This window comes from Amycolatopsis nalaikhensis, assembly GCF_030264295.1.
GTDB lineage: Bacteria > Actinomycetota > Actinomycetes > Mycobacteriales > Pseudonocardiaceae > Amycolatopsis > Amycolatopsis nalaikhensis.
This window is the reverse complement of the sequence record NZ_CP127173.1, coordinates 6,760,296-6,869,832: the sequence shown is the minus strand read 5'-3', so window position 1 is coordinate 6,869,832 and position 109,537 is coordinate 6,760,296. Positions and strand designations below refer to the sequence as shown.

Annotated in this window: 119 protein-coding genes and 2 pseudogenes (2 of these 121 only partly in view); 58 read left to right on the top strand and 63 right to left on the bottom strand. The window is 71.8% G+C overall.

Annotation, left to right across the window (positions count from 1 at the left end; all coding sequences use genetic code 11):
* Positions 1-784 carry the 5' portion of an alpha/beta fold hydrolase gene (locus QP939_RS33640; protein WP_285450286.1) on the bottom strand. 5 nt of this gene lie to the left of the window's left edge, so only the first 784 of its 789 coding nucleotides appear in the window; it begins with the start codon at positions 782-784; the stop codon falls past the left edge of the window.
* Positions 781-1,785 carry an amidohydrolase family protein gene (locus QP939_RS33635; protein ID WP_285450285.1) on the bottom strand — a complete coding sequence of 335 codons (1,005 nt, stop codon included), beginning with the start codon at positions 1,783-1,785 and terminating at the stop codon, positions 781-783. Before QP939_RS33635 ends, QP939_RS33640 begins: the two co-directional genes overlap by 4 nt.
* A 159-nt stretch (positions 1,786-1,944) precedes the next feature.
* On the opposite strand from QP939_RS33635, the gene QP939_RS33630 reads away from it, so the two are divergent.
* Genes QP939_RS33630 through QP939_RS33620 form a run of 3 tightly spaced genes read left to right on the top strand, consistent with a single transcriptional unit; the run spans position 1,945 to position 4,170 of the window.
* Positions 1,945-2,556 (top strand): UbiX family flavin prenyltransferase, encoded by a 612-nt coding sequence (locus QP939_RS33630; protein WP_285450284.1) that lies wholly within the window; start codon positions 1,945-1,947, stop codon positions 2,554-2,556.
* A gap of 10 nt (positions 2,557-2,566) precedes the next feature.
* Positions 2,567-3,481 carry a LysR family transcriptional regulator gene (locus QP939_RS33625; RefSeq protein ID WP_285450283.1) on the top strand — a complete coding sequence of 305 codons (915 nt, stop codon included), beginning with the start codon at positions 2,567-2,569 and terminating at the stop codon, positions 3,479-3,481.
* Positions 3,478-4,170: a GntR family transcriptional regulator gene (locus QP939_RS33620; protein ID WP_285450282.1), complete on the top strand. Its 693-nt coding sequence runs from the start codon at positions 3,478-3,480 to the stop codon at positions 4,168-4,170. The genes QP939_RS33625 and QP939_RS33620 overlap by 4 nt, the downstream gene beginning before the upstream one ends.
* Before the next feature lies 1 nt (position 4,171).
* Here the strand turns inward: QP939_RS33620 and QP939_RS33615 are convergent, their stop codons facing one another.
* From QP939_RS33615 to QP939_RS33580, 8 genes are all read right to left on the bottom strand, one after another.
* Entirely contained in the window at positions 4,172-4,885 is a 714-nt protein-coding gene (locus QP939_RS33615; protein WP_285450281.1) for a GntR family transcriptional regulator, read from the bottom strand.
* Positions 4,885-6,309 carry a UbiD family decarboxylase gene (locus tag QP939_RS33610; protein ID WP_285450280.1) on the bottom strand — a complete coding sequence of 475 codons (1,425 nt, stop codon included), beginning with the start codon at positions 6,307-6,309 and terminating at the stop codon, positions 4,885-4,887. The genes QP939_RS33615 and QP939_RS33610 overlap by 1 nt, the downstream gene beginning before the upstream one ends.
* On the bottom strand, positions 6,306-7,016 hold the full coding sequence (locus tag QP939_RS33605; RefSeq protein WP_285450279.1) for a cysteine hydrolase family protein: 711 nt from the start codon (positions 7,014-7,016) through the stop codon (positions 6,306-6,308). The genes QP939_RS33610 and QP939_RS33605 overlap by 4 nt, the downstream gene beginning before the upstream one ends.
* Entirely contained in the window at positions 7,013-7,981 is a 969-nt protein-coding gene (locus QP939_RS33600; protein WP_285450278.1) for an ABC transporter substrate-binding protein, read from the bottom strand. The genes QP939_RS33605 and QP939_RS33600 overlap by 4 nt, the downstream gene beginning before the upstream one ends.
* Positions 7,978-8,697, bottom strand: a complete 720-nt coding sequence (locus QP939_RS33595; RefSeq protein WP_285450277.1) for an ABC transporter permease — start codon at positions 8,695-8,697, stop codon at positions 7,978-7,980. Before QP939_RS33595 ends, QP939_RS33600 begins: the two co-directional genes overlap by 4 nt.
* A gap of 22 nt (positions 8,698-8,719) precedes the next feature.
* Positions 8,720-9,613 carry an ABC transporter ATP-binding protein gene (locus tag QP939_RS33590; RefSeq protein ID WP_285450276.1) on the bottom strand — a complete coding sequence of 298 codons (894 nt, stop codon included), beginning with the start codon at positions 9,611-9,613 and terminating at the stop codon, positions 8,720-8,722.
* A 179-nt stretch (positions 9,614-9,792) separates the two neighbouring features.
* Complete coding sequence (locus tag QP939_RS33585; RefSeq protein WP_285450274.1) at positions 9,793-10,986, bottom strand: MFS transporter; 1,194 nt, start codon at positions 10,984-10,986, stop codon at positions 9,793-9,795.
* A complete protein-coding gene (locus tag QP939_RS33580; protein ID WP_285450273.1) occupies positions 10,983-11,756 on the bottom strand; it encodes a DeoR/GlpR family DNA-binding transcription regulator in 774 nt (257 codons plus the stop codon). The genes QP939_RS33585 and QP939_RS33580 overlap by 4 nt, the downstream gene beginning before the upstream one ends.
* Before the next feature lie 123 nt (positions 11,757-11,879).
* Between QP939_RS33580 and QP939_RS33575 the strand changes: the two genes are divergently transcribed.
* Positions 11,880-12,467, top strand: coding sequence for a TetR/AcrR family transcriptional regulator (locus tag QP939_RS33575; protein ID WP_285450272.1), 588 nt, complete (start codon positions 11,880-11,882; stop codon positions 12,465-12,467).
* Here the strand turns inward: QP939_RS33575 and QP939_RS33570 are convergent.
* Complete coding sequence (locus QP939_RS33570; protein ID WP_285450271.1) at positions 12,464-13,564, bottom strand: Gfo/Idh/MocA family protein; 1,101 nt, start codon at positions 13,562-13,564, stop codon at positions 12,464-12,466. The two genes, QP939_RS33575 and QP939_RS33570, sit on opposite strands and share 4 nt — an antisense overlap.
* Positions 13,561-14,295, bottom strand: coding sequence for a sugar phosphate isomerase/epimerase family protein (locus QP939_RS33565; protein WP_285450270.1), 735 nt, complete (start codon positions 14,293-14,295; stop codon positions 13,561-13,563). The genes QP939_RS33570 and QP939_RS33565 overlap by 4 nt, the downstream gene beginning before the upstream one ends.
* 200 nt (positions 14,296-14,495) lie before the next feature.
* Here QP939_RS33565 and QP939_RS33560 point away from each other — a divergent pair, with 200 nt between their 5' ends.
* A complete protein-coding gene (locus QP939_RS33560) occupies positions 14,496-14,678 on the top strand; it encodes a hypothetical protein (RefSeq protein ID WP_285450269.1) in 183 nt (60 codons plus the stop codon).
* 77 nt (positions 14,679-14,755) lie between these two features.
* Positions 14,756-15,610: an SAM-dependent methyltransferase gene (locus QP939_RS33555; RefSeq protein ID WP_285450268.1), complete on the top strand. Its 855-nt coding sequence runs from the start codon at positions 14,756-14,758 to the stop codon at positions 15,608-15,610.
* A 16-nt stretch (positions 15,611-15,626) separates the two neighbouring features.
* Here QP939_RS33555 and QP939_RS33550 read toward each other — a convergent pair whose 3' ends face one another.
* Genes QP939_RS33550 through QP939_RS33540 form a run of 3 tightly spaced genes read right to left on the bottom strand, consistent with a single transcriptional unit; the run spans position 15,627 to position 17,891 of the window.
* Positions 15,627-16,601 (bottom strand): ABC transporter permease, encoded by a 975-nt coding sequence (locus QP939_RS33550; protein ID WP_285450267.1) that lies wholly within the window; start codon positions 16,599-16,601, stop codon positions 15,627-15,629.
* Positions 16,598-17,482, bottom strand: coding sequence for an ABC transporter ATP-binding protein (locus tag QP939_RS33545; protein ID WP_285450265.1), 885 nt, complete (start codon positions 17,480-17,482; stop codon positions 16,598-16,600). Before QP939_RS33545 ends, QP939_RS33550 begins: the two co-directional genes overlap by 4 nt.
* 13 nt (positions 17,483-17,495) lie before the next feature.
* Positions 17,496-17,891: a GntR family transcriptional regulator gene (locus QP939_RS33540; protein WP_285450264.1), complete on the bottom strand. Its 396-nt coding sequence runs from the start codon at positions 17,889-17,891 to the stop codon at positions 17,496-17,498.
* A gap of 122 nt (positions 17,892-18,013) precedes the next feature.
* Here QP939_RS33540 and QP939_RS33535 point away from each other — a divergent pair, with 122 nt between their 5' ends.
* Positions 18,014-18,787 (top strand): cyclase family protein, encoded by a 774-nt coding sequence (locus tag QP939_RS33535; RefSeq protein ID WP_285450263.1) that lies wholly within the window; start codon positions 18,014-18,016, stop codon positions 18,785-18,787.
* The gene (locus QP939_RS33530) at positions 18,784-20,406 is read left to right on the top strand and encodes a thiamine pyrophosphate-binding protein (protein WP_285450261.1); all 1,623 of its coding nucleotides are present in this window, start codon (positions 18,784-18,786) and stop codon (positions 20,404-20,406) included. Before QP939_RS33535 ends, QP939_RS33530 begins: the two co-directional genes overlap by 4 nt.
* A 592-nt stretch (positions 20,407-20,998) precedes the next feature.
* Here the strand turns inward: QP939_RS33530 and QP939_RS33525 are convergent.
* Together QP939_RS33525 and QP939_RS33520 are read right to left on the bottom strand one after the other, a co-directional pair.
* Positions 20,999-22,228 carry an HNH endonuclease signature motif containing protein gene (locus QP939_RS33525; protein ID WP_285450259.1) on the bottom strand — a complete coding sequence of 410 codons (1,230 nt, stop codon included), beginning with the start codon at positions 22,226-22,228 and terminating at the stop codon, positions 20,999-21,001.
* Between the two features lie 37 nt (positions 22,229-22,265).
* Positions 22,266-22,547: a hypothetical protein gene (locus QP939_RS33520; RefSeq protein WP_285450258.1), complete on the bottom strand. Its 282-nt coding sequence runs from the start codon at positions 22,545-22,547 to the stop codon at positions 22,266-22,268.
* Between the two features lie 222 nt (positions 22,548-22,769).
* Between QP939_RS33520 and QP939_RS33515 the strand changes: the two genes are divergently transcribed.
* A protein-coding gene (locus QP939_RS33515; RefSeq protein ID WP_434219586.1) for an IS3 family transposase occupies positions 22,770-23,929 on the top strand; the annotation gives its coding sequence in 2 pieces (ribosomal slippage) (positions 22,770-23,048 and positions 23,051-23,929; 1,158 coding nt in all).
* Between the two features lie 345 nt (positions 23,930-24,274).
* Here the strand turns inward: QP939_RS33515 and QP939_RS33510 are convergent.
* A complete protein-coding gene (locus QP939_RS33510) occupies positions 24,275-24,721 on the bottom strand; it encodes an Lrp/AsnC family transcriptional regulator (protein ID WP_285450257.1) in 447 nt (148 codons plus the stop codon).
* Positions 24,722-24,878: 157 nt separating this feature from the next.
* On the opposite strand from QP939_RS33510, the gene QP939_RS33505 reads away from it, so the two are divergent.
* Positions 24,879-28,271, top strand: a complete 3,393-nt coding sequence (locus QP939_RS33505) for an indolepyruvate ferredoxin oxidoreductase family protein (protein WP_285450255.1) — start codon at positions 24,879-24,881, stop codon at positions 28,269-28,271.
* Here QP939_RS33505 and QP939_RS33500 read toward each other — a convergent pair.
* The 3 genes from QP939_RS33500 to QP939_RS33490 form a co-directional block, all read right to left on the bottom strand.
* Positions 28,252-28,878, bottom strand: coding sequence for a response regulator (locus QP939_RS33500; protein ID WP_285450253.1), 627 nt, complete (start codon positions 28,876-28,878; stop codon positions 28,252-28,254). The two genes, QP939_RS33505 and QP939_RS33500, sit on opposite strands and share 20 nt — an antisense overlap.
* 65 nt (positions 28,879-28,943) lie before the next feature.
* Positions 28,944-29,909: a GlxA family transcriptional regulator gene (locus QP939_RS33495; protein WP_285450251.1), complete on the bottom strand. Its 966-nt coding sequence runs from the start codon at positions 29,907-29,909 to the stop codon at positions 28,944-28,946.
* 1 nt (position 29,910) lies between these two features.
* Positions 29,911-30,417, bottom strand: a complete 507-nt coding sequence (locus tag QP939_RS33490) for an ATP-binding protein (RefSeq protein ID WP_285450250.1) — start codon at positions 30,415-30,417, stop codon at positions 29,911-29,913.
* Between the two features lie 106 nt (positions 30,418-30,523).
* Here QP939_RS33490 and QP939_RS33485 point away from each other — a divergent pair, with 106 nt between their 5' ends.
* Complete coding sequence (locus QP939_RS33485; RefSeq protein WP_285450248.1) at positions 30,524-31,243, top strand: M24 family metallopeptidase; 720 nt, start codon at positions 30,524-30,526, stop codon at positions 31,241-31,243.
* Between the two features lie 130 nt (positions 31,244-31,373).
* Here the strand turns inward: QP939_RS33485 and QP939_RS33480 are convergent, their stop codons facing one another.
* Positions 31,374-32,015: an FMN-dependent NADH-azoreductase gene (locus QP939_RS33480; protein ID WP_285450247.1), complete on the bottom strand. Its 642-nt coding sequence runs from the start codon at positions 32,013-32,015 to the stop codon at positions 31,374-31,376.
* An 82-nt stretch (positions 32,016-32,097) separates the two neighbouring features.
* Between QP939_RS33480 and QP939_RS33475 the strand changes: the two genes are divergently transcribed.
* Entirely contained in the window at positions 32,098-32,571 is a 474-nt protein-coding gene (locus tag QP939_RS33475; RefSeq protein ID WP_285450246.1) for a MarR family winged helix-turn-helix transcriptional regulator, read from the top strand.
* Between the two features lie 3 nt (positions 32,572-32,574).
* Here the strand turns inward: QP939_RS33475 and QP939_RS33470 are convergent, their stop codons facing one another.
* Together QP939_RS33470 and QP939_RS33465 are read right to left on the bottom strand one after the other, a co-directional pair.
* On the bottom strand, positions 32,575-33,186 hold the full coding sequence (locus QP939_RS33470; RefSeq protein WP_285450244.1) for a SecDF P1 head subdomain-containing protein: 612 nt from the start codon (positions 33,184-33,186) through the stop codon (positions 32,575-32,577).
* A 14-nt stretch (positions 33,187-33,200) separates the two neighbouring features.
* Positions 33,201-34,979, bottom strand: a complete 1,779-nt coding sequence (locus tag QP939_RS33465) for a glycoside hydrolase family 76 protein (RefSeq protein ID WP_285450243.1) — start codon at positions 34,977-34,979, stop codon at positions 33,201-33,203.
* Between the two features lie 131 nt (positions 34,980-35,110).
* On the opposite strand from QP939_RS33465, the gene QP939_RS33460 reads away from it, so the two are divergent.
* Positions 35,111-36,076 (top strand): SDR family NAD(P)-dependent oxidoreductase, encoded by a 966-nt coding sequence (locus tag QP939_RS33460; protein WP_285450242.1) that lies wholly within the window; start codon positions 35,111-35,113, stop codon positions 36,074-36,076.
* Here QP939_RS33460 and QP939_RS33455 read toward each other — a convergent pair.
* The 3 genes from QP939_RS33455 to QP939_RS33445 are packed head-to-tail and all read right to left on the bottom strand — an operon-like array spanning position 36,073 to position 38,472.
* Entirely contained in the window at positions 36,073-36,651 is a 579-nt protein-coding gene (locus QP939_RS33455; RefSeq protein ID WP_285450241.1) for a CPBP family intramembrane glutamic endopeptidase, read from the bottom strand. The two genes, QP939_RS33460 and QP939_RS33455, sit on opposite strands and share 4 nt — an antisense overlap.
* Positions 36,648-37,541 (bottom strand): NAD(P)H-binding protein, encoded by an 894-nt coding sequence (locus QP939_RS33450; protein ID WP_285450240.1) that lies wholly within the window; start codon positions 37,539-37,541, stop codon positions 36,648-36,650. Before QP939_RS33450 ends, QP939_RS33455 begins: the two co-directional genes overlap by 4 nt.
* 10 nt (positions 37,542-37,551) lie before the next feature.
* Positions 37,552-38,472 (bottom strand): DMT family transporter, encoded by a 921-nt coding sequence (locus QP939_RS33445; RefSeq protein WP_285450239.1) that lies wholly within the window; start codon positions 38,470-38,472, stop codon positions 37,552-37,554.
* Positions 38,473-38,546: 74 nt separating this feature from the next.
* Here QP939_RS33445 and QP939_RS33440 point away from each other — a divergent pair, with 74 nt between their 5' ends.
* Positions 38,547-39,470 carry a LysR family transcriptional regulator gene (locus tag QP939_RS33440; protein ID WP_285450238.1) on the top strand — a complete coding sequence of 308 codons (924 nt, stop codon included), beginning with the start codon at positions 38,547-38,549 and terminating at the stop codon, positions 39,468-39,470.
* A gap of 47 nt (positions 39,471-39,517) precedes the next feature.
* On the opposite strand, the gene QP939_RS33435 is transcribed toward QP939_RS33440, so the two are convergent.
* On the bottom strand, positions 39,518-40,426 hold the full coding sequence (locus QP939_RS33435; protein ID WP_285450237.1) for a LysR family transcriptional regulator: 909 nt from the start codon (positions 40,424-40,426) through the stop codon (positions 39,518-39,520).
* Between the two features lie 83 nt (positions 40,427-40,509).
* Here QP939_RS33435 and QP939_RS33430 point away from each other — a divergent pair, with 83 nt between their 5' ends.
* Positions 40,510-41,457 (top strand): threonine/serine dehydratase, encoded by a 948-nt coding sequence (locus QP939_RS33430; protein WP_285450235.1) that lies wholly within the window; start codon positions 40,510-40,512, stop codon positions 41,455-41,457.
* Here QP939_RS33430 and QP939_RS33425 read toward each other — a convergent pair.
* Together QP939_RS33425 and QP939_RS33420 are read right to left on the bottom strand one after the other, a co-directional pair.
* Positions 41,411-42,229, bottom strand: a complete 819-nt coding sequence (locus tag QP939_RS33425) for an LLM class flavin-dependent oxidoreductase (RefSeq protein WP_285450234.1) — start codon at positions 42,227-42,229, stop codon at positions 41,411-41,413. The genes QP939_RS33430 and QP939_RS33425 overlap by 47 nt on opposite strands.
* A gap of 81 nt (positions 42,230-42,310) precedes the next feature.
* Positions 42,311-43,141, bottom strand: a complete 831-nt coding sequence (locus QP939_RS33420; protein WP_285450233.1) for a peptidoglycan-binding domain-containing protein — start codon at positions 43,139-43,141, stop codon at positions 42,311-42,313.
* A gap of 430 nt (positions 43,142-43,571) precedes the next feature.
* Here QP939_RS33420 and QP939_RS33415 point away from each other — a divergent pair, with 430 nt between their 5' ends.
* The 5 genes from QP939_RS33415 to QP939_RS33395 all read left to right on the top strand — a co-directional run bounded on the left by QP939_RS33415 (position 43,572) and on the right by QP939_RS33395 (position 46,078).
* Positions 43,572-44,624 carry a C40 family peptidase gene (locus tag QP939_RS33415; protein ID WP_285450232.1) on the top strand — a complete coding sequence of 351 codons (1,053 nt, stop codon included), beginning with the start codon at positions 43,572-43,574 and terminating at the stop codon, positions 44,622-44,624.
* A 54-nt stretch (positions 44,625-44,678) separates the two neighbouring features.
* Positions 44,679-45,101 (top strand): hypothetical protein, encoded by a 423-nt coding sequence (locus QP939_RS33410; protein ID WP_285450231.1) that lies wholly within the window; start codon positions 44,679-44,681, stop codon positions 45,099-45,101.
* 66 nt (positions 45,102-45,167) lie between these two features.
* Entirely contained in the window at positions 45,168-45,368 is a 201-nt protein-coding gene (locus QP939_RS33405; protein WP_285450229.1) for a DUF3072 domain-containing protein, read from the top strand.
* Positions 45,369-45,582: 214 nt separating this feature from the next.
* Positions 45,583-45,861, top strand: a complete 279-nt coding sequence (locus tag QP939_RS33400) for a hypothetical protein (RefSeq protein ID WP_285450228.1) — start codon at positions 45,583-45,585, stop codon at positions 45,859-45,861.
* Positions 45,862-45,901: 40 nt separating this feature from the next.
* The gene (locus QP939_RS33395) at positions 45,902-46,078 is read left to right on the top strand and encodes a hypothetical protein (RefSeq protein WP_285450227.1); all 177 of its coding nucleotides are present in this window, start codon (positions 45,902-45,904) and stop codon (positions 46,076-46,078) included.
* 4 nt (positions 46,079-46,082) lie between these two features.
* On the opposite strand, the gene rho is transcribed toward QP939_RS33395, so the two are convergent.
* Both rho and QP939_RS52260 read right to left on the bottom strand, forming a co-directional pair.
* Positions 46,083-46,934, bottom strand: coding sequence for a transcription termination factor Rho (rho, locus tag QP939_RS33390; protein WP_434219590.1), 852 nt, complete (start codon positions 46,932-46,934; stop codon positions 46,083-46,085).
* 128 nt (positions 46,935-47,062) lie between these two features.
* Positions 47,063-47,149: pseudogene (locus QP939_RS52260) on the bottom strand (hypothetical protein); the annotation flags it as partial.
* Positions 47,150-47,396: 247 nt separating this feature from the next.
* Between QP939_RS52260 and QP939_RS33385 the strand changes: the two are divergent.
* Entirely contained in the window at positions 47,397-47,918 is a 522-nt protein-coding gene (locus QP939_RS33385) for an ATP-binding protein (RefSeq protein ID WP_285450226.1), read from the top strand.
* 229 nt (positions 47,919-48,147) lie between these two features.
* On the opposite strand, the gene QP939_RS33380 is transcribed toward QP939_RS33385, so the two are convergent.
* On the bottom strand, positions 48,148-48,360 hold the full coding sequence (locus tag QP939_RS33380) for a hypothetical protein (RefSeq protein WP_093953761.1): 213 nt from the start codon (positions 48,358-48,360) through the stop codon (positions 48,148-48,150).
* Positions 48,361-48,402: 42 nt separating this feature from the next.
* Positions 48,403-49,569, bottom strand: coding sequence for a glycoside hydrolase family 64 protein (locus tag QP939_RS33375; RefSeq protein WP_285450225.1), 1,167 nt, complete (start codon positions 49,567-49,569; stop codon positions 48,403-48,405).
* A 332-nt stretch (positions 49,570-49,901) separates the two neighbouring features.
* On the opposite strand from QP939_RS33375, the gene QP939_RS33370 reads away from it, so the two are divergent.
* The gene (locus QP939_RS33370; RefSeq protein WP_285450224.1) at positions 49,902-50,798 is read left to right on the top strand and encodes a glycoside hydrolase family 16 protein; all 897 of its coding nucleotides are present in this window, start codon (positions 49,902-49,904) and stop codon (positions 50,796-50,798) included.
* A 16-nt stretch (positions 50,799-50,814) separates the two neighbouring features.
* Positions 50,815-51,309 carry a methylated-DNA--[protein]-cysteine S-methyltransferase gene (locus tag QP939_RS33365; RefSeq protein ID WP_285450223.1) on the top strand — a complete coding sequence of 165 codons (495 nt, stop codon included), beginning with the start codon at positions 50,815-50,817 and terminating at the stop codon, positions 51,307-51,309.
* On the opposite strand, the gene QP939_RS33360 is transcribed toward QP939_RS33365, so the two are convergent.
* Positions 51,306-53,543 (bottom strand): extracellular catalytic domain type 1 short-chain-length polyhydroxyalkanoate depolymerase, encoded by a 2,238-nt coding sequence (locus QP939_RS33360; RefSeq protein WP_285450222.1) that lies wholly within the window; start codon positions 53,541-53,543, stop codon positions 51,306-51,308. The genes QP939_RS33365 and QP939_RS33360 overlap by 4 nt on opposite strands.
* 164 nt (positions 53,544-53,707) lie before the next feature.
* Between QP939_RS33360 and QP939_RS33355 the strand changes: the two genes are divergently transcribed.
* From QP939_RS33355 to QP939_RS33345, 3 genes are read left to right on the top strand one after another with little or no spacing between them, the layout of a single operon-like run.
* Positions 53,708-54,532, top strand: a complete 825-nt coding sequence (locus tag QP939_RS33355; RefSeq protein WP_285450221.1) for a helix-turn-helix transcriptional regulator — start codon at positions 53,708-53,710, stop codon at positions 54,530-54,532.
* 39 nt (positions 54,533-54,571) lie between these two features.
* Positions 54,572-55,423, top strand: coding sequence for an oxidoreductase (locus QP939_RS33350; RefSeq protein ID WP_285450219.1), 852 nt, complete (start codon positions 54,572-54,574; stop codon positions 55,421-55,423).
* Positions 55,420-56,139, top strand: coding sequence for an SDR family oxidoreductase (locus tag QP939_RS33345; RefSeq protein ID WP_285450217.1), 720 nt, complete (start codon positions 55,420-55,422; stop codon positions 56,137-56,139). The genes QP939_RS33350 and QP939_RS33345 overlap by 4 nt, the downstream gene beginning before the upstream one ends.
* Before the next feature lie 4 nt (positions 56,140-56,143).
* Here QP939_RS33345 and QP939_RS33340 read toward each other — a convergent pair whose 3' ends face one another.
* A complete protein-coding gene (locus QP939_RS33340; RefSeq protein ID WP_285450216.1) occupies positions 56,144-56,986 on the bottom strand; it encodes an NAD(P)H-hydrate dehydratase in 843 nt (280 codons plus the stop codon).
* Positions 56,987-56,990: 4 nt separating this feature from the next.
* The gene (locus tag QP939_RS33335; protein WP_285450214.1) at positions 56,991-57,710 is read right to left on the bottom strand and encodes a histidine phosphatase family protein; all 720 of its coding nucleotides are present in this window, start codon (positions 57,708-57,710) and stop codon (positions 56,991-56,993) included.
* An 81-nt stretch (positions 57,711-57,791) separates the two neighbouring features.
* On the opposite strand from QP939_RS33335, the gene QP939_RS33330 reads away from it, so the two are divergent.
* On the top strand, positions 57,792-59,015 hold the full coding sequence (locus QP939_RS33330) for a PP2C family protein-serine/threonine phosphatase (protein WP_285450213.1): 1,224 nt from the start codon (positions 57,792-57,794) through the stop codon (positions 59,013-59,015).
* Between the two features lie 16 nt (positions 59,016-59,031).
* Here QP939_RS33330 and QP939_RS33325 read toward each other — a convergent pair whose 3' ends face one another.
* Positions 59,032-59,415: an STAS domain-containing protein gene (locus QP939_RS33325; RefSeq protein WP_285450212.1), complete on the bottom strand. Its 384-nt coding sequence runs from the start codon at positions 59,413-59,415 to the stop codon at positions 59,032-59,034.
* Positions 59,416-59,583: 168 nt separating this feature from the next.
* Between QP939_RS33325 and QP939_RS33320 the strand changes: the two genes are divergently transcribed.
* A complete protein-coding gene (locus tag QP939_RS33320) occupies positions 59,584-59,982 on the top strand; it encodes an ATP-binding protein (RefSeq protein ID WP_285450211.1) in 399 nt (132 codons plus the stop codon).
* Between the two features lie 250 nt (positions 59,983-60,232).
* Positions 60,233-60,967, top strand: a complete 735-nt coding sequence (locus QP939_RS33315) for a GAF and ANTAR domain-containing protein (protein WP_285450210.1) — start codon at positions 60,233-60,235, stop codon at positions 60,965-60,967.
* Between the two features lie 3 nt (positions 60,968-60,970).
* On the opposite strand, the gene QP939_RS33310 is transcribed toward QP939_RS33315, so the two are convergent.
* Positions 60,971-61,381, bottom strand: coding sequence for an ATP-binding protein (locus tag QP939_RS33310; protein WP_285450208.1), 411 nt, complete (start codon positions 61,379-61,381; stop codon positions 60,971-60,973).
* Positions 61,382-61,492: 111 nt separating this feature from the next.
* Here QP939_RS33310 and QP939_RS33305 point away from each other — a divergent pair, with 111 nt between their 5' ends.
* Both QP939_RS33305 and QP939_RS33300 read left to right on the top strand, forming a co-directional pair.
* A complete protein-coding gene (locus QP939_RS33305) occupies positions 61,493-64,759 on the top strand; it encodes a glucodextranase DOMON-like domain-containing protein (RefSeq protein ID WP_285450207.1) in 3,267 nt (1,088 codons plus the stop codon).
* Positions 64,760-64,902: 143 nt separating this feature from the next.
* Complete coding sequence (locus QP939_RS33300; protein WP_285450206.1) at positions 64,903-65,448, top strand: DUF4232 domain-containing protein; 546 nt, start codon at positions 64,903-64,905, stop codon at positions 65,446-65,448.
* A 124-nt stretch (positions 65,449-65,572) separates the two neighbouring features.
* Here QP939_RS33300 and QP939_RS33295 read toward each other — a convergent pair whose 3' ends face one another.
* Positions 65,573-66,589, bottom strand: a complete 1,017-nt coding sequence (locus QP939_RS33295; RefSeq protein ID WP_285450205.1) for an aldo/keto reductase — start codon at positions 66,587-66,589, stop codon at positions 65,573-65,575.
* A 179-nt stretch (positions 66,590-66,768) separates the two neighbouring features.
* Here QP939_RS33295 and QP939_RS33290 point away from each other — a divergent pair, with 179 nt between their 5' ends.
* Genes QP939_RS33290 through QP939_RS33280 form a run of 3 tightly spaced genes read left to right on the top strand, consistent with a single transcriptional unit; the run spans position 66,769 to position 69,535 of the window.
* Positions 66,769-67,296, top strand: coding sequence for a YbaB/EbfC family nucleoid-associated protein (locus QP939_RS33290; RefSeq protein WP_285450204.1), 528 nt, complete (start codon positions 66,769-66,771; stop codon positions 67,294-67,296).
* Positions 67,293-67,607, top strand: a complete 315-nt coding sequence (locus tag QP939_RS33285) for a hypothetical protein (protein ID WP_285450203.1) — start codon at positions 67,293-67,295, stop codon at positions 67,605-67,607. Before QP939_RS33290 ends, QP939_RS33285 begins: the two co-directional genes overlap by 4 nt.
* Complete coding sequence (locus QP939_RS33280) at positions 67,607-69,535, top strand: hypothetical protein (RefSeq protein WP_285450202.1); 1,929 nt, start codon at positions 67,607-67,609, stop codon at positions 69,533-69,535. The genes QP939_RS33285 and QP939_RS33280 overlap by 1 nt, the downstream gene beginning before the upstream one ends.
* Here the strand turns inward: QP939_RS33280 and QP939_RS33275 are convergent, their stop codons facing one another.
* From QP939_RS33275 to QP939_RS33230, 10 genes and pseudogenes are all read right to left on the bottom strand, one after another.
* The gene (locus QP939_RS33275; protein WP_285450201.1) at positions 69,536-71,017 is read right to left on the bottom strand and encodes a helix-turn-helix domain-containing protein; all 1,482 of its coding nucleotides are present in this window, start codon (positions 71,015-71,017) and stop codon (positions 69,536-69,538) included. It lies immediately after the preceding gene.
* 121 nt (positions 71,018-71,138) lie between these two features.
* Entirely contained in the window at positions 71,139-72,209 is a 1,071-nt protein-coding gene (locus tag QP939_RS33270) for an S-methyl thiohydantoin desulfurase family protein (RefSeq protein WP_285450200.1), read from the bottom strand.
* Positions 72,210-72,230: 21 nt separating this feature from the next.
* Positions 72,231-72,944: an SDR family oxidoreductase gene (locus QP939_RS33265; protein ID WP_285450199.1), complete on the bottom strand. Its 714-nt coding sequence runs from the start codon at positions 72,942-72,944 to the stop codon at positions 72,231-72,233.
* Positions 72,941-74,035 carry an S-methyl thiohydantoin desulfurase family protein gene (locus QP939_RS33260; RefSeq protein ID WP_285450198.1) on the bottom strand — a complete coding sequence of 365 codons (1,095 nt, stop codon included), beginning with the start codon at positions 74,033-74,035 and terminating at the stop codon, positions 72,941-72,943. The genes QP939_RS33265 and QP939_RS33260 overlap by 4 nt, the downstream gene beginning before the upstream one ends.
* Complete coding sequence (locus QP939_RS33255) at positions 74,032-75,102, bottom strand: S-methyl thiohydantoin desulfurase family protein (protein ID WP_285450197.1); 1,071 nt, start codon at positions 75,100-75,102, stop codon at positions 74,032-74,034. The genes QP939_RS33260 and QP939_RS33255 overlap by 4 nt, the downstream gene beginning before the upstream one ends.
* Positions 75,102-76,652 carry a hydantoinase/oxoprolinase N-terminal domain-containing protein gene (locus QP939_RS33250; RefSeq protein WP_285450196.1) on the bottom strand — a complete coding sequence of 517 codons (1,551 nt, stop codon included), beginning with the start codon at positions 76,650-76,652 and terminating at the stop codon, positions 75,102-75,104. The genes QP939_RS33255 and QP939_RS33250 overlap by 1 nt, the downstream gene beginning before the upstream one ends.
* A 20-nt stretch (positions 76,653-76,672) precedes the next feature.
* Positions 76,673-77,998 (bottom strand): purine-cytosine permease family protein, encoded by a 1,326-nt coding sequence (locus QP939_RS33245; protein WP_285450195.1) that lies wholly within the window; start codon positions 77,996-77,998, stop codon positions 76,673-76,675.
* 106 nt (positions 77,999-78,104) lie between these two features.
* Positions 78,105-78,963 (bottom strand): annotated as a pseudogene (locus QP939_RS33240) (SDR family NAD(P)-dependent oxidoreductase).
* A 49-nt stretch (positions 78,964-79,012) separates the two neighbouring features.
* Positions 79,013-79,381 carry a DUF742 domain-containing protein gene (locus tag QP939_RS33235; protein ID WP_285450194.1) on the bottom strand — a complete coding sequence of 123 codons (369 nt, stop codon included), beginning with the start codon at positions 79,379-79,381 and terminating at the stop codon, positions 79,013-79,015.
* 210 nt (positions 79,382-79,591) lie between these two features.
* Positions 79,592-80,953 (bottom strand): NAD-dependent succinate-semialdehyde dehydrogenase, encoded by a 1,362-nt coding sequence (locus QP939_RS33230; RefSeq protein WP_285450192.1) that lies wholly within the window; start codon positions 80,951-80,953, stop codon positions 79,592-79,594.
* 112 nt (positions 80,954-81,065) lie between these two features.
* Between QP939_RS33230 and QP939_RS33225 the strand changes: the two genes are divergently transcribed.
* Positions 81,066-81,509, top strand: a complete 444-nt coding sequence (locus tag QP939_RS33225) for a hypothetical protein (protein ID WP_285450191.1) — start codon at positions 81,066-81,068, stop codon at positions 81,507-81,509.
* Positions 81,506-81,952, top strand: a complete 447-nt coding sequence (locus tag QP939_RS33220; protein WP_285450190.1) for a hypothetical protein — start codon at positions 81,506-81,508, stop codon at positions 81,950-81,952. The genes QP939_RS33225 and QP939_RS33220 overlap by 4 nt, the downstream gene beginning before the upstream one ends.
* Here the strand turns inward: QP939_RS33220 and QP939_RS33215 are convergent.
* Positions 81,907-82,344 carry a L,D-transpeptidase gene (locus QP939_RS33215; RefSeq protein ID WP_285450189.1) on the bottom strand — a complete coding sequence of 146 codons (438 nt, stop codon included), beginning with the start codon at positions 82,342-82,344 and terminating at the stop codon, positions 81,907-81,909. The two genes, QP939_RS33220 and QP939_RS33215, sit on opposite strands and share 46 nt — an antisense overlap.
* 69 nt (positions 82,345-82,413) lie before the next feature.
* Positions 82,414-83,328, bottom strand: a complete 915-nt coding sequence (locus tag QP939_RS33210) for a hypothetical protein (protein ID WP_285450188.1) — start codon at positions 83,326-83,328, stop codon at positions 82,414-82,416.
* A gap of 124 nt (positions 83,329-83,452) precedes the next feature.
* Between QP939_RS33210 and QP939_RS33205 the strand changes: the two genes are divergently transcribed.
* Entirely contained in the window at positions 83,453-83,686 is a 234-nt protein-coding gene (locus QP939_RS33205) for a hypothetical protein (protein ID WP_285450187.1), read from the top strand.
* A 4-nt stretch (positions 83,687-83,690) separates the two neighbouring features.
* On the opposite strand, the gene QP939_RS33200 is transcribed toward QP939_RS33205, so the two are convergent.
* Positions 83,691-84,137, bottom strand: coding sequence for a nuclear transport factor 2 family protein (locus QP939_RS33200; RefSeq protein ID WP_285450185.1), 447 nt, complete (start codon positions 84,135-84,137; stop codon positions 83,691-83,693).
* A gap of 85 nt (positions 84,138-84,222) precedes the next feature.
* Here QP939_RS33200 and QP939_RS33195 point away from each other — a divergent pair, with 85 nt between their 5' ends.
* Positions 84,223-85,089: a LysR family transcriptional regulator gene (locus tag QP939_RS33195; RefSeq protein ID WP_285450184.1), complete on the top strand. Its 867-nt coding sequence runs from the start codon at positions 84,223-84,225 to the stop codon at positions 85,087-85,089.
* 20 nt (positions 85,090-85,109) lie between these two features.
* On the opposite strand, the gene QP939_RS33190 is transcribed toward QP939_RS33195, so the two are convergent.
* Positions 85,110-85,493: an STAS domain-containing protein gene (locus QP939_RS33190; protein ID WP_285450183.1), complete on the bottom strand. Its 384-nt coding sequence runs from the start codon at positions 85,491-85,493 to the stop codon at positions 85,110-85,112.
* A gap of 130 nt (positions 85,494-85,623) precedes the next feature.
* Complete coding sequence (locus QP939_RS33185) at positions 85,624-86,310, bottom strand: TetR/AcrR family transcriptional regulator (protein WP_285450182.1); 687 nt, start codon at positions 86,308-86,310, stop codon at positions 85,624-85,626.
* Between the two features lie 152 nt (positions 86,311-86,462).
* On the opposite strand from QP939_RS33185, the gene msrA reads away from it, so the two are divergent.
* From msrA to QP939_RS33160, 5 genes are all read left to right on the top strand, one after another.
* Complete coding sequence (msrA, locus tag QP939_RS33180) at positions 86,463-86,978, top strand: peptide-methionine (S)-S-oxide reductase MsrA (RefSeq protein ID WP_285450181.1); 516 nt, start codon at positions 86,463-86,465, stop codon at positions 86,976-86,978.
* A gap of 307 nt (positions 86,979-87,285) precedes the next feature.
* Complete coding sequence (locus tag QP939_RS33175; protein WP_285450180.1) at positions 87,286-89,562, top strand: M4 family metallopeptidase; 2,277 nt, start codon at positions 87,286-87,288, stop codon at positions 89,560-89,562.
* 74 nt (positions 89,563-89,636) lie between these two features.
* Positions 89,637-90,146 carry an OsmC family protein gene (locus QP939_RS33170; protein WP_285450179.1) on the top strand — a complete coding sequence of 170 codons (510 nt, stop codon included), beginning with the start codon at positions 89,637-89,639 and terminating at the stop codon, positions 90,144-90,146.
* 79 nt (positions 90,147-90,225) lie between these two features.
* Complete coding sequence (locus QP939_RS33165; RefSeq protein WP_285450178.1) at positions 90,226-91,203, top strand: ATP-binding cassette domain-containing protein; 978 nt, start codon at positions 90,226-90,228, stop codon at positions 91,201-91,203.
* Positions 91,200-92,003 carry an ABC transporter permease gene (locus QP939_RS33160; RefSeq protein WP_285450177.1) on the top strand — a complete coding sequence of 268 codons (804 nt, stop codon included), beginning with the start codon at positions 91,200-91,202 and terminating at the stop codon, positions 92,001-92,003. Before QP939_RS33165 ends, QP939_RS33160 begins: the two co-directional genes overlap by 4 nt.
* A gap of 224 nt (positions 92,004-92,227) precedes the next feature.
* Here the strand turns inward: QP939_RS33160 and QP939_RS33155 are convergent, their stop codons facing one another.
* Complete coding sequence (locus QP939_RS33155; RefSeq protein WP_285450176.1) at positions 92,228-92,644, bottom strand: nitroreductase/quinone reductase family protein; 417 nt, start codon at positions 92,642-92,644, stop codon at positions 92,228-92,230.
* A gap of 2 nt (positions 92,645-92,646) precedes the next feature.
* Positions 92,647-93,189 (bottom strand): DUF6069 family protein, encoded by a 543-nt coding sequence (locus QP939_RS33150; RefSeq protein ID WP_285450175.1) that lies wholly within the window; start codon positions 93,187-93,189, stop codon positions 92,647-92,649.
* Between the two features lie 166 nt (positions 93,190-93,355).
* Here QP939_RS33150 and QP939_RS33145 point away from each other — a divergent pair, with 166 nt between their 5' ends.
* The 5 genes from QP939_RS33145 (at position 93,356) to QP939_RS33125 (ending at position 97,118) form a co-directional block, all read left to right on the top strand.
* Positions 93,356-94,714: a serine/threonine-protein kinase gene (locus QP939_RS33145; RefSeq protein ID WP_285450174.1), complete on the top strand. Its 1,359-nt coding sequence runs from the start codon at positions 93,356-93,358 to the stop codon at positions 94,712-94,714.
* Between the two features lie 174 nt (positions 94,715-94,888).
* Entirely contained in the window at positions 94,889-95,146 is a 258-nt protein-coding gene (locus QP939_RS33140; RefSeq protein WP_285450173.1) for a hypothetical protein, read from the top strand.
* Positions 95,147-95,271: 125 nt separating this feature from the next.
* Entirely contained in the window at positions 95,272-96,381 is a 1,110-nt protein-coding gene (locus QP939_RS33135) for a C1 family peptidase (protein WP_285450172.1), read from the top strand.
* A 10-nt stretch (positions 96,382-96,391) separates the two neighbouring features.
* Entirely contained in the window at positions 96,392-96,805 is a 414-nt protein-coding gene (locus QP939_RS33130) for a hypothetical protein (RefSeq protein WP_285450170.1), read from the top strand.
* A 4-nt stretch (positions 96,806-96,809) separates the two neighbouring features.
* Positions 96,810-97,118, top strand: a complete 309-nt coding sequence (locus QP939_RS33125; RefSeq protein WP_285450169.1) for a protease inhibitor I42 family protein — start codon at positions 96,810-96,812, stop codon at positions 97,116-97,118.
* Here the strand turns inward: QP939_RS33125 and QP939_RS33120 are convergent.
* Positions 97,115-97,438 (bottom strand): STAS domain-containing protein, encoded by a 324-nt coding sequence (locus tag QP939_RS33120; RefSeq protein ID WP_285450168.1) that lies wholly within the window; start codon positions 97,436-97,438, stop codon positions 97,115-97,117. The genes QP939_RS33125 and QP939_RS33120 overlap by 4 nt on opposite strands.
* Before the next feature lie 273 nt (positions 97,439-97,711).
* Between QP939_RS33120 and QP939_RS33115 the strand changes: the two genes are divergently transcribed.
* Both QP939_RS33115 and QP939_RS33110 read left to right on the top strand, forming a co-directional pair.
* Positions 97,712-98,941, top strand: coding sequence for a glycosyltransferase (locus QP939_RS33115; protein ID WP_285450167.1), 1,230 nt, complete (start codon positions 97,712-97,714; stop codon positions 98,939-98,941).
* A 27-nt stretch (positions 98,942-98,968) separates the two neighbouring features.
* On the top strand, positions 98,969-99,262 hold the full coding sequence (locus QP939_RS33110) for a putative quinol monooxygenase (RefSeq protein ID WP_285450166.1): 294 nt from the start codon (positions 98,969-98,971) through the stop codon (positions 99,260-99,262).
* Here the strand turns inward: QP939_RS33110 and QP939_RS33105 are convergent.
* Positions 99,259-99,585 carry a hypothetical protein gene (locus QP939_RS33105; protein ID WP_285450165.1) on the bottom strand — a complete coding sequence of 109 codons (327 nt, stop codon included), beginning with the start codon at positions 99,583-99,585 and terminating at the stop codon, positions 99,259-99,261. The genes QP939_RS33110 and QP939_RS33105 overlap by 4 nt on opposite strands.
* 67 nt (positions 99,586-99,652) lie before the next feature.
* On the opposite strand from QP939_RS33105, the gene QP939_RS33100 reads away from it, so the two are divergent.
* Positions 99,653-100,033, top strand: a complete 381-nt coding sequence (locus tag QP939_RS33100; protein WP_285450164.1) for a MerR family transcriptional regulator — start codon at positions 99,653-99,655, stop codon at positions 100,031-100,033.
* A 201-nt stretch (positions 100,034-100,234) separates the two neighbouring features.
* On the opposite strand, the gene QP939_RS33095 is transcribed toward QP939_RS33100, so the two are convergent.
* Complete coding sequence (locus QP939_RS33095) at positions 100,235-100,729, bottom strand: GNAT family N-acetyltransferase (protein WP_285450163.1); 495 nt, start codon at positions 100,727-100,729, stop codon at positions 100,235-100,237.
* 269 nt (positions 100,730-100,998) lie between these two features.
* On the opposite strand from QP939_RS33095, the gene QP939_RS33090 reads away from it, so the two are divergent.
* From QP939_RS33090 to QP939_RS33070, 5 genes are all read left to right on the top strand, one after another.
* Positions 100,999-101,871 carry an alkaline phosphatase family protein gene (locus QP939_RS33090; protein WP_285450161.1) on the top strand — a complete coding sequence of 291 codons (873 nt, stop codon included), beginning with the start codon at positions 100,999-101,001 and terminating at the stop codon, positions 101,869-101,871.
* Between the two features lie 4 nt (positions 101,872-101,875).
* Complete coding sequence (locus QP939_RS33085; protein ID WP_285450160.1) at positions 101,876-103,114, top strand: MFS transporter; 1,239 nt, start codon at positions 101,876-101,878, stop codon at positions 103,112-103,114.
* On the top strand, positions 103,111-104,088 hold the full coding sequence (locus QP939_RS33080) for a TolB-like translocation protein (protein ID WP_285450159.1): 978 nt from the start codon (positions 103,111-103,113) through the stop codon (positions 104,086-104,088). Before QP939_RS33085 ends, QP939_RS33080 begins: the two co-directional genes overlap by 4 nt.
* Before the next feature lie 105 nt (positions 104,089-104,193).
* Positions 104,194-104,502 (top strand): hypothetical protein, encoded by a 309-nt coding sequence (locus QP939_RS33075; RefSeq protein WP_285450158.1) that lies wholly within the window; start codon positions 104,194-104,196, stop codon positions 104,500-104,502.
* The gene (locus QP939_RS33070) at positions 104,499-105,818 is read left to right on the top strand and encodes a DUF4474 domain-containing protein (protein WP_285450157.1); all 1,320 of its coding nucleotides are present in this window, start codon (positions 104,499-104,501) and stop codon (positions 105,816-105,818) included. The genes QP939_RS33075 and QP939_RS33070 overlap by 4 nt, the downstream gene beginning before the upstream one ends.
* Positions 105,819-105,825: 7 nt before the next feature.
* Here QP939_RS33070 and QP939_RS33065 read toward each other — a convergent pair whose 3' ends face one another.
* Together QP939_RS33065 and QP939_RS33060 are read right to left on the bottom strand one after the other, a co-directional pair.
* Positions 105,826-106,101: a hypothetical protein gene (locus tag QP939_RS33065; protein WP_285450156.1), complete on the bottom strand. Its 276-nt coding sequence runs from the start codon at positions 106,099-106,101 to the stop codon at positions 105,826-105,828.
* Positions 106,102-106,137: 36 nt separating this feature from the next.
* Complete coding sequence (locus QP939_RS33060) at positions 106,138-106,530, bottom strand: hypothetical protein (RefSeq protein ID WP_285450155.1); 393 nt, start codon at positions 106,528-106,530, stop codon at positions 106,138-106,140.
* 310 nt (positions 106,531-106,840) lie between these two features.
* Between QP939_RS33060 and QP939_RS33055 the strand changes: the two genes are divergently transcribed.
* The gene (locus tag QP939_RS33055; protein WP_285450154.1) at positions 106,841-107,797 is read left to right on the top strand and encodes a glycoside hydrolase family 6 protein; all 957 of its coding nucleotides are present in this window, start codon (positions 106,841-106,843) and stop codon (positions 107,795-107,797) included.
* 97 nt (positions 107,798-107,894) lie between these two features.
* Here QP939_RS33055 and QP939_RS33050 read toward each other — a convergent pair whose 3' ends face one another.
* The gene (locus QP939_RS33050) at positions 107,895-109,241 is read right to left on the bottom strand and encodes a 3-hydroxybutyrate oligomer hydrolase family protein (RefSeq protein WP_285450153.1); all 1,347 of its coding nucleotides are present in this window, start codon (positions 109,239-109,241) and stop codon (positions 107,895-107,897) included.
* A 171-nt stretch (positions 109,242-109,412) separates the two neighbouring features.
* On the opposite strand from QP939_RS33050, the gene QP939_RS33045 reads away from it, so the two are divergent.
* Positions 109,413-109,537 carry the beginning of an extracellular catalytic domain type 1 short-chain-length polyhydroxyalkanoate depolymerase gene (locus tag QP939_RS33045; RefSeq protein WP_285450152.1) on the top strand. 1,075 nt of this gene lie beyond the right edge of the window, so 125 of the gene's 1,200 nt are visible here — the first part of the coding sequence; the start codon lies at positions 109,413-109,415; its stop codon lies beyond the right edge, outside the window.

The window sequence follows — 109,537 nt, the reverse complement described above, 5'->3', positions numbered from 1 at the left end:
GGGTCTCCGTGACGCGGCGCAGGTGCTGCCGGACGCGGCCGGCCAGCAGCGGGCTTTCGACGAGGGACAGGTGCCGCAGGTCGGGCAGGATCTCGAGCTCGGCGTCCGGGATGCCGTCGGCGAGGGTGCGCGCCATCGACGGCGGGGTCGCGTAGTCGTAGCGCCCGACCAGCACCAGCGTCGACGCGGTGACCGCGGGCAGCAGCGGCCGGGAGTCCATGGCGCCCATGGCGATCGACGCGGCGGCGTGGGCTTCGCTGTTGGTGCGCAGGAAGATCTTGACCACGCGGTCGGCCTCCTCCGGGTGCCGCTCCCGGAACTCCGGGGAGAACCAGCGGTCCAGCTGGAAGGGCACCTGCTTCGCCCGCGGCACCGTTACGGCCTTCTCCGCGCGCTCGGCCCAGGCGGCGACGGCGTCTTCGCCGTACCAGGCCGTCGTGTCGGCCAGCACGAGCGAGCGGACGCGCTCCGGGAACCGCCCGGCGAAGTTCACCGCGACGCTGCCGCCCATCGACAGGCCGAGCAGGCTCGCCGAGGGCAGGTCTAGCTCGTCGAGGGCCCGCGCGACGTCGTCGGCGAGGTCTTCGATGCGGAACGGCTTGCCGTCCCACGCGCTGTCGCCGTGGCCACGGAGGTCGAGGGCGAACACCTGGAACTCGTCCGACAGCGCCTCGGCGAGCGGGGTCCACAGCTCGCCGGACAACGCCAGCGGGTGCAGCAGCACCAAGGGGTCGCCCGCGCCGCGGCGGCGGACGGCCAGCGGCCCGGCGGTGGGGGTGCTCATGCGGGCCTCCGGAACAGCGTTTCGGCGTTGGTGTGCAGGATCGCTTCGACGTAGGCGTCGTCGAGGCCGCTTTCGCGGACGGTCCGGACCGGTTCGGGGTCGCCGAGCGCGAACGGGTAGTCGCTGCCGAGCAGCACCCGCCCGGGCCCGACGAGCCCGGCGAGGAACGCGATCGCCGGACCGGACAGGCCGACCGTGTCGTAGTGGAACTCGCCCAGGTAGGCCGACGGCTTGCCGCGCTCGAGCTCGCCCGCGAAGGCTTCCTTCGTGCGGTAGCCGCCGTCGAGGCGACCGGCCTGGTAGGGCAGGAAGCCGCCGCCGTGCACCAGGACCAGCCGCAGGGCGGGGTGCCGGTCGAGGACACCGGCGAGGATCAGCTTGGTGACCGCGACGGAGTTGTCGATCAGCCTGCCGTGGACGTTGCCCATCGTGCCGAGCGAGGTGAGGTCGCCGGACGGCCCGCACGTCGGCGGGTGCAGCACCACCGGGATGCCTTCGGCGGCCGCGACGGTCCACAGTGGATCGTACGTCGCCTCGTGCGGGGCCGGGCCCGCGGGCGGGTCCGTGTTGAGGATGAGCCCGGCGAACTCGATGCGCTTCCAGGCTTCGAGGACGTCGTCGGCCGCCCGGTCGCCGTCGTCGACGGCCACCGAGGCCAGCGCCACCGTGTTCGCGTCCGCGGCCGACTCGGCCATCGCGTCGTTGACCGTGCGCGCCCAGTCACGGGCGCGCGCCGGGTTGAGCGGCGCGGACTGGATGTCCAGCCACGGCGAAAGGACCTGCCGCGTGACGCCGGCCTGCCGCTGCCAGGCTTCGCGGGGCGCGGGCTCGATCATCCGCGCGCCGATCGGCCGGGTGTCGCCGGTGCCGGGCACCGCCACCACCCAGCCCTGGTCGGTGCGCCGCGCCGAAAACCCCGCGACGGGGGCGTCTTCCAGCGCGCTCAGCAGCGAGCGGGGCACGATGTGCGCGTGCGTGTCGAGGACTTCCGTCCGACTCACCTCCACCGGTCGGGTTGGTGCTCCGACGCTAAGTCGGCCCCCCGCCCGGGAACCAGCGCGCTTTCCTGGCAGGAGCCGTAAGCAGATCTGGCAGCGGAGGCCTCGCTTCTCACCGGCGTTCGTGTTGCGATGGGAGTCCTCAAGGGAAAGGCGGCGGTCGTGACGGAAACCCGGAACGTGGTCGTGGCGATCACCGGCGCCAGCGGAGCGTGCCTGGGCGTGCGCATCCTGCAACTCCTGCGCGAGCGGCCGGACATCCGGACGCACCTGGTGCTGTCCAAGGCCGGGATCCTCACCCTGCGCCACGAATGCGACCTCACGCTGGCCGACGTCCGCGCGCTCGCCGACGTCACCTACCGCCCGGGCGAGATCGGCGCGGCCATCGCGTCCGGCTCGTTCCCGGTCGCGGCCATGCTGGTCGCGCCCTGCTCGATCAAGACGCTCTCGGCGATCGCCACCGGCTACACCGACGAACTGGTCAGCCGCGCCGCCGACGTCTGCCTCAAGGAAGGCCGCCCGCTGCTGCTGATGGTCCGCGAGACGCCGTTGCACCTCGGGCACCTGCGGGCGATGGTCGCGGTGACCGAGGCGGGCGCGATCGTCGCGCCGCCGGTGCCCGCGTTCTACCCGCGGCCGCAGACGGTCGGGGACCTGGTGGACTACACCGCTCGCCGCGCGCTGGCCCGGGTGGGACTATGGGAGCTGGCGCCGGAACCGTGGGACGGCGAACTGACCAGGGCCGACCCGGCCGACCTGCTGCCCCGCGGCTGACGGAGGGCGAGTGCTCGAGGCGCGACGGCTGCAGATCTTCTCCGCGGTGGCCGAACACGGTTCGTTCACCGCGGCGGCCGAGGCCCTGTTCATGACGCATTCCGCCGTCTCGCAGCAGATGGCGCTGCTCGAGCGGCAGCTGGGCGTGCCGCTGATGCTGCGCGGTTCGCGCGGGATCGAGCTCACTGAGGCGGGCAGGCTGCTGGCCGAGCGCAGCACCGGGCTGCTCGGCACGATCGCCCACATCGAACAGGAGATGCTGGACCTGAAGGCGCGGCACTCGTCGGTGCGGCTCGGCGCGTTCCCGACGGCCGGGGCCGACCTCATCCCCCGCGTCGTGCGCGAGTACCAGCGCCGCTACCCGGAGACGAAGATCGTGCTGCGCTCGGCGCACGCGTCCGACATGACCGCGGCGTTGCGCGACGGCTCGATCCACCTCGGCCTGGTCTGGGACTACGACTTCGACCCGCGCTCGGTGCCCGCCGACGTCGAGTGGGTCCACCTGGCCGACGACCCGCTGTGCGTGCTGGTGCCGCTGGACCACCCGGTCGCCGGGGAGTCCGAAGTGGAGCTGCGGGAGCTGGCGGGCGAGACGTGGGTGGTGCGCAGCCACCGGCCGCCCTACGACGAGGCGTTCACGACGTTGTGCCGGCTGTCGGGGTTCGAGCCGCGGATCGGGTTCGCGACCGAGGACTACCTGTCGGTGCAGGGCCTGGTCGCGGCCGGCATCGGGATCGGGGCGGCCCCGCGGCTCGCGCTGGTGGCCCAGCGCCCCGACGTCGTCGCGGTGCCGATCGCGGGCGCGGCACCGAGGCGGCGGATCGCGGCCGTGCGGCTGCTGGAGGCGAGTCATCCCCCCGCGGCGGCACAGATGCTGGAAGTATTGCGGGTGGTAGCGACCACCGACCCGGAGGAACCCGCGTGACCGAACCGCCCGACGTCCTGCGCCGGATGCTGCTCGACGGGCGCACGGACGTCTCGCTGGTCGACCGGATCGTCGAGGACCTGGCCCGCCGGATCATCGACGGCTCACTGGCCCCGGGCGCGGACGTCAACTCCGTCGACCTGGCGCGCCGGTTCTCGACGTCGCGCACCCCGGTGCGGGAGGCGTTGCTGACGCTGCAACGCGAAGGGCTGGTGGACATCCCGGCCCGGAAGCGGCCGCGGGTCGCGCCGGTCACCCTGGCGCAGGCGCGGGAGCTGTACGAGATCCGGGCGAGCCTGCACGCGCTGGTGAGCGAGCTGATCGTGGCGCGGGGGCCCGATTTGTCCCGGCTGCGGGAGTGGCAGGCGCACCTGCGCGAGGACGCGGCCCGCGGCGACGTCGACGCGTACTTCTGGCACAACGTCTCCTTCCGCCAGGCCGAGGCGGAAGTGGCCGGCAACCGCCAGCTGACGCGGTTGCTGGGTTCGCTGGGGTTGCGGACGTTGCAGCTGCGGCACGTGAGCTTGTCGCTGCCGGGGCGGCTGGACCGTTCGGTGGCGGACCACGAGCGGCTGCTGGCGGCGTACGCGGACCGGGACGCGGATCTGGCGGTGGCGTTGACGCGGTCGATCATCATGACCGGGCTGCACTCCATCGAGGCCTCCGGCTGGTCGGGGCTCGCGGACTGAGTCAGACGCCGCCGGCGCGTTCGATCGCCCGGTAGCCGCGCATCACCAAGGACCGGCTCACCGCCGCCGCGAGGCCCGCGTCCCGGTCCGCGTACGCGTTCACCAACCTCTCGTGGTCCGCGACCGAATGCAGCAGCCGCCCCGGCAACGACAGGCTCAGGTGCCGGAAGCGGTGCATCTGCAGGCCCAGGGAACTCAGCCGCCGCTGGAGTTCGCCGTTCTTCGACAGGCCCACCTCCGCGTTGCGGAAGCCCACGTTGTGCCAGAAGTACGCGTCGACGTCGCCCGCCTTCGCGTCCGCCGCCAGCGAGGCCTGCCACCGGCGCAGGCCGTGGATCTCCTCGTCCGAGGCGCGCGCCACCACCAGTTCGCTGACCAGCGCGTACAGGCTCGACCGGATCTCGTAGATCTCCCGCACCTGCGTCATGTCCACCGGGGACACGTACGGGCGGCGGCGCGGCGGGATGATCACCAGCGACTCGCGCTCCAGCAGCAGCAACGCCTCCCGCACCGGGGTGCGCGAGGTGCAGAACCGGCGGGCCAGCTCGGCCGAGTTGACCTCGTGGCCCGGCGGCAGCCGCCCCTCGACGATGCCGACCGCGACCTCCTGGAAGATCGTGAACGCCAGCGAGGAGCCGCCCTCCACCCCGCGCAGCGCGGTGAAGAGCAGCTCCCGCCGCAGGTCCGGCAGATCCGGCGAGCCCACCGCGGTCACTAACCGAGCACTTCCGGCCAGCGCCTGCTCACCGACGCGACCAGGTCGGGGCTCGACTCGGCCACCGCCGGGAAGTCGCCGAGCCGCTCGAACGGGCGGCACGCGTCGATGACCGCGCGGCTGTTGAACGCCACCGCGCCGGGCAGCGTCAGCGGGTCGACGCGGCTGCCCCACGTCCGCTTCATGACCTCGATGTCGATCGACGGGTCGGTCCGCCCGCACATCGCCCAGACGACCTCGCCGAGGTCGCGCGGGTTGACGTCGTGGTCCACCACCACGGTGAACCGGTTCATGTACGCCGCGCTCGGCAGCTGCGACGTCAGGTACGCCGCTTGCCGCGCGTGTCCCGCGTACCGCTGCTCGATCGCCACGATCAGCAGCGACCGCCCGCCGCCCGCCTCGTGCGCCCACACCCCTCGCAGGCCCGGCAGCCCGGTCTTGCGCAGCGAGTCCGTGATGATCGCGGACTTCATCACCGTGCGCATGTACGAGTAGTCGTGCGGTGGCTTGCCCGGAGGCGCGCCGAGGAGGATCGGGTTGTCGCGGTAGTAGACCTTTTCGACGTCGATGGTGAGGATCGGGTCGCGGGAACCGGAGTAGTAGCCGGTCCACTCGCCGAACGGGCCTTCCGGGCGCTTGTGGTCCGGCCGCACCCAGCCTTCGACGGCGATCTCGGCGTCGTGCGGGAGCGGCAGCCCGGTCGCGAGCCCGGCCACCGTGCGCACCGGCGCGCCGGCCATCGCGCCGACGTAGTCGTACTCCGAGACGTCGCCGGGCACCTCGACCCCGGCCGCCACCAGGTAGGCGGGGTGGTGGCCGAGCGACGCGGCGATCGGCGCCCGGCCCTCGGCCTCGAACCACCGGCGCAGGTGCTGGGCGCCGTGCTTGCCCGCCTCGATGTTGACGCTCACCGAGCGGCCCTCGTCCTGCACCTGCATCCGGTAGGCGCCGAGGTTGATCCGGCCGGTGTCGTAGTCGCGGGTGACCACCGCGCAGCCGGTGCCGATGTAGCGGCCGCCGTCGCCCTCGTGCCAGCGCGGCACCGGGAACTTCAACAGGTCGATCTCGTCGTCCACATGGGACAGCAAGGGGCCGTCGGCCACGGTCACCGCGCGGAAGTCACCGGACCGCTCGATCCACTCCCCCGGCTTGACCGCCAGCTTTTCGACGAGGTCCTCGTCGGTGTTGTCCCAGCCGAGCCCGAGCACCGACCCGAGCAGCCGCGGGTTGCTGACCGAACCGGACAGCACCCGCATCCCGGGCGCGTAGTCCTTGATCGAGTCGAACACCAGCGCCTTCGGCGTGCCGCGCCGGTAGTTGACCTGGGACAGCGCGCCGATCTCGAGTTCCCAGTGGGCGCCCTCGACGGTCTGCGCCTCCCCCGCCGCTTCGGCTTCGGCGAGCCACTTCCGCAGGTCGGTCATGCCACGGTCCTCCGCGAGGTCTGGCGGAGGTGGCCGATCGCCGCTTCGGCGGTCAGCACGTCCGCGTACTTCTGGTCCAGGTCGAACAGGCTCAGCCAGTGCGAGGCCTCGAACCGGTCGAAACAGCAGTCACCGACGACGCCGACCCGGTAGCCGCGGGTGCAGGCGTCGACGACGGTCGAGCGCACGCACCCGCTGGTGGCCTCACCGGCCACCAGCAGCGTGTCGTGCCCGCCCGCTCGGAGGATGGTGTCGAGCGGGGTGCCGTGGAAGCAGCTGGGCCCGATCTTCTCCAGCACGATGTCGTCGGCCCACGGCTCCACTTCGGACACGATCGCGTTCGGGTCCACAGTGGACTTCGGCGCCAGCGCCGAGCCCGGCTTGCGGTTCCACCGGCCGTACCGCGCCGGCGTCGCGTGGAAGTAGATGACCGGCGCCCCGGCGTCCCGCGCCGCGCGCAGCAGCGGGACGGTCCGGTCGACGGCGGCCCAGCCGTCTTCCCCGCACGCGCTGGGCCAGTCGCCGACCGCGTCGAGGATGTCCTGCTGCGGCAGGCCCAGCGCCGCGTAGTACAGGTCGACGACCAGCACGGCCACGTTGTCCCCCAGACCGAACGGGCTCCGCTTCGCCCACGACGTCGCCGTGAGCAGCGCGCGGTCCCGTTCGGTCAGGTACTTCTCCCACTCCGCGGCGAACGGACCGGTCATGAGGTGGCGAGGCTGTTGTCGATGTACTTCGCGATGTCCGACGGCGGAGTCGTCTTCGCGTTCTCCGCGGCTTCGTCGAAGGCCTGCTTGATCACCTTCTCGTCCACCACCGGGGTCTTCGCCCAGACGTCGAGGAAGAAGTCGTAGGCGTAGGAAGCGAGTTCGGTGCTCTTCACGCCGCTGTACTTCTGGATGCTCTTCACCGTCTCGTCCTTGTGGCTCCGGATGTACTGCAGGGCCTCGGCTTCCGCGGCGACGAACCGCTTGACGACCTCGCGGTTGTTCTGCAGGTACTTCGACTGCACGGTGTAGGCGCCGAGCGGGAACGGCATGTTCGACAGCGCGGCGAGCCGGTGCGCGCCCTTCTCGCGGCTCTCGGTGCCGTTCGGCGGCTGGGTGAGGATCGCCGACACGGCGCCGCTGCCCAGCGCGGCCACCTCGGCCGGCACGCCCTTGACGAACACCGCCGTGACGTCTTCGCGCTTGAGGCCGTTCGCCTCCAGCAGGGCGGTCAGCCCGAAGTCGCTTTCCGAGCCGGGCGAGGTGATGGCGACCTTCTTGCCCTTGAGCTCGGCGACCGACTTGACGTCCGGGCTCGCCCACATCTCGAGGTTGTAGTGCGGCTCGGACATGGCGACGTACTTGAGGTCGGCGCCCTTCATGATCGCCGCCGCGGTGTCGGCCGCGACGCCGACGCCGATCTGGACGCTGTTGCTGGCCAGCCCGGCGACCAGCTGCGAGCTGTCGTTGAGCCGGTTGAGCTTCACGTTCAAGCCGTGCTTGGCGAAGATGCCGTAGTCCTGGGCGGTGTAGAGGTCGGAGTAGCCCGCGCCGAGCGCGGTGTAACCAATGGTGACCGGCAGCGCGCCGTTGCTGTCGGCGGTGACCGTGCCGCCCGCGCCCGCGGCGCCGGAGCACGCGGTGAGTCCGAGCACGAGGCTCGCCGCGGCGAGGAAGATCTTCATTGTGCACCTGCCCAGTGGGTGAATCGGCGTTCGACGAGCCGGACCGCCCAGTTCAGCAGCAGGGCGAGCACGGCGAGGAGGACGATCCCGGCCATCGCCGAGTCCATGTTGAAGTTGGAGGTCTGCGTCTGCACGAAGTAGCCGAGGCCCTGGCTGGCCAGGAACAGCTCGGCGACGATCGCGCCGACCAGCGCGCGGCCGACGGCCAGCCGCACGCCCGCGAGGATGTACGGCAGCGTCGCGGGCAACGCGATGGTATAGAAGAACTTCAGCCGCGGCGTGCAGAACACCGTCGCGACGCGGGTGTAGTCGCGGTCGAGGTTCCGGACCCCCGCGGTGATGTTGATGATCAGCGGCAGGATCGCCGCCCACACGATGACGATCACGCGCGAGGTGTTGTCGATGCCGAACCAGAAGATGATGATCGGCAGGAACATCACGTACGGCACCGAGTAGAGGATGTTGACCATCGGCTCGGTCATGTCGTGCAGGATCTTGCTGCGGCCCAGCACCAGCCCGACCGGGATGCCGAGGACGAACGTGATGCCCAGGCCCCACAGCAGTTCCAGGCCGGTCGCGCCGAGCGCCGGGTAGATCTCGCCGGAGCCGAACAGCTTCCCTTCGGCCGCGGCGATGCGCAGCGGGTTGCTGCTGAAGGAGACGTCGACGAGGCCGAGCGCGGTCGAAAGCTGCCACAGCACCAGGACGATCGCCATCCCGGCCGCGCCGAGCAGGCCGCTACGGTGTCGCCGCGCCCAGCCGGAGCTCGCCGACGCCTGCGGTGTCGGTGCTGTCGGTGCTGGTGTCGTGCGCGGGAGAGACGCTGTTGTCATGGTTCGGCTCCGAAGCTGCGGGTTCGTGGTGGAGGGCCGAGAGGATCTTGTCGCCGTAGGCCAGGAACTCGGCGCTGCGCCGCCAGGCGGCGTCACGCGGGCGGGGCACGTCGATGACCACTTCCAGGGCGACGTGCGCGGGCGACGGCGAGAACACGAGCACGCGGTCGGCGAGCAGCACCGCCTCGTTGACGTCGTGGGTCACGAACATCGCCGTCTTCTTGACGCTCTCCGCCTGCCAGATCCGCAGCAACTCGTCCTGCAGGTTCTCGCGGGTCTGGGCGTCCAGGGCACCGAACGGTTCGTCGAGCAGCAGGAGCGTCGGGTCCGTGGCCAGGGCCCGGGCCAGGTTGACGCGTTGGCGCATGCCGCCCGACAGCTCGTGCGGGTACTTCTTCGCCACCTTGGCCAGGCCGACGATCTCGAGCAGTTCTTCGGCTCGCTTGCGGGTCTGCGCGTTGAGCCTGCCCTGGACTTGGGGTCCGAAGAGGACGTTGTCGAGGACCGTGCGCCACGGGTAGAGCGAGGCGTGCTGGAAGACCAGGGACCGCTCCGGGCCGGGGCCCGTGATCGGACGGCCGGCCAGTTCCAGGGCACCTCCGGCGACTGGGACCAGTCCGGCTACGGCTTCGAGGAACGTCGTCTTGCCGCAGCCGCTCGGGCCGACGATGACCACGAACTCTTCGTCGCGGATCTGGAGGTTCAGGTCCTGGCACGCCGTCGAGAACCCGCTGCCGCGGCGGGCTTGGTGCCCGAGCAGCAGGTCCCGTGCGTCCAGGCAGATGTTCGGGACGGTCATCGGCTCGTCCCCGGGTTCGCTGGGTGGTTCACTTACCGCTCCTCCTTGCCGATGGCTGCACTGCGGATCGCAAGGTGTCGACACTTCGGGAGAGTCTGCGGTTGTGACGCGGCTAATGTCAAGGGTTCTTTGCGGCGGTGATCCTTAACTGTCGACACTCGGGAGGAGTGTGGGTGTGCTCAGGACACCGGTTGTTCCACCTTCTCCGGCTTGGGGCTCAGCACCCCCGCGAATACCGCCGCCAGGATGCAGAGGATGACCGGTACCGCGAACGTCACGTTCAACGGCATCCACCTTGTCAGGCCGCCGATGAGGGCTGGGCCCGCCAGCAATCCCACATAGCCGAGGCCGACCACCCTTGCCATCAGGGCGCCCGATGCTCGCGTGTCGAGGTTGCCTGCTGCCGTGAACAGTTGCGGTACCCCGCCCGACAGGCCCAAGCCGAACACTGCCCAGCCCACCAGCGACAGCGGTACCCATGGCGCCGCCGCCGCCGTGGTCAGGCCCACCGCTGCCAGCGTCGCTCCGTAGCGGACGATCGCCGCCGGGCCTGCCCAGGCCGCCACTCGGTCCGTCAGGAACCTGCCCGTTGTCATCGCCACCGCGAATGCCCCGTATGCCAGCGCTGCCGTTGATGCCGATGTGTTCAGCACCTTCTCCATGTGCAGTGCCGCCCAGTCGTTCGCCACGCCCTCCGACAGCATCAACGCCAGGGCCAGGAGGCCCAGCAACCACACGACGCGCGCCGGGGTGCGGCGGCGGACCGGGGTGGTCTCGGGGGTCTCCACTTCCGGCTCGGGCGCGTCGGATGGCTCCATCAGGAAGCGGGCCGATGCCACCGACAGCAGCACGCACAGCAACCCCGTGCCCGTCAGCGTGATGCCCGTCGGCACGTTCGCTCCCAGCGTTGCCGCGCCGATCACCGCCGCGAACGCTCCGCCGATCGACCACATCGCGTGGAACGCCGCCATGATCGGGCGGGGGTACGCCCGCTCCACCACCACCGCGTGGGCGTTCATGCCCACGTCGATCGCTCCGTTGCCGAAGCCGAACAAGATCAGGGACAACCCCAGTGTCCACCACGAGTTCGCGAATCCCGGGGCGCACAACGCCAAGCCGAGGAGGATGCCCGCCGCCGGGACCAGGCGGCGGTGGCCCCACCGGTCGACCAGCGGCCCGGAGATCTGCATGCCCGCGAAGGCCGCGCCGCCCAGCACCAGCAGCAGTGCGCCCAGCGTGCTGTGCGAGATGCCCGTCGCGCGCTCGACGTTCGGGATGTGCACCACCCACATGCCCATCGCGAAACCGTTGAGGCCGAAGAACATGAACGTCGCGAACCGGGCGGCGCGCGGGCGGGGCGGGGTCGTTGTCATCGGCTCTCCGTGGGGATGGCGACGTGCACGAGCACGCCGCGTTCGGCCAGCTCCGCACGCTGGTCTTCGGGGGCGCCCGGGTCCGTGATCACCACGTCCGCCCGGTCGGCTGGGCACACGTGGGCAAGCGCCGCGCGGCCCCACTTGGCGCTGTCCGCCAGGACCATCGTCCGGGCCGCGACCTCGAGGGCCTGCTGCTTGACCTCCGCGTCGCCCAGGTCGAACGCCGTGAGGCCCGAGTCGAGGCCGAACGCGCACGGGCTCAACACCGCGACGTCGAACCGCAGCGCCCGCAACGACGCGCACGTCAGCGGGCCGACCAGGGCCTGTTCTCCCGGACGTGGCTCGCCACCGGGCAGCAGGAGCCGGACGCACGGGTCGTCCGCCAGCTCGCGGGCCGCGTGCAGGGACAGCGGCATGACCGTGACCGCGCGTCCCCTGAGCAGGCGGGCCAGCTCGAGGGCCGTCGTGCCGCTGTCGAGGACGATCGTTTCGCCGTCGCGGATCAGCTCCGCCGCCGCGGCGGCGATCGCCCGCTTCGCCTCGGCCGAGGCCGTCGCCCGGGCCGCGAACGGAGGCTCGATGCCCGTCGACGCCGGGACCGCACCGCCGTGCACGCGCCGCAGCACTCCCCGCGTCGCCAGCAGGTCCAGGTCGCGGCGGACCGTCATCTCCGACGCGCCCGTGGCTTCGGCCAGCTCCGCGACGGCGACCTGGTCGGCGGCACGCAGCCGTTCCACGATGACTCGTTGCCGCTCCGCGCTCTTCACGCCGTGATGCTCGCAAGGCGCGGGCGTTCGCACAATCGATTTGTTCGTCCGCTCACGTCGGTTGTGCGAAATCCGGCTGGGGCATGATGGGGCCGTGCACGCCGCCGAGACCACCGCGACCCCGTGACCGGGGGCTACCTGAAGGGCCGGATCCGCCGCGAGGACATCATCACGGCGGCCGCCGCGGCCTACGGCGAGCTCGGCTACCACGGATCGTCGCTGCGGGAGATCGCCAAGCGCGTCGGCATCTCCCACGCCGGCCTCCTCTACTACTTCCCCACCAAGGAAGCCCTGCTCGCCGCCGTGCTCGAACGGCGCGACGCCGAGGACTCCGAGCGGGAACGGCTGACCGTCCCGCCCGGGCTCGACGTGCTGCGCCACTTCGTCGCGCTCGCCGAGCACAACGTCCGCCACCCCGGGATCGTCGACCTCTACTCCCGGCTCGCCGCCGAGGCGGTGGCCGCGGACCACCCGGCGCACGAGTACTTCGAGCGCCACTACCGGGCCGCCCGCGACGGCGTGCACGAGTCGTTCGAGGCCCTCGCGGCCCGCGGCGAACTGCGCGACGGCGTCGACCCCGGGATGGCGGCGCTGACGTTCATCGCGCTGATGGACGGCCTGCAGGTCCAGTGGCTGACCGTGCCCGGCGACGTCGACCTGGTCGGCTCGCTGCGCTTCTACCTGCAGAACCTGCTCACCGTCCCGCTCTAGAGGGTCTTCGCGTACGGGTCCCAGCCCGGCTGCAGCGGCGGCGGGACGTCGACGGTGCTCGCGACCTCGACGGTCTGCCCGCGGGTCAGGGATTCGCCGATGGCCAGCATCGCGTCCAGCACGTGGTAGGCCAGCTCGCCCGACGCGCGTTCCGGCACCCCGGCGCGGATCGCCCGCGCCAGTTCGAGCGTCCCGGTGCCGCGCGAGGCCGCGTGCCCGTCCGCCGCCAGCTCGTCCGGCTCGTCGTGGCCGAGCAGGTGCAGCCGGGTCGGCTCGTCGAACCGGTTCGGGTCCGGCAGGACGGCGGTGCCGAGCGTGCCGGTCAGCTCGACCAGGCCGGTGCGCTTGAGCGCCGAGTCGAAGCTCAGGACAAGCTGGGCGGCCGCGCGCTCGAACTCGACGAGCGCGGCGACCGTGGTCGTCACGGCCACGGGGAACTCCGTCCCGGCCCGCGGCCCGGACCCGACGACCCGGGTCTCGCGCGCCCGCCCGCCGGCCCCGGTGACGCGCCGGACCGGGCCGAGCAGGTGCACCAGCGCCGTCAGGTAGTACGGGCCCATGTCCAGCAGTGGCCCGCCGCCGGGCTGGTAGTAGAACTCCGGCGCCGGGTGCCACACCTCCGGCCCCGGCACCTGGAACAAGGCCAACGCGGTCAGCGGACGGCCGATCCGGCCCGCGTCCACCGCCCGGCGCGCGGTCTGCAGCGCGGCGCCGAGCACCGTGTCGGGCGCGCTCGCGACGCGCAGGCCCTTCTCCCGCGCGCGGTCCAGCAGCTTGCGGCCGGTCTGGCGGTCCAGCGCGAGCGGCTTCTCCGCCCAGACGTGCTTGCCCGCCTCGACGGCGGCGAGCCCGACGTCGACGTGGGAAGCCGGGATGGTCAGGTTGACGACGATCTCGACCTCGGGGTCCGCGAGCAGCTCCGGCACCGTGCCCGAGCGCGGCACCCCGTACTCGGCCGCGCGAGCCGCGGCGCGCTCGGTGTCGAGATCGGCCACCCACAGCACCCGGACGTCCGGGAAGCTCGTCAGGTTCTCGAGGTATGTCCCGCTGATGACGCCGGCGCCGATGATCCCGACGCCGACCGGCCCGCCGGTCACCGGTGCGCGCCGGCGAGGAAGGCGTGGCTGGCGGCGATGGCCGCGAAGAGGTCGCCGTCGAAGGCGTCGAACTCGACCACGCGCAGCGCATCCGGCGCGGCCTCGAGTACCTCGGCGATCGGGACGCTGCCCTGCCCGGCGGGGACCTGGCCGGTGGCGTCGGTCGCGAGCCCGCCGTCCTTGACGTGGATGGCCCGGACGCGCTCGCTTAGCCGGCGCAGCAGGGCGGGGGCGTCCTCGCCGCCCGCGGTGGCCCAGTAGGTGTCGACCTCCAAGGCGACGGCCGGGTCGAGCTGTCCGGCGAGCACCTCGAACGCGCTGCGGCCGTCGATCCGGGACTCGAGCTCCCACCAGTGGTTGTGGTAGCCGACGCGAACGCCGTGCTCGGCGGCCAGCTTGGCGGCGGCGTTGAGGGCATCCGCGGTGGCCGCGACGTCGGCCGCGTCCTGCCACCGCTCGGGGCCGACCATGGGGTCGATCACCAGGCCGATGCCCAGCTCGGCGACCGTGGCGAACACGGCGTGCTGGTCGGCGCCGAGCAGGCGGGCGTGCGCGGTGGGCGCGGTCAGGCCGTGCGCGGGCAGCCCGGCCCGCAGTGCTTCGGCGTTTTCGACGACGCCGTACGGCTCGACGTGCGCGAATCCGATCGCGGCGAGCCGCCGCAGGGTGCCGTCGGGATCGGCCGCGAAGGCGTCGCGGACCGAGTAAAGCTGCACGGAAAGCTCGCTCATCCCCAGCTCCTGAGGTCGCGGTGTCAGGTCCTCAATTTCTACCACCTGGTCAAAATTGGCACCAGGGATTCACCGGCCGGTCCACCGGACGGCGGCACGAGTGCCCGACATCACCACCCGCGGTGTTTTGGCTCGCGTCCGTTGGGGCAGTAACGCCTTGAACGGGGGTCAGGGCCGATCCGATCCAGGAGGTGCCGGTAGTGGACAGGGCAGGGGACGAAGTGGACACGGGGGCCGTCGGGCACCCGGCGTCCCGTCGCGACCTGACGGAACTGTCCGAGGCCGCGCGCGACCTCGACCGCCGGATCGAGCAGCACCTCGCGCGGCTGCGCCGCGAACGCGCCGCCGACATCCCCGACCAGCGGCTTCGGCCGAGCGGCTGACCTCGCGTTTACCCGCCGGACGCGACCTACTACGCTGGGTGGCCCCACGCCACCCGCCGAAGTCCTGCGAGGTCGCCATGTCCGACGCCCCGTCCACGCCGTCGCCGAGCCAGACGCCGGTGGGCGTCGACCCCACCCGGCCGAGCATCGCGCGGATCTACGACGGGTTCCTCGGCGGCAACAACTTCTACGAAGTCGACCGCGTGGTGATGGAGAAGATCCGCTCGGCCGTCCCCGAGGCCGTGCACATCGCGCTCGGCAACCGCGGGTTCCACAACCGCGCGCTGCGGATGCTGGCGAACCAGACCAAGATCCGCCAGTTCGTCGACTGCGGCTCCGGCCTGCCGACCGCGGAGAACACGCACCAGATCGTCCAGCGCATCGACAAGGACACCAACGTCGTCTACATCGACAACGACCCGGTGGTCCTCGCGCACGGGCGCGCCCTGCTCGCCGAGAACGACTTCACGCACATGGTCGAGGCGGACATCTTCAAGCCGCAGGACGTCCTGGGCCACCCGGAGGTGCTGCGCCACATCGACTTCGCCGAACCGGTCGCCCTGCTGCAGGTCGGCACGATGCACCACTTCGAGGGCGACGGCGTCGTCGACATCATGCGCGAGTACATCGACGCGCTGCCGTCGGGCTCGTACGTGGTGCTGTCGCACTTCTTCGACCCCGAGGTGCCGGAGCTGACCGAGATCGCCAAGCGCATCGAGCAGATCCTGGTCCAGGGCCCGCTCGGCGCCGGCCGGTTCCGCACCCGCGCCGAGATCGAGGCGATGATGGCCGGCCTGGAACTCATCCAGCCCAACGCGACGTCCGCCCCCGGCCTCGCGGTCTGCGACGAGTGGTGGCCGGACGGGCCCCGGCTCACCCCGCTGTCGAACTCGGCCAAGTGCGTCGCGGGGATCGTCGGCTACAAGCCGTAGCCGACGCCGCGGCGGGTCAGGCGATGGTGCGCAGCCGCCGGATCGCGAAGTACAGCAGGGCGGCCGTCAGCAGCGCGAAGATCCCCGTCTCGATGAACTGGAACGTCCAGAACCGGTCCCCCGGCTGGTATTCCATCCAGTTGTACGCCCCGGGCCCCGCGCCACCGGTGTTCCCGCAGCCACCCGGCGGGCAGGGGCCGATCCGGGCGTCCGGCAGCACCATTTCGCCGGCCGCGTTGCGGACGCCCTCCGACATCACCCAGTCACCCGAGGCCGGGTTCGGGGTCTGCTTGCCCGTCGGGGCGAACGTCAGCGTCCGCGACGGCAGGTACCGCGGCCGGGCCAGCACCTCGACGGCGACGCGGACGGCCGCGAACCCGACCAGCGCGATCCCCATGGCGGGCAGCACCTTGCGCCCGTAGGTCCCCGCGAAGACACCCAGCGCGAGCGCGAACAGCGTGTACACCACCGGCACGATGCCCTGGACGTCGAACGAGAAGTAGGTCAGCCGTCCGGTGCTCGCGGAGACCAGCGGCCGGAACCACCACGACACCCCCAGCGCGTACCCGACCGCCAGCACCGCGGTGATCGCGCCGACCAGGCCGAACTTCACCAGCGCCCAGTGCAGGCGGCTCACGCCTTGGGTCCACACCAGGCGGTGGGTGCCCTGCTCGACCTCGCGGGCCACCAGCGGCGCGCCGAAGAACACCCCGACCAGCACCGGGAGGATGACGAACAGGACGGCGACGAACACCATGCCGGTGAACTGCTGCTGGAACTGGTGGGAGAGGCTTTCGCAGTTCGCGGCCGCCTCGGTCTGCGTGATCAGCGACGCGGTGCCGAGCGCGCCCCGGCACGCGGCGAGGCCGAGGCTGTCGTACTTCGTGTGCATCGCCAGGCCCGTGGGCACCATGATCGCGGCGAGGACCCCGAGGGCGACGAGCGTGAACAGCGCCTGCTTGCGGTGCTGGCGCCAGGTCAGCCAGATCATGCCGGCACCCCCCACGCGGCCGCGCCGACGCGCGTGTCCGCGTCGGCGAGGTAGGCCAGCACCACGTCTTCCAAGGTCACCTCGTGCTCCGTCCACAGTGGATCGATGGGGCCGTCGCCGCGGCGGACCAGCAGCGTCGACTGGCGTTCGGTGTGGCTCGCGCGGACCACCTTCGCGACCCCGGCGATGGCCTCGCTCCCCGCGCGCGGGCCGGTGAGCGTCCGGTGGCTTTCGAGGAGTTCGTCGACCGCGCCGGCCAGCTGGACGCGGGACTGCTGCAGGACGATCAGCGAGTCGCAGCTGCGTTCGAGGTCGGCGAGCAGGTGCGAGGACAGCACCACGGTGGTCTCGCTCTCGGCCACCGCACCCATGAGCGTCTGCATGAACTCGCGGCGCGCCAACGGGTCCAGGCTCGCGATGGGCTCGTCGAGCAGCAGCAGCCGCGGGCGCTTGGCCAAGGCCAGCGCCAGCGCGACCTGCGCCCGCTGGCCGCCGGAGAGCTTGCCCACCGGCTTGTCCGGCGGGATGCCGAGCATGGCGAGCCGTTCGCGGGCCAGCGCGGCGTCCCACCGGCGGCGGTTCAGCTTGCCGCCCATGGTGATCAGCTCCGCCGCCGTGAAGTCCCGGTACAGCGGCGTATCCTGCGCGACGAACCCGATGTCGGGCAGCACGGACCGCGGTTCGCGGCCGAACACGCGCACCTCCCCCTCGTCGGGCTTCAGCAGCCCGACGGCCAGGTGCAGCAACGTCGTCTTGCCTGCCCCGTTCGGGCCCACCAGCGCGGCGATCCGCCCGGCGGGCACCTCCAATGCGCAGTCCCGCAAGGCCCATGTCCGTCCGTAGCGCTTGCCCAGCGCCCGGGTTTCCACCGCCGGTTCCATCTCCGGAACTCCCCTACGACAGGTCGTGCGGCACCGCGGCACCGCGCAACGTGGTCTCGAACAAGGCGGCGATGTCCTCGGTGGACATCCCCGCGGCTTCGGCGCGCTCCAGCCAGGCGACCAGTTCGTCGCGCAGCGCCGCCTGGTTGCCCAGCGAGGGCCCGGCCAGGCTGCCGGTGACGAACGTGCCCACCCCCGGCTTGCCTTCGGCGAGCCCTTCCAGCACCAGCTCGCGGTAGGCCTTGAGCACGGTGTTCGGGTTGATCGCCAGTGCCTGGGCCACGTCGCGCACCTTCGGCAGCTGGTCGCCGGGGCGCAGCAGGCCGACCCGCAGCGCCTGCTTCACCTGCACGACGAGCTGCATGTACGTGGCGACCCTGGAGCGGCCGTCCAGGACGAACTCGATCACCCGCCCACCTTCCTATTGTCTTACGACATTAAGACAACACCCGGGAACGCGCCCCTGTCAAGGAGCGGCCGCCGGGCATAGGGTTCTCGGGTCGAGACGCACACCGGCACCGGGAGGCAGGCATGTCGTTGTTGGACGGGTTGGGCAAGGCGATCGCGGGCGGGGCGATCGAGATCGTCGACCTCACCGCTCCCCTGAGCTCGAGCACGCCGATCCTGCGGCTGCCGGAACCGTTCGCCAACACCATCCCGTTCCGGCTGGAGGAGATCAGCCGCTACGACGAGCGCGGCCCCCGCTGGTACTGGAACGACATCCACACGGGCGAGCACACCGGCACCCACCTCGACGTCCCGGTGCACTGGGTGTCCGGAAAGGACGGTCACGACGTCTCGCAGGTGCCGCTGAAGACGCTGGTGGCGCCCGCGGTCGTGCTCGACTTCTCCGCGAAGGCCGCGGCGGATCCGGACTTCCTGCTGTCGATCGACGACGTCCGCGCGTGGACGGCCGAGCACGGCCCGCTGCCCGACGGCGGCTGGCTGCTCTACCGCACCGGCTGGGACACGCGCAGCGCGGACCAGGAGGAGTTCCTCAACGCCGACGAATCCGGCTCGCACACGCCGGGCGTCTCGCCGGAGTGCGCGCGGTGGCTCGCCGAAGAAACTCCGATCACCGGGCTGGGCGTCGAGACGGTCGGCACCGACGCCGGGCAGGCGCCGGGGCTCGAGCCGATGTTCCCCTGCCACGAGCTCCTGCTCGGCGCGGGCAAGCACGGGCTGACGCAGCTGCAGAACCTGGCGACGTTGCCGCCGACGGGCGTGCTGCTGCTGGTTTCGCCGTTGCCGATCGTCGGCGGCTCCGGCAGCCCGGCCCGCGTGCTGGCCCTGGTGGAGCGGTGAACGTCGCCGAACTGGTCGGCCGCACGCTGGCCGGCCTCGGGGTCGGCACGGCGTTCGGTGTGGTGGGCAGCGGCAACTTCGAGGTCACGAACGCACTGCGCGCGGGCGGCGTCCGGTTCGTGGCGGCCCGCCACGAGGGCGGCGCGGCGAGCATGGCCGACGCGTACGCCCGGATCAGCGGCAAGGTGTCGGTGTTGTCGCTGCACCAGGGTTGCGGGCTGACGAACGCGGTCACGGGGATCACGGAGGCGGCCAAGAGCCGCACGCCGATGCTGGTGCTCACGGCCGACTCCGCGGGCGCGTCGGTGCTGTCGAACTTCCGCATCGACCAGGACGGCCTGGCCGCGGCGGTCGGCGCGGTCCCGGAGCGGGTGCACTCGGCGGAGAGCGCGGTCGCGGACACGGTCCGGGCGTTCCGCACGGCGCGTCAGCAGCGCCGGACGGTGGTGCTGAACCTGCCGCTGGACGTCCAGGCCCAGCCCGCACCGGCCACATCGGACCGGCTCCCACCGATCCCCGGACCGGCCCCGGTCCGCCCGGACCCGACGGCGGTGACCGAGCTGGCGCGGTTGCTGGCACAGGCCGACCGCCCGGTGTTCATCGCGGGCCGCGGCGCCCGGGCGAGCCGGGAGCCGTTGCGGGAGCTGGCATCGAGGTGTGGCGCGCTGCTGGCGACATCGGCGGTGGCGAACGGCCTGTTCCACGACGACCCGTTCGCGCTGGGGATATCGGGCGGGTTCGCCTCCCCGGTGGCGGCCGAGCTGATCGTGGGAGCGGACCTGGTGGTGGGCTGGGGGTGCGCGCTGAACATGTGGACGACCCGCCACGGAAAGCTGCTGAGCCCGCACGCGAAGCTGGTCCAGGTGGACGTCGACCAGGCGGCGCTGGGCGCCCACCGCCCGATCGACCTGGGCGTGGTCGGCGACGTCACCGCCACGGCTTCGGACGTGCTGGCGGCGACGAAGGAGCGCGAGGGTTACCGCACTTCCGAAGTGGCGGCCCGGATCGCGAGCGGACGCTGGAACGACGTCGAGCACGAGGACCTGTCCCGCGACGGGCGCATCGACCCGCGGACGCTCAGCAAGCTGCTGGACGAGTTGTTGCCGGAGGCGCGGATCGTGTCGATCGACTCGGGGAATTTCATGGGATACCCGAGCGCGTACTTGTCGGTGCCCGACGAAGAGGGATTTTGTTTCACGCAGGCGTTCCAGAGCATCGGCCTGGGGTTGGGAACGGCGATCGGAGCGGCCCTGGCCCGCCCGGACCGGCTGCCGGTGTTGGGAACGGGCGACGGCGGGTTCCACATGGCGGTGTCCGAGTTGGACACAGCGGTGCGGCTGGGGTTGCCGCTGGTGGTGGTGGTTTACAACGACGCGGCGTACGGAGCGGAGATCCACCACTTCGGCGAGGCGGACATGACGACGGTCCGGTTCCCCGACACGGACTTGGCGGCGTTGGCCCGCGGGTTCGGCTGCGACGGTGTCACGGTGCGGTCGGCGGAGGATCTGTTCGCGGTGCGGGAGTGGCTGGCGGGCCCGCGCCGAGGGCCGTTGGTGATCGACGCGAAGATCGCTGATGACGGTGGATCGTGGTGGCTGGCGGAGGCTTTCCGGCATTGACTGTTCGCGAGGTCCTACGAGCAGCGGGTGCGAGCGTGGCTGCAGGCGTGGGCGGGAGGAGGGCGCGCGGTGCAGGATTGGCGGCTGGATGCGGCGGCTCGCGGAAGTACAGCCCAGAGGTGCAGGGGTCGCCGCGGGAGCGGATAGGGCGAGGCGCGTTGCAGGAGTGGCGGCGGGCGCGGGTACGGAACCAGCGGCACCCGCAGGCAGAGCGAGCCGCGAGTGCGGACCAGCGACCCGCACGGCCAGAACGCGACGCGAGCGCGAACCAGCGGTGCCCACGGGCAAAGCGAGCCGCGGGCATTGAACCAGCGGCACCCGCAGGTAGGGCGGGGCGCGGTTGCAAGAGCGACGGCCAGCGCGGGGCACGGCCGCAGAACCGGCGACGTGCGCAGGTAGGGCGGGCGCGAGTGCGGGAGTGGCGGCCGCGCGGCTGTGGCGGTGGCCGGTTCGGTCGCGGTTGAGACTGGCGTTCTGCGGCTTGCCGGGGTGATCCGGGCGGGCGGCGGCGGTCGGGCGGTTGCGGCGGTTTGCTTGGGCGTGGGTGTAGGCCCGTAGCCGGTGGCTGCGGGCCTTTCCCGTTGTTCGGTTGTCAGGCTGCGAACGGTAGGGGTTCGTGGATGTTGTTGCGTCGGGGTTTTCGGCGTTTGTCCAGGTAGACCGGTGGGAGGAATTCGGGGAGGCCGTCGGCGGCGATGCGGACGTGCCAGCCGGATCGGTGCAGCAGTCGATGATGGCACCCGCACAGCAGGACCATGTTGCCCAGGTTGGTGGGGCCGCCGTCGGCCCAATGCCGGATGTGGTGACCCTGGCAGTGCCGCGGTGGACGGTGACAGCCCGGAAACGCGCAGCCCCGATCCCGCAGATAGAGGGCGCGGCGAAGCCCAGCCGAGATCAGGCGGCGGAGGCGGCCAAGATCGAGGGGTTCGCTTTTCTCGCCCAGCACCGCCGGGATGATCATGCTGTCGCAGGCATGCACCCGGGCCTCAGCCGCGCTCATCGTGCCGGTGTCGCCCAGGGTGGCGGTGCCGAGACCCGTCTTGAGGTCGTTGAGGGACACCGCGACCATCACGTGCGCGCGTTCACCGGCCTGCATCGGCAGCGCCGGGGAGTTCAGGGCCATATCGATCGCGTCGGAGAACGCATCCCCATAACGCTGCTGCGGGGAACGCACGTCGGGGCCGTCGTCGCTGTGACGGCGTTCGGCGAGGGTGTCCAGCAGCGCGCTGGCGCGGGTGCCGGTTTCGTCGTCGAACCGGCCGGACAGCTCCCAGATCCTGGTTCTCTTGCGGCGCAGGAACAACTCCCGGGTCGGGGTGGCGGGTTCGGTGTCCTCGGGCGCCGGGCCGTCGGGGTCGAGATGCGCGACGATCCGGGCGCCCAGAGCCGCGACCTGCTTGTGCCCGGCGTCCTCGGCCAGGCCGAGCAGGTGCTGTTCGGCACCCTCGCGATGCTCGGCCGGGATCTGCTGCAGGGTCTCGACGATCACATCGATCATCGGGGCACTCAGGGTGCCGCGGGTGGCGGTGCGGCCGGTGGCAGCAGCCACCGGGGCAAGAGGGGTGCCGTCGAGGTTGCGGCCCGGATTCAACGCCCGGGCCCGTTTCACCACACGTTCGGCGGCAGCCTTCGGGACGTCGGCGAGGTGCTCGTAGAGGCGGGCCACCGAGCGGTAGCCGAACAGGTCCATCACCCCACGGGATTCGATTTCCACCAGCAGCGCACCGAGTTCGGCATCAGCGGCACGGATGGTGGCGAGCAGCTCACCGACACGGTCGGCCAACGCCACCGCACCTGCCCGCCGCATCGCCATCTCGTCCATGCAGCCAACACTACCCCGAACATCGAACGCCTGTTCATCACACAATCAGGTGATGGGAAATCCAAACATTAGGCTCAACGTAAACCCCAAAACCATGAGCCAAAGAAACAAATACCGGCACCAAGGCCCCAGGCACAACAACAAACCCATCACGATCAAAAGCCAATCCAGTCCACCGCCGCCAATCATCGAGCGGCGCCTGAACGGTAGCCGAGCAAAGAGCAACACCCACAATCCGCCCCCCAGCACGAACATGCGTCCGCAGCCACCGATCAGCAGGCAGCCCATCGGCCCGCACCCGAGCGACGTAGTCGTCCATCGACTCCAAAGGAACAGAAGCCTTGTCAGGAGGCCGAACAGGAATGACAAGAGAAGACAACCCAGCAGCGGCAACAGCCGAACGCATCCCCTCCAGAACAGTACGAGAATGCCCCAGCCCCTGACAAGAAGGATGCACCGCTATTTCCAGAGCACGGGTCTGCCCAGGGTTCGGTTAACACCTCACCTGTGAGGCTCCGGCCTCGCCTGGAAGGATGTCACCGTGCCCAAGCCCTACCCCCGCGAGTTCCGCGACGACGTGATCGCCGTCGCCCGCCGCGGCGAAGCCCCGTTGAAGCAGGTCGCGAAGGACTTCGGAATCTCCGAGTCGTGCCTGGCCAACTGGCTGCGCGCCGCCGACGTCGAGGACGGCACCCGGCCCGGCGTGACTCGCGATGAGTCCACCGAGCTACGGGAACTGCGCAAACGCAACCGCCTGCTGGAGCAGGAGAACGAGGTCCTGCGCAAAGCGGCGGCCTACCTGGCCCAAGGCAATCTGCCGGGAAAATAGTCTTCCCGCTCGTCCGTGAACTGGCCGCGGCCGGCGCCCCGATCAGGGTGTCGGTCGCGGTGACGTGCAGGGTGCTGGGCATCTCCCGGCAGGCCTACTACCAATGGTGTGCAGCGCCGGTCTCGCAGCGGGACTACGACGACGCGCACCTGATCAACGCCGCGCTCGAGATCCACGCCGACGATCCGGCCGACGGGTACCGGTTCATCGCCGACGAACTCGCCCGCCGGGGCTTCACCGCCTCGGAGAACCGGGTGTGGCGGATTTGCTCCATGCAGCAGATCTTCTCTTCGCACGCCAAGAAGAAAGGCCGTTCCCACAAGGCGGGGCCACCGGTGCACGACGACCTGGTCCGCCGGGACTTCACCGCCACCGCACCGAATACCAAGTGGCTCACCGACATCACCGAACATTCCACCGGTGAGGGCAAGCTGTATTTGTGTGCGGTCAAAGACTGCTACTCCAACAAGATCGTCGGATACTCCATCGACTCGCACATGCGGGCCTCACTCGCCGTCAGCGCGCTGCGCAACGCGATCGCCCTGCGTGACCCGGCCGGAACCGTCGTCCACTCCGACCGCGGCGCCCAATTCCGGTCGGCAGCCTACCGGCGTCTGCTGCGCAGCCACAGGCTGACCGGGTCGATGGGGCGGGTCGGGGCCTGTGGTGACAACGCCGCGATGGAATCATTCTTCTCGTTGCTGCAAAAGAACGTTCTCGATACCCGGCGATGGCGGACCCGGGAAGAACTCCGGTTGGCGATCGTGTCCTGGATCGAGACGAAGTACCACCGCAAACGCCGCCAACGCGCCCTGGGCAAGCTCACCCCGGTCGAGTTTGAGACCATCTACACGACCGCAGCAGCGGCCTGAGAAGTAGTCAGCTCCGGTGTCAACCGAACCCTGGGCAGACCCCACAGGCAGTATCAGGAGCAACACCGTCGAGTGCGTCCTCAGCAGCCCAGACGGCCACCTCATCCCAACCCCGAGCGGGAAAAGGCGAACGACCACGAAAAGGAACCATCACCCCACGCGCAACGGGCACTTCCCCGTCCAGCAAAGCGACCACGAGATGAGGCCACCGACGCGCCACCCGGCGTCCGCGCACCAGCAGGCTCGCCAGGCTCCCTTCCATGAACCGCGGAGAACCCGCCGGATAAGGGATTCCGTAGACAGCCTCGGCCAGGTCCGGCCGCTCAGCCAGCGTGACGAGCACCGTCAACTCCCTCTCGACCACGATTCCAGGGCGATCAACGTCTTCGTCCCGGTGACCTGATGGTGCCGCCGGATCTCGTCGATCGTCTTCTGCAGATGAGCCATGTCCCGCACCCGCAACCACACCAGCGCGTCCGGGTCGCCCGCGATCGTGAACACCGCCTGGGCCTCCGGCATCCGCGTTGTCGTCCGCAGGATCTCCGCCACCTTCGTGTTACCCACGAACCTCAGCTCCGTGAACGCCTCGATCCCCCACCCCAGCTTGGCGTGGTCGACCTGGACCGTGAACCCCGTGATCACCCCGGTCTCGCGCAACCGGTCGATGCGACGCTTGACCGCCGCCGTCGAGAGGGTTACCCGGCTCGCGATGTCCGACAACGTCCGGCGCGCGTCCTCGCGCAGCAGCCCCAGTATCTCGTGGTCCGTCGCGTCCAGCAGCTCCTCTGTCATGCGTGAGAGCGTAGCCGGACGCAAAATTCCGAGCCAACCGACACGAAAGTCCACCGAAGTTTGCGTCCGATACCTAAAATCGCCCAGGCCTGTTGCGCGGCTGTGGTCCGCGTCGCACTGTGCCCGGAAGCACATCGACGCGAAGGGAGCCCGCGCCGTGGAGACGTTCACGCTCGAGGACCGCTACCTGCGGGAAGCCGGCACCGTGCACCTCACCGGGGTGCAAGCCCTGGTCCGGCTGCTGTTCGACCGCGTCCGCCACGACCGGGCCCGCGGTGGCGACCCCGCCGTCTTCGTCTCCGGCTACGAAGGCTCGCCGCTCGCCGGGTACGACCTCGAACTCGGGCGCCGCGCCACCCTGCTCGAGAAGCACGACGTCGTCCACCGGCCCGGGCTCAACGAGGAACTCGCCGCCACCTCCGTCATGGGCAGCCAGCTCGTCGCCGGTGCCGGTGGGCGGCGGGGCGTCACCGGATTCTGGTACGGAAAGGCACCCGGGCTCGACCGCGCCACCGACGCGATCAGGCACGCCAACCTCGCCGGTACCGACCCGCGCGGCGGGGCCGTCGCCCTCGTCGGTGACGACCCGAACGCCAAGTCCTCCACCGTCCCCTGCGCGTCCGAGCTCGCGCTCGCCGACCTCGCCGTCCCCATCCTCTTCCCCGCCGACCCGCAGGACGTCCTCGACCTCGGCATGCACGCCGTCGAACTCTCGCGCGCCAGCGGGTTGTGGACGTCGCTGAAGATCGTCGCCAACGTCGCCGACGCCTCGGGCACCGCCGTCGTCAGTCCACAGTGGAACGCGCCGGAACTCGAGAAGGGGTACCGGCACCAGCCGACCTCACGCCTGCTCGGCACCAGCCTCGCCGCGCTGGAACGCAGCCTCTTCACCGTCCGGCTCCCCCTCGTGACGGAGTACCTGCGCGCAAGCGACGTCAACCGGATCACCGCGCGCGGCCCCGCCGACCGGATCGGCATCGTCTCCGCCGGGAAGTCCTACCTGGACCTCCAGCAAGCCCTGCGCTCGCTCGGTCTCGACGCGGAAAACCTCCAGAAGTACGGCATCCGCGTCCTCAAGCTCGGCGCCATTCACCCCCTCGAACCCGGCATCGTCCGCGAGTTCGCCGACGGCCTCGACGAGATCGTGGTCGTCGAGGAGAAGCGCGCCTTCGTCGAGACCGCCCTCAAAGAGGTCCTCTACGGCGTTTCCGGCGCGCCCGCGATCACCGGCAAGAAGGACCGCGACGGCCGCACGCTGTTCACCGAGCTCGGCGAGCTGGACCCGGACGGCATCGCCACCGGCCTGGCGAAGGTCCTGCCGCGCGGCATCCCGTCCGTCGACGCCTACCGGGAACGCCGTCGCCGCGAGCGGATCTCCGTTCCGCTGCTCGCGCGGACGCCGTACTTCTGCTCCGGCTGCCCGCACAACTCGTCGACGAAGGTCCCGGAAGGCACGCTCGTCGGCGGCGGCATCGGCTGCCACACCATGGCCCTGTTCATGGAGCCCGACCAGGTCGGCACCGTCCTCGGTGTGACGCAGATGGGCGGCGAGGGCACCCAGTGGATCGGCATGGCCCCGTTCGTCGAGGCCGAGCACTTCGTGCAGAACATCGGTGACGGCACCTTCACCCACTCCGGCAGCCTCGCCGTGCGAGCGGCCGTCGCCGCCGGGGTCAACATCACCTACAAGCTGCTCTACAACTCGGCCGTCGCGATGACCGGCGGGCAGGACGCCGTCGGCGGGCTTCCGGTCGAGAAGGTCGCCGAACTCCTGCTCGTCGAAGGCGCGAAGCGGGTGGTGATCACCAGCGACGCGCCCGCGCGGCTGCGACGTCGCAAGCTCCCCGCCGGGGTCGAGGTCCGCGACCGCGCCGAACTCCTGGGCACGCAAGAGGAACTGGCCGCCATCAAGGGCGTCACGGTGTTGATCCACGAGCAGGAGTGCGCGGCCGAGAAGCGCCGGAAACGGCGCCGGGGCAAGCAGACCGCGCCCGCGACGCGCGTCGTCATCAACGAGCGCGTCTGCGAAGGCTGCGGCGACTGCGGCACCAAGTCGAACTGCCTGTCCGTGCAGCCCGTGGCGACCGAGTTCGGCCGCAAGACCGCGATCCACCAGTCCTCGTGCAACGTCGACTACTCCTGCCTGGCCGGGGACTGCCCGTCGTTCGTCACCGTCGTGCCAACCGGGAAGAAGCAGCGCCGCGAGCTCGGCGAGCTGGCCGCGGACGCGGTGCCCGCGCCGCCGGCCACCGCCAAGGACTTCACCGTGCGGATCACCGGGATCGGCGGCACGGGTGTGGTCACCGTGACGCAGATCCTCGCCACCGCCGCGGTGCTCGACGGCCGCCACGTCCGCACGCTCGACCAGACCGGGCTCGCGCAGAAGGGCGGTGCCGTCGTCTCCGATCTGAAGGTGACGGCGGAGCCGGTCGAGCAGGCCCCGAAGCTGGCCGACGGCGAGTGCGACCTCTACCTGGCCTGTGACGCGCTGGTCGGGGCGGACGCGGCGAACCTCGGCGTGACCGACCCCGCGCGCACCACGGCCGTCGTGTCGACCACCGAGGTGCCGACCGGCCGGATGGTCGTCGACACGACGGTGTCCTTCCCGGACCCCGGCAGCGTCCTCGCGCCGCTGGAAGCCGCGGCGGCACGCACGGTTTCCCTCGACGCGCGCGGTCTCGCCGAGCAGCTCTTCGACGACGACCAGTTCGCGAACGTCCTGCAGCTCGGCGCGGCCTTCCAGACCGGCGCGATCGGCCTGCCCGCCGACACGATCGAGCGCGCGATCGAGCTCAACGGCACCGCGGTGGCCGCGAACCTGCAGGCCTTCCGCCGCGGCCGCCAGCTCGTCGCCGACCCGGACGCGCTCGCGACCCCGTCAGCTGAATCAGGGAAAGAAGCGCAGCCCAAGGTGCGGGCGTTGGTGCACGCCGAGCCCGGGTCCGAGCTGGCGCGGCTGCTCGACGTCCGGATCCCGGACCTCGTCGCCTACCAGGACGAGCGGTACGCGCGGAAGTACGCCGAGTTCGTCGAGCAGGTGCGGGTCCTGGAAGACGGGCCGACCGAGGTCACCGAAGCCGTCGCGAAGCACCTGTACAAGCTGATGGCCTACAAGGACGAGTACGAGGTGGCCCGGCTGTCGCTCGACCCGGCGTTCACCGCGGGACTCGAGGACCAGTTCGGCGCGGGCACGAAGTACGCCTACCGCCTGCACCCGCCGGTGCTGCGCGCGCTCGGGATGAAGCGCAAGATCAGCCTCGGCCCGTGGTTCCGGCCCGCGTTCCGCGTCCTGCACGCCCTGCGGCGGCTGCGCGGCACCCGGCTCGACCCGTTCGGCCGCGCCGAGGTGCGCCGCGTCGAGCGCGAGCTGATCGACGACTACCGCGGCACGGTGCTCACCGCCTTCACCGCGGCCGACGTCGACCGCGCCCGGGTCCTCGCGCTGGCCGAGCTGCCCGATCTCGTGCGCGGCTACGAGGACGTCAAGCTGGCGAACGTCGCCCGCTACCGCGAGAAGCAGGCGGAACTGCTCACGCTCGTAAATAGCTGAGCATCGCCCGGGCTTCGTCGGGGACGCGCAGCTTCGCGCTGACGTCCCCGGCGTGGCGGCGCGCGGCCGCGGTGCCGATGCCGAGCAGCCGGCCGATCGTCGGCACCGAGTGGCCTTCGGCCAGCAGCGCGACGACTTCGCGTTCGCGCGCGGTGAGCGTGGCGACCGGGTCGCCGGGCCGCGGCCGGGCCAGCTGCACGGCCACCACGTCGCGGTCCAGGACCGTGCCGCCGACCGCGACGCGCCGAAGGGCGTCGAGGAACTCGCCGGGCTTGCCGACGCGCTCCTTGAGCAGGTAGCCCGCGCCGCCACCGCCGGCGGCCAGGAGGTCGCCGGCGTAGCCGTCTTCGACGAACGCCGACAGCGCCAGGATGGCGAGCCCCGGCGCACGCCGGCGCGCTTCGAGGGCGGCGCGAAGCCCTTCGTCGGTGAACGTCGGCGGCAGCCGGACGTCGACGACGGCCAGGTCCGGCGCCTCCGCCGCGACCGACGCCAGCAGGTCGTCCGGGTGGTCGACGGCGGCGACGACGTCGAACCCCTCGCTGCCCAGCAGCAGCACCAGCCCCTCCCGCAGCAGGGCGTCTTCCTCCGCGATCACGATCCGCACGGCGGCAGCCTCCTCGCATCCACGTCCTCCCCTGCCTGGAGGTACGGATGCGGAAGCCGAACCGTTCAGCCGATGCCGGTGGTCCGGAACCGGGCGCGGTAGTCGCTCGGCGTCACGCCGAGGCCGCGGGCGAACGCGCGCCGCAGCGTCTCGACGGACCCGAACCCGGAGCGCCGCGCCACGACGTCCAGCGGGTCGGTCGTGCGTTCCAGCTGCTGCTGGGCGAACTCCAGCCGCACCTGCTCGACGAATCGCGTCGGCGTGCGGCCGAGCTCCTCGCGGAACAGGCGGGTCAGGTGCCGGGTGCTCACCCCGGCGCGGGCGGCCAGGTCGGCCAGCGTGTGCGGGGCCGACGGGTCCGCCGCGACCGCGTCGAGCACGCCGCGCAAGACCTCGGTGCGCGGGCGGCCGGTCTCCAGGCGGACGCTGAACTGCGACTGGCCGCCCGGCCGCTGCAGGAAGACCACCAGGTGCTTGGCCACCAGCCGGGCCACCTCGGCGCCGAGGTCCTCCTCGACCAGGGCGAGCGCCAGGTCGATGCCGGAGGTGACCCCGGCCGAGGTGATGACCGGGCCGTCCTTGACGAAGATCGCGTCACCGTCGACCCGCACCAGGGGGAAGCGGCGGGCGAGCTGGTCGGTGAGGTCCCAGTGGGTGGTGGCGCGGCGGCCGTCGAGGACACCCGCGGCGGCCAGGGCGAACGCGCCCGCGCACACCGACGCCGTCCGGTCCGCGCCGCCGGCGAGCCGCCGGATCTGACCGACGAGCTCGGCGTCGGCGATCGTGCGGACCCACTCGGGACCGCCGGGCACCAGCACGGTCGCCCCGCGCGGATCCGCCGCGGCGAGGTCGAGGTCGGCGCCCAGCCGCGTCCCGGTGTTCGTGCGGACGTCGGCGCCGCCGGGCGAAGCCGTCTTCAGGACGTACCGACCGCCGTGCTCGTTGGCCTCGGCGAAGACCTCCAGCGGCCCGGAGACGTCGAGCAGCCGGACGCCGTCGTAGAGGACGACCAGGACGGGGCGCGGGCGCACGTCAGCCCTGGCCGGACCAGCCGCTCAACCGGGTGAGCAGGCGCTCCAGCACCTCCGGGTCCGCGGCCACCGGCTCGCCGGAGACCGGCTCGTCGACGAGGGTCCGGCGGTCCTGCCGCCGGGGCAGGCGCACCTGGCGCGCGTTCATCCCGCCCGGCAGGGGCAGCTCGCACCAGGTCGTGCGGGCGCCGCCGGCACCGGGGGTGACGCCCACGCGCTCGCCGGGGCCCGCCTTCGGTTCCGGCAGGCCGGGGACGTCGTCGTCGACCTCGACCGCCAAGACGTCGGCACGCAGCCGCAGGCGCAGCGTGACGAACGCGGGCGACCTCGGGTCGCCGGCGTCGATCACGGCCTCGACCAGCCGTTTCGCGGCCGCGGTCACCTGCTCCAGCATGGGCATCAGTGACCAGTCGGTGAGAATCAGGCGGACGAACAGTTCCGTGACCGGCACCGCGCTGGGCTGCGCGACGAGCCGGATGTCGTCCATCTGGGAGGTGTGCGCGCTCAAACCTGACCTTCCTCACCCAGGGTGCGGTCCGCCCGGGCCCGCATCATGCCACTCCGCCCGCGGCGGCACGGTACCGCCTGCGTCCGGCGTTGCTACCGTCGGGGCCATGGGTGAGCTGGTCGAGGACGAAGAAGTCCGCGCCGGGCGGCTGCTGGCGGCGCAGGAGAAGGCGGTCGAACTGTTCGAGGCCGTGGCCGAACGCGGCATCCTCGCGCCCGGCGTCCGCGAGACCGAGGCGAGCGACGCGATCCGCGACCTGGCGGGCGAGCTGTTCGGCATCCGCCGCTACTGGCACAAGCGGATCGTCCGCGCGGGGGTCAACACGCTGCGGCCCTACCGCGAGAACCCGCCGGACCGCGTCCTGGCCGAGGACGACATCGTGTTCGCCGACTTCGGCCCGATCTTCGAGGACTGGGAGGCCGACTTCGGCCGGACGTACGTGCTCGGCGACGACCCGGTCAAGCACCGGCTGCGCGCCACCCTGCCGGAGGTGTTCGACGCCGGCCGCGCGTACTTCGCCGCGCGGCCGGACATCACGGGTGCCGAGCTGTACGCCCACATGGTCGAGCTGGCACGCGAGGCGGGCTGGGAGTTCGGCGGCTCGATCGCCGGGCACCTGGTCGGCCAGTTCCCGCACGAGACGATCGACGGCGACCGCATCGACTCCTACATCGCCCCCGGCAGCGACGGCCCGATGCGGCGGCCGGACCGCACCGGGCGGACGTCGCACTGGATCCTCGAGGTCCACCTCGTCGACCGCGAACGGGAGATCGGCGGGTTCTTCGAGCAGCTCCTGGACTTGGGGCCGAGCGCCGCGGAGTCCTGACCCGAGCGCCCCAAGGCGGCCTTGGTTGCGTCTTGCGCACCGAAGGCCGCCTTGGTTGCGTCAGACGCACCGAAGGCCACATTCGTTGCGTCAGACGCACCGAAGGCCACATTGGGGCGCTTGGGGCCGGTCAGACCCGCGCCGGGACCCACAGCTCGTCGATGGCCTGCTCCGCCGCCGCGAGGCTCGCGTCGGCCAGCGGGATCAGCTCCGCCATCGCCGGGTTGACGTGCGCGAGCGTCAGCTCCGCCGTGATGAACCGCGGCTCCAGGCCGGTCAGCGAGACGCCGTGGGGCAGCCACTGCTCGGCGTGGTCCCAGCCTTCGCGGGGCGCGCCTTCGCCGTACCCGCCGCCGCGGCTGGCCAGCACGATGAACTCGCGGTCGCCGAGCAGGCCGGTCTGCGTCTCGGGGTCGACCGAGAGCCCGACCGCGATGAGGTGGTCCACCCACGCCTTGACGCTGCTCGGGGCGCCGTAGTTGTAGACCGGCAGGCCTAGGAGCACGGTGTCGGCCGCCTTGATCTCGCCGACCAGCTCCTGGGTCAGCGCCCAGGACGCCGCCTGCTCGGGCGTGTGCTGCTCCGGCGGAACCATCCGGGCCGACCCGTTCGTCGCGTCGAGGTGCGGAACGGGGTTCGCGCCCAGGTCGCGGTAGGTGACGGTGCCGTCCGGGTGCGCGGCGCGCCACGCGGCCGCGGCCCGGGCGCTGAGCCGGCGGCTCACCGAGGCTTCGCCCTGGATGCTCGAGTCGATGTGCAGGAGATGCGCCATGTCGTTAGCCGTCCATAGATCGTTGATGTAAGACAAACCATTAATAGCACACCCATCGTTGGGGCGCCCATATACTGGGCCCATGACGTCGCTGCCGGTCGTGAACCAGCCGCCCCACCGCTGCGGGGCGCTGCTCGACCACCTCTCGCGCCGGATGCGGCTGCGCAGCGAGACGGTGCTGGCCCCGCTCGGGCTGCGGCCGCGCCACCTGATCGCCCTGACGGTGCTGCGCGACATGCGCGGCAGCTCGCAGCAGGACCTGGCGAAGATCCTGCAGATGGACGGCACCAACGTGGTCGGCCTGCTCAACGAGCTCGAGGCCGCGAACCTGGTCGAGCGGCGGCGCTCGACCGTCGACCGGCGCCGCCACGTCGTCGAGCTCACCGACGTCGGCGCGAAGCAGCTGGCCAAGGCCGAATTCGCGCTGGCCGCGGTGGAAGACGAAGTGCTGAGCGGACTGAGCGTCGAGCAGCGGGAGACGCTCTACGAGCTGCTCCACCAGGCGACGAGCAAGACGGACGCCGAAGCCTGTGCCGAGGGCATCACGAACTGCTGAGCGTCAGCCGCCGGCGATGTCGCGGGCCAGTTGCCGCGCTTCGGGCAGCGTGAACTTCCCGGTGATCTGCGTTTCGCCGCCGGTGATCGCGGACTGCACCGACGGTGCGGTCAGCACCCGGCCCCGCAGCACCATCGCCACCTGCTTGCCGACGTTCTGCCCGGTCCACTCCGCCCACGTCCGCGCCCCGGCGGCGGTGAAGCTGAGGTTGACGAGCGCGCCGCCGTTCTGCGGGTCGACGGCGGCGTCGACCCGGCTCACGTCCGCGCCGCTGAGGAAGCCGGGCCCGAGGATGTACTTCGTGCCCTGCACGCGGTCGCAGCTGACCAGCGGCAACGCCGGATCGTCGCGCCCGGCCAAGGGATCCGGCTGCCCGGGCGCGCAGTCCAGGGCTCGCGCGGCGGCCTGCTGGGTGGCCGGGTCGGTGCTCTGCCGGTCGGCCGCCGAGCCGGTCGGCGGGCCCGGGGGCAGCTCGGCCAGCACCGGCCGGAACCGCAGCTGGGTGCCGTCCTTGACGAGGAACCCGGTGGACTCGGCCTGACCGGCGACCTCGGCCTGGCACCCGGTGGCGAGCACGGCGACGGCCGCGAGCAGGAGGATCCGCACGCCGCCCATTCTGGCGGGCGGTCCTACCCCGCCGCCAGGATCGCTTCCAGCCCGGAGGCCTGGGTGCGCCAATCCGCCACGTTCGGCGTAGTGCCGGTCCAGCGCTGGCCGATCCGGTTGAGCGCGTCGCGGTCGCCCGTCCACAGCGCGTCGGCCTGGCGCTGGGCGAACGCACGGTAGGTGGCCGAGCCCGTCGCCGTCGCGAGGTCGCCGAAATAGCGCATGAAGATGCCCTTGAACTGCTTCTGGTTGTCGTCGCAGGAACCCGTGCCGGTGTCACAGGATTCGACGAGCACACCACCGGAGGTGAGCCGGGACATCGCCGCGTCGGCGAGCCGCTTCGCCGCGTCCGAATAGGACTGGACGCCGGTGGCCCGCCACAGCTCCAGCAGACCGCCGATGCCGAGACCCTGGTTGTAGGTCCAGACGGTCTGGCCGTTGTTGGCGCACGAGGCAGTCAGGCCGTCGTTCACCAGGCCCGAGGCGTTGACCAGACCGGACTTCAGGTACCAGTCCCCCGCCGTCCTCGCCCGCTGGCCCCACACGGTGTCCCCCGCGATCCGGTTGTGCAGCGACGCCGTCAGCCGCAGGTACAGCCCCGCCGTGACGGCGTTCTTGTACGTGCGCTCGCGGTCCCACCACACCCCGCCGCCGCAGGTGCCCGTGTCCCAGAAACCGTGGACGTAGTCCGCGATCGTCGTCGCCTCGGCGAGGTAACGCGGGTCGCGGGTGCGGTCGTAGACGGCGATCCAGGCCAGGCCCCACCACGCGCTGTCGTCGATCGCCCGGCTGACGAAGTGCCCGTCGATCGGGTCGGAACTGCGTGCCCCGGCGGGGAAAGCGGCCCGGTTGACGTCGAAGGTGCGGGCCAGCGCCGCCTCGAAGCCGCCCGCGTCGGCCACCGCCGTCACCGCGACCGCCGAATTCCACCAGCTCGACGGCCACCACGCGGTGTAGGGGTCGTAGGACCACATCAACGCGTCGACCGCGCCGGCCACGCGGGCCGTGGCCGGGCGCGCCCAGGCCGTGCAACTTCCCTGCGCGTGCGCGGCTTCACGGCCGCACGCCCGGACCGCACCGCCGTAGAGCCGCCCGCGGGGATCGCGGGTCGCGAACGCCGTCGTGCGCGTGCCGGTCGCGCCCGCGGGGACGCTCGTGCGGCCGAGCGACGAGCCGTCCGGCCAGCTCGCGCCCGCGTCCCACGACCGATCGAGCCAGATCTCGTCGCCGGTCCCGCCCGCCTCGATCCCGGCCCACGCCAGGCCGCGGCCGTCGAAGTGGAGGCGGATGGTGCGGCCGGACAACGTCGTCGGCGCGACCGGTTGCGTGTCTCCGGCGGCCGGTGCGGATCCGTCGCACGCGGCGTCGCAGACCGCCGGGTAGATCCACGCCGTGCAGCCGACACCCTGCGCGTCGCCGCACGCGCGGACCAGACCGCGGCGGTGATGCGCCGGATCGGTGAGGTTGTACATGAGCGTGCGGGTGCCGGTCCACGTACCGGGGATGCTCGCCTTGCCCAGCAGGCCTTCCCAGGTGACGCCGCCGTCCCACGACCGGTCGAGCCAGACGGCGTCGCCGGGAACGCCGTTGTCGATGCTCGCCCACGCCATCCCGTCCGGGTCCGAGGCGTGCAGGCGCAGCACGCGGCCGTTGATCACCTTGTCCGGCAAGGGAAAGCTCTCGCGCGCGGCCCGCGACGGGTCGAGCGTGTCGCACGACGTCACGCACACCGCGGTGGCCGCGGCCGCGGGGAGCGGGGTCAGGGATCCGAAGACGAGCAGCAGCACGAGCAATGTCCGCATCGACATCCCTCTCCACGCACCGGGGTTCTTTCCAGGATAGGAAGACCGCGTCCGGTTCTGAAGGATTCCGCCCGGTTCTGGCTCGTTCCGGACAATGGTTGGCCGCCGGGCGCGCCGGGTACGCGGGGGCCATGGACATCGCCACGACGATCGACACCGTGCTGGACCGTTCCATCGTCCTGGGCTACGGCAACGTCGGGCTCCAGGTGCGCCGCCGCCTGCCCGGCTGGCCCGCCGACCCGCCGCCGATGCCCGGCAAGGTGGTGCTCGTGACCGGCGCCGGGTCCGGCATCGGCCTCGCGGCGGCGGCCGGGTTCGCCCGGCTGGGCGCGTCGGTCCGGGTGCTGGGCCGCACCGAGGAGCGCGCCGCCGAAGCCGCGGCGCGGACACGGGAACGCGTGCCGGACGCCGACGTCCGCCCGGTCGCGTGCGACCTCGCCAGCCTCAAGGAGCTGCGCGCGTTCATCGAAGACTTCTCCGGTCGCGAGGAACGGCTCGACGTCCTGGTGAACAACGCGGGCGTGATGCCCGACGAACGCGAGCACACCGAAGACGGCGTCGAGCTGACCTTCGCCACGCACGTCCTGGCGCCGTGGGTGCTCATCGACGGCCTCGCGCCGCTGCTGGAACGGTCCGCACCCGCGCGGGTCATCACGGTCACCTCGGGTGGTCAGTACGACCAGAAGATCCCGGACGGCGACTTGCAGTCCGAAGACACGGACTACGGACCGAAGAAGATCTACGCGCGCACCAAGCGCGAGCAGCTGGTGCTCACCGAGCAGTGGGCGCATCGGCTGGCCGGCCGCGGCGTGCACGTCCACGCGATGCACCCGGGCTGGGCCGACACGAAGGGCGTGCGGAACTGGCTGCCGGTGTTCCGGGCGCTCACCCGTCCGATCATCCGGACACCGGAGGAAGGCGCGGACACGATCGTGTGGCTCGGCGGCGCCCCGGAGGCGATCGAGTCGACCGGCAAGCTGTGGCACGACCGCCGATCCCGCCCGACGACGTACGCCCTCGGCGCCGGCGCGGACGACGTCGTGGCGCGGGCCCACCTGTGGAGCCACGTCGCCGAGCTCGCCGGAGCGCCCGCCTAACGCTCGGGCGGCGGGAAGAGCCGCGGCAGGAACGCGAGCATCAACGCCGACCACACGACGTGCGTCAGCAGCGGCGCCTGCACCCCGCCCGCCCGGCCGCGTTGCCACGCGAAGAGCGTCCCCATCACCGCGGAAGCCAGCACCAGCGCGGGATTCCGGGTCGCCGTGGTGGACAGCACGTACGCCGCCGTGGCGCCGCGCGCGCCGAACGCGTCGTAAAGCCGGCCGCGGAAGAAGACCTCTTCCGCCACTCCGGTCACCAACGTGGTCGCCGCCACGGTCGACGTCGGGCCGCGGTGGGCGTGGTCAAGCACCCCGGCGATCGCGCGACGCAGCGGCGCGACACGGCGGGCCACCAGCGCGCAGCCGTAGAACACCCCGAACGCGCCCGCCCCCACCAGCACCGGCTGGGTCACTTCGCGGCGGCCACGTGGCACCGGCCCGGCGGCGGCGAACCAGGTCGCGGCCACCGACGCCGTCAACGCGTGGAACCGGCGCGACCCCGGTTCACTCGCCAGCGACGCACGCAGCAGCCCCGATCCGGCGGCCGTCACGGCGGCCAGGAACGCCTTCACGCCCGCCTGCTCTTGGCTCGCTCACCGAGGGCCTGCAGCACGGCGTCGTCGTAGTCCATCGGCTCGAACGGGACGAGTTCGCGGATCGCGTCGTCGTGGACGACGACCTCATTCGTCATCGAGTCGATCAGCGCGCGTCCGGTCGTGACGTCGATGTCGGTCACCAGGGAAAGCCAGTACGACGAGAGCCGCGGCGAGAGCAGCGGCACCGGCACGATCACCAGCGGCCGCCCCTCGATCGCCGCCACCCGCTGCAGCATGTCCCGGTAGGCCAGCACCTCCGGGCCGCCGATCTCGAACGTCCGGCCCTCGGCGTCCGGGTGATCGAGCACGCCGACCAGGTAGCGGACGACGTCGGCGAGCGCGATCGGCTGGGTGCGGGTCCCGACCCAGCGCGGGGTCACCATCGCCGGGAGGTGCTCCACCAGCTGGCGCGTCAGCTCCCACGACGTGCCACCGTGGCCGATCACGATCCCGGCGCGCAGCACCGTCACCGGGACGCCGGTCTCCCCCAGCAGCCGCTCGACTTCGCGGCGGCTGGCCAGGTGCTCGGACAACGTGTCGTCGTCGTCCCCGAGGCCGCCGAGGTAGACGATCCGGCGCAGGCCCGCGTCCCCGGCGGCGCGGGCGAACGCGCGGGCGGCGTCGGCGTCGCGGCGCTTGAAGTCCGTGCTGTCCAAGGAATGCACGAGGTAGTAGGCGGCCTCGGCGCCCTTGAGCGCGTCCCGCAGGGAACCGACGTCGGCGACGTCGCCGCGGACCGCCTTCCCGGCGCCGGAGTACTTCGCGGGGTGGCGGGTCATCGCGAGCACCTCGTGCCCGGCGGCTTCCAGTGCCGGGCACAACCGGCTGCCGACGAACCCCGAAGCCCCGGCCACCAGCACGCGCATGTGCGGGACGTTAGCGGGGGCTTCGCCGCCCCGCAGAACGTCCGGCGAAGCAGACCGCGGCGACGACGCCCGCGCAGCCGACGAGCTGCAGCACGCTCGGGGTCTCGCCGAGCAGGCCGATGCCCAGCAACACCGCGCCGACCGGCTGGAGCAGCATCAGCGTCGCGCCGGTGGTGGCCGACATCCGGGGCAGCGCGGCGGAGATCAGGAGCCACCCGATGAGCTGACCGACGACGGCGAGCGCGACGAGCCAGCCGAACGTCGCCGGACTCGGGGCCAGGTCGAGCGTGCCGGTCGGGACGCCGAGCACGACGGCCACGAGCCCGGCCGACAGCGTCGCCAGGACCAGCGACTGCACCTGGCCGTCACCCGCGCCGCCGCTGAGGCGGATCAGGAACAGGTACACCGCGTAGCCCGCCCCGGCGAGCATCGCCGCCACGGCACCGGTGACCGGGTCGGGGCCGAACGAGCCGGACCCGGCGAACCCGCCGGCCAGCACGACACCGCCGAGCAGCACGGGCACGGCGAGCAGGAACCGCTTCGCCGGCCGCTCCCGCAGGAACGCGAACGCCAGCAGCGGCACGATGATCACCTGCACGGCGAGCAGCACCGTGGCGATACCGGCGCCGACGCGCGGGATCGCCTCACCCCACAGCACGAAGTCCAGGCCGAGCCCGGTGCCGGCGAGCAGCGGCAGGACCACCCGGCGCACTGGGCCGGTCTTCCGCCGTTCCCGCACGGCGAGCACGAGCAACACCGGCAACGCGAGCAGGCAGCGCCAGAACGCGCTCGTGCTGCCGCTGGTGTGCGAGACCTTGATGAAGACCGACGACAGCGAGATGCAGAAGCTGCCCAGCGCCGCCAGCAGGCGCGGGTCGAAGCGGTCGGTGAACGCCGTGGTGATCGTGGGGCGGGGCGCGGTCGTGGTCACGCTTCCCAGCGTGCGGGGCGCGACTGTCAAGGACAAGCGAATGTTTCTGCCTGGAATTCGGTAGCATCACTACCGTGTTCGGACTCGAGCGGATGCGCGCGCTGCACGCCGTCGCCACCCAGGGCTCGGTCGCCGCGGCGGCCGCGTCCCTGCACGTCACGCCGTCCGGGGTGTCGCAGCAGCTGGCGAAGCTGGAACGGGAAGCCGGGCAGGCGCTGCTGGAGCCGCGCGGCCGCGGCGTCCGGCTGACCAAGGCGGGCCAGGTGCTGGCCGCGCACGCCGAGCGGATCCTAGCCCAGGTGGCCGAGGCGAAGGCGGACCTGGAGCTGCTGCGCGAAGACGTCATCGGGCCGCTGCGGGTCGGCGCGATCCCGACGACCGTGCACGCGCTGCTGCCGCCCGCGCTGGCCACGCTCGCCGCGCAGCACCCGCGGCTGGCGGTCACCCTGCACGAGGGCGAAGCCGAGCAGACGATGCCGCGCGTGCTGGCCGGCGACCTCGACGTCGCGGTGCTGGAGAGCTGGGCCGACCGGCCGACGGTGATCCCGCCGTCGACGACGCGGATCGCGTTGTTCTCCGACGTCGCCGACCTCGCGCTGCCCGCGGATCACCGGCTGGCGCACCGCAAGACCGTCGATCTGTCCGAAGTGGACGACCTGCCGTGGATCGGCTGGAGCCTGGGCTCCGGCTGCTACGAGTGGCTGGTGCAGGTGCTGCGCAAGCAGCGGCTGGAGCCGCGGATCAGCTGCACGGTCGGCGGCTACCCGACGCAGCTGGCCCTGGTGGCGGGCAACGCCGGCGCGGCACTGGTGCCCCGGCTGGCCCGCGAACGGCTGCCCGAAGGGGTGCGGATCCTGACCACGCGCCCGGTCCTGACCCGCACGATCTACGCGATCTGCCGGGCGGGCGAAGAGGATCGCGGCGCGGTGCGGGCGTGCCTGGACGCGCTCCGGGCGGCGTCGGCCCGGTTCGAGACCGCGGGCCGCCCGGTGGGCTGAAGGGGACGTTGCTGGCATCTGATGCGAGGAAAGTCCCCTTCAGCGCATCAGATGCCATGAACGTCCCCTTCAGCACGGCTCAGGCGATCGGCCATCTCGGTCACCAGGCGGCCCGGGCGTCGGTGGTGGACCAGGAAGATCTCCCGCGCCGGCCGCGCGTCGACGGTGTCGCGGACTTCGAGGCGCGCCGATCCCGCCCGCCCGAGCACGCTCTCCGGCACGAACGCGATCCCGAGCCCGGCCTCGACCAGCGCCAGGATCACCTGGTAGTCCCGGGTTTCGTAGGCCACGCGGACCCCGATCCCGGCGGCGTCGGCAAGCTGCTCGAGACAGGCGCGGTTGGGCACGCCCGGGCTGCCGGAGATCCAGTCCTCCCCCGCCAGCGCCCGCAGCGTGAGCCGCCGGACGCGGGCTTTCGGGTGTCCCACGGGCAGGATCAGCCGGAACCGCTCCGAGCGCAGCAACGTCCGCTCGAGCCCGCGCGGGTCGGGCAGCGGCGCGCCCGGGTAGCGGTGGGTGATCAGCAGGTCGAGGTCGCGCGAGCTGACCAGGCCGTAGCCGTCGGGTGGTTCCAGGTCCAGCAGCCGCAGCGCGACCGCCGGGTGGTCGCGGCGGAACCCCGCGAGCGCGGCGGGCACGAGCGTCATGCCCGCGCTCGCGAACGTGCCCACGGTGAGCTGCGCGGGTTCCTCGTCGAGCAGGGCCCGGACCGTCCGCTCGGCGGTCCGCAGCTCCCCGACGATCGTCTCGGCGTGGGTGAGCAGGGCCTCCCCGACCGGGGTGAGCGTGACCCCGCGCGGGTTGCGGTGCAGGAGGCGCGCGCCGACGTCGCGTTCGAGCTTGGCCAGCTGCTGCGAGACCGCCGACGGCGTGAAGGACAGCTTCTGCGCCGCCCCGGCGATCGACCCGGCGTGCGCGACCTCGGCGAGCAGGGCCAGGCGGTGGGCGTCGAGCACGGGACCTCCAGCCGTAAGCGTCGCTAACGCCAGCATAGGAGACGTCGCTGGTGCTTACGGCACTCGCGGCGCATGCTGGGGCCATGATCAGCACTTCGGATGTCGAGCGCGCGGCCGCGCGGATCGCGGGCCGGGTCCGCCGGACCCCGGTGTTCGCCGCGGACGAGGGCGTGTGGTTCAAGCTCGAGCAGCTGCAGCACACCGGGTCGTTCAAGGCCCGCGGCGCCTTCAACCGGATCCTCGCGGCCGGTGACCCGCCGTCGGCCGGGGTGGTCGCCGCGTCGGGTGGCAACGCCGGGCTCGCCGTCGCCTACGCCGCCCGGGAGTTCGGCCTCCCCGCACGCGTCTACGTCCCGGTGACCGCCCCGGCGGTGAAGGTCGCGAAGCTGCGGGCGCTCGGCGCGGCCGTCGAACTCGTCGGCGAGAAGTACGCGGACGCCTACGACGCCGCGGTGAAGCACGCGGCGAACTCGGGCGCGCTCTTCTGCCACGCCTACGACCAACCCGAAATCTGCGCCGGGCAGGGCACGATCGGCCTCGAACTGCTGGAGCAGGCCGACGACCTCGACACGATCCTGGTCGCCGTCGGCGGGGGCGGGCTGCTGGCGGGGATCGCCGCCGCGGTCGAGGGCCGGGCGCGAGTGGTCGGCGTCGAACCGCGCACGGCCCCGACGCTGAACGCGGCGCTGGCCGCCGGGGAGCCGGTCCCGGTCGAGGTGTCCGGCGTCGCCGCCGACTCGCTCGGCGCGACTCGCCTGGGCGACATCGCCTTCGCCGTCGCCACCCGCACGGACGCGGGCTCGGTGCTGGTGGACGACAGCGCGATCGTCGAGGCGCGGGCGGCACTGTGGGACCGCTACCGTCTCGCCCTCGAACCCGGCGGCGCGACGGCGTTCGCCGCCCTGCTGAGCGGCGCCTACCGCCCGGCACCCGGCGAACGCGTCGCCGTCCTGCTCTGCGGCGCCAACACCGACCCCGCGACGCTCACTTCCCCGTCAGGCGCTCCACCAGCGGCGCGAACTCCTCGATGAACGCGCCGTTGACGCTGAAGTAGGACACGCCCAGCTCCTCGCGACGCCGTTCGAGCTCCTCGGCCATGGCGTCGACGCCGCCGCGGACGATGGCCAGCGAGTCGTGCTCGATCAGCGTTTCCGCGTCGACGCCGATGAAGCCGCGGATCCACGGCGGGACCTGCTCGCCGACGACCCAGATGTTGAGCGAGAGCTCGACGTCGCGGTCACCGGCGGCTTCGCGGATTTCCCGGGCGTGGCCCGCCAGTTCTTCGCGGGTGGTCAGCGCGCCACCGGCGAGCGCGACGATGTCGGCCTTCTTCCCGGCCAGCCGTCGCGCCTTGGGGCCGCCCGCGGCGACCATCACCGGCGTGTGCGCGTCGCCGTCGAGCCGGCGGACGTGGTCGATCGTCTCGGAGATCGAGTCGAGCCGGTCCTGCCCCGAGCCGTAGGGCAGCCCGAGCTCTTCGGCCTGCTGGCGCATAGTCGGCAACCCGGTGCCGAGACCGAGTTCGAACCGGCCGTCGGTCACCGTGGTCAGGCTGTGCGCCTCCCACGCCGCCGCCCGCGCCGTGCGCAGCGGGCTGGCCAGGACGAAGGAGCCGACGCGCAGCTCGGTCGTCGCCGCGGCGGCGGCCGCCAGCGCCGCGGTCGGCGTCGGGAGGTTCAGGTTGTCCGGGCAGAGCAGCGTCGAATACCCGAGCTCCTCGGCGCGGCGGGCGGTCGCGAGCCAGCGCGCGCCGCCTTCCTGCGGTGCCGAGACCACGCCGAACCGGAATGCCTTGTCCGTCATCGAAATACCCCCATCAGGTCGATACTTCGATCAAACCACCGGCGCGCCCGGCCGTGCCACCATGGCCGGGCGCGGACGGCGTCAGCCGCGCTGGTACTCCTCCCAGGTGACCTTCGGGACCGACGGGCCGTCGTCGGCGCCGCGGCCGGCCAGGCCGTTCATGCCCAGGTAGTAGTCGCCGGTCTGGTGCTGCGCGCCCGAAGACAGATCCGGGTCGGAGATCGCCATCGCGTGGATGTGGTAGGCGAAACCCTGAGCCGGGGTGCGCAGCCACGCCGCGAACCCGACCTGGCGCAACGCCTTCAGCAGGTTCGTCCGGCTCGCCGACGACAGGTTCGACACCGAGATGTCCATCGCGCCGCCACCGTCGTGGGTGCCGGCCGAAGCGTCGACGCCGCCCGGGTTGTACGAGCCCTGCGTCAGGCTGACCGAGGAACCGAAGATCCCTTCGGCGGCCACCAGCATCGCCTTGGTGCGGGTGTTGAGCGTGACGCCGTGGTAGGTGACGTGACTGCCCGCGGAAACCGGGTTGGTCACCGTGTACCGGCCCTCGCCCAGCTTCTCCAGCGACGTCTTGCCGGGCAGGCCGGACGCGTCGATCCCGGTGTAGCCCAACGACTTCTGGTACTGCGAGTACGCCGAGATGGTGGTGGTGCCGAAGTAGCCGTCGACGTAGGTGCTCGCCAGCAGCCCCTTCGCCTGCAGGGCCTGCTCGACGAGCAGGACGCTGTCGTGCGCGCCCGGCGTCTGCGTGTCGTCGGCGCGGCGCGGGTCGATCTGGGCCGCCTTCAGCACGGCCTCCATGTTCGCCGTCGGCAGCGCCGTCGTGACCGCGGTCTCGGCCTGGGCCGGTGCGGCCACGGCGAACGCCGCCGCGGTGAGCGCCGTCAAGACGGCGGCCTTCGTGAACATCCGTGTCCTCCAGTGATCGGGTTCGCTTGCGATCGCCACGATCACCGCACCGGATACAAGGGACGTACAAACCGGGCGTTCGACCCGTTCGACGTCACGCTGTGAAGCCGGGCCCTGCCCCTGCGTGGTAACGGCGCGTAATACCGACCACACCGATTTGCGTTTGACCTGGTCCAGCCGTGATCGGCGTCGTCACGGAGAGTTGACTCGCTCCAGTGCTGGACGTTCCCGTGCTCGTTTCGTAACCTGTTCGAGATCTCGCGGCCCCCGGTCGTCGATGAGACGGCGACGCGAGATCGCCGCCGATACCCCTGCCGGGTACTGGACGCCACCGCGTGCACTTCCTGATGCGGTGAAGCGCGGGCGAGGCCCCCGACTCGCCCCTCCGGAACCCGACGGCGGCCGATCAGCAAAGGAGACCCGCGCGAGAATGCGTTCGCATCCCGTCAAGCGCGTGGTGTCAGGTGCCCTCGCGGCCGCCGCGGTGATCACTGTCGTCACCGTGGCCCAGCCGTCGGCCACCGCCGCCCCCATCCCCGCCCTCCAGGCTCCGCCCACCGGGTCGGACGCCCTCGCCAAGTACCGCGAACTCGCGGGCCAGGCGGAAAAGCTCAACGAAGACCTGCTCAAGGCCCAGGACGACCTGACCGCCAAGCAGGGCGAGCTCGACAAGGCCAACGCCGACGTCACGGCCGCGAAGAACGCCGGCACCCAGGCCGCCGACGCGAAGCAGAAGTACCAGTCCCAGGTGGACAAGTTCGCCGGCGCGTCATTCACCAGCGGCGTCGCGATGAACAAGCTGTCCGCGCTGCTGGCCGGCACGTCGACGCAGGACTTCCTGGACCGCTCGGCGGCCCTCGAGGTCATCGCGACCGACAAGAACGCCGCGATGGACAACCTCACCGGCGCGGCCGACAAGGCCGCGGCCGCCGAGAAGACGGCGACCGACGCGGCGAAGCGGGCGCAGGACGCCCGTGACGCCGCCGCGAAGCTGGCGTCGGACATCGAGGCCAAGAAGAAGAACCTGCAGACCCAGATCGACCAGATCGAGGCGCAGAGCCGGAACCTCAGCAGCGCCGACAAGGCGGCCCAGAAGGACACCGGCGGCGCGGCCCCGAACGTCAAGGCCCCCAGCGCGGCCGCGCAGAAGGCGGTCGACGCGGCGCTGAGCAAGCTGGGCAGCGCCTACGTCTGGGGCGCCACCGGGCCGAGCACGTTCGACTGCTCGGGCCTGATGCAGTGGGCGTACAAGCAGGCCGGGATCAGCCTGCCGCGGACGTCGTCGGCGCAGGCGGGCTTCGGCACGCCGGTGTCGCGCAGCCAGCTGCAGCCGGGCGACCTGGTCGCGTACTACTCGCCGGTGTCCCACATCGGGATGTACATCGGCGACGGCAAGATGGTCCACGCCCCGACGAGCGGCGACGTCGTCAAGATCTCGCCGCTGCTGAGCCAGTACTCGGGCGCGACGCGGCCCACGGCGTGAACGGTGCCCCGTTCCGGGAAGTGTAGAAATCCCGGAACGGGGCATATTTCGCGCATGGACGAGAAATACGACCCCGCCACGGTCGAAGCGGTCGGCAAGGTCACCGAAGCGTTCGAGACGATCGAGCGGGCGCGCGGCCACCTCTACTCGTTCCACCAGCTGACCGGCAGCGCGGACCTGGCGCTCAGCGACGCCGTCGAGCAGCTGGAGAAAGCCGGCCACGCGGAGTGGGCACGGCGGATCTCCGAGGAACTCATCGGGCTGAACGTGCTCCCCGATCGGTGGACGTTCCAGGTGATCGAGGAGTACGACGACGGGTACTTCAAGACGTTCCAGGACCTCGTGCGCGACCTGCTGGGCACCCTCACGGACGGCCGCCGCCACCTGCACGAACAGCAGATGAAGGAAGACCGCCGCACCGAGGGCCGCACGGGCCACGAAATGGGCACGCCGAGCAGCCCGGCCGCCGATGACTGAGCGGCAATTGTCGGACCCGCGCGCTACAGTCGAAGCCAAGCGAACAAGTGTTCGATTGGAGGAGCTGTGACGGACCAGGTGGAACCGAACCCGGAGAAGGACCCGAGCGACTGGACGACCGGGGACGAGCCGATGACCGGGCCGCAGAGGTCGTATTTGCAGACGCTGGCTCAGGAGGCCGGGGAGACGGTACCGGAGGGGCTGACGAAGGCTGAGGCCTCCGCGCGGATCGACGAGCTGCAGCGGGCCACCGGCCGAGGCGCCTGACCCTGGGCGGCTGGGGCTGAGCGGCCGACACGGTTGGGCGCGCTGCTGCCTGGGCTGGCGCGGCGGCGCGGGCGGTTTCGCGGCCGCACAAACGTTTGCCGCAGGCGTGCGGCTGAGCGCCCGAACTCCCCCTCTGTGCTCGGCGACACGGCTTTCCTCGCACTGGCGCGGGTAACCGGTACCCAGATGCCCGACCCCCGAAGGAGGACATCCCGTGTACTTGACCGTGCTGATCGTGGCGCTCGCCGGGGTGCTCGTGCTCGGTGCCGGTGCCCTGCGGGAACTGCCGAAGCCCTACCCGCTCACCGCCAAGCGCACGCTCGTCGCCGCTTGGCTGGTGGCGGCCGCCGGGACGCTCTGGTGGGGACTGGCTCCCGGGGCGGCGGCGATCGTTGTCACCGTGGTGGGGCTGGGTTTTCTCGTCGCCACGCTGAACCGCGGGCCCGAGCGGCCGTCGTACCCGCGCGCCACGCCCTACCAGCCGCCTCGGTGACGTCGCGATTGGCGGCCGCGCCACCGGGTATCACCGGGAAATGTCGCAACCGAACGAAGAACAACCCGAGATCGCGCGGCCCGGCACCCCGGATCCCGGGCGGCCGGACGACAACCTCTACGACCCGGGCGAAGGCGAACCGCCGGAAAGCGCCGAAGAAGCCCGCGGCGTCGGGCAGAAGGTGATCGGCGAACTGCGGGAGCGGCGCGATCAGTGAACCGTCAAGCGGCGGCGGGCAGTGCCGCGCTCGCGCCCGTCACGCGAAGCAGGAACTCGGCGTTGGAACCGGTCTTGCGGAGCTGGTCGAGCAGCTGCTCGATGGCGTGCGGGCCGGGCAACGCCCGCCGGACTTCGCGCATCGCCGCGAGTTCGCCCGGGGTGACCAGGAGTTCTTCGCGGCGGGTGCCGGACGCCGCCAGGTCGACGGCCGGGAACACGCGGCGCTCGGCCGTCTTGCGGTCGAGCTTCAGCTCGGCGTTCCCCGTGCTCTTCAGCTCTTCGAAGAACACCGTGTCGGCCAGGGAACCGGTCTCCACCAGGGCCGTCGCGATGATCGTCAGCGAGCCGCCGCCTTCGAGGTTGCGGGCGGCGCCGAGGATCCGCTTCATCGGCTGCAACGCCGCGGCGTCGACACCTCCGGACAACGTGCGGCCGGACGGGCGGGCCGAGAGGTTGTAAGCGCGGCCGAGCCGGGTGAGGGAGTCGAGCAGCAGCACGACGTCTTCGCCGCGCTCGACCAGGCGTTTCGCGCGCTCGACGGTGAGTTCCGCGACCGCCGCGTGTTCGGCGGGCGGGCGGTCGAAGGGGGACGCGATCACCTCGCCGCGCACGGTCCGGGTCAGTTCGGTGACCTCTTCGGGACGTTCGTCGGCGAGCAGGACCAGCAGGTGGCATTCCGGGTGGTTGGCGGCGATGCCGTGGCCGATTTCGCTGAGCACCGTGGTTTTTCCGGCTTTCGGCGGGGAAACCACGAGTGCGCGCTGGCCCTTGCCGATCGGGGTGACGAGGTCGATGACGCGCGGCAGCAGCCGGTTCGGGGTGGTTTCGAGCAGCAGCCGCCGGTCCGGGTGCACCGGGACGGCTCGTCGAAGACCGGCCGCGGTTCGGCCGGGTCGGCGCCGTTGACGCTGGTGATCTCGCCGGTGGTGCCGGTGATTTCGTCGCCCGGGCGCAGGTTGTGCTTGCGGACGAGGGAAAGCGGGAGCGCGACGTCGTCGGGCGACGGCCGGTACGCGGTCCGCGCGAACGGGGTTTTTCCTGACAGGTCAAGGATTCCGTGGAAGGACATGGGTGTCTCCTGATGAGGTGGACGGCCTGCGCGACGACGGCGCGGCCGGGAATGCGGGAAAGAGGCCGATCGGCCTGATCCGTGAGAGCTGCCTCCGGGCGGCCAACGGGCCAGCGTCCATGAGGAGCGATTTCACTGTAGCGAGAGATCACCGAAAGCACAACGGGTAAGACCCCGTCGCGGTGGGTAGGTCTCCAATGAAGCCCGCCGAAACGGGGGAACAGCGGCTGACCGATGGGAGCGGATCGTGTCTCGACATACCCCGGACCCCGGCGTCGACACGGGTGAGAGCACCGACGCCGACCAAACCCCGACCACGTCGCCGCAGCGCTTCGCGCCCGGGGCCGTGGTCGCCTCGACCTTCGAAGAGCTGGCGCCGGCGTTGCCGAACGAGATGGCCGACCTGCGCCGCAAGCTGACCCGCTGGCTGGGCGAGTTCCCGCTCGACCCGGGCAGCACGCACGACATCACGCTGGCGACGTACGAGGCACTGGCGAACGTGGCGGCCCACGCCTACCCGGACGGCCACGGCTGGGCCCGCCTCCAGGCGACGCGCGCGGGCGACGTGGTGACGGTGACCGTGACGGACACGGGCTGCGGAATCCCGGCGACCCGCCCGAAGCGCCCGGACATCCGCACCCCGGGCGGCCGGGGGCTGCTGCTGATCGACCAGGTGACGGACCAGTCGGACATCACCACGGGCGGCCGCGGCACGACGGTCCGCATGACCTGGCGCCCGGCGGCCCTGCGGGACAAGAACCCGGCCTGAGCCCGGAACGGCGCCGATTCAGAGCGCCGCGGTCGGCGGGACCGCAAGCGGGAGGTCGCGCAGGACGCGCGAAAACCAGCCGGTACCGGGCCGCACGACCGGCGCAAGCGAGGCGGCCTGACCTGAGCCACGCGGCACACCGCGCAAAGACCAGCGAATCTTTCGATCACCGCACGCCGCAAGAAATCACACTCTCTCCCCCATCCCCCAGTGCCCTAACTCACACCCCTCAAGCCGCCCCGGCGAGGCGGACGAGCCGGTTCCGCGGGTACGAAACCAGCTCCCGCTCCTCGTCCGTGGTGAAGATCTCGACGGAATCCTCCAGCAGTTCCGCCGAGTTCACCTGCAGCTGCCACGCGGGCAGCCCCGGCGCCGGCTCGTGCCAGAACCACTGGCCCTTGGTCAGCTGGTGCGCCGGGACCGTCGCGTCGTCCGTGTTCATGCGATGAGGCTAGCCGCCACCACCGACAGTTTTCGCGCGGCCTCAGCCGTGCGTGGCCCCGATTGTGACGGTGAGCACGTCCGGGTCGCCCGCGAACACCGCGCCGCTGAAGTCCGGGCCCGGGCTGACGTCGTCGTACGGGAACGCGTACCCCCGGTTGTCCGGGAGTTTCGAGTGGACGATGCGCGCGTAGTGGTTGGTGACGTCACCCTGGTAGAACTTCGCCGGGTCCTCCGCCGTCGGCTGGTTCGGGTTGTCCAGCAACGTCGTGCGGTTCAACGCCGCCGCCAGGCGCGGGACGATGGCCTTCCGCGCGTCGCTGGCCCCCTGCGCCAGCGCGAACGGGCCGCTGTCGCAGCTCCACACGTCCGCCGTCGCGGGCTTGGCGAACGACTCGGCCCCGAACACCAGCTGCCCGCCCGTGACGCGGCCCGTGAACGTTCCCACGCCCGGGTTCTGCGAGTCGACCACGAGATCGGTGCCCTCGTACTTCTGCCACACCTGGTCGATGTAGCCGTCGAGGTACCCGCCGAACTGCTGCGCGTGGTGGTGCGGCGACAGCACCCGCAGGTTGCCGCCTCCCCCGGTCTGCACCAGGCCCGGCCATTCGCCGCCCAGCCCGGACAGCTCGGACGCGATCTGGTCGACGGCGCCCGCGGGCAGCCCCGACACCTTCGACGTGCCGGACCCGGCCGTGGTCAGCTCCATGCCCATCGGGATGCCCACGAAGTCGACGTAGCTGATGTTGGCGAACAGCTGCGTGTCGTTGAAGGTGAACTCGCTGAACGACCAGTTCTTGCCGTAGTTCGGGTCGGCGAAGTTGAGGAAGCTCGGGTGGACCAGGTGCGGCCCCGGGTCGAGGAAGAAGTCCAGCTTCGCGTCCGTGACGACGTACACGCGCGCGCCGCCCATCTTGGGCACCCGCACCTGCGCGCCGGACGCCACCGGTATCGCGCAGTCCTCCGGCAGCGGCGTCGTGGGCGCCGACGGCGAGTCCGGGTAGTACGGCGTGCCGTCGGCGCGCAGCAGCACCAGCCGCCCGTCCGGGGTGGTGCCGGTGACGTAGGCGTACACGGTGCCGGAGCCGGAGTTGTTCACCAGCTTGAGGCCGAACGTGTCCGGGGTCGCGGCGGACGCGGACCGCGCGAGGGGCAGCGCCGTGGCGAGCGTCGCCGCCGTGAGGCCGAGGAACGAGCGACGGGAGATCAAGGTGTCCTCCACGGTGAGGAGACGGCGGAGTCCATAAAGGACATCCGAGGGACGGACGCAGTTCGTTGTGGACGTAAACAAACTATGACCGCGCTTCCCCGGCCTGACAACCCTGCGAAAGGAGGTCCAGACCACCTTTCACCCGGCCCGCGCGCTGCCCAGCCGCCGCGAATTCCAAACGCGACTCCCCCGGTCTTGCCCGCGGGTACCGGGTGCCGGGTACTTCCGGGCACACCCCTTGACGCCGCCGCGGACGGGCCGTGACAGTGGACGGCCTCGCAGGTCGTGGACGACCCCGCATCACCGGCTCATCCCCAGGAAGCGAGACTCCCATGCGCACCCTCCAGCGGCTGACGGCCGTGCTGGCGACGCTGCCCATCGTCCTGACCGCCGCCCCGGCGCACGCCGAAGCCGGGTGGACCACCGTGTTCCAGGACGACTTCGACGGCGCGGCCGGTACCGGCCTGAACACCCAGGACTGGCTCTACGACAAGGGAACCGGCTACCCGGGCGGCGCGGCGAACTGGGGCACCGGCGAGATCGAGACGGCCACCGACTCGACCGCCAACGTCTACCACGACGGCGCCGGGCACCTCGCGATCAAGCCGCTGCGCGACGCGAACGGCGCGTGGACCTCCGGCCGGATCGAAACCCAGCGCACCGACTTCGCCGCCCCTGAAGGCGGGCAACTCGAAATCAGCGCGACCCTCAAGCAGCCCTCACCCGAGCACGGCCTCGGCTACTGGCCCGCGTTCTGGGCGATGGGCGCCGACGCGCGCCCGGTCGGCGCGACGAACTGGCCGAGCATCGGCGAGCTCGACATCATGGAGGACGTCAACGCGCTGAGCAAGCACTCCACCACGTTCCACTGTGGACAATGGCAGGGCGAGTGCCACGACCCGGACGGCATAACGAGCGACCTGCAGGACTGCCCCGGCTGCCAGGACGGCTACCACACCTACTCGGTCGTGGTGGACCGCCGCGACCCCGCCGCCGAGGAGCTCCGCTTCGCCCTCGACGGCACGCAGACCTTCGCGGTGAAGCAGAACCAGGTCTCGGCCGAGACCTGGAAGGCCGCGGTCGACCACGGGTTCTTCGTCATCTTCGACGTCGCGATCGGCGGCTCCTACCCGAACAAGGTCTGTGGCTGCACCTCCCCCGGTGCCGACATCACGCCCGGCGCCGAGATGAGCATCGACTCGCTCTCGGTCAAGGTCAGCGACGCCTGACCGGTAGGCTGGCGCGATGAAGCACGCCGTCATCGCGTCACCGATCGGACCGCTGACCCTCGTCGGCGACGGCGAGGCGCTGGCCGGGCTCTACTTCGACGGCCACCTGCGGACACCTCGCCTGACCGACCTCGGTCCCCGGGACGACGACGCCTTCGAGGCCGCGAAAGCCCAGCTCGGTGAGTACTTCGCGGGCACGCGGCGCGAGTTCGACCTCGAGCTGGCGCCGCGCGGCTCGGCGTTCGAGAAGCAGGTGTGGGCGCTGCTGACGAAGATCCCGTACGGCGAGACCCGCACGTACGGGCAGCTGGCCGCCGAACTGGGCGACCCGGGTGCCGCGCAGGCCGTCGGGAACGCCAACGGCTGGAACCCGATCAGCATCGTCGTGCCCTGCCACCGGGTGGTCGGCACGAGCGGTGGCCTGACCGGGTACGCCGGTGGCCTCGCCCGCAAGCGGTTCCTCCTCAGCCTGGAAGAACCGCCCGCGGACGAGGTCGGCCGGTTGTTCTAGCCCGCCGAGCAGGTCACGGTGGGGTCGGTCAGGTTCCCGCCGTGCTGCACGGTGAAGCCGATGACGTTGCCGCTGCCGTTGGGCCGCGCGGTCAGCACGTACCCGGTGCTGTCCCACGTTCCGGTGTAGTTCCAGCTGCCGATGACCTGCTGCGGCGCGTGGAAGGTCACCGTGAGGACCCAGGTGTTCGAGCCCGACACCGTGATCTGGCCGTTGAAGCCGACGTTCCACTCAGCCGTCTTGAGGTAGGCCGCCGTGCAGCCGCCCGGCTGCGGGGTCGTGGTGGTCGTCGGCGGCGGCGTGGTCGAGGTGGTCGGGGTCGTGGTCGGCGGCGGCGTGGTCCCGCCGTTCAGCGCGTCGAGGACGGCCGTGTAGGCGGCCTTCTTCTGCCCGTTGCCGTCGAACAGCAGCGGCGTGCCCGACGCCCGCCACGAGTCGGTGTCCCGGATCCCCCACACGGTGATGCCGGTGCAGCGCGCCACCGCGAGGCAGGCCTGGGTGACCGTGCGGTAGTTGGTCGCCTGCGTGGTCCCTGACCCTTCGATGTCCAGCTCGGTGATTTGCACGTCCACGCCGAGGTTCGCGAAGTTCTGCAGCGTGGTCCGGTAGTTCGAGGGCACCGGGCTGTTGGCGTTGAAGTGCGACTGGAAGCCGACGCAGTCGATCGGCACGCCGCGGGACTTGAAGTCCTGCACCATCCGGTACACGGCCTGGGTCTTCGCCTGGTTCCAGTCGTCGGTGTTGTAGTCGTTGTAGCAGAGCTTGGCACCGGGGTCGGCCGCCCGCGCGGCGCGGAACGCCGCCTCGATCCAGTCGTCGCCGGTGCGCTGCAGGTTCGAGTCGCGGCGGGCGCCGGAACCGCCGTCGGCGAACGCCTCGTTCACGACGTCCCAGGCGTAGATCTTGCCCTGGTAGTGCCCCGCGACCTGGGTGACGTGGTTGAGCATCGCCGACCGCAGCGCGGCACCCTCCATGCCCTGCATCCAGCCGGGCTGCTGCTGGTGCCAGGCCAGCGTGTGCCCGCGCAGCCGGGCGCCCTGGCTCGTCGCCTGGTTGACGATCCGGTCGGCGCCGGAGTAGCTGAACTGGTTCTGGTTCGGCTCGGTGGCGTCGGGCTTCATCTCGTTCTCGGGCGTGATCATGGAGAACTCACGGCTGAGGATGCCGGTGTAGACGCTGTCCGACAGCTTGCCCGCCGAGACCGCGGTGCCGAAGTAGCGCCCGGTCCGGCTCGCCGCGTCGCCCAGCGTGGAGCCCGCGGGCGGCGTGGACGTCGACGTCGTGGGCGTGGTCGTCGACGTCCCGCCGCTGTTCAAGCCGAGGAACGCGATCGCGTACGCCACCATGCCGTTCTGCGGCAGCGAGTGCCCGGCGCCCTGGACGCTGATCCCCTCGACCGGCGCCTGCGCGCCCGTGCCGCCGTAGCGCGAGCGCGTCCAGCCGGACTGCGGCTGGTCCGAAGCCGACGGCGTCTGGCTCAGGCCGTGGAGGTTGGTCCACTGCTTGACCTCTTCGCCGAAGTTCGGGTAGCGCAGGGTGTCGTCGGCCGTGCCGTGCCACAGCTGCATCCGCGGGAACGGGCCGCTGCGGCCGCCGCTCATCTGCCGGGCCTGGTCACCCCACTGCTGCGCCGTCTTGACGAGCTGGCCGTTGGCGCACTGGCTGTTCCAGCTCGACCCGTCGGTGGTGGCGAAGCAGCCCGCCGGCACGCCCATGAACGCCGAACCGGCGGCGAAGACGTCCGGGTACTCGGCGGCGAGCACGTTCGTCATCATCGCGCCGGAGGAGAACCCGGTGACGAAGACGCGCGCGGGGTCGACGTTGTAGCGCTGCTTGGCGTAGTTGACCATCGACAGGATGCCGACCGGGTCGCTGCCGCCGCCGCGGGTGAGCGCCTGCGGCGAGGAGACGTCGAAGCACTGCCCGCTGCGGGTGGCTTCCGGGAACACGATGACGTAGCCGTACTGGTCGGCCGCGGTGACGTAATCGCGGGCGTAGCCGTTGAACACCGCCGACGCCGAACCGGTGCAGTAGTGGATCGCGACCAGCAGCGCCGGACGGGCGGCCACCCGGTCGGGGACGTAGGTGTACATGTTGAGGTTGCTGGGGTTGCTGCCGAAGTCGGTCACGCGGGTGAGCGTGGCCGCCGACGCGGGCTGCGCCGAAACCACCAGCACGACGGCGGCGGCGATCGACAGCACGGCGGCGAGGACGGCGGTGAAGAGTCTTCGCACTCGAGGAGATCCTTTCCGGGGACGGGGCGCAGCTGCGACGATCGTTCGTTCGCCACCCGGAGCCGGTCAACGATTATCGGAATGTTTCGCCGCCGCCCGGCTCCCGCCGAAGGTGGGTGCGGCGCGGCCACCCTCGGCCGCCGGATCCGGGTTAGCCTCGGATCATGGTCAGCGAGAACAAGCCGCTCGGGGAGTTCCTCCGGGCCCGCCGCGAACAGGTGGGCCCGGAGGAACTCGGCCTGCCCGCGGGCGGTCCACGCCGGGTCGCGGGCCTGCGCCGCGAAGAGGTCGCGCTGCTGGCCGGGGTCAGCACCGACTACTACATCCGGCTCGAGCAGGGCCGGGAGCGCAACCCGTCCGAGCAGGTCCTCGACGCGCTCGCGCACGGGCTGGCCCTCGACGAGGACGCCACCGCCCACCTGCACCGGCTGGCCAGGCCGGCGCCGAAACGCCGGCGTCGCCCGCGGCGGCGGGAGCGGGTCAGCCCGAACCTCCTGCGGCTGATGGACGGCTGGCCGGACACGCCGGCGCTCGTGCTCGGCCGCTGCCTCGACGTCCTCGCGCACAACGCGCTGGGCGAGGCACTGTTCGGCGGGCACACCCACAGCGGCGACCTCGTCCGGCTGGTGTTCCTCGACCCGGACGCGCGCGAGTTCTACCCGGACTGGGAGCGCGTCGCGGTGAACACCGTCGGCGGGCTGCGCGCGGCCGCGGGCCTCGACCCGGACGACCCCCAGCTGGTCGAGACGGTCGGTGAGCTGTCGGTCAAGAGCGCGGACTTCCGCCGGTTGTGGGCCCGCCACGACATCCGGCAGAAGACGCACGAGACCAAGCGGTTCCGCCACCCGCAGGTCGGCGAGCTGACGCTGACCTACGAGGCGCTGACCGTGAACAGCGCGCCCGGCCAGCAGCTGGTCGTCTACCAGGCCGAGCCCGGCAGTCCGTCCGAAGCCGCGCTGGCCCTGCTGGGCAGCATCGCCGCCAGCTGAAACCCGTTCCACCGTTTCCCTTGGAGGGACTACTTCGTCATGCCCGAAAACGCTGTCTGGTTCATCACCGGCTGTTCCTCCGGCCTCGGCCGCGCACTGGCCGAGACCGTGCTCGGCCGCGGGCACCGCGCGGTCGTCACGGCCCGCGATCCGGAGCGGGTCGCCGACCTCGTCGCGGACCACGGCGACCGCGCGCTGGCCCTGCCGCTCGACGTCACCGACCACGCGCAGGTCGCCGACGCCGTGAAGCGGGCCGAAGCCGCGTTCGGCCGGATCGACGTCCTGGTCAACAACGCCGGTTACGGCTACCTCGCCGCGGTCGAAGAAGGCGAGGACGACGCGGTCCGGAAGCTGTTCAACACCAACGTGTTCGGCCTCGCCGACGTCACGCGGGCGGTTCTGCCGGGCATGCGGGCCCGGCACGCCGGGCACGTCGTGAACGTCTCGTCGCTCGGCGGGCTCGCCGCGTTCGGGGCCACCGGCTACTACCACGCGACGAAGTTCGCCGTGGAAGGCCTGTCCGAGTCGCTGGCCGCGGAAGTGGCCCCGCTCGGCATCAAGGTGACGATCGTGGAGCCCGCCGCCTTCCGCACCGAGTGGTCCGGCCCGTCGATGCGCCAGTCGGCGATCCGCATCGACGACTACGCCGAGACCGCGGGCGCCCGCCGCGCGGCGACCACGGCCACCTACGGCCACCAGCCGGGCGACCCGGTGCGCGCGGCCGAGGCGATCCTCGCCGCGGTGGCCGCCGACGAGCCACCCTTGCGGCTGCTGCTCGGCAAAGCCGCCTACGACATCGCCTCCGCCCGCCTCGATTCCCTCAAGTCCACATTCGACACTTGGCGCGAGATCACTCTCGGCGCCGACTTCCCCGGGAAGGAAACCCCGTGAAGACCGTCCTCATCACCGGTGCCAGCAGCGGCATCGGACACGCCACCGCCCTGCGGCTGGCCCGCGAAGGCCACCACGTCGTGCTCGGCGCCCGCCGCGAAGACCGGCTGACCGCGCTGGCCAAGCAGATCCACGACGCCGGTGGCACCGCCGACGTGCACCGCCTCGACGTCACCGACCGCGCGGACGTCGCCGCGTTCGCCGACGCCGCCGTGGCCGCGCACGGCAGGGTCGACGTGTTCGTCGCCAACGCGGGCGTGATGCCGTTGTCCCGACTGGACTCCCTGCACGTCGAGGAGTGGGACCGGATGATCGACGTGAACGTCCGCGGCCTGCTGCACGGGATCGCGGCGGTCCTGCCGCACTTCCGGCGGCAGGGCGGCGGGCACTTCGTGACGATCGCCTCCACCGGCGCGCACGAGGTGGTCCCCACCGCGGCTGTCTACTGTGGAACGAAGTACGCGGCGCGCGCCATCACCGAAGGCCTGCGGCTCGAAGCCGAGCCCGGCATCCGCGTCACGACCGTCTCGCCCGGGGTCGTCGAATCCGAACTGGCCGACAGCATCACGGAAGCGGGCGCGAAGGAGGCGATGCGCACCTACCGCGCGGTGACGATGCCGGCGGACACCATCGCCGGGGCGGTCTCCTACGCGATCGGGCAGCCGGAAGACGTCGACGTCAACGAGATCGTCGTGCGGCCGACCGCGCAGCGCTGACGGCTCAGCGCTCCAGTTCGGCGATGACGCGCGGGATCTCCGCCACCAGCTCGCGGGCCAGCAGGCCGGTGCGGCCGGTGTCGGGGATCAGCCGCTGGCCGGCCACGGCGTGGACGTGCGTCGCCCAGCGGGCGGCCTGGTCGTTGTCGGCGCCGCGGGCGAGGAAGCCGCCGGTCAGCCCGGCCAGGACGTCGCCGCTGCCGGACGTCGCCAGGCCGACGTGGCCGCTGCCGTCGCGCCAGGTGCGGCCGCCCGGCTCGGCGACCACGCCCATGAGCAGCACCACACCCCGGTAGCGGGCGGCGATCCGGACCGCCGTCTCGAGGTCGTCGACGTCCTTTTCTTCGCAGCCGTCGAGGAAAGCGGCTTCGGTGCGGTTCGGCGTGAGCAGCAGCCGTCCGGCCAGCGGTTCGGCCAGTTCCGGGTCCCGGCTCAGCGCGCCGAGCGCGAACGCGTCGAGCACCACCCGCGCGTCCTCCGCGATGGCGGGGATCAGGCGCCGCAGCAGGGCTTCGGTCTCTTCGGCGCCGGTGAGGCCGGGGCCGACGACGACGGTGCCCGCCCCGGGCAGCACGTCGGCCAGCCGGTCGACGGCCTCGGCGGCGATCGCGCCGGACGCCGTCTCCGGCAGCCCGAACACCGACGACTCCGGCACCGACACCCCGAGCGCGGACGCGTGCCGCTCGGCGACCGCCAGCTGCAGCGTGCCCGCCCCGGCGCGCAAGGCGGCGGTCCCGGACAGGGCCGGCGCCCCCGGCACGGTCCGGGCGCCGCCGACGACGAGCACGGTGCCGCGGTCCTCGGTGCCGATCAGCCCGGCCCGCAGCAGGGCCGGGCTGATCGGCACCGGGTCAGGAGAGCTGTTCCGCGGCATCGTCGTCCGCCGTCGGCGGGGTCGCGGTGGCGTGCAGGTGCCCGACCTCCTGGGCCAGCACCATGGTGAACCCGCCGTCGTGGTCGCGTTCCCACGCCGTCACCGAGCCGTTCGGGACCTCCGTGGCGCCGGCCGCGCGCAGCAGATCGGGTTCGGGAAGTCCTTCGAGGAGATAGCGCAAGGCGAAAACAGTCATCTCGTGGGCGGACAGCAGCACGCGTGCCCCGGGCCGCTGCGCGCTCAGCTCGGCCAGCAGCGAGCGCAGCCGCAGCACGACGTCGGCCCAGGACTCGCCGCCCGGCGGCCGGTAGTAGAACTTTCCCAGCCGCCGCTTGCGCCGCAGCTCGTCGGGCCACCGCTCGCGGACGCCGTGCGAGGTGAGCAGGTCGAGCACGCCGAGCTCGCGGTCGCGCAGCCGTTCGTCGGCCACGATCGCGACGCCGTCCGGCGCCGCCAGCCGGGCGGTGTCCCACGCCCGGCGGTAGGTCGAGGTGACCACGACGTCCGGTGGCCGGTCGGCGAAGAGCTCCCCCGCGGCCTTCGCCTGCTCCTCCCCCAGTTCGGTGAGCGGCACGTCGGCGTCGCGTTCGGCGATGTCGATCACATCCGCCCCCGCCGACTCCGCTTCCTCCCGCGCCACGTTTCCGGTGCTCTGGCCGTGCCGCAGGACGGCCACCCACTCCAAGTCGACGCTCACGCCCGCCTGGTACCCGCGCGGACCCGCCCGCGAAACCCGGGATGGTCGGCCGCGCGGAAGGGCTACGGCTAGATTCTGTCTATGTCGCGGAGTCTCGACGCCCAGGAGCGGCTGCAGCTGCTGGAAACGATCATCGGTGCCCCGGCGGGCCACCTCGCCCTCACCGACGTGCTCAAGGAGGTCCTGCACCGGCTGCGCGAGGTGTTGAAGGTCGACACGGCGACCGTGCTGCGGTACCAGCCGGGCGCGCACCAGCTCGTGGCCGCCGCGGCGGCCGGCATCGAGGAAGAGGTGCACCAGGGCGTCCGCGTCCCGGTCGGCCGGGGGTTCGCCGGCCGCGTGGCCAACGAACGGCAGCCGGTCTTCCTCGACCACGTGGACGAGAGCACCGTCGTGAACGCGCTGCTCTGGGAGCGGGGCCTGCACGCCCTGCTCGGCGTGCCCATGGTCGCCGGCCAGGACCTGGTCGGCGTGCTGCACGTCGGCTCGGTCGCCCCGCGCCAGTTCTCCGACGACGAGGTCCGCACGCTCCAGCTGCTCGCCGACCGCCTCGCCATGGCGATCCAGGTGGAGGCGCTGGAGGAGAACCGCACGGCCACCATGGCGCTGCAGCGCAGCCTGCTGCCGGGCCGCTTGCCGGAGGTCAGCGGACTCGGCCTCGCCGCCCGGTACGTGCCCGGCGCCGAAACCGGCCTCGGCGGCGACTGGTACGACCTGTTCGTGCTGCCGGGCGACCGGCTGGGCGTGGTGATGGGCGACGTCTCCGGCCACGGCCTCGACGCGGCGGTGATCATGGGACGGCTGCGCAGCGCCCTGCGCGCCTACGCGCTCGACTGCGAAAGCCCCGCCGAGGTGCTCGGCAAGCTCGACCGCAAGGCCAACCACTTCGAGCACGGCGCGATGGCCACGGTCGCCTACGGCGTGATCGGCCCGGACCGCGACTCGATGACGCTCTCCCTCGCCGGGCACCTGCCCCCGGTGCTGGCCCGGCCGGGCGAACCCTCCCGGCTGGTGGAAGCACAGCCGGATCCGCCGATCGGGCTCACGATCGGGGCGCCCGAGCGGCGCACCACCACGGTCGACCTGTCGCCGGGCACGGTGCTGGCGCTCTACACGGACGGGCTCGTCGAGCGGCGGGACCGGCCGGTGGACGCCGGGATGACCCTGCTGACGGAAGCCGTGCGGGCCGAGGACCCGGAACGGCTCTGCGCGCGCCTGATGGCCACGATGATCGGCAACCGGCCGGCCCAGGACGACGTCGCCCTGCTCGCCATCCGGCGCGAGCCGGTCCCGGCCGGCGGCTGACCGGCCGGGACGTGGGTCACGACGCGGCGAGCGCCGCTTCTCGGGTCGGGAACAGCGACAGGCTCTCTTCGAGCCCGGTCAGCTGGATCGGGCGCAGGGTCGCCCGGCCGGACGCGACGATCCGCACCGCGGTGCCGGTGCCGGCGTTGCGGTGGATGGTGAGCAGCGCGGTCAGCCCGGGCGAGGCGAGGAACTCGACGCGCGTCAGGTCGACCACGAGCACCGGCGGCCCGGCCGCGAGCGCGTCGTCCGCGGCCTGGACCACGGCCGGGGCGGTGGTGGTGTCCACGTCGCCGGCGACCTCCACGACGACGGCGCCGTCCTGCTGCGAACGGGCGATCCGGAATTCGGCGAACGGCACAGCGGTGGTCGAGACTTCGGAGTGGGCTGGTTCGGTCATGGCGATTTCTCCCCGCCTTCGAGGGCACCGGCGGGGAGTTCCCGGGCGCGCACGGTCACGAAGGCTGTTTGCTCAACCAGCACCCATCATGCCCGCCCCGGCATCGGGCCGCCGTGTCAGGCCCTGTTCCGTTTTGCGCGTCGCCCGGGAACAGGCAGGATGAGCGCCATGGCCGAGATGGAAGCGGCCCCGGCGTCGTTCCACCGGCGCACCGTGGCGGTGGCCGACCGGCTGCCGGAGCTGCGCCGGGCGCTCGGGCGGTGGCTGGGCGCGCTCGGCCTGAGCCCCGAGCGGCAGGACGACGTCGTCCTCGCCGGGTACGAGGCGATGGCCAACTCCGCCGAGCACGCCTACCGGGACCGGGAAGCGGGCCCGATCGACGTCCGGGCCGAGTCGCTGAACGGGCGGCTGACGGTCACAGTCACCGACTACGGCAGCTGGCGCCCGCCCGCGGCGGCGGACGGGCTGCGCGGCCGCGGACTCCAGCTCATCGACACCCTCGCCGACCACAGCGCGCGGGTGCACCGCGAAGACGGCACGACGGTCACGATGACCTGGCTCGCCTGAACCGACGGTTGGCGCGCGTCACACCGGGTATGCGCACCGCAGCGACGGTCGCGGGGTGGGTTGTGCCGCCGGTCGTCGTGAGGTGGTTCCCGGCGCCAACCCACGACGTTCAGCAGCGAGCGCCGGGCCGGAGCCACCGCCCCCTTTCCGGGTGTTGCGGTGGTCGCCCCGCACACGGGTATCGTTCTCGGAGTTCCGTTGAAGCCGCAGCGGTTCACAGACCGCAGCGATCCGGGACGGAGACGACCGAGTGACCGGTGAACCGATCCCGCCCGAGCACCTCGACGAGCTGACCGCCGCGATGGCGGACCTCACGAGCGTTCTGGACGCCGAGCCCGGCGAGGCCGAGATCCTCGACGCCGTGTGCGCCGAGGCCGTCCGGGTGATCCCCGGTGCCGACATGGCCAGCATCACGGCGATCCGCGACGGCGAGCCGACGACCGCGGCCTTCACCGACGACCGCGCCGTCGAGATCGACCGCGTCCAGTACGCGGCCGGCGAGGGTCCCTGCCTGCGCGCGGCGGAGACCGGCGAAGTGGTCCGGCTGCCGCTGGCCACGGCCGGGGCGGTGTGGCCGGAGTTCACCGGCCACGCGCGCCGCCTCGGCGTCGGCAGCTACCTCGCGGCGCCGCTGCGCGTCGACGACCGGCTCGCGGGCGCGCTCAACCTCTTCGGCTACGGCGACCACGGGTTCGCCGAGACCGATTCGCGGCTGCTGCGGCTGTACACGACGATCGTTTCGTTCGGGCTGCGCACCACGCGCCGCTACCACCAGGCCCGGCAACGGGCGGGCGACCTCGAGACGGCGATGCGGTCGCGGGCGGTGATCGAGCAGGCCAAGGGCATCCTGATGGCCGTGCACCGGATCTCCGCCGAAGACGCGATGAAACGCCTGATCGCGGAGTCGCAGCACACGAACGTCAAGCTCCGGGACGTCGCGGCGCGGTTCGTCGCGGAGCTCTCGACGACGGACGCCCGCGCCTGAGGCTCAGGCGGTGTGCCGCGCCGGGAACGGCCAGGTCAGCGTGATGACCGTGCCGTCGTCGGTCGAGCGGAGGTCGAGCCCGTCGACCAGTGCCTGGATCAGGCGCAGGCCGCGGCCGCCGTCGGCCCGCTCGGTCAGCGACGCCCAGCGGCCCTGGTCGGCGACGGTGACGATCAGCACGTCCTCGTCGACGCGGGCCCGGACGTCGATCAGCCCCGGCCGGCCCCGGTAGGCGTGGTCGAGCACGTTGGCCATGGCTTCCCAGCAGGCCAGGACGACGTCGTCGGCCTGCCGCCCGACCTCGTCGCCGGCCCGGCGACGCAACCAGGACACCAGGTGACGGCGCAGGCTGGGCAGCGTCCGCGGGGATATCGTGCCGCGGTAGCGCCACCCGTCCGATCCGTGCTCTTCCACGTTCACCTCCTCGGGGGGTTGCCGGTTTGCTACCCACCGGTCGGGTTTCTCAATCACCGGTGCTTCCGTTCGGACCTGTCGCGCGGGCGAGGGCCGTGATCGGATGTGCGGATGACTCGGTCGACGTGGTCCGTGGTGCTCGGCGCGGTGCTGGCCGCGGCCCTCCTGCCCGCCCCGGCGGCCACCGCCGCACCCGCGCCCGGACCGGGTGCGGTCTCGCACTTCGGCCTGGCGCGCAAGGACTGCCTCGGCACCGCACGGAACACCACCAGCAAGGCGTGGTTCACGGTGGCGGGTGGCGTGCTGTCGGACGTCTACGCGCCGGTGATCGACAACACGAACGTCGAGACGCTGCAGTTCGCCGTCACCGACGGGCGCACGTTCACCGACCTGCAGGCGCGCGACATGACCTACACGGTCCGCACGAGCGCGGGCGGGATGGCCTGCGAGGTGACGTCGACCCCGCGCAGCGGCGCCTACCGGCTGGTCACCGAGTACCTGGCCGACCCGGCGCGCACCGGCGTCCTGATCCGGACGCGGCTGGAGCCGTTGCGGGGTTCGGGCCGGGACCTGCAGGTCTACGTGCGGTTCGACGCGAGCGTCAACGGCAACGGCGGGGGCGGCCCGGCCAACGGCGGCGGGGACACGGCGTCGGTGGACGCGGCGACGTCCGCACTGGTCAGCGCCGACGCGAACACCGTCTCCAGCGCGCCGGCCCGCGACTACGGCACCCCGCTCGCCGCGGCGCTGCGCGCGGACCGGCGGTTCCTCGTCACCTCCAGCGGCTTCGCCGGCACCGACGGCGATGGTCTGGCCCAGCTGGACCGCGACCACCGGCTCACCGACACCACGCCGACCGCCGTGAACGGCAACGTCGTCCAGACCGCGCGGCTGGACCTCGAGCCGCGCCGCCCGGCGGTGCTGGCGCTCGGGTTCGGCGCCGACGCGCGGGCGGCCGTCGCGACGGCGGGCGCGAGCCTGCGCACGCCGTTCGACCAGAGCTACCGCCAGTACGCGCGCGAGTGGCGTGCCTACGACGACTCGCTGATCCCGGTGCGGGGCAAGGACTCCGACGCCTACTTCCAGTCGGTCAACGTGCTGAAAGCCAGTGAGGACAAGACGTTCCCCGGCGCGGTCGTGGCTTCGCTCGGCAGTCCCTGGGGCCAGGCGGTCTCGGCGGGGGACGCACCCGGCGGCAAGCCGGTGTACTTCGGTTCCTACCGCGAAATCTTCGCGCGCGACCTCTACGAAAGCTTCTCCGGCCTGCTGGCCGCGGGCGACCGCGAAACCGCGCGGGCCAGCGTGCGCTGGCTGTTCTCCCGCCAGCAGCAGCCGGACGGGCGGTTCCCGCGGAATTCACTGCTCAACGGCAAGAAGGCGCCCGACTCCGGCGGCGACCAGCTCGACGAGAGCGCGTACCCGATCCTGATGGCGCTGCAGGCCGGTCTCGACCGCGACCGGACGCTCTACACGGACCACATCCGCGCGGCGGCGGACTTCGTCGTCGCGCACGGCCCCGCGTTCGGCTCGGAGCGCTGGGAAGAACAGGGCGGCTACTCGCCTTCGACGATCGCCGCCGAGATCGCCGGGCTCGTCGCGGCCGGCGTGATCGCCGACCGCAACGGCGACCCGGCGCGCGCCCGCGTCTACCGGGCCACCGCGGACCACTTCCAGCGCAGCGTCAAGGGCTGGACCGTGACGGCGAACGGGCCCTACGGCGGCCGGTACTTCCTGCGGCTGACCAAGAACGGCGACCCGAACTCGGAGTGGATCTACAACCTCGGGAACGGCTCGGTCGACGCCGACCAGCGCGCCGTCGTCGACGCCGGGTTCCTCGAGCTGCCCCGCCTCGGCGTGCTGCCCGCGGACGACCCCGACGTCGCCGCGTCGCTCGCCGTCGTCGACCGCGTGATCAAGCGGGACACCCCGGCCGGGCCGGGCTGGTACCGCTACGGGACTTCGGCGCCGGGCAGCGAAGACGGCTACGGCGACTGCTACGAACCGGACCCGACGAACTGCGGCCCGACCGGGGCACCGTGGCCGTCGACGAACACCGGGTCGGGACACCTGTGGCCGGTGCTCGCGGGCGAACGCGGCGAGCACGCCGTGCAGACCGGCGACCGGGCGGGCGCGGCCGCGCTGCTGCGCGCGATGCGGGCGCAGACCGGCGGCACCGGGCTGATCCCGGAGCAGATCTGGGAAAACCCCGCGCTGCCCGCGTCGCCGTACGGCAGCGACCCGCGGACGGCGTCGATCGGCTTCACGCCGGGGCAGTCCGTGGGCTCGGTGGCGCCGCTGAGCTGGGCGCAGTCGCAGTCGGTGCGGCTGGCCAGGGCCCTCGACGACGGGAAGCTGCCCGAGCAGCCTGCCGACGTCCGCGCCCGGTACGTCACGCACGCGCCGCCCGCGGCACTGGCGGTGACGCTCGACGCGCCCGCGTCGCTGTCCACCGCGACCGCCGAGGTCACCGGCACCGCGCCGGCGGGCAGCCGGGTCGACCTGGCCGTGTCGGCCACCGACGCCGGGACGACGTCAGTGCTTTCGGTGCGGGCTTCGGCGGACGGGACGTTCCGCGCGACGGTGCCGACGCCGCTCGGCGCGAACGTCGTCACGGCGGCCGCGACCGGGGCGGGCACCGGGTACGCGCAGAAGACGATCAGCTCGGACTTCGTCACCGGCACGGTGCTGCTCGACACGACCGACCCGGACGGCGACGACAACGGCCCGGGCACGTTCACCTACCCGACGGCGGGCGACTTCCACGCGGGAGCGTTCGACCTGCAGCGGTTCCAGGTCATCGACTCGGGCGCGAACCTGGTGTTCCGGGCGCAGATCCGGGGCCTGTCATCGACGTTCGGCTCCCCGCTGGGTGCGCAGCTGCTGACGATCTACGCGCACGACCCCGCCGCGACGGCGACGTCGACCGCGGCGACGTTCCCGAGCCGGGCGTACACGATCGCGCCGCAGGACGCGTGGAGCCGTCGCCTCGAGGTACAGGGCTTCGCCGACCCGGCGCTCGTCGACGCTTCGGGTGCCTCGCTCGCGACGCCGTCAGTGCAGGCTTCGCAGGCGACGCGGTACATCACCGTGAGCGTGGCGAAGTCCGCGTTCGGGACGCCGGGGCCGGGCTGGACGTTCGCCGTGGTCCTGACCGGGCAGGACGGCAACTCGCCCGACCAGGCGAGGCCGTTCACGCCGACCGCCGGGCCCTACACGTTCGGGCTGTGCGCGGCCGGGGGCACTTCCCCGATCTGCGCGGTGGATCCGGCGACGGCACCCAAGGCGTTCGACGTGCTCACCCCGGCCGGGGTGGACCAGAAAACGGAACTGGACCCGACCCGTGGCCCCGTCGCGGTCCGCGGGGTGGGCGTCTCGTAGACGTTTCAAGATCACCCAGGGTTGCTTTCGTGCGGGCAATCGCACTTCGGAGCTAACCTGATCGGGTCGTGGGCATCTTTCTGTGTGTACGCGGATTCCGGTGGAGAACTCACCGGAATCCCCACACGGGAAGGGGTTCGCTCATGTCTGTTCGTCCGCACGTCCGCCGCACGGTGGTGGCGCTGGCGGTGACCGGCGCCGCCGCGACGGCGGTCGTCGCCGCGGCCGGGACCGCGTCGGCGATGCCGACCGACTTCGCCTGCACCGCTTCGCAGGTCGACACGACGCTCGTGGCCGGGTCGCCGGGCGCGGGCCAGCGCTACGCGTCGGTCCAGTTCACCGCGAAGCCCGGCGAGACCTGCACGCTGCAGGGCGCGTTGCCGGTCGCGCTGACGGGGGCCGAGGGCATCACGGTGACGCCGGACCCGGCCGCCGCCGACGCCCCGCGGGTCACGGTCACCGACGGCGCGCCCGCGTCGATGCTGCTGCACTGGACCGGCATCGAGGCACCGGAGCACCAGGTCGAGCCGGCGACCGTCACGGTGACCGCACCGCAGACGACGACGCCGCGCGGCGAGACCAGCGACCCGGCGATCACGCTGCCGTGGAACCAGGGCCCGCTCGACGGCTCCGCCGAGGCGCACGAGCTGTTCGTCGGCGCGGTGACCGCGGGACCCGCGCGGTACTGACGTCCACAGTGGACCCAGCGCGCTGAAGGGGACGTTCGTCTCATCTGATGCGGTGAAGGGCCCTTTCCTGTCATGTGACGCGAGGAAAGGACCCTTCAGCCCACGCGACCGGGGTGGCGGCGGCTCAGCGCGGCAGGCCCGCGTTGAGCCGCGCCAGTATCCCGTGCGGGAACGGCAACGGGGGTGCGCTGACCTCGGTCAGCCGATCGAGCTGCGCCTCCGTGAGATCGAGCGCCAGTGCGCCGAGTGTCTCGGTCAGCTGCTCCGGCGTCCGCGCGCCGACCAGCGGGGCGGGCATCGACGGACGGCGCGTCACCCAGTGCAGCGCCACCTGCGCCGGGGTCGCCCCCACCTCGGCCGCGACCTCGCGGACCGCGTCCAGGACCGCCCACCGGGTCTCGGGCTGAGCGCGGAAGGCCGCGGCGTCGGGGCCCGCGAGCCGTCCGGTGCCCGCGCCGTCACGGGTGTACTTGCCCGTCAGGAAACCGCCGCCGAGGGCGCCCCACGGCTGGACCGCGATGCCGAACTCCCGCGCCAGGGGCACGAACTCGGCTTCGATCGCGCGCTCGACCAGTGAGTACTCCAGCTGCAACGCCGTCACCGGCGGGCCGCCGAGCATCGCGGCCTTCGTCGCGTACCAGGCCGGGACGTCGCTCAGGCCGACGGCGCGGATCTTCCCGGCGCGGAGCAGGTCGCCGAACGCGGCCATGACCTCTTCGGCCGGGGTGAAGCCGTCCCAGATGTGCAGCCAGTACAGGTCGACGTGGTCGACGCGCAGCCGCCGCAGCGACGCCTCCAGGGACGCGACCATGTTCTTGCGCCCGTTGCTGCGGCGGCCGGGGTCCGACTTCGGCCGCCTGTCGCTGAAGTCGGGCCCGGAGTACTTGGTGGCGAGCACGACGTCGTCGCGGTCGACGTCGCGGAGGAACTCGCCGACCAGCTCTTCGCTGCGGCCGCCGCTGTAGTTGTTCGCCGTGTCGACGAAGTTGCCGCCGCGCTCGACGTAGGCGCGGAAGATCCGGCGGGACGTGTCGTCGTCGGCGCAGAAGGATCCGGTGCCGAAGGTCATCGCGCCGAGCGCCAGCGGGGACACGCGCAGCCCGGAGCGGCCCAGCGGCCGGTGGTCGTCCAGTTCGGTCATGACCCGATCGTGCAACCCGGAGCGCGGTCCGGGTCAAACCCGATCGAGGGCATTCCGGGGCAACATCGGGGAGAAAACCAGGCATCTTCCCGGCGGTCCCCGAGTGAACACGCGGGGTGCGCTAGCCTGGCCCGATCAAGGGCCCCGGCCCGCACCCCCCGCGTCGAGGAGTCGAATTCGTGCAACCCAACCTGGGGCCAGGTGAAGACTTCCAGCTCCTGCTCGAACGGCAGGTGCGGGACATGCAGTCGAAGGCCGCGGCGCTGAGCGAAGCGCTTTCCGCGGCCGGCGCGACGGTCCGTTCCCGGGACGGCTCGGTCACCGTGACGCTGGCGCCGAACGGCGCGCTCACGAACCTCGAGCTCGGACACCGCGCGTGCGAGCTGGGCCCGGCCCGGCTGACCGCGGCGATCATGAGCACCGTCCGCGAGGCGCAGCGCAAGACCGCGCGCAGCGTCGCGGACTCCTTCGCCACCATCAACGGCGACGGCGAGTCGACCGACATGGTCCGCTCGTTCCTGCCGCCGGACCCGCCGCCGGACGGCGACTTCGCGGCGCCGGAGAGCGCCGAGCCCGAGCGCACGCCGCCGCCCGCCGCGACACCGCCGCCTCCGCCGCCCCCGCGTCCGGCGGGCCCGCAGCAGTCCGCGCCGCGTCGGCGTCCCCCGGCCGACGACCACTTCGACGACGAAGCGAACCCCTGGTGAGCGGCGGCGGCTTCCGGGTCTCTTCGGAACCCCTGGCGAAGTTCGGCCAGCACCTCGACGAACTGCAGAGCAACCTCCAGAGCACCGCCGACCTCGTCGGCGGCATGGTGTGCGACCCCGGCATGTTCGGGATCAACCCGGCGTGCCAGCTGATGGCGGCGGGCGCGAGCACCTGGACGGACAAGGCACACCACCAGTTCGGCGACTACGCGAAGACGATCGGCGAGTTCGCCGACAAGGTCGCCGAGGCGGCGAAGCGCTACCAGTCGGGCGAAGACGACGCCGTCGACTCGATCGTGAGGTTCGAATAGTGGGCGACGACTACAAGAGCAAGGACGTCAGCCTCCACGGCTCCGAGCTGTTCGACGACGACAACCGGGCGGCGGGCGCCGGGTTCTTCGAGGCGGCGGTCGGCCTGGACAAGGCCGTCAAGGACAACGACAAGGTCGCGATCGGCATCGGCGCGGCGGGCATGGCGCTGGAGACGATCGGGCTGGTGCTGGACCCGATCGGCAGCCTGCTGACGGCCGGGATCGGCTGGCTCATCGAGCACATCACGATCCTGCGCTGGCCGCTGGACATCCTGATGGGCGACCCGATCGGCATCTCGGCGGCGAGCGAAGCGCTGACGGCGGAGAAGAAGAAGCTCGAGCAGTGGTCGCAGGACCACCAGTCGGCCGTCGAGACGCTCATGAAGGAGTGGACCGGCAAGGCCGCGGAGCAGTTCAAGAAGGACATGGACGCGGTCACGGAGCAGCTGACCGCACTGGGCGGCTACCTGGACCAGGCCGGCAAGAACATGAAGATCGCCGGCGGCATCGTCGGCGCGTTCCGCGGCATCTTCCGCGACCTGATCGCGATGCTCCTGGCGACGATCATCAAGGGAGCCCTGATCGCGGCGGCCCTGGCCCCGGTGACGTTCGGCGCGTCGATCGCCCTGTTCATCACGACGACGATCGGCACGGTGGCGACGGCGCTGGGCAAGATCGGCACGAAGCTGATCGAGCTGGGCAAGAAGCTGGGCGACCTGGTCCAGGCGCTGGCGAAGATGGGCAAGGCGGGCGACGACCTGGCGGGCGCGAAGCCCCCGGCGAGCAGCCTGACCCCGACGCCCACCCCCAAGCCGGACCCGACGCCGGCGCCGAAGCCGGACGCGTCGGGCGGGCCGAAGCCGGATCCCAACGCACCCAAGCCGGATGCGTCGGGCGGCCCCAAGCCGGATGCCTCCGGTGGCCCCAAGCCCGATTCCACGCCCGACCCCAACGCACCGAAGCCGGACACCACGCCGTCGTCGTCCACGCCGGACCCGAACGCGCCGAAGCCGGATGCCTCGGGCGGGCCCAAGCCCGACTCCACCCCCGACCCCAACGCGCCCAAGCCGGACACCACGCCGGACCCGAACGCACCCAAGCCGGATGCCTCCGGTGGCCCGAAGCCGGACTCCACCCCGGATCCCAACGCGCCGAAGCCGGATGCGTCGGGCGGGCCGAAGCCGGACTCGACCCCCGACCCCAACGCGCCCAAGCCGGATGCCTCGGGCGGACCCAAGCCCGACTCCACCCCGGACCCGAACGCGCCAAAGCCGGACGCTTCCGGTGGGCCCAAGCCGGACTCGACCCCCGACCCCAACGCACCCAAGCCCGATGCCTCGGGCGGGCCCAAGCCCGACTCCACGCCCGACCCCAACGCACCCAAGCCCGACACCACCCCCGACCCGAACGCACCCAAGCCGGACGCCTCCGGTGGGCCCAAGCCGGACTCCACCCCGGACCCCAACGCGCCCAAGCCCGACACCACGCCGGACCCGAACGCGCCGGACCCGAACGCGCCGAAGCCGGATGCCTCGGGCGGACCCAAGCCCGACACCACCCCGGACCCCAACGCACCGGATCCCAACGCCCCCAAGCCGGATGCGGGCGACGCCAAGCCGCACAAGCCGTTCACCGATCAGATGACCGATGTCGTCAAGCAGAAGCTCAACGCCAAGCTCGAGGCGGAAGGCTTGTCGCCGAACGAGATCAAGGTCATCAACGACAAGTTCGACAAGATCAGCAACCTGTCCGTGCACGAGCTGGGCAAGGTGTTCGGCAAGGAAGGCGCCGAAAAGTTCGAGTCGGCCATCAAGATCATGACCGACCCGTGGTTCGGCAAGTCGGGCCTGGCCGGCAAGACCGTCGTCGACATGATCAAGGGCGTGCCGGCCAGCATCGGCAACGTCACCGGCGGTGACGACGAGTAGTCACGAAAGGGTGACCGCCCGGGACGCGAGGTGCAGGGCCAGCCGCTCGTCCGGGCGGGACAGGTCCACGCCGAGCAGCTGCTCGATCCGCGCGACCCGGGCCGCCACGGTGTTGCGGTGCACGCCCAGCACCGTGGCGGTCTCGGCGATCGACGACTCCGCGTCGAGGTAGGCCGCGAGCGTCCGGACCAGGTCGCCCGGCGCCGACCGCAGCGGTGCCACCAGCGCGCGGGCCGCGGGTTCGAACGTGTCCGTGCGGGTCCACTCCAGCAGCAGCTGGGCCATGCCGAGCTGGTCGACGTGCAGGAAGTGGCCGGTCTCCGGCCGGGTCGCGGCGAGGCGGGCCGCGTCGACCGCCTCCGCGACGGTCGCGGCGAGCCCCTCCGGACGCGGGTGCGGCCGTCCGACGCCCATGCGCGCGCCGAGGCGCAACGCCCGGTGCGCCGCCTGCAGCCGCGTCGCTAGCGACCGCACGCGGGCCGCCGTCGGCTCGTGGTCGAAGGTGACCCAGCCGGTCCAGCCGTCGCCGTGCTCGACGACGACCGCCTCGACGTCCTCGGCCCGGAGCGCGCGGACGACCTCCTGGGTGCGGGCGACGGTGTCGACCGCCGCCGGGACGCCGATGTGCAGCCCGACGTGCCAGCCGCCGAGCCGCCAGCCCGCGTCGGCGACGCGGCGCCGCAGGTCCGCGCCGGGCTCGGTGTCGAGACGGAGCAGGTCGCCGAGCAACGCGGTGCGCGAGCGCGCGTCGCGTTCCAGCTCGAGGCGGTTGGCGAGCAGCCACCGCTGCAGCGCCCCGGCGGCCACGGCGAGCGCGGGCGGGACGACGTCGGCGCGCGCGGCTTCCGGCCCGCGCAGTTCGGCCGCCAGCCACATCGCCGGCCGCTGCAGCAGGACGGGGTGGGCGAGCAGGACGCCGTCGTCCAGGTCGGCCCGCTGCGGGACGGCTTCGTCGAGCCGGACCTGCCCGGCCACTTCCCCGGCGAGGGGCGCACCACGGTCGTCGAGCACGGCGACGGGCGAGCGCAGCAGCCGCCGCAGCACGGCGACGACCTCTTCGGGCGGACGCAGCCGGTCACCGAGCGCGCGGTGGGTGGCGAGCAGGAGGTCGGCGCGGTCCAGTTCGGGTGCGGCGAGCAGCAGCCGGGCCTCGACGAGCAGGTCCAGGGGTGCCGCCCCGGTGCTCAGCAGGGGAACGCCGAGCCGATCGGCCAGCAGCCGCGACGCGCTGAGCGGCTCGGTCCCGGAGAGGAGGACACCGGCGGCCCCGGTGTCGGCACACCGGCGCAGCAGGGCGTCGATCTGCCAGTCGGTCCCGGCGATCGGCCGAGCCACCACGGTGAATTCCCCGGCCGACGGGGTGTGGGACGCGTCCAAAGTGGCCTGAACCGTCCGGAGTGGACGGTCGAGCCCGGCCGCCCCGGCGAGCACCCGGACGTGCTCGGCCCAGCCGGGAAGGGCGAGCACCCGCCGCAGGCTCACGACACTGCCCCCGCCCCAAGCGCCCCAAGGCGGCCTTGGTTGCGTCTGACGCACCGAAGGCCGCCTTGGGTGCGTCTCACGCACCGAAGGCCACATTGGGGCGCTTCGTGCCCGGGTGACCTCATCGGAGCCCCACCGGGTCGCAGTCGATGCCGTACGCCCGCGGCTCCAGCACCGGCAGCCGTCGCGGGTCGGTCCAGAACGGGGCCGCCGCCAGGCGGACCACGTCGACCTCCACCCCCACCCGGATCGCGTCGCAGTTCACCGGCACCCCCGTCCGGTGGTCCAGCACCGAGAGCACGTCCGGCGTCGAAGCCACCGGCGCGCCGTCGCGCAACGCCAGCAAGTACTCGTTCTCCATCTCCAGCCGCAGCAGCGAACCGTCGCGGTGATCCGCCAGCGTGACGCTCCCGCGGCCGAACCCCGGACTCCCGTGCTGCCCGGGCCCGACGTGCCGGGCCACTTCCAGCACCCGCCCGCGGGCCAGCACGGTCCCGTCCAACGCCGCTTCGAGCGCCTCCCTCGGCGGGCTCTCCCCCACCGCCAGCACCCGGCGGCCCAGCTCCAACGCGCCGCTCGTCGTCCCGCACACCGAACAAGAAGCCAGCTCGCGAGCCGGGATCGGGGCCAGCGCGAACGCCGCCCAGCCGCCCGAACCGGCCAGGAACGCCCGCGTGCCCCGCTCGATCACGACGTCGGAACCGGCCGCCAGCACCACGACCTGCCCGCCGGGCTCGGCCAGCGCCGCCGGCGCGACCCCGCGGCCGGTCGCGGCGACCGAGAACTGGTCGAGCCGGGGCAGCCCGCGGCCGGAGAGGTCCGCGTCGACGTACCCCAGCCCGAGCTGGTCGGCCACGACCAGCGGCAAGAGCCCGTTGAGGCCGCCGATCTCGATGGACATCAGCGCGTCGGCGCGCTCGCCCGTCCACCGCTCGATCGCCGCGACGGCGGACGCGAACTCGTCCCCGCCCGGCAGCTTCTCGGTGAACGCCGCCGTCGCGCCGACCACGCCGATCGGCACCACCCACGCCGTCGGCGCCAGCTCGGCCACCGGCGAAACGCCGAGCGAACCGCTGCCGGAGAGCAACCGGCGCAGCAGGACGGCGGCGGTGACGGTGTCCCCGGCGCCGCCGGACCCGAGCAGGGCCACCCCGCGTTCGAGGGCGGCCACGTCACCAGCGGTGATGCGCATGACTGACCACAGTAGACGAGCTCAGCGCAGCGCGTAGCCACCGTCGGGGTAGAGCGTCGAGCCCGTGGTGTACGTGCTGCCGAACAGGTACAGCACCGCATCGGCCACTTCGGACTCCGTCCCGACGCGGTGCAGCAGCGTGTCCGCGCGGTACTGCGCGAAGCTCGCCTCCCGCACGCCGGCGGGCCGCCCGGCCCACAGGTTCCCGTCGATCGTGCCCGGCGCGACGACGTTGACCCGCACCGGTGCCAGTTCCACCGCCAGCCCGCGGCCGAGGCCTTCGACCGCGGCGTTGCAGGCGACGTACGCGGGTGCCGCGCCCGGCGGCCGGACACTGGCCGCGCCCGACATCAGCACGATCGACGCGTCCGGGGCCAGCCGCGGCACCGCGTGCTTGACCGCGTGGTACTGGCCCCAGAACTTCGTCGTGAACGGGCTGGCCGCGTCCTCGTCGCTCAGCTCCCGCAGGGGCCCGACCGTGTACGACGCGCCGGGCGTGAACAGGCAGTCGACGCGGTCGAGCGCGCCGAAGAACGCGGCCAGCGACTCCTGGTCGGTGGTGTCGACGACCTGCCAGGTGGCGCCGATCTCGGCCGCCGCGGCAGCCAGCTTCTCCGGTGTCCGCCCGCCCAGGTGCACCTTGGCGCCCTCGGCGGCCGCGCGCCGGGCCACGGCGAGGCCGATGCCGGAACCACCGCCGATGACCACGACCACGCGGCCGTCCACCCCGCTCACGCGATCTCCTCCACCGGGACGAAGGCGTGCGGCAGCCCGAACGCACCCGGGCCGAAGGTGTCCAGCGCCTCCGGGGTGCGCATCAGCGGCGGCGTCGAGATGCCGACGACGGTGACCCGCTGGCCGTACCGCAGCGTCTCGGTCGTGATCGGCTCGGCCGTCGACGACTCCAGCACGCAGATCAGGTCCGGCACGAGGCACCGCACCTCGCCGTCCACAGTGGCCACCAGGTTCTCGTTCTGGAACACGATCTCCAGCTTGTGCGCGCCGTCGAACGACACCGCCGCCGCGCGGCCGCGCGCGAAGCCCGCCTCCGTCCGCCGCTCCACATCGGACACCTTGCCGCGGAACAGCACCCGCAGGTGCTGATAAGGCGTCGACCGCAATGCCGTCGCGAGCGCGTCCACCGGATCTTCGTTCGCCGCCCGCGCCTCCCGGATCGTCCGGCCCACGGTCAGGGCCAGCGAAAGCGTCCGCGGCACCGCGGTCCGCTTCACGTCGGCGCCGCTCATCGAGTACTCGGCGATGTGCGCGACGCCGCCGAGGCGGATGGTGACGCCGCGGGCCAGCCACTCCATCCGGCGGTTGTCCGCACCGGTGTCGATCACCGTCGTCTCGCCGCGCTCGCCACCGATCGCCATCGGCGAACCCGGCACGCCGTAGACGCCGAACGTCTCCATCTGCAGCTCCGGGAACGCCCGGCCCATGCCGTCGGCGTCGACCACCGGCAGCCCGAGCCGCGCCCCGACGATCAGCGGGATCATCGAGTTGATGCCCCCGCATTCGATCGGCATGGTCGCGTCCGCCGTCCGCCCGAGGTGCTTCTCCAGCGTCCGCAGCGCCAGCACCGGCTCCTCGCCGTTGGGCAGCTTCTCGTGCACCACGGTCGGCGCGCCCATCTGCGCGGTCGGGACCACCAGGGCGTCGTCGTCCACTTCGGACGGGTCGAGGACGGTGATCGGCCCGTGCTCGCGGATCGCCTCGCGCACGAGCAGCCGTCCGACGTACGGGTCGCCGCCCCCGCCGGTGCCGAGCACCGCGGCGCCGCGGGCGAGGTCGGGCAGGTCGTCCTCGGTCAGCGTCCAGCTCACCCGGCCACCCCGATTGGGTCGATGTCGTAGCCGAAGTACCGCGGCCCGGCCAGCGCGATGCCCTCCGGCGTGTGCCAGCGCGGGTCGGCGGGCGCGGCGATGACCGTGACGCGCTGGCCGTACCGCAGGCCCTCAGTCGTCACGGCTTCACCGGATTCGCGCTCCAGCGTGCAGATCAGGTCCGGCACCGACGCCTCGACGACGCCGTCGCGCTCGGCGACCAGGTGCTCGTTCTGGAAGCGCAGCACCAGTTCCGCGCCGGTGTCACCGTCCATTCCGGACAGCCGGGCCTCGCCGCGGGCGAACCCGGTGACCGTCCGGCGGGCGACGTCGACGACCTTGCCGGTGAACAGCCGCCGCCCGCCCAGGCGGGAGACGACCCGCCCGACCGGGTCTTCGTGCGCGGCCCGGGCGGCCCGCACCAGCGCGCCCAGCTCGGCGCACAGGCTGAGCGTGCCCGGCACCAGCGCCTCCCGGGCCTGGGCCCCGGACATCGCGTAGTTGCTGATCATCGCCGAGCAGCCCATGTCGACCGTCGCCGACCGGGCCAGCCGCTCCGCCCAGTGGTTGTCCACTGTGTCCAGCACGCCGCGGTTGCCCTTCTCGTCCGCAATGGACATCGGGGTCGCGCGGATGCCGTACAAAGTCGGCAAAACCATTTGCAGCTCCGGGAAAGCGCGGCCCATGCCGTCGGCGTCGACCAGCGGCAGGCCCAGCTGCGCGGCCGCGACGACCGGGATCAGCGAGTTGACCCCGCCCGCCTCGGCGCACGCGATGTGCGTCAGTTCCTTGCCGAGGTACCCGGCGAGCGTGCGGGCGGCGAGCCCGACCTGCTCGGCCGAGGGCAGCTTCTCCACCATGACCGTCGGCGCGCCCATCATGGCCACCGGCAGCACGACGGCGTCGTCCCCGACCTCCGTCAGGGGCACCAGCCGCACCGCGCCATGCGCGCGGACCGCGGCGGACGCCAGCAGCCGCCCGATGTACGGGTCGCCACCGCCGCCGGTGCCGAGGATGGCGGCCCCGCGGGCGATGTCGTCGAGGTCGTCGACCGTGATCTCGCGCATCACGCCCCCAGCTGCAGGTCGCCGACGGCCTTGACGCGGATGCGCGTGGCGTTGCCGGGCAGGTACGGGATGGGCACCTCGTCGAAGTCGACGATGCCGACCGACGCGGGCGACGCTCCGGCCGCGACCGCGCGGTCGACGGCCTCCTGCTTCGCCTCTTCGACGACGGCTTCGCGGCGCCCGGGTTCGATCACGTAAACGCGGTCGACCTCGCCGCCGATCTGCGCGATGGCCGCGCCGATCGCGTTGGCCACGGCGTAGTTCTCCGGCCGGTGCACCTCGCCGCACCCGGCCAGCTCGTCCGGCAGCAGCACCGAGCCACCGCCGACGGCGACCACCGGCAGCGGCTCGGCGGACGTCCGCATCCGTTCGACCACATCGGACACGTCGGCGGCGATCCGGTCGAGCGCCGCCCGGACCAGGCCCTTGTCCAAATGAGACACCAGCGACGGGTCACCGATCTCCGCCCGGCCCGCCGCGACGGCGATGTCCGTCGCGGTGAGCGTGTCGCCGCCGAAGACCAGGGCCTTCGACGTCAGCTCGTAGCCGACCGAATCCGGGCCCACCGTGACGTTCCCGGCGTCCCCGCGCACCCGGCTGCCACCGCCGATGCCGATCGACAGCACGTCCGGCATCCGGAAGTTGGTGCGGATGCCCGCGACGCTCACGTCAGTGGTCGCCTCGCGCGGGAAACCCTGCCGCAGGACACCGACGTCCGAGGTCGTGCCGCCGACGTCGACGACCGCACAGGTGTCCAAACCGGACAGCACGGCGGCGCCGCGCATCGAGTTCGTCGGCCCCGAGGCGAACGTCGCCACCGGGTATCGGCGCGCGAAGTCGACGTCCATCAGCGTGCCGTCGTTCTGGCTCAGGTACAGCGGCGCGGTGATGCCCGCGCCGGTGACCGACGCGGCGAGCCCGTCGACGATGTGCGCGGCCAGCTCGCGCAGCGCCGCGTTGATCACCGTCGCGTTTTCCCGCTCCAGCAAGCCGATCCGGCCGATCTCGTGGGACAGCGAGATCGCGACGTCCGGCAGCTGCGCGCCGATGATCTCCGCCGCGCGGGCTTCGAACTCGGCGTTGACCGGGGAGAAGACCGAGGTGATGGCGACGCTGCGCACCCCGGCCTCCCCCATGTCGTCGGCCGCCTTGCGCAGCTCGCTCTCGTCGAGCTCCGCGATGTGGCGGCCGTCGAACTCGTGTCCACCGTGGACGAGGTAGCTGCGCCCCGACACCGCGTCGACGAGCCGCTGCGGCCAGTCGACCATCGGCGGCAGCGACGCCCCGGCGGGCAGGCTGAGCCGGACGGCCGCGGTGGGCGCGAGCCGGTGGGCCTCGACGAGGGCGTTGATGAAGTGCGTGGTGCCGATCATCACCGCCCGCACCGCCGCCGGGTCGAACGCGCGTTGCCGCTGCAGGCCGTCGATCGCGGCGACGATGCCCGAGGTGACGTCCGCGGTCGTGCTGGTCTTGACCGAGGCGAGCACCTGACGGCCGTCGAGCAGGACGGCGTCGGTGTTGGTGCCGCCGACGTCGATGCCGATGCGCACGAATCTTTCTCCTTTGTGGACTAGACGGCGGGAGCGGGCTCGGCGTCGGCGGTCCGGCTGCTGCCGATCCCCCGCACCAGGCCGAGCTTCCCGGCGACGACGTACAGGACGAAGGCCACGACGAGCGAGTTGATGCTCGGCAGGCCCCACTCGACGAACTCGCCGAAGAGCGCCGCGGCGACCCAGACGACGATGGTCGCGGGCACCCACAGGGGCGCGTCTTCGGGCACGGTTCCGCGGGCCCGGGCGGATTCCAGCTCGCCGCGCCACTTCTTCACGACGAAGTACTCGGCGACCATGATCCCGGCGATCGGCGGGAACGCGACGCCCAGCACGGTGAGGAAGTCGGTGAACTTCGTCAGGATCCCGGCGGCGGCGAGCAGGCTGCCCACCACGCCGAGCACGGCCGTGACCAGGCCGCGGTGGGCCTTGCGGCCGGACACCGTGCCGATGAAGTTCACCACGCCCAGCCCCGAGGAGTAGAGGTTCCAGTCGTTGATCTTCATGGTGCCCGCGATGACGATGAGCAGCCCGACCCAGCCGACCGACGACGTCACGATCGTGGTGATCCCGGCGCTGCCGACGGCGTGCGCGAGCAGCACGCCGGACAGGCCGATGACGTACTCGCCGAGGGTGATCCCGACGAGCGTCTGCTTGACGACGTCGCCGGTGGTGCGGTTGAAGCGGGTCATGTCCGGCGTGATGACGGCGCCGACGATGAAGCCGCCCGCCACCAGCGTCGTGCCCTGCAGCAGGCTCAGCGACGGCCCGGGCGGCGCCGACGAGACGAGCGCGCCGAGGTCGTGGCGGGTCAGCTCGGAGATGACCGACCAGCCGACCAGGACCAGGAAGGCGGGCACGGTCAGGTACGCCGTCCAGGCCATGGAGTGGAAGCCGCGGACCACGATCGCGGTGACGAGCAGGCCGAACACGAGCGCCCAGCCCCACTCCGGCAGGCCGCCGATGAGCGAGACGAGGCCTTGGGCGGAGACCGCGGACTGGATGCCGAACCAGCCGATGAGGCTGATCCCGATGGCGAGCCCGATGAGCGCCGAGCCACCGCGGCCGAAGCCGGTCCAGCGGGCGATCATCGACGTCGAGAGGCCCTCGCGGACGCCGATGACGCCGACGAGGATGGTGATGAGCTCCAGGATGACCGAGCCGAGCGTGAACGCCAGAACCGCCGGCCAGAAGCTCATCCCGAAGCCGACGGTGGCTCCGAGCAGGAACTGGGACAGGGCGGAAACCTGGCCGAACCGCTGGACGGCGACCGACCACCACGAGTACCGGGCGCTGTCCGGCACTCTGGTGAGGGCGTAGTCATCGACACCGACTGCTGAGGCCACGCCGACCTCCTATTCCGGGGAAGGGGAACGGTTCCCCGCACCGTAGGCAGCGCTCCCGGCGACGTCACCGTGCGATGTGCACAGCAGGAGCCTTCGCGCTGTGCAGTCAGCCCAGCGGGTCCAGACCGGTCAACCGGACGCTTTCCGCCCACAGCCGGGCGGCGGAGGGCTCTTCGGTGAGGTTCGCCCAGCGCGTCTCGAGCCGCGGACGGCCCCGCAGTCCGAAGACCCGAGTACCCCAGAGCTGCCCACCGGCGACGTCGGGGCCGAGAACGGCGCGAACGGCGGGCCGCGCACCGCCGTCCTTGCCGTGCAGGACGGCGCGCGCGGGCAGCCCACGCAGCCACTGGCCGGCGGTCCGGACGTGCACCCGCGGCCGCGACGGCGTCAACGAGTCGAGGGCACCGCCGGGGTGGGCGAGCACGCTGAGCCGTGAGGAGCCCGCCGCCCGCAGCCGCCGGTCGAGCTCGAGCGCGAAGAGCATCTGGGCGAGCTTCGAGCGTTCGTAGGCGCGTTTCGGGTGGTAGTCGCGTTCGCTCTGCAGGTCGGCGAAGTCGAGGCTCGCGGACTTCGCGGCGAAGCTGCCGGTGGTGACGATGCGTGCGTCCGGCGTCAGCACCGGCATGAGGTGGGCGACGAGGGCGAAGTGACCGAGGTGGTTGGTGCCGAACATCGAGCTCGTGGCCGTCGACGGTCTCCTGCCGCCGGTCGACCATGACTCCGGCATTGCAGACGACGGCGTCCAGCGGGCCGATGTCGAGGTCTTCGAGGGCTTTCAGGTCGGCGAGATCGAGCTGAACGTGCCGGACTTTCGCCCCGGAGACGTACGACCGGATCGACGCGATCGCGGCGGCGGCCTTGGCGGGATCCCGGCTGCCGAGAACCACGTCAGCACCGGCCGAGGCGAGCTGTTCCGCGACGAAGTACCCGATCCCGGCGTTGCCCCCGGTAACCAGCACCCGCATCGGCGTCCCTCCCCCGCGTCGTCCCGCGGGGCCACGCTACCGGGCTTCCTCAGAGGCGGCTGAGGCCGTGGAGGATGCGCTGCATGAGGTCGAGACTGGGGCGGTTGCCGGAGCCCATCCGCGCGGTGTGCACGGCGACGAGCCCGCGATCGGCCAGATCGGAGAGCAGAACGCGGGCAACGCCGAGCGGAATCCGCCGCCGAGCGGCAACTTCGGCAACGGACTGCGAGGTCCGCAGAAGGGCACAGATTTCCGACTCTTCGGCGGTGCTCCCCCGAACGACGGCGCGCCCCCGCGCGGTGGCCGAGACGAGCGTCTCGACGGGCAGGTCCCGCGTCGGCCGGGTTCGTCCATGAGTGCGGAAGTAGGGCCGGACGAGCCCCGCCCCACCATCGTCGAGAGCGGTCCCCCAGTGCACAGCAAGCTCCTCACAGCGATTAATGCTTGTCGGCGATTATTCGACACGGTGATCCACTGCGCCGCAATCGACCGAACAGAGCAACGGTGGAGAAGTCGCAGGTCAGAGAGCCGCCAGACGGGGAGTACGACACCTACGGACTAGCTGGTGCCGGAGGATCGACGGGATTGTCGCGATTTTTCCGTGCGGACAATCGCGGCGGGAGACGCGTCAGAGGCGGATGGGCTTCTTGTTCATGAACTCCTCGATCCCCAGCGGCCCCAGCTCCCGCCCGATCCCCGACCGCTTGATCCCCCCAAAGGGAAGATCCGCCTCGGACCCACCCGACTTGTTGAGGTAAACCATCCCGGCCTCAAGCCGCCGAGCCACCCGCACCGCCCGCGCACGATCCGTCCCGAAGACACTCGCCCCCAGCCCGAACGGTGTGTCGTTGGCCAACGCGACCGCCTCGTCCACCGTCTCCGCGCGGAACACCAGCACCACCGGCCCGAAGATCTCCTCGTGGTAAGCCGCCATCGAAGGTTTCACGTCCGTGAGCACCGTTGCCTCGAGATATGCCCCCGGCCCAGGCACACGGTGGCCGCCCGCACGGAGCGTCGCTCCCTCGCGGATTGCCCTCTCCACCTGGGCCGCCACCTCGTCCGCCGCTGCCACCGAAGCCAACGGCGGCAACGTTGTCGCCGGGTCTGCCGGGTTGCCCGGCACGTAGTACTCCGTCACCCTCTTCGCCAACCGGTCTACGAACTCGTCGTACAGCTCGGCCAGCACGATCATCCTCTTCGGTGCGTTGCACGACTGGCCGCAGTTGCGCATGCGGGCCGTCGCCGTGACCTTGACCGTTTCGTCCAGATCGTCCGTGTCCAGCACGATCAACGGGTCGGACCCGCCCAGCTCCAGGACGCACTTCTTCAGGTTCCGCCCGGCCTCGGCCGCCACCGAAATGCCCGCCTGCTCGCTGCCCGTCAGCGACACGCCCACCAGGCGCGGGTCCGCCAGCATCCACGGCACCTGCCTGCTCGACGCGAACACGTTCACGTACGCGTCCGACGGCACCCCCGCGTCCAGCAGCACCCGCTCGATCGCCGCCGCCGAACGGGGGCAGATCGAGGCGTGCTTCAGGAGGATCGTGTTGCCCAGCACCAGGTTCGGTGCCACGAACCGGGCCACCTGGTAGCACGGGAAGTTCCACGGCATCACCCCGAGCAGTGCCCCGATCGGCTCCTTCGTCAGCACCGCCTCGCCGCCGCGGATCGGGAGGGGCTCGTCCGCCAGCAGGGCCGGCCCTTGCTCGCCGTAGTAGCGGAAGATGTCGACGACCACGCCGACCTCGCCGCGGCCCTCGTTGATCCGCTTGCCCATCTCCAGGGTCATGATCGCGGCCAGCTCGTCGGCACGTTCGGCGAACAGCTCCGCGGCGCGCAGCACGATCGCGGCGCGCTCGGCGACCGGACGCGCCCGCCACGCCGCGTACCCGCCGTGCACCCGCTCGATCGCCGCGCGGACCTCCTCGTCGGTCGCGTTCGGGATCTCTTCCACCAGTTCACCCGTCGCAGGGTTGGTGACTGAGTACATGACGACCTCCTCTGGCCCACGGTAGCCTACTGCATACTGTATACACCATGGAATCGGCGATAGACACCCGCGCGGCGGTACCCCGCTCCGCTTGATCGACTATCGTTCCCCCATGACGCTGGAACTCACCGGCGGATCCGATTTCTCCGCACTGGCACCGAAAAGCACTCGCTGGACCCGGCGCTACGCGGGTGGCGCGGTCACGTTCCGCTGCCCCGCGCGGACCGGCGACCGGACGCCCCGGGTCTGGAGCGATCGCGGCCTCGGCTTGCCGGAAGACGAGCTTCCGGCCTTCGCCGCGCAACTGCGTCGCGTCATGAAACACGAGGCCTACTGGGTCGCGCGCGCGGTTTGCGCGGACCGGCGCGCGGGTGACGCGAGCCGCTGGTCCCCCGCCCGCTACGACGATGAAGACGGCTTTGTGTACTTCGCCGGCCCGTGCGCGCACGGTGACAGGTGGCCGGGCTACCGGCCCGCCACCGAGTTCACGATCGCGCTCCCCCACGTCCGCGGGCTGCGGATCCGGATCGCCGCCTACCTGGCTGACCGAGGATGAACACGGTCGTGCGCGCCGGCGCCGTCGCCGCCGTCGTCAGCGGCGTTCCCTCCACGGCCCACGCGATGCTGACCGGCCGCGACGTCCTGGCCGCGACGCGGGCGGCGGGCACCCTGCTCCCGGGCCGGCGCGACCGGCCCGGCGTCGCCGCCGGGCTGATCGCGCACGTGCTCGTCTCGGCCGGCTGGACCTGCGCGCTCGCGGCCGTCGCCCGCCGCCACCACCTGGGCGTCGCCCGGGGCGCGGCGGCGGGACTGGCGATCGCGGTACTCGACCTCGGGCTCGCGCGCCGGGCCTACCCGGCCGTCAGCGCGCTACCCCGCGTGCCGCAGGTCTTGGACCACTTGGTGTTCGGCGCCGTCACCGGCGCGCTGCTCGACCGTCCACACCGGACGGATCAGGGCACGACCTGCACGACGTCACCCGGGTGCAGCGAGTTGTAGAACGTCACCGCGGCCGAGTGCGAAAGGTGCACGCACCCGTGGGACTTGACCTTCAGGCTGCCCTGGTGGAACGCGACCCCGGTGGTGGTGAAGAACACCGAGTACGGCATCGGCCCGTTGTACTGCTTGCTGTAGTGGTCGATGTCCTTGTACTGCACGTGGAACGTCCCGAGCGGAGTCGGGTACTTCGGCAGCCCCACCGTGATCGGGACGCCGCCGTAGGTGACGTTCCCGGCGCCGTCCATCAACCACGCCGTATTCGAACTGCGCTGGACGCAGGCCTTCGCTTCGGCGCCGCACGGCGCTGAAGCCGCTTCGGCCGTCCCCGCGAACGCCACGGTCCCCGCCATCGCGGCGACCCCGCCCAGTAGTGCGATCATCCTCCGGTTCATCGTGTGCCTCCCGGTTTCGTTCGGCTACACGGTGTAGGGTGCCCAGTTCGCGGATCTTCAACCGCAAGATCAGTCCCGTGGCCGGGAAAGCCCGAGGAACTCGTTCTGCTCGCGGTCGTAGCGCTGGGTCAAGCCGTTGCCGTAACGGTCCCACCAGTTCTGCGTGTGCCCGCCCTGCCGGGTCGTTGTGTCGCCGTAGATCTGCCGGTCGTATTCGATGCGGGCGTCGTGGAACTCCTGCTGGAACTGCTCGGGCGTCAGGCCTTGCGCGTGCTGGATCGCCGCGTCGGAGAGCGTGCGCGAGCTGCGCACGATGTCGTCACCCGCCATGTGGTTCAGGATCGCGCGGACGCCGCCGGCGCCGCGCATGTGGGCGCCGGACATGATCGCCGCCTGGGTGCCGGGATCGGTGAAGTTCAACGCACCGGCCGTGCGCGCGTTCGCCGTCATCAGGTCCGAGACGACGGCGCGTTCTTCGGCGCTGCCGATGCCGTACTGCTCGCGCGCGGCCATGATCCGGTCGTAGCCGTTGTGCATGTTCTGCCGGAAGCCGTACGCCTCGGGCACCCCGCCCTGCTCCCCCGTCGCGCCTTCCGAGCGCATGATCGAGTCGACGACGCGCGGGTCGAGCTGCTGGGGCGCGGCCGCCGCCGCGGCGCCGCCGCCACCGCCCTGGGCCTGGCCGCCGCCGTAGGCCTGGGCGACGTCGGAGTCGGCGGCGTTGTAGGCGTTCGCGACCGTCTGGACGTTCTGGTTGACGTTCGTGATCAGGCTGAGGAACTTCTGCAGCGCGCTGCCCAGCGTCGAGTGGAGCGCCGAGTTCGCGGCGGCGACCCCGCTGCCGATCCCGGCGAACGACAACGCGTCCAGCACCAGGCCTTCGAGGTCGCGGGTCGTCGACAGGAAGGACGACCCGACGTCTTCGACCGCCCTGACGACCGTCCCCATCTCCGCCGTTTCGGCGCGGTAGGCCCCGGCACTCATGGTCTGCTCCCTCCGGACACCGGCTTTGCGCGTCGAGAATTCCGCACCGCCCCACCGCGCCCAACGGCCGAATTACCCACCGCGGTACCGGCCGGAGTGGGTAATTCGGCGCTATGGTCGACAGATGAGCGAACCCGACGGCGTCCCGGAGCCGGACTACAGCGAGGGCGGAGCGCCCAGCTTCGACTTCGTCCGGGACAAGATCGAGAACCGGTACACGACGTCGCTCGGCGCGGCCGAGGTGGCCGGGCTGGGCACGGAGAACACGGCGGAAGCGCTCGACAAGAAGATCGCCGACCGCGACCAGGCCGCCAAGGACAGGCTGGCCGAGATCCGCCGCTCGATGCGCGGCGAGTGACGGCTCAGCCGAAGATCGCCACCGGATCGCCGGTGTACCAAGCGTTTTCGATGACGACCTTGCGCATCACCCAGCGGTCGCCGTCGCGGACCAGCTCGACGTCGTAGCGGTTCTTCAGCAGGGCGTGCGTGCCGTGGTCGGCGCTCAGCAGGTGCTGGGCCTCGACCAGGGCGGTGAGGCGCGCGGTGTCGCCGTCGAGGGTGACGCGCGGGTTGGTCACCTGGTGCGTGGTGTCGACGCGGCCGTCGAACATCGCGAGGATCGTGTCGACGATCGCGTCCCGGCCGGTCATCAAGGGCGGGTGCGCGCCCCACCGCGCGGCGGCGGGCCGGAAGTCCAGCTCGGCGTCGGCGGCGAAGGACGACGCGAAGAGCTCGCGGTCCTTGAGGTCCTGGCCGAGGCCGAAGCGGTACAGGGCGTCGATGATCTCCACGCGGTCTTGTGTCGTCATGCCCCCAGGCTCGCCCGGTCCGAGGGGCCGATCAACGCGCTTCTGTGCCACGATCGTGAAGCAGGAGTGAACGATCGGGGCGGTCATGCCGGAGTCGCGCGAGCTGGAGACGTTCTTGACGCTGGCCGAGGAGCTGCACTTCGGCCGGACGGCGCAGCGGTTGCACGTGTCGACTGCGCAGGTCAGCCAGACGATCCGGAAGCTCGAGCGGCGGATCGGCGTGCCGCTGTTCACGCGGACCAGCCGCCGCGTCGAGCTGACGCCGGTGGGGCGCCAGCTCCGGAACGACCTCGGGCCGGCGTGGTCGGCGGTCGAGGCGGCGCTCGCGAGGGCGGTCGAGACGGGCCGCGGGGTGACGGGGACGCTGCGGGTGGCGTTCGGCGACGCGGCGGGCGGCCAGCTGCTGGCCGGGGTGGCCGACCTGGTCCGGCGGCGCTCGCCGGGCTCCCGGGTGGAGTTCCGGGAGGCGCGGCCGGCGGAGGTGCTGCCGTGGTTGCGCGACGGCGAGGTGGACGTGGTGCTGGCGGGGCTCCCGCTCGACGGGCCGGACCTGGCGACCGGACCGGTGCTGGTGCGCGAGCGGCGGTTCCTGGCGGTGGCGGCGGGCCACCCGTTCGCGGCGCGGGCCGCGGTGGGGGTCGCGGACCTGGCGCGGGTGACGGTGCTGCGGTGCGCGCTGCCGGACCCGTGGCTGGACGAGCACGCACCGGCGGCGGTGGTCCGGCCGCGGGACGGGTTGCAGGAGCTGCTGACATTGGCGGGCAGCGGGGAGGGGGTGGTGCCGGTGGGTGCGCACATCCGGCGGTACTACCCGCGCCCGGATGTGGCGTACGTGCTGATCGAGGACGCGCCGCAGCTGGAGTGGGGGCTGGTTTGGCTGGCCGGGGCGGCGACTGCTCGGCTGCGCGCTTTCGCTGATGCCGCGGCCGAGTTGGTGCGGGAGCCCGCTTGACGCGCCGAAGCCACCCCACCTCAAGCCGGTAACCAGCGGACCTCGTCCGGCTGGCAGGCCGCGATCGCCGTCAGGCGGTTCGGGTACACCGATGCCCGCTCCGCGAGCCCCGTCAGGTGGACCGCTCTGGCCACCGCCGTGCCCGGTGTCACGATCAAGCAGCCCGTGATCCCCCGGTCCCGGCTCAGCTCGAGCGCGCGAAGCAGCCCGCCCGCGCCGCGCGCCGAAAGGAACTCCAGCATCGCCAAGTCGAGCACCAGCAAGTGCGGCGCGGGCAACGCGCAGATCGCCGTCTCGAGCACCGTCGTCCAGCGCAGCACCGTGGTGATGTCCAGTTCGCCGCGGATCTCGACCACCAGCACGCCGCTGGTCCGCGCCGAACCGGTTCCCTCTTGGTCACGCATCGAGCGCCTCCTCCGGCCGGATCGCGGCGGCCCGCCCCATCGTCGCATCCCCGGCGAGGAACTGCGGAGAAAACCGCTTGCGCCACAAAGGTGATGACGGCATACGGCGCAGCGGCCACCACCGTCCGGCTCAGCGTCCACTGTGGAGGGTCAAGCGGGACAGCCACTCCTGCAGCAACGCCGACTCCGCGCCTGTCAGCATCGCGGGCGCCGATTCACGCAGGCGGGCACCCAATGCCGCCGCCGTCGCCGCCACCCCGTCGCCCGGTTCGGCCCGGTCCCGCGCGAGGATGCCCGCCAGCACGCTCTCCCGGACCAGAACGGAGAACTCCGGGTCCGGGTAGAGCGTCGGCCGGGTGATCATCGACAGCGCGACACCGGCGTTGGCCGCCATCACCACCTGTGCGGCCAACGGCGGCGGCACCTTGAGCCGGCCCGCGGCCGCGCAGCGCTCCAGCACCGCGAGCAGCAGCGCGTGCGCCTCGGCCGCCGCACCCGGCGGCGTCGGCAGGCCCCCGTGCATGAGCCGGTAGTGATTCGGATTACCGACGGCGAACGCGAGGTGGGCGTCCCAGCCGTCGCGCAGGTCGCGCACCGGGTCGCCGGACGGCTCCGCCGCCCGCTTGGCCGCGAGGTACTTCTCGAACCCGTGGTCGACGACGGCCGCGAGCAGCCCCTCCTTGTCGCCGAACTGCCGGTACAGCGCCGGCGCGCCCACCCCGGCGGCCTCGCAGACCGCCCGCGTGGAGAAGTCGGCCTCGGCCGACCGGGACAGCAGGTCGGCGGCCGCCTCCAGGATCCGCGTTCTCTGGTCCACGGCACGCACGCTACCAGTCATTATCAGTGTTATCAAGTCTGTGATATCGACGATTCAGCCACGTCAGGCTTCCGTAATACCGACGTGGAATCATCGAAGCGCGACGGAAGTTGTACAGGCGGAAGCACCGCACGAAGAGAAGGAGTGACGCCGTGACCACGTCAACCGAAAGGGCCGTCCTGGCCGGCGGCTGCTTCTGGGGTATGCAGGAGCTGTTCCGCCGCCAGCCCGGGGTGATCTCGACCCGGGTCGGTTACAGCGGCGGCGACGTCCCCAATGCGACCTACCGCAACCACGGCACGCACGCCGAGGCCATCGAGGTCATCTACGACCCCGCCCAGACGACGTTCCGCGACCTGCTCGAGTTCTTCTTCCAGGTGCACGACCCGACGACGAAGAACCGCCAGGGCAACGACATCGGCCTGAGCTACCGCTCGGCGATCTTCTTCACCAGCGACGAGCAGAAGCGGGTCGCCGAGGACACGATCGCCGACGTCGACGCGTCCGGGCTGTGGCCGGGCAAGGTCGTCACCGAAGTCAGCCCGGTGGGTGACTTCTGGGAGGCCGAGCCGGAGCACCAGGACTACCTGCAGCGCATTCCGAACGGGTACACCTGCCACTTCGTGCGCCCGGGCTGGAAGCTCCCGAAGCGCGAGAAGACCGCCTGACACGCAGTACACCGAAGGCCCCTTCGCCGATCCCGGCGGAGGGGCCTTCGTCGTAAGCGAAGATCACCCGAACGGCGGTGATCCGGCTCCGGTCCTCAGTGGACGGTCCCGGCGCCGGATCCCGATTGGGCCGAATGTCCTTTTTGGGATGTATTGCGACATGCAGATAAGACCGTACGTTCGTCGCTTGTTCACGAGGCTTCCGCACCGGATCCTGATTTCCGCTCCACCGCACCACCCTCGTCCCCCTTGACCCGGCCCGGCTCCGTACCGGGCCTGGTTCACCCTGCCCGGAGGGAATTCCTCGATGGAACTGAGACGTCCTGTCGTCTTGGCGGCAACCGGCGTGCTCGTCGGCGCGCTCTGCATCACCGGTACCGCACAAGCACAACCCACCACCCCGGCCGCCGCACCGAGCGCCCAAGCCCAGGCCGTGTCCGCGGCCGCCGGTCTGGTCGCCAGCAGGCCCGCCGCCCTGCACGCCAGCGCGGACGACGTTTTCCTGGCGCGGCAAGCGATTTCCGCGACCAACGGGCTGCAGTACATCCCGTACGAGCGCAGCTACAAGGGCCTGCCCGTGGTGGGCGGCGACTTCGTCGTCGCGACGAACTCGACGGGCCAGGTGCTCGGCACCTCCGTCGCGCAGGACCAGACGATCAACCTCGCCACGAACAACGCCAAGGTGTCCAAGGCCGCGGCCGAGGCGACGGCACGGCAACAGCTGGCCACCGTCGAGAGCGTCAGCCCCGCGCAGCAGGTCGTCTTCGCCCTCGGGACGCCGACCCTGGCGTGGAAGAGCACCGTCGTCGGCCGTGACGCCGAAGGCCCGAGCCGGCTCGACGTCATCGTCGACGCCGCCACCGGCAAGGTGCTCAAGACCCAAGAGCACGTCATGAACGGCGACGGCACCAGCGCGTACAACCGCCCGAACCCGGTGCACCTCGACACCACCCAGTCGGGCAGCACGTACTCGATGAAGGACCCGTCCCTCACCAACGTCAGCTGCCAGGACGCGGCCAACAACACCACGTTCAGCGGCACGGACGACCTGTGGGGCAACGGCAACGCGACCAGCCGCGAGACCGGCTGCGTCGACGCGCTGTTCGCCGCGCAGACCGAGAAGAAGATGCTTTCGCAGTGGCTGGGCCGCAACGCCTTCGACGGCAACGGCGGCGGCTGGCCGATCCGCGTCGGCCTGAACGACGAAAACGCCTACTACGACGGCAGCCAGGTCCAGATCGGGCACAACACGAACAACCAGTGGATCAGCTCGCTGGACGTCGTCGCGCACGAGCTCGGCCACGGCATCGACGACCACACCCCCGGCGGCATTTCGGGTGCGGGCACCCAGGAGTTCGTCGCGGACGTCTTCGGCGCCTCGACCGAGTGGTTCGCGAACGAGCCCTCGGGCGGTGACACGCCGGACTTCCTCGTCGGCGAGTCGGTGAACCTGGTCGGTTCCGGCCCGATCCGCAACATGTACAACCCGTCCGCGCTGGGCGACAAGAACTGCTACGACAGCTCCGTCCCCAACGGTGAGGTGCACGCGGCCGCCGGCCCCGGCAACCACTGGTTCTACCTGCTGGCCGAAGGCACCAACCCGACCAACGGGCAGCCGACCAGCACCACGTGCAACAACACCACCATCACCGGCATCGGTGTCCAGAACGCGGTGAAGATCTTCTACAACGCGATGCTGCTCAAGACCTCCAGCAGCTCGTACCTGAAGTACCGCACCTGGACGCTGACCGCGGCGAAGAACCTGTTCCCGGGCAGCTGCACCGAGTTCAACACGGTCAAGGCGGCGTGGGACGCGATCAGCGTGCCGGCCCAGACGGCTGACCCGACGTGCTCGGCCACCGGCACGGTCACCGTTTCGAACCCGGGCAACCAGTCCACCGTCACCGGCGCTTCGGTGAACCTGCCGATGTCGGCCTCGGGCGGCACCGCGCCGTACACCTGGTCGGCCACCGGCCTGCCGGCCGGCCTGTCGATCAACTCCTCCACCGGCACGATCTCGGGCACCGCGACCACCGCGGGCACCTCGAACGTCACCGTGACGGCGAAGGACGCGGCCGCCAAGACCGGCACGGCGTCGTTCTCGTGGACCGTCGGCACCACCGGCGGCTGCTCCGGCCAGAAGGTCGCCAACGGCGGCTTCGAGTCGGGCAGCACCAGCTGGACCGGCACCACCGGCTCCATCGGCCAGTGGGGTTCGCAGGGTGAGGCCGCGCACGGCGGCACCTACGCCTCGTGGCTCGACGGGTACGGCACCACGCACACCGAGTCGATCGCGCAGTCGGTGAGCATCCCGGCGGGCTGCCACGCCAGCCTGACGTTCTACCTGCACATCGACACGGCGGAGACCACCTCCACCACCGCCTACGACAAGCTGACCGTCACCAACGGCAGCACGACGCTGGGCAGCTACTCCAACCTGAACAAGGCGTCCGGGTACGCGCTCAAGACGATCGACGTCTCGTCGGCCGCCGGCGGCACCCTCGCGCTGAAGTTCACCGGCACCGAGGACAGCTCGCTGCAGACCTCCTTCGTCATCGACGACGTGGCCGTGACCCTGAGCTGAAGCTGAACCGCTGAAGCGGGGAGGCCGGACTTCCGGCCTCCCCGCTTTCGCGTTTTCCGGGGCACAATCGCCGCATGGACACCGAACAGCTGCGCGCGACCCAGGCCCCGTTGAAGGACCAGTACCGGGAGCGGCCCGAAAGCGCGCTAATCACGCTGCACGCCGACGCCGAGCTCGACGGCCTCGGGATCTCCTGCAAGGTCGAGACCGGCCGCGCGGTGGTCGAGGCCGGGCTGCACCCGGCCACCGGCGGGGACGGCACCCTCGCCTGTTCGGGTGACATGCTGCTCGAAGCGCTCGTGGCGTGCGCCGGGGTGACGCTGCGGGCCGTGGCGACGTCGCTGGGTCTCGAAGTGCGCGGCGGGCGCGTGCGCGCCGAAGGTGACCTCGACTTCCGCGGCACCCTCGCCGTCGCGAAGGACGCGCCGGTGGGCTTCCGCGCGATCCGGCTTTCGTTCGCGTTGGACACCGACGCGTCCGAAGACGAGCTCGCCACGCTCAAGAAGCTGACCGAGCGCTACTGCGTCGTCTTCCAGAGCCTGCGGACGCCGCCGGAGTTCGCGGTCACGCTCTCGGCGAACTGACCCGGCTCAGGGAGAAACCCGGAGGACAAATCGGACGAGGTGGCCTAGCTTGGCGGTGTCGTCGTGAGGGGGAGCCGCCATGCCACAGCCGAAGCCGGACATCGCCGTCCGGGTACGCGGGCTCGTGAAGACCTACGGATCGACCCGCGCGCTGGACGGGGTCGACCTGGACATCCCGGCCGGGCGGGTGCTCGGCCTGCTCGGGCCGAACGGCGCCGGGAAGACCACCACCGTGCGCATCCTGACCACCCTGCTGCGCCCGGACTCCGGGTCGGCGCACGTGGCCGGGTACGACGTGCTGGCCGAGCCGGACGAGGTGCGGCAGCGGATCGGGCTGTCCGGCCAGTACGCGGCCGTCGACGAGAACCTGACCGGCTTCGAGAACCTGTACATGGTCGGGCGGCTCTACGGCAGGCGGAAGGCCGCGGCCCGCTCGCGCGCGCGTGAGCTGCTGGCGCGGTTCCGCCTCGAAGACGCCGCCGACCGGCCGGCGAAGGGCTATTCGGGCGGCATGCGGCGCCGGCTCGACCTGGCGGGGGCGCTGGTCGCCGAGCCGACGGTCGTGGTGCTCGACGAGCCCACTACCGGCCTCGACCCCGGCGGGCGCCTCGACACCTGGGGCGTCATCAAGGAGCTGGTCGCCGACGGCACCACCGTGCTGCTGACCACCCAGTACCTCGAAGAGGCCGACCAGCTCGCCGACACGATCGTGGTGATCGACCACGGCCGGGTGATCGCCCGCGGCACGGCCGACGAGCTCAAGGCCCAGATCGGCGGCGAGCGGCTCGAGCTGGTCGTCGCCTCGGCCGCGGACCTGCCGGGCACGCTGGACGTGCTGCGCGCGGTCGGCTCGGGCGAGCCCACGGGCGACGAGCACACGCGGCGGGCGGAGATCCTGGTCGACACCGGGCCCAAGGCGCTGATCGAGGCGTTGCGGCAGCTCGACTCCCAGGGCATCGCGGTCCAGGACGTCGCCCTGCACCGGCCGACGCTGGACGACGTGTTCCTGTCCCTGACCGGCCACGGCGCCGATTCCGTCGAGGAGGCCGCGAAGTGAACGCGCTCGCGAAAGGTATCTCCGACGGCGGCGTCGTCACGTGGCGCAACCTGATGAACGTCCGCCGCAACCCGGACTGGCTGATGGCGGCGACGCTGCAGCCGATCATGTTCGTGCTGCTGTTCGCCTACGTCTTCGGCAACGCGATCGGCGGCGAGGCGGGCGGCGCGGCCTACCGCGAGTTCCTGATCGCGGGGATCTTCGCCCAGACGGTGGCGTTCAACTCGGCGTTCACGGTGATCGGCTTCGCCAACGACCTGCAGAAGGGCATCATCGACCGATTCCGGTCGCTGCCGATGTCCCGCATCGCGGTGGTGCTCGGCCGCACGACGTCGGACCTGGTCGTCAGCGTGGTGGCGCTGGTCGTGATGTCGGTGTGCGGGCTGATCGTCGGCTGGCGGATCCGCGGCAGCTTCTGGGACGCGCTGCTCGGCTACCTGGTGATGCTGATGTTCGCGTGGGCGCTGTCGTGGGTGGGCGCGCTGATCGGGCTCGCGGCGCGCAGTGTCGAGGTCGCGCAGAGCGCGGGGCTGATCTGGATGTTCCCGCTGAGCTTCATCTCCTCGGCGTTCGTCCCGACGCAGACGTTGCCGGGATTCTTGAAGGCGATCGCGGACTGGAACCCGTTCACGGCGGTGATCAACGCGACGAGGGACCTGTTCGGCAACCGGTTCGGGGCACCACCGACGGGCTGGCCGGCGGAACACGCGGCGCTGTACGCGATCCTGTGCTGCGTGGCGATCATCGCGATCTTCGCCCCGCTGGCCACGGCGCGGTATCGCCGGGTGGCGAGCAAGTAGCCCGGTGGTGACTACTTCTCCGCGGCGGCCGCGCGGAGACGAACGAATCCCACCGGCGCCTGGCGATCGCTCCTCGCATCGGATCAGCGGTCAGCATGGCTGCGACGATCGCCGCGGTCGCGCAACGGCGAAGCCAGGCGTACAGCCAGATCCTGCACAGGAAGTCGAAGCGGTGGACCACAGTGCCACGCCGAGACCTCGACGGTGACGTCAGCGGAGACCGTTCAGCTCTCTTCGGACAGTTCCACGATCGGGATCACCCGCTTGGCCTGCTTGGCCTTCGCCCGGTGGTCGGCCAGGAACGGATAGTGCCGCTCGAGCTCCGTCCAAGCCCGCACGTAGTCCGCTCCCAGCAAAGGCAACGCCTCCGCCTCGAACTTGCGGTCGTCGACCTCCACCGTGACGCGTGGGTCGTCCGTGAGGTTGAGGTACCAGTCCGGGTGCCGGGGCGCGCCGACGTTCGAGGCCACCACCAGGAGCCGGTCGCCGTCGCGGTGGACCATCATCGGGACCGTTCTCGGCTCGCCCGTGTGGCGGCCCGTGGTCGTGAGCAGCACCAAGCGCTCGCGGTGCATGCCGTCGACCTCGCCGCCCGCGCGGAACTGCTCGATCACGCGGCGGTTCGTCTCCCGGACGTCCATGGTCACCGGTCGTAGTAGCGGGTCGGGGGTTCCTGCCCGGTCCACTGCTGCCGGGTCGGCGGCGGTGCCGTGTTCTGCTGCGTGCGGCGCCGGTGCAGCGTCCGGGCGCTGGCCGCCATGCTGTTCACGACCGCGGCGATGACGAGCCCGATGACGAGGTTGATCGCGGCCGTGGCGATCTTCGCGCTCGGGGTGACCGTGAGCGTCAGCGGCAGCACCACCGCGATCAGCGTCACCAGCACCATGATCCAGCCGAAGAACTGCGAAGGAGCGGGCGTGGCGACGCTGAGCAGGTGCATCAGCCCGGTGGCGAGCAGGGCCACCGCGGCGGCGACCAGCGCGTACGTCGTGGTGCTCGCGTTGCCCCAGACGCCTTCGCCTTTTGGGGCGAGCACTTCGACCTCGAAGATGCCGCGCGCGATCAGCAGCCCGACCACCGCGAGCAGGGCCGCGACCACCGCCGTCGCCACGCCGCCCGCCCAGAGCCGGCGTGCGTCGATCCCCGGGCGGACGTCCTGGGGCTGGTTCCCGTAGTAGTCGGACATCGGAGCCTTCCTGGGTCGGCTGTGCCTCTCGCCCCCGATTGTCCCCCGTTTCGGGCCTCGCCGCGATTTGCGTTCCGACCTCGGTGATCTTCGACGTTTGCGGTTCACGGGATCGGGGTAGATTGCGGCTGTGGCCGACGAAGCCCGCCGGAACGGGGTAACGCCGATGAGCGACGACACGTGTCCTCGCTTCTCACTCGGTGATTTCCCGCTCACGCCGGGGCGGGCCCCGCACGAGGAGCGGCCGCCCGGGCTCCTGGCCGGGCGCTACGAGGTCGGCAGGCTGATCGGCAGCGGCGGCACGGCCCGCGTCTACCGCGCCTACGACGTGCAGCTCGCGCGCGAAGTCGCGGTCAAGATCTACGACCGGGACGCCGTGGCGCTCGACCAGCGACGGCGGCTGCGCGAGATGAGCATCCAGGGCAGCATCGCCCACCCCGGGGTGGTGGCGCTGCTCGACAGCGGCACCGAGCACGGCCGGACGTACCTGGTGATGCAGCTGGTCGAGGGTGAGAACCTCGCGGAGCGCCTGCTGTGCGGCCCGATGCCGGCGGAAGAGGTGACGGCCCTCGCGGACGGGCTCGCCTCGGCGCTGGCCCACGTGCACGCGCGCCGGGTCGTCCACCGCGACCTCAAGCCGGCGAACGTGTTCCTCTCCGCGGACGGTCCCCTGATCGGCGACTTCGGCATCGCCCACGCGCTCGACACGACGCACATCACCGGCACGGGCGTGGTTCCGGGCACGGCGGCGTACCTAGCACCGGAGCAGGTGAGCGGCGAGCCGGCGGGACCGCCGGCGGACGTGTACGCGCTCGGGTTGATCCTGCTGGAGTGCGTGACGGGCCGCCGGGAGTACGCGGGCACGATGGTGGAGGCGGCGATGGCCCGCCTGACGCGGCCGCCGCGGATCCCGGACGAGTTACCGCCGTCGCTGGCGCACACGTTGCGCCGGATGACGCAGCGCGACCCGGCCGATCGGCCACGGGCGGAAGAGGTGCGGAAGCTGCTCCACGCCCCGCCGCCGACGCTGAGGGCGGCGGTCGCCGACGGCGGGCGGTGGCTGAGACGCCGACAGCTCGCCTCGCGCGGCGGGGCGTCGGGGAGCACGCCGGAGCACGAGCACCTCAAGGCGAGCCGCCGTGCGCAGCGGCTCGAATCCGGGGCGGCCACCACCCTCTCCCCCGCTCCCCAGCGACGGCGGCGGTTGATGGCCGTCACCGGGCTGGCCGCCGTGTGCGTCGCCCTCCTCGCCGTCTTCATGCTGGCCGGGCAGGAAACCGGCACCCCCGCCCAGTCACCCGCTTCCGTCCCCGCCCCGACCGGGACCACCCCGTCCTCCTCGGCCCCGATCGCCGGACCCGCCACCGAGACGCCGCAGCCGCCGGTGACCGCGTCCGCATCCCTGGAACCCGCGGCCGTGACCCGTGCACCCTCCTCCGGCACGCCGGCGAAACCCGACGCGGGCAAGCCGGAGAACCGCGGCAAGAGCGGCGGGAAGGGCAAAGGTCCCGGCCACGACTCGTGAGCCGGGGGACCCACCCGGGTCCAATGGCCCTGGTGCCGGAAAACGCCGGGTAATAGCGCACATTCGATTTCCCGGATACGGCCTCGAAGCAATAACGACCGGTAACCGGAAGGCACCCGGAACCGACATCACGCACGTGCCGGGAATCCCCCCGAAAACTTCACGGAGGTACTGATGAGCGTCCACGCTGCCCTCGCGCGGCCGGTTTCCGAAAAGCGGCGAGCGCGCGCCGTCGCCTGGACGCTCTTCCTGCTCACCCCGCTCGCCCTCGCCTTCGCCGGTGTCGCGTGGCCGTTCGCGGTGGCCGCCGCCGTGCTCGTGCCGGTCGCCGGGAAATTGCGGACCGCCGCGCGGAAGGTCGACGCGATCTTCGCCGAAGAACTGGTCCGGGAAACCGTTCCCGAGCCGCGGTCCACTGTCGAGATTTCCTGACTCCGGCGCCACAAAACTGCTCCCTCGGCAAAGGGATGACGACTCTGGTGACCGCCCCCGGCCCGGGAGTACAACGGTCGGGCACGGCCACCGCCGCGTGAGGCGTCGAAGATTGGGGAGTCGTCATGGCCGATCCCGGTACCCCCGCACCACCGGTCGAACTCGACCGGGTCCGCACGGAACTCGCCGCCCAGGGCCACCCCTGGGTCATGGGCGAGAACTCGATGACCATCCTCGAAGAGGACCAGCGCCGCCACCGCTTGGGCGTGCCCCTGCCGCCGGAAAGCGAACGGCGCGCACTCGAGACGCAGGCGAAGTCCCTCACCGCCATCCGGGAAACCGCCAGTGCGCCCGCGCAGTTCGACAGCCGCAACGCCGGCGGCGGCAACTACGTCACGCCCGTGAAGGACCAGGGTGACTGCGGCTCGTGCGTCGCGTTCGGCACGGTGGGCGCGATGGAGACCGTCGCCGCGTTCACGCGCGGGCAGCCGGGCCTGAAGCTCGACCTCTCCGAAGCGCACCTGTTCTACACGCACGGCGCCAACGACGGCGCCACCTGCGACACGGGCTGGATGCCCGAGCGCGCCCTGAAGTTCTGCCACGACGTCGGCGTCACCTACGAGGACTACTTCCCCTACAGCGCCCGCAACCGCTCCGGCGCGAAGCTGAACGCCGACTGGCCCAACCGGCTCGCGACGGCGCCGTCGTACACCGCGCTGACCGGCAACCCCGCGGCGATGAAGGAACAGCTCGCCGCCCGCGGCGCGCTCGTCGCGTGTTTCCTGGTGTACCAGGACTTCTTCGCCTACAAGACCGGCGTGTACCGCCACGTCACGGGCGAGCTGGCCGGCGGCCACTGCGTGACGCTGGTGGGCTACGACGACAGCCAGGGCTGCTGGATCGCCAAGAACAGCTGGAACACCACGTGGGGCGACGCCGGTTTCTTCCGGATCGCCTACGGCGAGTGCGGCATCGAGACGTGGCAGGTCGAGCAGGTCGGCGCGGTGAACCTCCGCTCGTGGACCGGCTCGACGTCGGTGCTGGGCCTGTGGAGCAACGACCAGGACCGCAACACCTGGGCCTACCTCAAGGACCTCGGGTGGCTGCACCTCGCCGCCAACGACGAGGTCGTCGGCAAGGCGATGCTCACCGAGCTCGTCGCCGCGAAGCAGGGTGGCCGTCCGGTCAACGCGTTCAACAACAACGGCACGATCATCGAGACCTACGTCTTCTAGGAGCCGTGAGATGGCCGCATCGACAAGCCCGTCCAACGCGCCCACCGCGGTCGCGCCCGCCGCCAGTCCCGACAACGCACCCCAGCCCCTCACCCCGGACCAGCTGCACACGGCGGCGACCGCGATGACCGCCGAGCCGGGCGCCGCACCGGTGCTGAGCCCGCCTGGTGCGCCGCAGATCGCCGCCCCGGCCGAGACGGCCACAGCCTGGCAGACGAACAAGAAGGTCCTCGCCCTCTGGACCAACAACTCCGACCGCAACGGGTACGCCTACATCGACGGCGTCGGCTGGAAACGCCTCGCGACGAACAGCGACAGCGTGCACGAGGCCCTGCTGACGCTCGCGTCGTCGGGCAGGCTGGCCGGTTCGATCAGCTACCCGGAGGCCGCCGACGGCCTGATCCACGAGATCTACCTGTGGTGAGCCGGTGCGGGTGATCACGCTCGAAGCCGACGGCGCGGCGGCGGACGTCGCGCCCGGCGAGCGGCTGGAGCTGCGGCTGCCCGAGAACGCGGGCACCGGCTACCAGTGGGTGCTCGACACCCCGGATCCGCCGCTGCGGGTGGTCGGCGAGACCCGCCACCCCGCGGCGGACCGCGCCGGCGGCACCGGCGAACACCGCTTCGTCCTCGACGCGGACCAGCCGGGCGAAGTGACGCTGGTGGCGCGGCACGCGCGGCCGTGGGCACCGGAAACCGAGCTGCGCCGGTTCCGGTTCACCGTGCGGGTCGGCTAACCCGCGTCCTGCCACGGTTCGAAGCTGCGCAACAGCAACCGGACCTGCGCGGGGTCGCGGATCTCGGCCTCGACGCCGCGGGGCATCGCGATGATCAGGTGGGTGTCGCGGGCCGCGCAGCCGGCGGCCGTCGCGGCCAGCACCGCGGTGCCGCCGCCGTCGACGGCCGTGGCCATCGTCAGGTCCACGACCACGCGCCGCACCCCGGCGGCGAACGCGTCTTCGATCGCCTGGTGGTAGCTGGGGGCCAGCCCACCGTCGAAGACGCCGTCGACGGAGAGGATGACCTCGTCTTCGAGACGTACGCTGCGAAGTGTCATCCTGACCTCCTGCCGACCGGGTTTTTCCCGACCGGGACCGGGTTTCGTTCTCAAAGGTTACGTCAGCCACCCGGGTGAGCGCAGGCTGAGCGGGCCGTGAGCGCACGACGGAAGCAGCGCGGGCGTGACGCGCATGATCGGGTTCCGGCCAGAGTCGGCCGCGAAAAGATTTCCCTCTCCCCACTTGAATGTATATCCGACCCCGGGACTTGTGGCAAGACCCGGGTGCGGGTCCACAATTCGGGCTCACCATTTCCGGCGAGGGGAATCTTCATGCGTGTGCTGCTGTCCACGATCGGCTCGCGAGGCGAAGTCCAGCCGGTGGTGGCGCTCGCCTCCGAACTGCGAGCGCTCGGGCAGGACGTGCGCCTGTGCGTGCCGCCCGACTTCCGCGCCTGGCTCGACGAGCTCGGGTTCGACGTCGTGCCGATCGGCCCGGAGCTGCGCGGAACCGCGTCCGTGCGCCGTCCCACCCCCGAAGAGCTGCGCAAAGCCACCGAAGAGACCGTCGTGACGCAGTTCGAGACCGTCGCGGTGGCGGCCGAAGGATGTGACGTCCTGGTGGCCGCGGGGGCCTTGCAGTTCGCGACGCGCTCGATCGCGCAACGGACGGGCGCCGCGTACGTCTACGCGAGCTTCTGCCCCATCACGTTGCCCTCGGAGCACCACGCGCCGCCGCCGATGCCGTGGCGGTCGCCCGGAAAGGCGGAAAACCGCGCCCTTTGGGCCGAAGACGCCCAGCATTGGAATCTGATGTTCGGCGAAAAGGTCAACGAATGCCGGGCGACCGTGGGCCAGGACCCGGTCGACGACCTCCAGGCGCACGTCTTCACCGACCGGCCGTGGCTCGCGGCCGACGCGGCGCTGGCCCCGTGGCCGGAGCCGGAGGACCCGCGCGTCGTCCAGACGGGGGCGTGGGTCTGGCCGGACGAGCGGCCGCTGCCGCCCGGCCTGCTGGAGTTCCTCGACGCGGGCGAGCCGCCGGTGTACTTCGGGTTCGGCAGCATGCGCGCGCCGGGCGAGCTCGCCGAAGCGATGCTCGCGGCCGCGCGGGCGCACGGCCGTCGCGCGGTGATCGCCCGCGGCTGGGCGGGCCTCGCCGCGGCGGACGGGCAGCCGGACTGCTTCGGCATCGGCGAGGTCAACCAGCAGGCGCTGTTCCGGCGCGTCGCCGCGGTCGTCCACCACGGCGGCGCGGGCACGACGACGACCGCGGCCCGCGCGGGCGCACCGCAGGTGGTCGTGCCGCAGATGTACGACCAGCACTACTTCGCGGGCCGGGTCCGCGAGCTGGGTCTCGGCGCGGCGACCGAGCCGGGCGTCCCGACGGCCGACACACTGGCGACGGCGCTCGAAACGGCGTTGCGGCCGGACGTCGCGACGCGCGCGCGGCAGTTCGCCGGGAAGGTCCGGACGGACGGCGCGAGCGTCGCGGCCCGTCAGCTGCTGGCGACGGTGCCGCTGAGTGTCGGTTTCCCGGGACGCCGTTCGTCGGTCGGGTGAAGGCCCCCCTCGGAAAGGATTCTCGTCATGACCGTGATCATCGCCGGACCGGTGTACGTCGAGCCCGCCGACCGCGACCGCTTCGTGGCGGGGTTCCGCGTGGTCGTCGAGCGGGCGCGCGAACACCCGGGCTGCCTGGACGTCGCGATCTCACCCGACGCGCTCGATCCCGGGCGGATCAACATGATCGAGCACTGGGAGTCTGAGGAAGCACTGACGGCGTGGCGGAAGGTGGCCCCGGCCCCGACGGCCGAGGCAGCGTTCGACGCGAGCGGGGTGCGCAAGCACGTCGTCGCCCGGACGACGGGGCCGTTCGACTAGGTGAGGGCGTAGAAGTCCTCGAGGACGGCCTTGGCGGCGTCGGTGTCGGGGACCGCGGCGTCCCAGCGGACCTCGCCGCCCTCGACGGTGACGGCGAACCCGAAGAAGGGGCAGCACGCCTTTTCGCGGGCGGCGAGGTCGCGGACCCACTCCTCGACACCGGGGCCGGCGCGGAACCGGAACCGGATGCCGAGGCCGGTCCGCTCCCGGGCGGTGAGGGCGGTGGCGAACAGCCGCCGGTACTCGGCGAGCCGTTCTTCGGGGGTGTCGCGGGCGTTCGACATGTCGCAGGCGACGGGGGTCGACGCGGGCGGGATCTGCATGACGGGCTCCTCTCGGGTATTCCGAGCGTAGAGTCTGGAGTCAGGTCCAGAGTCAAGGGAGAAGTCCGTGAAGATCGGCGAGGTGGCCCGCGCGGCGGCGGTGAGCGTGGACACGGTCCGTTTCTACGAGCGACGCGGGGTGCTGCCCGCGGCGGACCGGCGCCCGTCCGGCTACCGGGAGTTCCCACCATCGGCGGCGGATCGGATCCGATCGGCGAAGGCGTTGCAGGACTTGGGGTTCACGCTGGACGAGGTGGTGGACGTGTTGCGAGCGCACGACACGGGCGACGCGACGTGCGAGTCGGAGCGGTGGCGCTTGGAGGCGGTGGTGGCCCGCCTGGACGAGCGGATCGCGGCGCTGCAACGGGTTCGCGACAATGCGGAGGAGAACCTGGCGGCCTGCCGGGCGGGCTGCTGCCGCCTGCTCGGTGATGGCGGCCGCCGCTAGGGCCTGTCTCGAAGTCGGCGCCGGAGTCCGGCATGGACAGCCGCTGCTTCCGCCGAGGTCTTGAATGAGTCATTCAGGACCTCCGAAGACCTGAATGACTCATTCAAGACCTTTGACGAGCGGGCCACCGGCGGCAGCGTAGAGGGCGAGGCGTAGGTGGGCCGCGATGGCCGAACGGCTCCGACCGATTTCGATACAGCCCTAGGCCGCGCGCAGGTCCAGCCACATGATGCGCAAGCCGACCTCACCCAGCTCCGGGTGCCGGAACGCCCCGGGCGCGACGCCCAGGGTGACGAACCCGAGGCTCTCGTAGAGCCGGATCGCGGCGGTGTTCACCTCGACCACGGCGTTGAACTGGATCGCCGCGAACCCTGCCCGCCGCGCCCAGGCGACCATGTCCTGCGCGAGCGCCCGGCCCACTCCCGAGCCCCGCGCCTCCTTCGCGACCATCAGGCTCCCCGATGCGACATGGCTCCCCGGACCAGGCCGGTTCGCGTACATGTTCGCCGTCCCGGCCACCCGTTCGCCGTCGAGCGCGACGACGACCCGGCCCTGCAGCCACATCCGGCGCGCGTCGGCCTCGGTCATCGCCGGGTCGTACGGGAACGTCCGCTGCTCGGTGACGACGTCGTGGATGATCGGCCAGATCCCCGGCCAGTCGGCTTCGCGGGCCTCGCGGATCGTCGGCAACAGCACCCGGCCATCCTGCCGAGCCCGCGCGGCCGTCACCAACGCATTTATCCGCGCGCCGGCCGCGACGGGCGGTCACCACCGCCGGTCGGCTCCCTGACCGGCCACTGTGGACACCTACCTTAGGAGGTTGACACCGGAAAGCCATTAACCCACTCTTTCCGTTGTCCGCCGGAGGTTCCCTGGTGTTCACGAGCCGGACCACGGCACGGCACGCCCCGGTCCCCTCCCGCGGACATCATGAGGCGCCCTCACCCGCCACCGTTGGAGGACCCATGATCCGCAAGCGGATCTTCGCCGCGTTCGCCGCCACCTTGGTCACCGCCGGTGTCGCCACCGCGGCCGTCGTCACCGGATCGGCCGAGTCCGCGGCCGTGCGGCCCACCGCGTCGACCGTGCCGGCGTTCGACCACATCGTCCTCGTCATGTTCGAGAACAAGAAGTACTCCTCGATCAACGGCAGCTCCAGCGCCCCCTACTTCAACGCCCTCGCCTCGCAGAGCGCGAAGTTCACCAGCTCCTTCGCGATCACCCACCCGAGCCAGCCCAACTACGTCGCCCTCTTCTCCGGCGCGACGCAGGGCGTCACCGACGACAGCTGCCCGGCCAACCTCGGCTCGAAGGCCAACCTGGGCCGCCAGCTGCTCGACGCCGGCAAGTCCTTCAAGGGCTACTCCGAAGCCATGCCCTCCGACGGCTACACCGGCTGCTCCAGCGGCACCTACCGGCGCAAGCACAACAGCTGGGTCGACTTCTCCAACGTCCCGGCCGCGAGCAACGTCCGCTACTCGACCTTCCCCACCGACTTCACCCAGCTGCCGACCGTCTCGTTCGTCACGCCCGACATGTGCAACGACATGCACGACTGCTCGATCGGCACCGGCGACACCTGGCTGAAGAACCACCTCGACGCCTACGCGCAGTGGGCCAAGACGCACAACAGCCTGCTGATCGTCACCTTCGACGAGGACAGCGGCACGTCGGTCAACCAGATCTTCACGACGTTCACCGGCGCGCACGTCAAGGTCGGCAGCTACAGCGAATCGATCAACCACTACACCGTGCTGCGCACGATCGAGGCGTCCTACGGCCTGCCCGGCATCGGCGGCGCCGCGAGCAAGTCGCCGATCCTCGACGTCTGGCAGTAACCGCGTGTACCTCGCCACCATCGGCCGCCGAGAGCACGCCGCGAAGGGCAAGCTCTCGGCGGTCGGCGCGAACGTCTTCGCGCTCGGCGCCGTCAGCCTGGTCACCGACGTCTCCTCGGAGATGGTCACCGCGGTCCTGCCCGTCTACCTGGTGCTCGGACTGCACCTGAGCCCCGCGGCGTACGGCCTGTTCGACGGCCTCTACACCGGCGCGACGGCGCTGCTGCGGATCGTCGGCGGTTACGTCGCGGACCGAGTGCGGCGGCGCAAGGCCGTCGCCGGGGTCGGCTACGCGCTCTCCGCCGTCGCGAAGCTCGGCCTGCTGGCGGCCGGGGCGTCGGCGGCCGCGATCGGCGCCGTCATCACGCTCGACCGCACCGGCAAGGGCCTGCGGACGGCGCCGCGCGACGCGCTGATCACGCTGTCGGCACCCGAACCCCTGCTGGGCCGGGCGTTCGGCGTGCACCGCGCGATGGACAGCGTCGGCGCGTTCGCCGGGCCGCTGGTCGCGCTCGCCGTGCTGGCCGCGGTCGGCGCCACCGACCCCGCGGCGTTCGACGCCGTGTTCGTCGTCAGCTTCTGCGTCGCCGCGATCGGCGTGCTGCTGCTGGTGCTGTTCGTCCGCGACCGCCGGACCCCGCGGCCCGCGAACCCGGTCTCCCCGAAGGCGGCGGTGGCGCTCCTGCGCGGCCACGGCGTGCGGCGGCTGCTCGTCGCCGCGTGCGTGCTCGGGCTGGCCACGGTCGGCGACGGCTTCGTCTACCTGCTGCTGCAACACAAAGAGGACGTCGCCACCGGCTGGTTCCCGCTGCTCGCCGTCGGCACGAACCTCTCCTACCTGCTGCTCGCCGCGCCGCTGGGCGCGCTGGCCGACCGGGTCGGGCGGCTGCCCGTGGTGCTCGGCGGCTACGGCGCGCTGGCGCTCGTCTACCTGCTGCTGGCCGGACCGGTGTCCGGCTGGCCGCTGTTCGCGCTCTCCCTGGCGTTGTACGGCGCCTTCTACGCGGCGACCGACGGCGTCCTGATGGCGCTGGCCGGGCCGCTGCTGCCGGAGTCGTTGCGCACCACGGGGATTTCGCTGGTGCAGACGGCGCAAGCGCTCGCGTACTTCACCTCGTCCGTCCTCTTCGGACTGGCGTGGCAGTTCTGGGGCCCGGAGCCCGCGATCGGCGTCGCCGCGGGCGCGGCGGTGGTCGCGATCGGCGTGACGTTCGTGGTGCTCGCCCCGAGGAGGGCCGCGTGAAGGGACGGATCCTCGCCGCGATCGCCGGGGTGCTCGTGCTGGCCGGGGTCGCGGTCGCGTATGTCGGGTTCGCGAGCGCGCGAAGCCACGACGTCGCCGCGACCGGCGCGGTGAGCCTCTCCCCCGGCCCGCGGCTGCTGTTCCGCAGCACCGCCGACGCCGACCGCGGGCACGTCGCCACGGTGTCCGCCACCGACCCGGGCGGCGCGCGGACGGTGTCGCCGCTCTCGTGCAGCCGGGTGTACGCCGCCGGCGGCACCGGGCTCTGCCTGCGCCCGGACGGCGACCTGACCACCTACCAGCTGGTGGTGCTCGACGCGCACCTGGCGTCGCAGCGGGAGATCCCGCTGGTCGGCCTGCCGAACCGGGCGCGGGTGTCGGCGAGCGGCCGGATGCTCGCGTGGACGGTGTTCGTCACCGGCGATTCGTACAACGGCGGGATGTTCTCCACCCGCGCCGGCATCCTCGACACGGCGACCGGCGAGCTGGCGGGCACGCTCGAGGACTACACGGTCACGGTGGACGGGCAGCCGTACCAGGCGGCCGACCTCAACTTCTGGGGCGTCACGTTCACCCGCGACGACCGCCACTTCTACGCGACGATGTCGACGGCGGGTCACCGCTACCTCGTCGCGGGCGACTTCGCCGCGCACACGGTCCGCACGCTGCGGGAGAACGTCGAGTGCCCGTCGCTGTCCCCGGACGGGACGCGGGTGGCGTTCAAGTCCGCTGTGGACGGTGATCCGGCCCGCGGGTGGCGGCTGGCGGTGCTGGACCTGGCACGCTCGACGGTGACCCCGCTGGCGGAGACCCGCAGCGTCGACGACCAGCCGGCCTGGCTCGACGAGCACACCATCGGGTACGGCGTGCCCCGGTCACCGGGCCACGCGGACGTCTGGGCGGTCCCGGCCGACGGCTCCGGCGCGGCCCGCCTGCTGATCCCCGAGGCCGAGTCCCCCGCGGCCCTCGGCTGAGGCGATTGGCCGGAACCGGACACGCGAGCCGGACGTCTCACCACGGCATCGGTGTTACATTGCCACCGAATCGTGTCACTCGCGGGCGCACGGGGAGGAAGTCCGGTGGGGTTCGAAGTCGATGTCGCGGACATCAGCAAGGCCGCGGCGAAGCTCGGCGCGGGGAAGCCGCCGACGCTGTCCGCGGCGGGGTCCCCGAACGTCGGCGCCACCGACCGGGCCGGCGCGTTCGCCGGCGACTACGACGTCTGGCTGCTGACCCGGCAGGAAGACCTGCGGGCCGCCGAGCAGCAGGTCGCCAACCTGGTCGAAAGCATCCAAAAAGCCGCGAAGAGCTATGACAGCATCGACCTCGCGGCCCGTGACACGTTCCTGAAGTCACTGGACAAGAACCTCGGGCGGATCGACCGATGAGCGACCTGTTCGAGAAGATCCACCACCTCGCCGACAAGGTCGAAAAGGGCAGCACGACCGACTTGGACGACCGCGCCCGCGCCTGCCGGACCACCAAGGAGGCGGTCCTGGACGCCAAGGCGCTGCTGGAGAGCGTCCGCGTCGAGCTGAGCGAGGGCTGGCAGGGCGGGGCGGGCGAGAAGGCGCTCTCTTCGCTGGAGGACTTCAAGAAGAACCGCGACGAGCAGGCCGAGGACCTCGAAGAGTCGGCGCGATCGTTCGAGGTCATCCGCGACGCCTTGGCGAAGGCCCAGCTGGACGCCCGGGACAAGCGCGGCGAAGCCGACTCGCTGAAGGCGAAGCTCGACTCCATCTGGAACGACCTCGGGCACGGCAAGGGTCACCTCGTCGTCGCCTGGGCGCAGGACAAGATCATCAAGGGCAAGGCCGCCGTCCTGCTGGCCGACATGCAGCGGGTGGTGACCACCTACGACGCCGTCCTGCTCATCGAGGGCACGAAGCTGCGCACCAAGACCGGCCGGATCTGGGAGCTCGCGGGCTCGGAGAAGCGGAACCCGGCCGAGATCGCCGCCATCATCCTCAAGGAGATCCCCGGCCTCGCCGAGCTGGTGGCGAAGAACCCGAAGCTGCGCATCGCCCTGCTCAAGGGCGACTGGGACACGGTCATGCAGGACCCCGACGTCGCGCGGAAGATCTACGACTACTTCGGCTTCGAGTACGTCCCGGAGGGCGACTACTACACCACCGGCGAGCATTCGGTGCAGAGCTTCTTCGGCTGGCACGACCTCTACGACAAGCTGGAACCGGTCATCGGCGCGCACCTGGACCACACCAGCGACGGCGGCGACAACATGGAGTTCACCGACCCCAAGACGGGCAAGCAGTACCGGCTGGAGCTGTGGAAGGGCAGCTACGGGTTCGGCGGGGCGTTCGGCGGCGAGGTCGGGTTCTACACGCGCGAAGCCGGGTCGAACGACCCGGACGGCTACTACAAGGCCGCCCAGGGCGACGACCAGATCAAGGTGACCCAGCAGATCTACAACAAGGGCACCGGCGAGGTCTACTTCTCCAGCGACGGCCAGGGCGCCGACGGCAGCGACAAGAAGCACTACTGGAACCTGGCGATCCGCACGGATCCGAACGTGCCGACGGGCGAGCTGGGCCAGCGGGCGACGATCGAGGTGCGCGACGTGCAGATGCGCGACCGGATCTACGACGAGATGGCCCGGTACGCCGCCGCGCACCCCGACCAGAACCTCACGGTCCGGAAGGTGTCCGACCATCCGCCGGTGCTCAGCTACGACTGGCGGAAGTGAGGCTCGTTCACATCGACGTCACGGGCTTGAACTCCCACGGTTCGTCGTCGTCCCGCGCGGCCGGGCGCGTCCGGCCACCCCGGACGTTCGGGTCGGTCAGCCCGGCGAACACCTCGGCGACGTCGATCAGCCCGGCCACCTGGTCGGCGACGTCGTGGCCGTACCGGTCGTCGATGTCCTCCAGGCCTTCGCGCAACGCCGAAGTCGCGGCGCTCCTGGCCGTGGCCCGCAGGGCGGCGGCCAGCTCTTCCGGGGTCCGGCCGGGGCCGCTCGAGTCAGTCATGGGCCCAGCCTAAGGGGATCCGGCCCCGGTGCGGGGCTAATCCAGGCGACGCAGGCCGTCGAGGATGCGCCGCATCAGTTCGGTGTCCGGGGCCGCGAACGCCAGCCGGGGCACCAGGACGCGGCCCGACGGCGGGCCCGGCGGCGGGAGCGTGCGCGGGACCCGCCACGGCAACCGGTCGGGTGAAGCGTCGCGCTGGGCCGGGACCGGGAGGGTCGGCAGCGCGATCGTGCCCGCTTCGGCCAGGCGCCGGGTGGCCTGCTCGAAGCGGAGGCGGGCCTGGATACCGGCCACCGTCCAGTCCGGCTCGGAGCCGGCGGCGGCGATCCGGCGTGGCCGTCGTTCGAGCGCGATCGCCCACGCCGCGGCGGCGAGCGCCGGGAGCAGGAGCCCCGCGACGATGGCGAGGCCGGGCAGGTCCGCGGCCATCAGCGGGCCCCGGAGTCGGGTAACAGCATGGCGTTCACTTCCGGACTTGCGGTTCTTCCGAAACATGGCCGACACCTGGACATTCGCCGTGAACGAATCTTTCGCGGACCCCGGAAGCCCATCATGAACGACGGGCCACGCTCCCGCAAGCGGCCGAACGGGGTGGCCCATCCGGCGCTTGAACCGCTGGTCAGACCCCTTTTTCGGGTAGACCGAACAAGCCCCTCACCCAGTAGTACGGCCGCCGGCGGCGAGCGGTTCACTTTTCTTTTTGTACGGCTCGTGTACGCCATCGCGGCAAACTCGCGGAATGCGCATTTCGACCTGGCTCGTGGCCGCCGCGCTGGCGCTCACCGGCCTCGCCCCCGCGACCCCGGCCGTCGCCGCCGACGGCAACCCCCTCGAGAAGACGAACGGCTTCTACGTCGACCCGGACTCGAACCCGGCGACGTGGGTCCGCGACCACCCGGACGACAGCCTCGCGGGCCCGATCAAGACGTCGATCGCGACGAAGCCGGGCGCGCGCTGGTTCGGCAACTGGAGCGGTGACATCCGTGCCGCGGTGGACAAGTTCACCTACGCCGCCGACGTCGCCGACAAACTGCCGGTGCTGGTGGCCTACAACATCCCGGGCCGCGACTGCGGCGGCGAGTCCACCGGCGGCGCGGGCAACCCGGACGCCTACCGCGCGTGGATCTCGGCGTTCGCCGACGGCATCGGCGGCAAGCCGGCGATCGTGGTCATCGAGCCGGACGCGCTCGCCCAGCTCGACTGCCTGTCCGGCACGGCCCGCACGGACCGCGTCGACCTGCTGAAGTACGCGGCGACGCAGTTCGCGCAGAAGGCGCCGAACACGTGGGCGTACCTGGACGGCGGCAACGCGACGTGGATCCCGGCGGCGACGATGGCTTCGCGGCTGAAGTCGGTGGGCGTCCAGTCGATCCACGGGTTCGTGCTCAACGTGTCCAACTTCTACACGACGGCCGAGTCGACGACGTACGGCAAGGCGGTCGACTCGGCGCTGGGTTACGCGGCGCCGTTCGTGGTGGACACCAGCCGCAACGGCAACGGCCACGGCACGGACTCCGAGTGGTGCAACCCGCCGAAGCGCAAGCTCGGTGCGCCGTCCCAGCTGGGCGGCGGCCCGGAGATGCAGCTGTGGATCAAGGTCCCGGGCGACTCCGACGGCAGCTGCGGCTACGGCACCGGAGTCCCGGCGGGCACGTTCAGCCCGGTCCTGGCCAACCACCTGATCAAGGGCGACTGACCCAAGCGCCCCAATGTGGCCTTCGGTGCGTGAGACGCAACCAAGGCGGCCTTCGGTGCGTCAGACGCAACCAAGGCCGCCTTGGGGCGCTTGGGACTCAGCCCAGGGAGCAGGTGCGGGCCAGCTCGGCCGGGGTCGCGTTCGCCGGGCGAGCGATCGTCGCCGATGCCGGGGGCCGGATTCCGCGCAGCCAGCCGGAAAGCGCGTCGAACGCCGTCCGGAAGCACGGGCCCAGCGGGCGCAGGCGGTCCGGGTACTGGTCGACCAGCCCGTCGACGTGGTTGCCGCCCTCCACCCGGTAGTACCGGTGCAGGGCCCCGCGTCCGGCGTCGGTGACCATCTCGTCGTAGACGTCGGAGTCGCGCGAGATCGGCAGCAGCGTGTCGAGCGTGCCGTGCAGGGTCAGCAGCGGCTTGCCGATCCGGCCGGTCAGCGAGATCCGTTCCACCGCCCGCGCCACCGAAGCGGGCCGGGACGCGTAGTCGTAGTCGGCGTCACAGGAAGGCGTTCCACTGGCGCAGAACGGAGTTCCGGCCTGCACCGCGCCGTCGTACGACGGGTCGACCTCCTCGCGGTAGATCCGCTGGGTCAGGTCCCAGTAGACGCGGTAGTGGTAGTCCCACAGGAACTCCGACCCCGGCGCGAACCCGGCGTCCAAAATGGACTGGTGCGCGGACGCCGAACCGGCGGCGTAGGCCGGGTACGCCTTCATCGCGGGCGGCAGGAACGTCAGCAAGTTCGGCCCATCGGCACGCCACAGCGTCCCCTCCCAGTCGACGCCCCCGTCGTAGAGCCACGGCCGGTTCTCCAGCTGCCACCGCACGAGGTAGCCGCCGTTCGACAACCCGGCCGCGAGTGTCCGCGTCGGCGGGCGCCCGTAGTGCCGGGTCGCCGCGGCGCGCGCGGCCAGTGTCAGCTGTGTGACGCGCGAGTTCCACTCGGCCAGCGCGTCGCCGGGGCGGTCGCCGTCGGTGAAGAACGCCGCGCCCGTGTTGCCCTTGTCCGTCGCGGCGAACGCGTAGCCCTCGGCCAAGGCCTGGTCGCCGATCGCGCGGTCGTTCGCGTACTGCCGCCGGACGCCGGGCGAGCCGGAGACGACGAGGCCGCCGTTCCACCGGTCCGGCAGCCGCAGGACGAACTGCGCGTCGTGGTTCCAGCCGTTGTTCGTGTTGGCCGTCGACGTGTCCGGGAAGTAGCCGTCGACCTGGACGCCGGGGACGCCGCTCGGCGCGGGCAATCCCGCCGACGTCAGCCCCGCCCAGTCGGCCTCGACGGTGTGGCCCGACGCGAGCGTGCCCGTCGTCGTCAGGTCGTCGAGGCACACGGCGACGGACTTCTCGGCGCCGGGCACGTCCACCCGGCAGCGCCCGGACGCAGCCGACGCCGACGCGGGCACCGCCGTCACGAGCGCGCCCGCCAGAACCCAAACCAGCCAACCCCGCACGGTTCACCTCCGGTCTTCCGATGACAGCACCCAAGCGCGTGCGCCACCGGCGAACCACCCCGCCGGTCACCATGAATTCCCGCGCCGATGTGGTGGACGGCCACATGGTCAGCGCGCCGCGCCCGTCCTAGCGTCGCGGGAAACCCTCTCAACGACGAGAAGGACTTCCCCATGCGCAAGCTCGCCTTCGCCGGACTCGCCGCGCTCACCGCGGCCGTGCTCACCACCGTCGGCGTCGCCGCCGCGGATCCGCCGCCGTCGTCACTGGTCCAGATCTCTTCGTTCGGGAACAACCC

What these genes read in the sequence shown, in the direction of transcription:
- QP939_RS33545 (WP_285450265.1), bottom strand. Translation starts at nt 17,482, where the DNA reads ATGGAACCGGCGGTGGAAACCCGGGCGCTGGGCAAGCGCTACGGACGG.
- QP939_RS33605 (WP_285450279.1), bottom strand. Translation starts at nt 7,016, where the DNA reads ATGACCGGTCCGTTCGCCGCGGAGTGGGAGAAGTACCTGACCGAACGG.
- QP939_RS33460 (WP_285450242.1), top strand. Translation starts at nt 35,111, where the DNA reads ATGGACATCGCCACGACGATCGACACCGTGCTGGACCGTTCCATCGTC.
- QP939_RS33595 (WP_285450277.1), bottom strand. Translation starts at nt 8,697, where the DNA reads ATGGCGATCGTCCTGGTGCTGTGGCAGCTTTCGACCGCGCTCGGCCTC.
- QP939_RS33415 (WP_285450232.1), top strand. Translation starts at nt 43,572, where the DNA reads ATGCGTTCGCATCCCGTCAAGCGCGTGGTGTCAGGTGCCCTCGCGGCC.
- QP939_RS33535 (WP_285450263.1), top strand. Translation starts at nt 18,014, where the DNA reads ATGTCGTTGTTGGACGGGTTGGGCAAGGCGATCGCGGGCGGGGCGATC.
- QP939_RS33105 (WP_285450165.1), bottom strand. Translation starts at nt 99,585, where the DNA reads ATGCAGATCCCGCCCGCGTCGACCCCCGTCGCCTGCGACATGTCGAAC.
- QP939_RS33055 (WP_285450154.1), top strand. Translation starts at nt 106,841, where the DNA reads ATGCGCATTTCGACCTGGCTCGTGGCCGCCGCGCTGGCGCTCACCGGC.
- QP939_RS33120 (WP_285450168.1), bottom strand. Translation starts at nt 97,438, where the DNA reads ATGACACTTCGCAGCGTACGTCTCGAAGACGAGGTCATCCTCTCCGTC.
- QP939_RS33555 (WP_285450268.1), top strand. Translation starts at nt 14,756, where the DNA reads ATGTCCGACGCCCCGTCCACGCCGTCGCCGAGCCAGACGCCGGTGGGC.
- QP939_RS33420 (WP_285450233.1), bottom strand. Translation starts at nt 43,141, where the DNA reads ATGTTCACGAAGGCCGCCGTCTTGACGGCGCTCACCGCGGCGGCGTTC.
- QP939_RS33215 (WP_285450189.1), bottom strand. Translation starts at nt 82,344, where the DNA reads ATGAACCGGAGGATGATCGCACTACTGGGCGGGGTCGCCGCGATGGCG.
- QP939_RS33330 (WP_285450213.1), top strand. Translation starts at nt 57,792, where the DNA reads ATGTCGCGGAGTCTCGACGCCCAGGAGCGGCTGCAGCTGCTGGAAACG.
- QP939_RS33220 (WP_285450190.1), top strand. Translation starts at nt 81,506, where the DNA reads ATGAACACGGTCGTGCGCGCCGGCGCCGTCGCCGCCGTCGTCAGCGGC.
- QP939_RS33600 (WP_285450278.1), bottom strand. Translation starts at nt 7,981, where the DNA reads ATGAAGATCTTCCTCGCCGCGGCGAGCCTCGTGCTCGGACTCACCGCG.
- QP939_RS33190 (WP_285450183.1), bottom strand. Translation starts at nt 85,493, where the DNA reads ATGCGTGACCAAGAGGGAACCGGTTCGGCGCGGACCAGCGGCGTGCTG.
- QP939_RS33520 (WP_285450258.1), bottom strand. Translation starts at nt 22,547, where the DNA reads ATGGACGACTACGTCGCTCGGGTGCGGGCCGATGGGCTGCCTGCTGAT.
- QP939_RS33470 (WP_285450244.1), bottom strand. Translation starts at nt 33,186, where the DNA reads ATGGGCGGCGTGCGGATCCTCCTGCTCGCGGCCGTCGCCGTGCTCGCC.
- QP939_RS33130 (WP_285450170.1), top strand. Translation starts at nt 96,392, where the DNA reads ATGGCCGCATCGACAAGCCCGTCCAACGCGCCCACCGCGGTCGCGCCC.
- QP939_RS33610 (WP_285450280.1), bottom strand. Translation starts at nt 6,309, where the DNA reads ATGACCGACCTGCGGAAGTGGCTCGCCGAAGCCGAAGCGGCGGGGGAG.
- QP939_RS33225 (WP_285450191.1), top strand. Translation starts at nt 81,066, where the DNA reads ATGACGCTGGAACTCACCGGCGGATCCGATTTCTCCGCACTGGCACCG.
- QP939_RS33590 (WP_285450276.1), bottom strand. Translation starts at nt 9,613, where the DNA reads ATGACCGTCCCGAACATCTGCCTGGACGCACGGGACCTGCTGCTCGGG.
- QP939_RS33060 (WP_285450155.1), bottom strand. Translation starts at nt 106,530, where the DNA reads ATGGCCGCGGACCTGCCCGGCCTCGCCATCGTCGCGGGGCTCCTGCTC.
- QP939_RS33410 (WP_285450231.1), top strand. Translation starts at nt 44,679, where the DNA reads ATGGACGAGAAATACGACCCCGCCACGGTCGAAGCGGTCGGCAAGGTC.
- QP939_RS33550 (WP_285450267.1), bottom strand. Translation starts at nt 16,601, where the DNA reads ATGATCTGGCTGACCTGGCGCCAGCACCGCAAGCAGGCGCTGTTCACG.
- QP939_RS33090 (WP_285450161.1), top strand. Translation starts at nt 100,999, where the DNA reads ATGATCCGCAAGCGGATCTTCGCCGCGTTCGCCGCCACCTTGGTCACC.
- QP939_RS33355 (WP_285450221.1), top strand. Translation starts at nt 53,708, where the DNA reads ATGGTCAGCGAGAACAAGCCGCTCGGGGAGTTCCTCCGGGCCCGCCGC.
- QP939_RS33525 (WP_285450259.1), bottom strand. Translation starts at nt 22,228, where the DNA reads ATGGACGAGATGGCGATGCGGCGGGCAGGTGCGGTGGCGTTGGCCGAC.
- QP939_RS33175 (WP_285450180.1), top strand. Translation starts at nt 87,286, where the DNA reads ATGGAACTGAGACGTCCTGTCGTCTTGGCGGCAACCGGCGTGCTCGTC.
- QP939_RS33145 (WP_285450174.1), top strand. Translation starts at nt 93,356, where the DNA reads ATGAGCGACGACACGTGTCCTCGCTTCTCACTCGGTGATTTCCCGCTC.
- QP939_RS33425 (WP_285450234.1), bottom strand. Translation starts at nt 42,229, where the DNA reads ATGACGGACAAGGCATTCCGGTTCGGCGTGGTCTCGGCACCGCAGGAA.
- QP939_RS33150 (WP_285450175.1), bottom strand. Translation starts at nt 93,189, where the DNA reads ATGTCCGACTACTACGGGAACCAGCCCCAGGACGTCCGCCCGGGGATC.
- QP939_RS33170 (WP_285450179.1), top strand. Translation starts at nt 89,637, where the DNA reads ATGGACACCGAACAGCTGCGCGCGACCCAGGCCCCGTTGAAGGACCAG.
- QP939_RS33300 (WP_285450206.1), top strand. Translation starts at nt 64,903, where the DNA reads ATGTCTGTTCGTCCGCACGTCCGCCGCACGGTGGTGGCGCTGGCGGTG.
- QP939_RS33465 (WP_285450243.1), bottom strand. Translation starts at nt 34,979, where the DNA reads ATGCGGACATTGCTCGTGCTGCTGCTCGTCTTCGGATCCCTGACCCCG.
- QP939_RS33165 (WP_285450178.1), top strand. Translation starts at nt 90,226, where the DNA reads ATGCCACAGCCGAAGCCGGACATCGCCGTCCGGGTACGCGGGCTCGTG.
- QP939_RS33305 (WP_285450207.1), top strand. Translation starts at nt 61,493, where the DNA reads ATGACTCGGTCGACGTGGTCCGTGGTGCTCGGCGCGGTGCTGGCCGCG.
- QP939_RS33115 (WP_285450167.1), top strand. Translation starts at nt 97,712, where the DNA reads ATGCGTGTGCTGCTGTCCACGATCGGCTCGCGAGGCGAAGTCCAGCCG.
- QP939_RS33205 (WP_285450187.1), top strand. Translation starts at nt 83,453, where the DNA reads ATGAGCGAACCCGACGGCGTCCCGGAGCCGGACTACAGCGAGGGCGGA.
- QP939_RS33210 (WP_285450188.1), bottom strand. Translation starts at nt 83,328, where the DNA reads ATGAGTGCCGGGGCCTACCGCGCCGAAACGGCGGAGATGGGGACGGTC.
- QP939_RS33270 (WP_285450200.1), bottom strand. Translation starts at nt 72,209, where the DNA reads ATGCGCATCACCGCTGGTGACGTGGCCGCCCTCGAACGCGGGGTGGCC.
- QP939_RS33195 (WP_285450184.1), top strand. Translation starts at nt 84,223, where the DNA reads ATGCCGGAGTCGCGCGAGCTGGAGACGTTCTTGACGCTGGCCGAGGAG.
- QP939_RS33585 (WP_285450274.1), bottom strand. Translation starts at nt 10,986, where the DNA reads ATGACAACGACCCCGCCCCGCCCGCGCGCCGCCCGGTTCGCGACGTTC.
- QP939_RS33510 (WP_285450257.1), bottom strand. Translation starts at nt 24,721, where the DNA reads ATGACAGAGGAGCTGCTGGACGCGACGGACCACGAGATACTGGGGCTG.
- QP939_RS33380 (WP_093953761.1), bottom strand. Translation starts at nt 48,360, where the DNA reads ATGAACACGGACGACGCGACGGTCCCGGCGCACCAGCTGACCAAGGGC.
- QP939_RS33140 (WP_285450173.1), top strand. Translation starts at nt 94,889, where the DNA reads ATGAGCGTCCACGCTGCCCTCGCGCGGCCGGTTTCCGAAAAGCGGCGA.
- QP939_RS33485 (WP_285450248.1), top strand. Translation starts at nt 30,524, where the DNA reads ATGGGTGAGCTGGTCGAGGACGAAGAAGTCCGCGCCGGGCGGCTGCTG.
- QP939_RS33480 (WP_285450247.1), bottom strand. Translation starts at nt 32,015, where the DNA reads ATGGCGCATCTCCTGCACATCGACTCGAGCATCCAGGGCGAAGCCTCG.
- QP939_RS33070 (WP_285450157.1), top strand. Translation starts at nt 104,499, where the DNA reads ATGAGCGACCTGTTCGAGAAGATCCACCACCTCGCCGACAAGGTCGAA.
- QP939_RS33295 (WP_285450205.1), bottom strand. Translation starts at nt 66,589, where the DNA reads ATGACCGAACTGGACGACCACCGGCCGCTGGGCCGCTCCGGGCTGCGC.
- QP939_RS33135 (WP_285450172.1), top strand. Translation starts at nt 95,272, where the DNA reads ATGGCCGATCCCGGTACCCCCGCACCACCGGTCGAACTCGACCGGGTC.
- QP939_RS33065 (WP_285450156.1), bottom strand. Translation starts at nt 106,101, where the DNA reads ATGACTGACTCGAGCGGCCCCGGCCGGACCCCGGAAGAGCTGGCCGCC.
- QP939_RS33200 (WP_285450185.1), bottom strand. Translation starts at nt 84,137, where the DNA reads ATGACGACACAAGACCGCGTGGAGATCATCGACGCCCTGTACCGCTTC.
- QP939_RS33320 (WP_285450211.1), top strand. Translation starts at nt 59,584, where the DNA reads ATGGCCGAGATGGAAGCGGCCCCGGCGTCGTTCCACCGGCGCACCGTG.
- QP939_RS33475 (WP_285450246.1), top strand. Translation starts at nt 32,098, where the DNA reads ATGACGTCGCTGCCGGTCGTGAACCAGCCGCCCCACCGCTGCGGGGCG.
- QP939_RS33350 (WP_285450219.1), top strand. Translation starts at nt 54,572, where the DNA reads ATGCCCGAAAACGCTGTCTGGTTCATCACCGGCTGTTCCTCCGGCCTC.
- QP939_RS33110 (WP_285450166.1), top strand. Translation starts at nt 98,969, where the DNA reads ATGACCGTGATCATCGCCGGACCGGTGTACGTCGAGCCCGCCGACCGC.
- QP939_RS33565 (WP_285450270.1), bottom strand. Translation starts at nt 14,295, where the DNA reads ATGAGCGAGCTTTCCGTGCAGCTTTACTCGGTCCGCGACGCCTTCGCG.
- QP939_RS33255 (WP_285450197.1), bottom strand. Translation starts at nt 75,102, where the DNA reads ATGCGCGAGATCACGGTCGACGACCTCGACGACATCGCCCGCGGGGCC.
- QP939_RS33325 (WP_285450212.1), bottom strand. Translation starts at nt 59,415, where the DNA reads ATGACCGAACCAGCCCACTCCGAAGTCTCGACCACCGCTGTGCCGTTC.
- QP939_RS33370 (WP_285450224.1), top strand. Translation starts at nt 49,902, where the DNA reads ATGCGCACCCTCCAGCGGCTGACGGCCGTGCTGGCGACGCTGCCCATC.
- QP939_RS33395 (WP_285450227.1), top strand. Translation starts at nt 45,902, where the DNA reads ATGTCGCAACCGAACGAAGAACAACCCGAGATCGCGCGGCCCGGCACC.
- QP939_RS33430 (WP_285450235.1), top strand. Translation starts at nt 40,510, where the DNA reads ATGATCAGCACTTCGGATGTCGAGCGCGCGGCCGCGCGGATCGCGGGC.
- QP939_RS33365 (WP_285450223.1), top strand. Translation starts at nt 50,815, where the DNA reads ATGAAGCACGCCGTCATCGCGTCACCGATCGGACCGCTGACCCTCGTC.
- QP939_RS33155 (WP_285450176.1), bottom strand. Translation starts at nt 92,644, where the DNA reads ATGGACGTCCGGGAGACGAACCGCCGCGTGATCGAGCAGTTCCGCGCG.
- QP939_RS33450 (WP_285450240.1), bottom strand. Translation starts at nt 37,541, where the DNA reads ATGCGCGTGCTGGTGGCCGGGGCTTCGGGGTTCGTCGGCAGCCGGTTG.
- QP939_RS33230 (WP_285450192.1), bottom strand. Translation starts at nt 80,953, where the DNA reads ATGTACTCAGTCACCAACCCTGCGACGGGTGAACTGGTGGAAGAGATC.